Here is a 115343-nt window from a genome sequence, read left to right as displayed (position 1 = left end):
CAAATTTCCGTTGGAAATGCCGCTAAGTTAAGCTCTGGCGAATCAATATCAACATTAAATTCAGGGCGTTGATGTAGCCCACCAATTGCCTGCCCCGCTGTTTTAATCGTCATTTCGTAGCGACCATCACAACCGCGGATGCGTAACCCCATATCCCATTGACGCAATTGTCTTTTTTCTGTATCAAAATAGATATTGGTTAACTTAGTTGGCTCACTGTATTGGTGGGAAAGTGTAGAAATACACTGGCGAACAGCCTCGATTGCACACCCTTTTGCGGCTAATTTGAGTTCAACCTCTACGTGGCTCATACATATCCTTAATTGATTATTTCACTGCCATCATATTACCCCAATCAAGCCAAGCAGAGAAAAGAAACTATCTATAAATCAAAAATTCTACCTATTACATTTCTTTCAGAGAGTTATATTGTAAATGAGATAAAAAGAAGTGTAATTTAGACAGTTAGGATAGTTCTCATTATCCTTTAGAGCATGAATACATCGATGTTTAGAGTTTGCACCTACACACTTTACTTATTAGTATTCAATGAATATAAAATTCACTCACCACAAAAGACTGTAAATACCATGCGAAAAATTCCATTATTATTAATTTCACTCATGGGGCTAGGCCTTTCCTTAAATGCACACGCAGCAGAAAAACGTTATGTATCAGATGACCTATCAACTTACGTTCATAGTGGCCCTGGTACAAATTACCGCATTGTTGGCACACTTAATGCGGGAGAAACGGTTGAGCTGATCTCCACAGATAATAAATTTGCGCAAATCAAAGATCAAAAAGGCAGAACTGTTTGGCTACCTGTAGACCAATTAAGTAATACCCCAAGCATGAAAACGCGTATTCCTGAATTAGAGGCTGAAAATCAAAAACTACGTCAACAATTAGATAGCATTGACAATACATGGAATACCCGTACCGCAGAAATGCAACAAAAAGTGGCGGATAACGACAATATCGTTAACCAGCTAAAAGCTGAAAATGAAAAACTAAAAAATGAATTAATTAAATCAGGTAAAAAACTGGAAATAGCAGAGGTCAACTTGGATGATCGCCGCCGTGAGTTGATTTTACAATGGTTTATGTATGGTGGAGGCGTTGCTGGAGCGGGGTTAGTTTTTGGTTTAATTTTACCTCACATCATCCCTCGTCGTAAAAAACGTAATAATGGTTGGATGTAACAAAGGTCATTAATATGCAAGTTTATCTCGTTGGTGGCGCCGTGCGGGACCAACTCCTTGGTCTTCCTATTTCTGATAGGGATTTTGTGGTAGTTGGTACAACCCCAGAAGCTATGCTTGAGCAAGGTTTTCAACAAGTAGGGAAAGATTTCCCCGTTTTTTTGCATCCGAAAACTCATGAGGAATATGCGCTAGCCAGAACTGAGCGTAAAACCGGCGCTGGCTATACTGGCTTTAGTTGTTATAGCGCCCCGGATGTCACCATTGAAGATGACTTATTACGGCGAGACCTAACCATTAATGCAATGGCACAAAGTGATTCTGGCGAAATTATTGACCCGTTTAACGGCATCAAAGACTTAGAAAACCGGTTATTACGTCATGTATCTAGTGCATTTTCAGAAGACCCGTTACGGGTATTGCGTGTAGCCCGTTTTGCTGCACGCTATTTCGAATATGGTTTCTCTATCGCACCTGAAACTTTAGCACTAATGCAATCTATGGCGGCAACGGGGGAATTAAGCCACCTAACCGCTGAACGTGTTTGGGCAGAAACAGAAAAAGCACTGAAATCAAGCTCACCCCAAGTTTATTTCGACGTATTGCGTCAATGCGGTGCACTTCGCGTCCTTTTTCCGGAAATTGATGGCTTATTTGGTGTTCCCGCCCCCGAAAAATGGCATCCAGAAATTGATACAGGGGTTCATACCTTGATGGTCATGAAGGTTATCGCAACCTTATCTGATGATATCGATATTCGCTTTGCTGCGCTCTGCCATGATGTAGGTAAAGCATTAACGCCCCCTTCCGTTTGGCCCAGTCATCCTAATCATGGGGAAAATGGAGTCGTACTCATTGAAAAACTTTGTGATAGATTGAGGGTGCCTAGTAGCGCCCGTGATCTGGCTCGCCTTGCAGCTCGCTACCATGATAAAATTCATATTATCAATAAGCTACCTGCAAATGATTTAATTGCGGTTATGGACGGATTAGATAGTTGGCGCAAACCTGAACGAATTACGCAATTAAGTTTAATCAGTGAAGCCGATGCAAGAGGCAGATTAGGCCTTGAGCAACAAGCCTATCCACAAGGGGAATTTCTCAGACAAGCATTTGCAATTGCGCGTGCTGTTGAGGTCAAACCGATTATTGAACAAGGGTTTACAGGGCCGGAAATTCGCCAAGAACTAACACGGCAGCGTATTCAAGCTGTGCAAGATTGGCTGAAACAACAGCAAATAATGGTAATAGCTTAGTAAGCCATGGTCATACTGGCGGTATAACACCGCCAGTCGCCGTTTAAGCGGTTTTAATTCCCCTTTCGATTACTACCCCCACTTGGCGTGCGCGAGCGACTGCGCCCGGCTTAGCCACCCTGATTCGTACCCATGGGCTTTTAAACTGAGTCAATAAGAGCTGAGCGACTTCTTCAGCCACTCGCTCGACTAAACCAAATTTATTTTCCTCTACATAGCTGATAATGGCTTGGCTGACTTGTGCATAATCCAAGCAGTACTCAACATTATCGCTCATAGACGCGCGTTGGTTGTCCCATCCCATTTCGATATCGAGCACTAATTTTTGTTCAATATCTTGTTCCCAGTCATATACACCTATCGTGGTGATGACTGATAATTGTTCAATAAATACGATATCCATCACGTCATTTTCTCATTTATGTACTGAATTGATACCACTTCGGCAAAAATATGCGTATTATCCAAGGCTGAAGTGAATATATGGCCTTAACCGTTTTTGGAGTTAGCTATGAGTGCAACCGCGCTTGGCATGATAATCTTCGCCTATCTATGTGGATCAGTTTCGAGTGCGATACTGATCTGCCGTTTGGCGAGACTACCCGATCCCCGTCAACACGGCTCTGGTAACCCCGGTGCAACTAACGTATTACGTGTCGGTGGCAAAGCTGCCGCTGCTGCTGTTCTTATTTGCGATGTATTAAAAGGTATGGTCCCAGTTTGGCTTGCTTATTATTTAAATGTGCAACCATTCTATCTTGGGTTTGTCGCAATTGCAGCTTGCCTTGGGCATATTTATCCTGTTTTCTTCCATTTTAAAGGCGGGAAAGGCGTTGCTACCGCTTTTGGCTCAATTGCTGCTATTGGTTGGGACTTATCTGGGTTAGTCGCTGGTACATGGTTACTCACTGTACTGCTAAGCGGCTATTCCTCATTAGGGGCAATTGTGAGTGCGCTACTGGCACCATTTTACGTATGGTGGTTTAAGCCTGAATTTACTTTCCCTGTCGCAATGTTATCTTGCTTAGTCCTTGTGCGCCATCATGGCAACATACAACGTCTTTGGCGCGGTCAAGAAAGCCGGATTTGGCAAAAACTAAAAAATAAAAAGCAAAAAACCAATAAAGAAATTGCCCAAGAAGCCAAAGAACAAGAACTCGACGATTAATCCCCCCTCTTTTCTATCATGATAAAAACGAGCTGAAAATTCAGCTCTTTTTTTATCGTTTCATTTTCATCACAGACTGCCTAAAACACCGAATAATAACAGCAGGGTTATATCTCACCTTAAAACTGTACTGGCAGCAATTTGTGCTGCGTTACATTTTTGCCATAACTAGCGCACACTTTTAATAAAAAGTTAATTTATTGCAAATTTATTACTAAGGAATATTTAAAAAGTGTCGACTATATAAAAGCAAAATTAAACAATAATAATGGTATTTATATGAGCAGAACCCCTTATATCACTCAAAATGAACATATGTTAGACGAAAACATCACGTTAATGACTACTAGCGATTTACAAGGCAACATTGTTAGTGCTAATGATTTTTTTGTGCAAGTCAGTGGCTATGAATTAGATGAATTATTAACACGTCCTCACAATATTATTCGTCATCCCGATATGCCTAAAGAAGCTTTTGCTGATATGTGGGCCACATTAAAAAAAGGAGAACCTTGGACCGGCATTGTCAAAAACCGACGTAAAAATGGCGATCACTACTGGGTTAGAGCCAATATCGTCCCGATTAAACGTCAAGGCAAAATTACAGGTTATATGTCGATCCGAACACGCGCGACTCGCCAAGAAATTGCGACTGTTGAACCGCTCTATGCCGCAATGAATCGAAATAAATGTCAGCGTAAAATAGTTAAGGGGCTTGTGCTTTCCAAAAAAATGCCGTTTCACTTCTCCACTTTTTCTACACGTTGGCGCATTCGATTAACCATGAGTTTACTATTGATATTTTGGCTAGTCATGGCGAGCTTAGCTGGGTTACAAGCGCTGCCATTTACCATCGCCAGTGCTTGTACACTTATTACGCTAATTATTGGCAATATTGCCTTTGAAAGAATGCTCGCTAAACCACTGGAAAACATTGCGACACAGGCTTTAAGTATTGCTCGAGGCGAACGCCATAGCATTCACCATATGCAACGTACCGATGAAATAGGGCTGATTTTACGCTCAATCGGCCAATTGGGGCTAATATGTCGCTGGTTAATCAAAGATGTCTCTGCACAAGTGGATAGTGTACGAAAAGGCAGTGAATCTTTAGTTTCCGATTGCCATGAGCTAGATACCCATACCCAGCAAACAGTCGGTTATATGCAACAAACTGTTGCTACTATGAACCAAATGGCAGTTTCCGTAAAAATGAATGCAGACAACACGGTTCAAGTTGATCAGCTTTCTAATGCAACCAGCGAAACCGCAGTTAGCGGTGGCGCGATGATGGAAGCTGTTGTTGATACCATGGATGAAATTGTCCGCAGTACAAGTAAAATTAATTCAATCACCGATGTCATCAAAGATATCGCTTTTCAAACCAACATATTAGCACTAAATGCCGCTGTAGAAGCCGCTCGTGCAGGTGAGCAAGGCAAAGGCTTTGCTGTGGTTGCTAATGAAGTACGTAGCCTAGCAAGCCGCAGTGCTAGCGCAGTGAATGATATTCGTGAACTCATTAACGATTGCGAAAAGAAAGTTAACTCAGGGAAAGAACAAGTGCACACCGCTGGTGACACGATGAAAGATATCGTCGACCAGATACAAAATGTCACTCAATTAATTACGCATATTAGCCAAGCCACTTCTGAACAAGCCGCTGGCATTGCTGACATTACACAAGCCGTTAGTGAACTAGAAACCATTACGCAGCAAAGCACATTGTTAGTTGAACAAAGCACAGAAACGTCGAACATGGTCAAAGGGCGTTCAATTCGATTAGAAGAAGCGGTTACTGTCTTACATTGATATTTGAGGGATAACAAATGGGCTGCACAGCAGCCCTAATATTATTTTTCTAGCGGAGGTAGTTCAGCAAGTGGCCAACGTGGGCGCACTGTAATACCTAACCCTGTGCTTGCCCCCCCTTTCAAGCGGATAAGACCGGCTAGTGCAATCATCGCGCCGTTATCGGTGCAAAACTCAGGACGTGCATAAAACACTTCGCCCCCACGCTGCTTCAAGACCTCGTCCATTTTTGCTCTTAACGCTCGGTTGGCACTCACCCCACCGGCCATCACTAAACGTTTGAACCCCGTTTGCTCCAGCGCGCGTTTGCATTTGATTGCGAGAGTGTCGACTACCGCATCTTCAAAAGCCCTAGCAATATCAGCTCGGGTTTGGTCGTCATCCGAATTTTCACGGATCGTATTTGCTGCAAAGGTCTTTAAACCTGAAAAGCTGAAATCAAGCCCAGGCCTATCCGTCATTGGTCTTGGAAACACAAAACGCCCTGCGGTTCCTTGTTGTGCCATACGAGATAAAACGGGGCCACCAGGATAGTCTAAACCTAGTAATTTAGCTGTTTTATCAAACGCTTCACCTGCTGCATCATCAATAGATTCACCAAGAAGCGCATATTCACCGACCCCTGTCACGCTTATTAATTGGGTATGCCCACCAGAAACAAGGAGTGCTACAAAGGGAAATTCTGGGCTTTTTTCTTCTAGCATTGGCGCTAGCAAATGGCCTTCCATATGATGAACGGCTACCGCAGGCACATTCCATGCAAAAGCCAATGACCGGCCAACCGTTGCCCCCACCATTAAAGCACCAACCAGCCCTGGTCCAGCAGTATAAGCTACCGCATCGATATCTTCACGAGTCAGGTTAGCTTCTTTCAGCGCGGCCTGAATCAGAGGGACTGTTTTACGGATATGATCACGGGAAGCCAACTCCGGTACTACGCCACCATAATCGGCATGCACTTTAATTTGGCTGTATAATTGATTAGCCATTAGGCCAAGCTCATCATCATAGATTGCGATACCAGTTTCATCGCAAGAGGTTTCGATACCTAAAACACGCATTGCACTACCCTTGTTTATTGCATGACCGCAAGTCTATCACTATTTTCGCTCAATCGCGTAATTAATGTTGTCAAAAGGCTGACTTTCATTGCTGTATAGTCTATAATCAGCCCCCTGTAATAAAAATTTCGTGTGGCTAATTCTCATTATTATCTGGTTTTGTTTACTTTTTCATCGAACAAGCAACAAATCAGGTGATCTTGTGTGATTCAATTTTATACGGCACTTTACAAACCCGTACTCATTGAAGTAAAATTCCGCACCATTTTAAATGAAGGCTGGTGAATCAATACCAGCAACAAACCGATTTCTATTGAGGTGAGAGGCACATGCCGGTAATTAAAGTACGTGAAAACGAGCCATTCGACGTTGCACTACGTCGTTTCAAACGTTCCTGTGAAAAAGCAGGGGTTTTAGCTGAAGTTCGTCGTCGTGAATTCTATGAAAAACCAACGACTGAACGTAAACGCGCTAAAGCATCTGCTGTAAAGCGTCACGCTAAGAAACTGGCTCGCGAAAACGCACGCCGTACTCGTCTGTACTAGTTGATTGCGGTGAAAACCGCATTCATAAGTAGACGATAGCTAATACAAAACTTTAGTTTCTCTCGTAGTCACTCAGTTTTCGTAGTAGTAAATAGCTAAGCAGTTAAAGGCCGTGCTTTCCTCAAGGAAGCGCGGCTTATTATCGTTCATCAACAGGCGAAAAAGAGGCTTATGGCTGGACGAATTCCGCGTTCATTTATCAATGATTTGTTAGCAAGAACAGACATCATTGATTTAGTCGATGCAAAAGTCCCGTTAAAAAAACAGGGTAAAAATCATCACGCTTGTTGTCCGTTCCATAATGAGAAAACCCCTTCTTTTACTGTTAACAGTGAAAGGCAGTTTTATTATTGTTTTGGTTGTGGAGCCCACGGCAACGCTATCGATTTTTTAATGAATTATGACAAACTTGATTTTGTCGAAGCAATTGAAGAACTATCAGCACTGCATGGTCTTGATGTACCTTATGAAAAAGGGACTGGAGCAAGCCAAATAGAACTACATCAACGGCAAAACCTGTATCAGTTGATGGAGAAAATTAATCAATTTTACTGCGCTGCCTTAAATCATCCCTCGGCTAGTAAAGCCATAGATTATTTAAGCCAACGTGGTTTAAGTGCCGAAATTATTGAGCATTTTTCAATTGGTTTCGCCCCTGCGGGGTGGGATAATTTACTCAAGAAATTCGCAGTAAACCCAGAAAGTCGCAAACAGCTTGATGATGCAGGCATGTTAGTGACCAATGATAACGGCCGAATCTATGACCGCTTTAGAGAGCGGGTCATGTTCCCAATTAGGGATAGGCGCGGTCGAGTGATTGCATTTGGTGGGCGGGTTTTAGGGGATGCATTACCTAAATACTTAAACTCCCCCGAAACAGATATTTTCCATAAAGGCCGTCAGTTATTTGGCCTATATGAAGCGACACAAAATAATAATGAATTAGCTAAGTTGTTGGTTGTTGAAGGTTATATGGATGTTGTTGCCCTTGCCCAGTATGATATCCGCTACGCGGTTGCCTCATTGGGAACATCGACAACATCAGAACATATTCAGCTACTTTATCGTTCTACAGATACTGTTATCTGCTGTTATGATGGAGACCGAGCTGGCCGAGAAGCTGCATGGCGGGCGCTGGAAACAGCTCTTCCTTATCTAACTGACGGCCGCCAACTTCGTTTTATGTTTTTACCCGATGGTGAAGACCCCGATTCATTAGTACGCAAAGAAGGTAAAGAGTCTTTTGAGCAACGCATGAAAGATGCTCAAACACTTTCTGCATTTTTATTTGATTCACTTGTGCCACAAGTTGACCTGAAAACTCAAGAAGGGAAAGCAAAATTTAGTAAACTTGCTATCCCATTGATTAAACAGATACCGGGCGAAACTCTGCGCCTTTATATGGCTCAAGAGCTAGGAAATTTTATTGGTATACCGGATATTTCTCAGGTTCTTGCTATGATTGATAGAGAGAGCAAAGAACCAGTTAACTATCAGGCACCAAAATTAAAACCAACCACAATGCGAATATTAATCGCGCTGTTGGTACAAAATCCGAACTTTTCGGAACTCGTTCCCTCATTGGAGGGAATTGCCCATATTCAAATGCCGGGGCTTTCTCTATTTCAGGAATTGGTTGATGTATGCCGTTCCACCCCCGGGATGACTACTGGGCAGTTGCTAGAGCGTTATCGTGATAATAAATTTTCGAAACAGCTTGAAAAACTAGCAACATGGAACGATATAGAAATAGAGGAGATAGCGGAAAATACCTTTATAGATGCCTTAAATCATCTATTTAATAGCGCACTTGACGAACGTTTCGACTATTTAATAGCAAAAGAACGAACTGAAGGGCTGACCCCAGAAGAGCGCGAAGAAGTCCGCTTAATCACTCTCTCAAGAGTGAAAACATAATATAACCAAGACAGAATTAATATTTAAAACGGCTTAAGTGCCGATAAACACAAGGCAGATGCCTGTAAAACGCTACGAAAAATAAAGGGCGTAGCGAAATAATAAATGTTCCCTTTGTATGTTCTTGTTGGCCGAATGTTTCGCCGACCGACACCAATCTAAATACTCAGAAGTGTGGATACCGTCTTATGGAGCAAAACCCGCAGTCGCAGCTTAAGCTACTCGTAACCAAGGGTAAAGAGCAAGGTTACTTAACCTATGCCGAGGTCAACGACCATCTGCCGGAAGATATCGTCGATTCAGATCAAATCGAAGATATCATTCAGATGATTAATGACATGGGCATCCAGGTCATGGAAGAAGCACCTGATGCCGATGATTTAATTTTGGCTGAGAATACTTCCGATACTGATGAAGATGCAGCAGAAGCCGCTGCACAAGTGCTGTCCAGTGTTGAAAGTGAAATTGGCCGTACAACTGACCCAGTGCGCATGTATATGCGTGAAATGGGGACTGTCGAGCTTCTCACCAGAGAAGGCGAAATCGACATCGCAAAACGTATTGAAGATGGGATTAATCAGGTTCAGTGCTCTGTGGCTGAATATCCTGAAGCTATCACTTATCTTCTTGAGCAATACGACCGCGTTGAAGCAGGTGAAAGTCGTTTATCTGACTTAATCACTGGCTTTGTTGACCCTAATGCGGAAGAAGACCTCGCACCAACAGCAACACATGTTGGTTCTGAATTGCCACAAGAAGAATTAGATAAAGACGAAGAAGACGAAGAAGAGGAAGAGGAAGAAGAAGAGGACGATAACAGCATCGACCCTGAATTAGCTCGCCAAAAATTCTCTGACCTTCGTGAGCAATACGAAAAAACGCGTCAACATATTAAGCAATATGGTCGTAGTGATGCGAAAACAGCGGCAGCCATTGAACAGCTTTCAGAGGTGTTCAAAGAATTCCGCTTAGTACCAAAACAATTTGACTACTTAGTCAATAACATGCGTGAAATGATGGATAGAGTTCGTACTCAAGAACGTACCATCATGAAACTGTGTGTTGAACAATGCAAAATGCCAAAGAAAAACTTCATCACTTTATTCAGCGGCAATGAAACAAGTGAGACTTGGTTAACCGCTGCAAAAGCGATGAACAAACCTTGGTCTGAAAAACTGATTGAAGTTGAAGAAGAAATCCTGCGTTGTTTACAAAGATTGCGTCATATTGAAGAAGAAACAGGCCTGACGATTGAACAGGTGAAAGATATCAACCGTCGTATGTCTATCGGTGAGGCAAAAGCGCGCCGTGCGAAAAAAGAGATGGTTGAAGCGAACTTGCGTTTGGTTATTTCTATCGCGAAGAAATATACCAACCGTGGCTTGCAGTTCCTTGACCTCATTCAAGAAGGTAACATCGGTCTGATGAAAGCCGTTGATAAGTTTGAATATCGCCGTGGTTATAAGTTCTCAACTTATGCAACTTGGTGGATACGTCAGGCTATCACGCGTTCAATCGCTGACCAAGCACGTACTATCCGTATCCCGGTTCATATGATTGAAACTATCAATAAACTGAACCGTATCTCTCGTCAAATGCTGCAAGAAATGGGCCGTGAGCCATCGCCAGAAGAACTGGCAGAACGTATGCTAATGCCGGAAGATAAAATTCGTAAAGTCCTGAAGATTGCTAAAGAGCCAATCTCAATGGAAACGCCTATCGGTGATGATGAAGATTCACATTTAGGTGATTTTATTGAAGATACCACTTTAGAACTGCCTTTAGACTCTGCGACATCGGAAAGCTTACGCTCTGCAACTCATGAAGTATTAGCAGGTTTAACTGCTCGTGAAGCGAAAGTTCTACGTATGCGTTTTGGTATCGATATGAATACCGATCACACCCTTGAGGAAGTCGGTAAACAGTTTGACGTTACCCGTGAGCGTATTCGTCAGATTGAAGCAAAAGCATTACGTAAATTACGTCATCCAAGCCGCTCAGAAGTGCTACGCAGCTTCCTTGATGAATAATTTATTATTTAACACCTGCTTCGGCAGGTGTTTTTTTATGCATACTAATTCACCATAAAACTATTTAGCCCACCTCACTTTTACCATTAGGCATAATGTTGCCAGAATAGCCATTGCTCCGCCTAACATCGCCAAATTAAAACCGGACACAAAGGCTGACCGAGTAATTTGCTCAATAAACAAAGATGGAACGCGAGAGGAAGTTTGAATCAACTGTTCGATTTCCTGTACCGATAGGATACCAACTAGCCTGTCATCATGGCGTAATTTACCAATGGCATGCTGGGTCATTAATGTCCCTAACAAAGCAATTCCTAACGTCATACCAGTTTGCCGCAATGCATTCATAACCGCGGATGCAATTCCCGAATAGGCTTTTTCAACACTAGCCATCACTAATGCACCAATTGCAGGCGTCGACATTCCCATCCCTGCACCTAATATAAATAATATCACCGCAATCGGAGGATAGGCTGTTTCAGAATTAACACGCGTGAATAATAAGGAAGCGAAAGCAATAAAAATAAAGCCTAGGATCATCAGATTTCTGACGCTCATATAGCGCGAGAGTTTACTAAATGAGAATGAAAAAATAGCCATAGCAATAAACTCTGGCGCCATTCTTATCCCCGCATCAAACGCTCCCCACCCCTGTCCTTTTTGTAAAAATAGGGCGATAAAAAATACATTGCTATAAGTCGCAAAACCGAGCGCAAAAGAAGCCATATTATATTGAAAGAAAAAAGGGTTCTGTTTGAATAGAAAAATCGGCAATAATGGCCTCTCTATGCGACGTTCAACATAGATAAACCCGATACTCGCTATTACTGAGATAATTAATCCGCTAAGTGTTATATAATTTCCCCAGCCTTGCTCACCAGCTTCTATCAAAGCAAAAGTTAATCCACCTAAAGCCACAATGCTCAAACTTTGCCCTATTGGGTCTAATGCAGCTTTGTCAGGGTCAGCACTTTCTTGAATACCTAACCAGCCTAATAATAATGTCAGCAACCCGATTGGAATATTGATCCAAAAGATCGTTGTCCAATTGAAGCTATCAACTAAAAAACCACCTAAAATTGGGCCAATGATCAGAGACAGTGCACTCACTGCTGACCAAATGCCAATAATTCTTATCCGTTCAATATCATTGGTAAATGCTTGGGAAATTATAGAAAGAGCCCCGGGAATTAACGCACCGGCTGCTATCCCTTGTATTGCCCTACCTGTAATCAATATTTCAGGGGATGTTGACAATGCACAGATAGCCGAGCCTAAAGTAAAAATGACAATGCCTATTAACCATACTTTCTTTCGCCCATAACGATCACTTATTGGCCCTACAGAAAGAAGTAATGCCGATAAACATAGTGCATAAGCATCAATAACCCATTGTAGCATCGACATACTCACGTTTAATTCACGCCCAATAGCTGGTAATGCAACATTCACGATACTGATATCTAGCGTTGCCATAAAGGTGCCTAAACAAACTGCTAAGATCAAAAAAAGCCGTCTCATTTTATTTTCCTCGTCCCGATCATGGCAACATGATAATACTCGACCGACCGACGGTCAATCAAAATGAGAACAAATATCATTTGAATGTTTTTATCTTTTTTACTTATAAAAAACGACCTTAAGGTCGTTTGATGTGAACATGAGTTTTAATCTTTATGCTACTGGTGTTTCATGAAGATAAACCCAATAGCATTTCTCTGCTTCAACTCTAATACATGCAGTTGAAATTCTTAATGTTTCAACCCCATCATTAAGCTGTTTTTCTTGATATTGCACCCAACAATACTGGTTATCTTCGCGTAACGGAAGCATATTAAGGCACCTTGTACTAAATGAAGTTTTGTTGCCTATATTACTGCTAAATAATGTGTTCACTTTATCAAGCCCAATACTTTGCCCTTGAATTGTGACCATTTTAAAGTTGTCATCAAAACTGGCTAATAGAGGGGCTAAACTTTTATCGTCATCACGGCCAGTAAATACATTTTCAATTAAAGTATGCAGGTCAACCACGCTTTGCAGCGCTTTTTTCATTGTTTCGCTCATTTATTTTTCCTTTATGACTGAAATTAACGAGAATAGCCCAAGTATTGAAGCAATTAAAAATGTATATTGGTAACGTAGTAAATCACTAGAAAAAGTAGTTAAACTAAATATAGAAATTAATACCACCGCCCCAACACTAAACGCCACTTGGCGATTAATATTCCATAACACACTGCCTTGTAGTAAATCTTTATCTTTAAAGTCCATCAATGAGCTAATTTGTGCGGTATTCGTACATAAACCTCCACCTGTTCCCATTAATAGATAAGCAATAACAAGTAAGCTTAATTGATCTAAATTCGATACCCAGTAGAGAAAAAATATTCCCAAACTGTGTAGTAAAATTCCAATAACAAATAACTGCTTTTTCCCGATACGCTGATACAGTTTCCCACCACTAGTCATTGAAACTAAAGCGCCTACAGCATACAGCACCATAAATAGCCCTGTCTGCCCCGCACTAAACCCAAGGTTCACTTGTAAGTTAAATATATTCAGTAAATTTACGCCTGTAAAAACCCCCGGTACTGCATAATAAACAATAAAAGCAGTACGTAGGTTCGCATTCTTTAATAACTGAAAATTTAGAATAGGTTCACGGCATTTCTTTGCGTATTGTAGATAAAAAATAAATACTAATACTGAAACCGTAAAGCTCAATATGGCTAATGAAATACTGTGATAATCGTTGTAGAACGAAAATGACAATAATAAACATAATAAACTGATACTCACCATTAATAGACCTAAAATATCAGGTTTTTCTCTGGTTTTCTTACTCTCATTTTTTACCCATATCCAAGCAAGAAATGCAGTTAATAATGAAAAAGGAAGATTCGAATAAAAAATCCAATTCCACGATAAAGAATCAATAATTAAGCCACCTATTGCAGGTGAAAATGCAGGTGCTATTAACGCAACCGTCATTATCAAGGTAGAGATCCGTTGGCGATCATTATTTGGAAATAATGCAAAAACTAATGCCTGACCGACCGGTATTAATAATCCCCCTGCCATTCCTTGCGTAAAACGCCAAAAAATTAATTGATAAATTGATCCACTCGCCCCACTTAACCACACAGCTAAAGAAAAAAGCAGCATTGAATAACACAATAATTTTCGGTGACCTAGCCTACCCGCAAGCCACAAACTCATTGGCATCACCAAAACGAGTCCTAAAATATAAGCATTTGCTACCCAAGCCACCTGAGATTGGCTGGCTGAAAATGAAAATGCGATATCAGGTAAGGCAATAGCCGACATAAAAATGTTAATACAATCAATAAAGAAACCAAGTAAAAAGACTGTCGCTATTTTGTATCGATAAGTCATACACTTCCTCCGGTGGCAAAGAATAGAGTTAGGGTCTTTCTTTGTCGATGCAAAGGAAGTAAAATCATTGTTTAATAAAAACAAACAATCGACTCTATTATGCAAAAAAATTTCAAGCAGATTATTAGCTTTCTACAAGTGGTTGATTCCGGTTCATTCACTAAAGCCGCAGATATTTTAGGGCTAAGCCGTTCTATGGTTAGTGTCGATATCAAGCAATTAGAAGCTCAGCTTAATGTCAGCTTGTTAACACGAAATACACGAAATATTGCATTAACAGAGGTGGGAAAACATTTTTATGACGACTTTAAACGTATTCAAAGCCAAATAGATGAAGCTTTCGAAAGAAGCCAAAATTTAGGCACTAATATTGCGGGTCTACTGCGTTTTTCATCAACGAGTGAATTTGGCCAACGTTTTATTTTACCGCTACTCCCTGAGTTTTGCCGTCTTTATCCTAAACTAAGGTTACAATATTCATTTAACTCATCCTTAGACGACCTCATCACAGAAAAACTCGATTTATCCATTCGATTAGGTAATTTAAAAAACTCATCCCTTAAAATGAAAAAATTAGGTGAATATGAGATTTTCTTAGTCGCCACCTCTGAATTTCTAAAAAAATACCCGATCAAACAACTTACGGATTTAGCCAATGTTCCATGGATTAACCATGCATTATTAAACTGGCAAGATCCTCAATATTTTTTACAGAATTCAAAAAATGAAAAATATTACTTACCTTTAATTAAAAATCAGTATGAGTCTAATTCTGCAGCTGTTATTCACCATATGGTGTTAGCTTCTTTAGGTATCGCAATATGCCCTGCTTGGATGGTTGATGATGACTTACAGCATGGTCGTTTAGTCCATGTATTACCCGAATACCGCTTACCGAAACAAAATATTCAATTACTTTATCCAAATACTTTTGTTTTACCTGCTAAGACACGGGCATTTATCGATTTTTTAGCCGATAAATTAGCCGTAAATAATAAATAAAAATATAAAGATCGATTCGATATTTCGAAAATATAGTTTCTAATCTACCACAGTATCAAAACTCATTTTTCTGGTTGGTAATAACTATTATGCCCTCCATGGCATAATAGTTTGCTTTATTTCTTAGATGCTAAATAATCTTGCAGAGTGCCTTCCGGTTTTTTCTTACAAAACTCAACAATTTTAGGGACTTCAGCAACACTTTGCTCTGTTAATGCAACATAATCTCCACCTTTAAATTGCGTTTCTTGGTTTGTTACCCATAACGCAACAGGTGCCCAGCTTTGAGGGTCTAAATTAATAAATTGCTGACAAGTCATATTTTCAGGTGTAACTGTATTGTTGTCTGCAGCCATTGAGTTAAATGAAATTGTAGACACTGCAAATAATACGCTAGATATAATAACCTTTCTCATTTTGAACTCCTTTAAAAAATTTAAAACACAGAATTATGTGGCAAGGTATTATTAGCATATTATTTATGAAAATTACATATTCTAATTTTGATAGTTAAAATAATACAGGATTAAAAATTCAAGCAATAAATAATAAAAACAAATAATCACGAAGGTAAATCTTAATTAGAGCATCTGTATAAGATTTATTTTTTATAAAAAAAGCCACTTATAAAAATTGGCTATAATATTGCATTATGCTGTTTTTACTTCCATTTCCGCGGGGTCTTTAATAAGTTCGTTTATAAAGAAGAAATAAATCAATGAAGCAAGAAATGCGACAGTTGCACAAACCACAAGCGCTAAAGTGAATGAATGGGTTTGGTCAATAATAATAGCATTTTATAAAACAATGAATTAGCCTGATATAACAAGGCTTAGAGGTATGTCACTTGATTTTATAATGATAAAAAATGACCAACGTAATAAGTGGTACTTTTTACGGTAGAAAAGGATGGTTTAAACTGTTTGAGAGGATTTTGGAGTTGAGTGCCTAAGTCACGTTACGCTTAAGCACCCTTATATTAAATAAAACAACAAACTGAAGAAAAATAGGCAGATAGACATAACCACCAAAAATAAAGGCTAAGAAACAAAAGTACCATTCGCTATTTTTTGTATATTCGCATATATTTTGGCTTCTCTATCGTCTTTTCGTTGCTGAACCAACGGTTTCAGTTGTGCAATAAATTCATGAGTTGATGGCGGCAATTGACTATCATTAACAGGAATTTCTTGCCCTGTCGTACGGTGGTAAATTTTGACCCCATAGGTTGGATGGTGAGCAAAAACAGCCATATCTTGCAAATGTTTTTCAACACCAAGCACATGGTCGCCATCAAAACGCAATTGTACGGCTTTATTCCACTTATTCCCAAAGTAAATCATTCTTGATAAAAAATAACTGCCAAACGGCTCTCTCACACCACTTTCAGAATGCATAAACCACGCTCGAGAATCGTGGATATAGTTATCATATAAATCAATCAGAGAATCCACTTTAGGATCGGGTCGACCTATGAAAAACTGTTCAAATTTATAACGCCCAGTATCTTTGAATTTTAAATATTCGTATGCCTCATTCTGATATGTATAAATATAAGCACTGCGCGCAAGAAGAGGATCGACTTTTTGTAAAAGATATTTCGCTTGTAAACTGGTTGCTGCATCAAAACTGTATTCAGGTAACGTTTCGCAATGTGTGGTCGGAAAGGGGTCGGTGATACCTTCTTTAGCGAAGAAACCCGCATTAGACGATTGCAAGTGACGAATTTCAATGATGCATTCGTCTCTCGTTTTTCTATTTTCAGGCGTAAATAAAGGGGCTGGCCGAGGTCTACGCTCATAGTCTGCTGCAAATTCCAATGCGGCTTCCCAAAGCTGTCCTCGTGCATTATCGGCATCAAACAACGGAGAGCCGATGAAATTTCCACTTGGGAACCAATCTTTATCATTTCTATGCTTAGCAATTTCATCATTGCGTATTTTTTCAATACGTTGAGCTTCTCTTGATACAAGAGTCCATTGCTCTGCCAATACATCTTGTGCCTGTTGACTATACCCAGTTTCATTAGGTTGAGCTTGAATTTTCGGGTGTTGAGGCGCCTGCTGAAAAAAAGGTTGTGACACTATGTTCATCGGGGATGAGATAGGAGATGCAAAACGCATAATCCTCCACCCCGTTATCCAACTGAGTTGATCTTCCATGATTTGCTCTAAGCACACCGTTTCAAAGCGAAATGGAGAATAGATAGGACTGTCTGATAAATCATATTCTTGTTGAGTATCAATCAACGTTGTTGATAGCCAATGGTTAAACGTCGAAACCAATTTTGGGGATACATTAAACTCCTTGAAAGTTGCAGGATTCATTTTTCTGAATGAATACCACTGCTGATAATCGCCATGTATCTGGCTAAAAACATTAGGATGGACCGCTAATGGGGCGCCAGCTTCAATCGCGGCCGCGTACATATCGTGCAGTGCGATTTGAGACAATAACGCCCCCGCATCATCTCGGGATTTACCTTGGTCGCCCATGGGATAGCCCCCTCCCACATCCGAGTGCATGCCGGGGTAAACCACCTCAACCGTGTTAGGTAAATAATTTCCCTCCGCCATCCGAATTGAATCGAGTGAAAAAGCTTGCCGCTGTTCATTTGCCGCGACAAAGTGACAACATTTTTTAATCAACCCTGATTGCGGTAAGGGTTGCGTTTGCCCCGCCCAACCGTTATGCCCTGTAAATCCCGGCACGACGTTGGCTATCCCCACCGCAGGAACGGTATCAAAAATGCCTAAAAACTCGACCGAGACCTTGACACCCAACAGCGTTCCAGCGGGAAATCCTAAAAGATTGGACGATAACAGTTCATCTAACCAACTCACAAACGCCCGAGCTTCCGCTGCACCACGAGAAAAACCATAGACAAACAATTTAATGGCGACAATTTTACATTGAGAGTCGGGCACTTTTTTCTTAATCGGCTCTAGCAGTTTCTCTATAGCATGTAAGCGTGCGGTCTGTTGATTATTATTTGGCGAAACCGCATCTAAATATGCCTGGTTGACTCGATTGTAATTATGCCCAGGAATTGTCCTTTCAATAATAGCAGCTTGTTTAGAAATCAATGAGGCTTTATTACTTGGTGATGTGGAGTCCATCGTCTGAATTGCTTTTTTCATGACGCCATTACCGATGAAGTTTTTTGTTACTGCATGATGTAATGTATTACACAGTTGGACTAATCCCCAGTTAATGCGGTCTTCACCTCCAACAGCAAACTGCAACCCCGAAGAATAATAATCATACGTCCCAATTTGAGGGAATGGCGTACCGACGCCCGGAATGTAATAAGCATAAAACCCACTCTCATTGGCCTGACGGTTTTCGGGGGCACTGGCATGATACAGTTTAGCCACATTGGATGGATGCGGTGGTGTACTGCCTGTGTCATTCGGCTCATTGTTATTGGTGCCATCAAAAAACAAGCTGATATGTAAACTTTTACAACACGAATTTTTTAATTTCCGATAACAGTCACTCCGATGTCGAGATTCTTCTTGTCTTATTTTTTCAATATTCTTAGTTAACTGCTCTTTTGTCAGTTTTAACCGTCCATCAAGCGGAAATTCAGGGGGAACCCAACAAGGGTCACCTTGAGTTGAGATTTGGTCTTTTTGAGGGGCGATAATCATTGAGGACATTGTGCGGGCTCCGGTTGGTCAAAGGGGTCTTTAATTGGGTGGTCTGGATGCTCAATGCCATGGCACGTCGCGGTGACTTTCACTTGTTGGCACGGTAAGAAGTGGACTTGTAATCCACAAGAATCGTCATATTCCGGGATAGTCACGGTAGTCTGATATTGTCGGTAATTGGCTTCGTGTTTTTTCATATAATCGCGATAATTCGGATCACTGTATTCAGGTAAATCGGTAGGAAAAGGGTTAGGGTCCACTTCCCACTTGATATTAACCTGCATATTGGGTTGCCATATTTCAGGTAGCATGATACAGCAAGTGAATCCCCCGGTTCGCCCCCGATAGCCATTGACTGAAAACCAATTGATATTGGTATCTGCCACATGGTTATACCCCAATAAATTCGCCCCCACATAGGCGATGTTCTCTTTCGGTTTATCGTCGGGCGAACACCCTAAAATAAAGAGTGGAAGAATGAAAAAAGCTAAAGTACACACTCTCATGTACAGTTCCTGTTCATTGGAAATAAAAAACAGTATCGTACACTTAAGGTAAATTATCTATTATTGAATGGATTTAATTCAATTTTTTCTCGTTTCTTATAAGCAAGATCCATTATGTTAAACGGGTGAGTCAGTTAGTTAAAATCGCCAGCTCCCCCCAATCAAAGCCACTCAAAACAATTTTAAGACACGAACACCCTTAAACTATGCTGAAAGTTTAGAACGGTTTTGCGAGCTTCTGAGTGCGTTTTTAACATCATGTAAACTGACAGGTAAAACGATGAGAAATCGCTAAAAGGCACAAACTTGTTTTGTGACTTTTGCCGATTTTACCAACCGAGTTAATGAGGCTGTTGGACTTGTTGCCGCCATAATGGCGGCGTTTCGAGATAGCTGCCTAGACGGGTCGGATGAATTCATCGTTTCAACCGTTTTTTTCATGTGACCATTACCGATGAAATTTTTTGTCACCGTATGATGTAATGTATTACACAGTTGAACTAAGCCCCAATTAATACGGTCTTCTCCCCCAACCGCAAACTGCAACCCCGAAGAATAATAATCATACGTCCCAATTTGCGGGAATGGCGTACCGACGCCCGGAATGTAATAAGCATAAAACCCACGCTCATTGGCCTGACGGTTTTCGGGGACACTGGCATGATACAGTTTAGCCACATTGGATGGATGCGGTGGTGTACTGCCTGTGTCATTCGGCTCATTGTTATTCGTGCCATCAAAAAACAAGCTGATATGTAAACTTTTACAACACGAATTTTTTAATTTCCGATAACAGTCACTCCGATGTCGAGATTCTTCTTGCCTTATTTTTTCAATATTCTTAATTAACTGTTTTTTGGTCAAGGTTAATAACCGCCCATCTAGCGGAAATTCAGGGGGAACCCAACAAGGATCACCTTGGGTTGAGATTTGGTCTTTTTGAGGGGCGATAATCATTGAGGACATTGTGCAGGCTCCGGTTGGTCAAAAGGGTCTTTAATTGGGTGGTCTGGGTGCTCAATGCCATGGCACGTCGCGGTGACTTTCACTTGTTGGCACGGTAAGAAGTGGACTTGTAATCCACAAGAATCGTCATATTCAGGAATCGTCACGGTAGTCTGATATTGCCGGTAATTGGCTTTTTTCTTTTTAATGTAATTATCGTAATTGGGATCACTGTATTTAGGAAAATCTTTAGGGAATGGATCAGGATTCACTTCCCACTTCACATTGACCTGCATATTGGGTTGCCATATTTCAGGTAGCATGATACAGCAAGTGAATCCCCCGGTTCGCCCCCGGTAACCATTGACCGAAAACCAATTGATATTCGTGTCCGCGACATGGTTATACCCCAATAAATTCGCCCCCACATAGGCGATGTTCTCTTTCGGTTTCTCGTCAGGCGAACACCCTAAAATAAAGAGTGTAAGAATGAAAAAAGCTAAAGTACACACTCTCATGTACAGTTCCTGTTCATTGGAAATAAAAAACAGTATCGTACACTTAAGGTAAATTATCTATTATTGAATGGATTTAATTCAATTTTTTTCTCGTTTCTTATAAGCAAGATCCATTATATTAAACGGGTGAGTCAGTTAGTTAAAATCGCCCGCTCCCCCCAATCAAAGCCACTCAAAACAATTTTAAGACACGAACACCCTTAAACTATGTTGAAAGTTTAGAACGGTTTTGCGAGCTTCTGAGTGCGTTTTTAACATCATGTAAACTGACAGGTAAAACGATGAGAAATCGCTAAAAGGCACAAACTTGTTTTGTGACTTTTGCCGATTTTACCAACCGAATAAATGAGGGCGATAATATTTATAAAAAAAGCCACTTATAAAAAGTGGCTATAATATTGCATTATGCTGTTTTTACCTCCATTTCCGCGGGGTCTTTAATAGGTTCGTTTACAAAGAAGAAATAAACTAATGAAGGAGCCCGATATAACAAGGCTTAGAGGTATGTCACTTGATTTTATAATCATAAAAAATGACCAAACTTTTTGTTAGCTATCCTTGCTAACAAAAAGTCAGATGTGATGATAAGTTATAATGTAACCCAGAAAACGCCTTCCGAGCGCAATTGAGTAAACTGCTTTTGAAAATCCGTTAAGTTCTGCTCTGGGTTTAACTTAGTAAATATCTCAGGGTGCATAAATTTTGCCATTGCTTCAATAGCAAATATATTCATCGGGTTATTGTAAAAGTTGTGGTAAATCGCCATCACCCGTTTTTCTTTTACCGATGTTAATGAGGAGATGCCTTGCCTATCGACTAATACCGCCAATTGCTTTTGTGCATCAGATTTATTTGCGCGGTATCCTAAGCTGACTGCAATTGAACGGCGGTTAAAATTATGCCAATCCGCCCCTGTTAAGAGATAAAAATCAGGGTTTAATGTAATAATATTCTCAATGGAACTTTCTGCCCCTTTAGCTGGAAAGCTATCAGCAACGAGGTTATTTCCCCCCGCTAACGATGCCAAAACGCCATAGCCTGAACGACCATATAGCTGACAGCAGTTATCTGCAAATAGCCCTGCATTCGCTTCAATTAACACGGAAGGAAACGGCTGAACCAACTGAGACTCTATCGCCTTTAATTTTTCTTGGTACAACGTTGCAAACTGCTCTGCTCTTTCTTGCGTACCTAACAATTGCCCTAATAATAAGATACTTTTCGGGGTGTTTTTCGCAATATCCATTCGAAAATCAATAAAAATAACCTTAATACCCGCGGCTTCTAATTGTGGTAAGAATTGGCTATCACGCATCGACCCATAATTAGCCTTATGCATAATCACGACTTCAGGCGCGAGTTCTATTAATTTCTCAATTTGGATGCCCGCTTCTCGTGTTTTTTTCAATGTTGGGATATTTTCGAGCTCAGGAACCGCCGCAAAATAAGCTTGTTTTAAGTCTGGCGCATATTGTGTTAATGAATCACTCCACCCCGAAATACGTGAAATGCCCTCCTTACCACCAGCAATATCAATTGGCAAAATATCGCGACCATCAACTAAAAATAATTTTTCAACCGGAAGATTTACCATCACCTCTCGGCCTTGTAGATCGGTGATCAGCGTTGGCGTTTTAGCCTGTACCCAAACGCTAAATAAGCACAATAACCCTGCCAGAAATAATTTCATAGGATATCTCTTTACCTTAAATCTGCATCATTCTATAAGCATAAAGCCACTCTAAAGTGGCTTTATGTCAATCATTTAAAATGTCACGCTATAATTAAGCGCAAAGGTTCTACCGCGACCTTTATAATCATAAAGGTTCGGAGCTCCGTATTTAGGGCTATACAATCCTTGAGCACGCTGCCCCCAAATTGTAGAGTAATTTTTGTCGAGTAAGTTCTCTACAGCAAAGCTGACCTTACCGACTGGCAACATATAACTTCCTAATAAATCAACGGTATTATAACCATCTAATTTTTTGCCTGCTGCATCCGTTAAGTTAAATGTCTGCTGGCTTTGTAAACGTAATGCCCAGTCATTTGGCTCCCAGCCAACGTAAGCGTTAACCTTAGATGGGCTAGCAAAATCAACACTCCATTTTTCCCAACTACCATTAACTTTCGATTCTGATTTTTGTAGATTGAAGTTACTTCCTACACTCCAGTCTGAATCATCAAAGAAGTAATCAACGGCACCTTCTACCCCATAAATACGACGTTTATCGGTCTTCATATAGATGGTCATATCATCTTTATTGATACCATAGCTTCTATCAGATAGGGAATAATAGGTGGCTATTTGCGTGCGTAAGTTTTCACCGGTATAGCGCCAACCTAACTCAAAGGAGTTAACCTTGATACCTTTAACTTTGGTATCATTAATATTCACACTATTCTTTAAATTCCAATGGCCATTTGCATCTGGAGTTGATGAATAGGTACCTGTACCATAATATTTAGCAATATCAGGAATTTCAAAACCTTGTGAGAAGTTAAACCATGTTTGCTGCTCTTCCGTTAGGTTAACTAAAACCCCCGCATTAAACAGTAAGTTGTTATAATCCGTTTTCCCGCCCGGAACTGTATCTGCGGATTTACCGTTACCATTCGCAATAGCTTCTTGCTGTGAATAACCAATAAAATCATCCACTTTATTTTCAGTATATTGGTAACGCACGCCACCGCTTAATGTAAACATTGGCGAAATGTCATAGCTGCTTTGTAAAAATGTCGCCATGTTCGTGGTGGTATAACTCGGATATCGGCCAATTTGGAAAGCTTTGGTTAAATCCATTCCCCCCGATTCTTTGGCTTTGTCTAAATCAAAGAACATTTGATTGGCACGGAATTGCTCATGTTCTGCATCCACACCATAAGTTAACGTTAGCTCATCCATTGGTTGGCTATTAAATGTCAGCTTAGTTCCATAGAAATTGGTTTGCTGGTCGGATGAACTAATGCTTGTCACCTCTTTCCCTTTGAGGGTTGGGAATGGATAAAACTTTTGTGATTCATCACGATAATAAACTTGCGCTACAAAATCTTGCCCGAATACATCTGCATTTGAATATTGCAAATTAAGTAAGTTACGCTCAGTACCCGGTAAACGGTCAGAATTTAATTTACCGCTATTGTAGGCATCACTTTGCCCTTTTACCGCAGAAAAATCTTTCCCTAAATATAGGCCATGTTTACCATCCGACTCACTTTTATAATGTTGATATACAGCTTGAATCTGCTGTTTTTCATCCACATTAATCGTACCTGATGCCATGATATCTAGACGGTCAGAAAATTGCAGACCTGTTTGCGTATTATCGATATTGATCGCATTCCCTTTTCCATCATACCAACCACCATAACGTTGATAAGCTACAGCAACACGTCCATGAGCGTTTTCATTACCACCGCTGACAGCCGCTGCAACATTTTCATCATGATCTTTGCCATTGTTAAAGCCTGTTTTTCCACCTAACTGAAGAGAAACTTGTTTTTCTTCTTGGCCTTTTTTCGTGACAATATTAATCAAACCACCGCTGCTACCACCGCCGTACATCGCGGTAGCGCCAGAGATCACTTCAATATGATTGATATTAAAAGGGTCGATAGAGTCTAGTTGGCGGCTATCACTACGAGAAGAGTTTAAACGCACGCCATCTACCATGACAATCATCGAACGACCACGCATGTTCATACCATAATTCGTACGACCTTGGCCACTAACACTCATCCCAGGGATTAACTGAGCTAAAATATCTTTTAACTCCTTCCCGCCCTCCGCTTGTTGCTCAATTTCAGCATTATCAATCACCCAAGTGGTTTGTGCCATTTCAGAAACAGCCTTATAACCACGAGTTGCAGATACCGTAATTTGTTCTTCTTTTTTATCGGCGGCGAATACTGAGGGAGAAACGAAAGGAAGTAAACATGGTGAAAGAATGAAAAAGTGTTTTATTTTCATTAAATTAGGCCTTTAAATGTGGTCATAAAAGTCAGCATGATCAATTTACAAACAATTCACAAAGCATGATTAAATCATTGCTTATTATTTTGTATAAAAACTATCATCAATTATAACTGATAATAAAGATGGATATAAGTATTATTATCATTACCAATACTTAATAAGAGAGAGAATGATGACGGAAGGGGTTAATCACGCATCCTTGCGCTTAACGGCTCCTTTTAATTATTTCATGCTAACCACGGCAACGTAGTTTAACTTTCCACGGTTTCGACGAAAATGGCGGAACATCTGCAAAAATTGTGGGCGGTTTTCTTTTTTTAACGCATTTCTAATAATTTTCATCGCCCCTAATAGCCCTTCATCATAGATTAGCCCCTTCGGAGACAATAATGTCATTGGCCCCGTTATCGACATCACATTTTGAAAGCCTGTTTGTTTGAATAAGTTAACCCACTGAGTTTGTGGCAAAGGTTGCGCTTTAACATGAATAACTTGCTGCATTTGAGCTGCTACTTGCTGGACATCCTGTTCATCTTTCAAAGCAATATCATGGGTTAATAAACGGCCCCCCGGCTTTAATACACGATAGTATTCTTGTAATAGCTTTGTTTTTGCTTTATCACCATACATCGTTAGCATTGCCTCATTAATCACCACATCGAAGCTGTTATCTGCAAATGGTAATTTTGAGGCATCTGCCATTTGAATGGTAATCAAATCAGTTAAACCATGATCCGCAACATTTTTTTTAGCTTGTGCCAAAGCTTGTTTGTCCATATCAATACCAGTGATGTGGCAACGAAATTGTGAAGCAATTTCAATAGCAGTTGTCCCCATATTACAGGCAATTTCAAGGACGTGGCTTTCTGCATGTAAGCCAGACTGACTAAGTAGCCATTCAGTTGCTATTTTCCCGCCGGGCCGCAAGCGTTTTTTCCCTAGGCGAGCTAAAAATTTATGTCCAGCCTCATGAGCTGTAAATGATTTATCCATAATCGCCTCTAAGTTAATGTGTACAATCAGTATTAGGTTCGCGTAGCATTACCAGCAACATTTTTGCAGGCTCAGGTGCATCAACTGCATGGGGAATATTTGCTGGCATTCTGACAATTTCCCCCGGCTTTGCGGTGACAGGCTTCCCTTCTATGGTTAATAATAAACTTCCTTCCACAACCATGACGATAGCATCAAAGGGAGCGCTATGTTCTGAAAGTGCTTGGCCTTTATCAAAAGCAAACAAGGTCATATTGCCCCCAGTATTTTTAGCCAGAACACGACTGGCAATCCCCTGTTCTGTATAATTAATTAATGTGCTGATGGTAAGCGCTTCTGATGGAGTTATTGTGTTATCACTCATTGTTTTATATTCCTCAATTTAATAATTTTATTTATCTTCGAAAATAATCACCTAAATAACGGAATGACCCCATGTGTCTGTCGACCTTGGTCATTAATAGCCGTTATAGCCACCGGTAATTGGTAAAGCTTTGCGAGGTTTTCTTCCGTTAGAATGGTTTGAGAACCGCCAAATAAAAAACTGCCATTGTTAAACAGTAGTAAGGAATGGTCGGCAATATGCAGGGCATGCTGAGGGTAATGGCTGGTAAATAAGATGGTCATTCCTCGGTGCGCGGCTAAATCACGCAATACGCTAAGCACATTGTCTTGATTTGCTAGGTCTAAAGCCGATGTAGGCTCATCAAGAATGAGAATTTCTGGCTCACTAGCTAACGCTCTAGCAATCATCACCATTTGTTTCTCGCCCCCACTAAGGCGGTTAAACGGTTGATCAGCAAAGTGATTCAATTCTAAATAGGTTAAACATTGCTCAACTATCTGATGGTCTTTTTTGCTGGGTGAGGAATACCAAGGTAAGTGGCGAATGCGCCCAAGACTCACCATAGTCCGCACTGAATAATGAAACAATGAACTACTAAGTTGTGGCACATAAGCAACAGGAGCATTTATCCGTACTTTCCCTGTCGCACCTTGTTGTAAACTGAGTAATAACCTCAATAACGTGGTTTTCCCGCGGCCATTTGGCCCCAAAATTGCACCAATACTGCCTTTTGGCTGTTTAAAGCTTAAATCAGTAAATAGTTGGCGTTGACCTATCGTGAAATTGAGCTGTTCAACATCGATCATAAGTCAGCCACCCTTTTATTTAGCGTGTGAATAAGTAAGGCAAAAATAGGGGCTCCAATTAATGCAGTGATCACACTGAGCGGGATCTCCGCATTGGTAATACTTCGAGCGAAGGTATCAACACCAACCATATATACCCCACCAATCACTGCACTCGCCGGAAGTAAGATACGATGATCATGCCCCACCACAATCCGAGCAATATGTGGAACAATTAGGCCTACCCAACCAATCGTTCCAGATACCGCAACGGTTGCACTGGTGATCAAGGCTACACAAAGTAAAACCGCCCAGCGTGTACGGTTAATTTTCATCCCCAAAGCCTGTGCATTTTCCTCACCAAGAGACAACACATTGATGCGAAAACGAAGAGCAAAAATGACCAGAACAGCAACTAGAACTACTGGAAAGATGATGGATAGTTTTAAATAGGACGCGCTAGCAAAGCTGCCCATTAGCCAAAAAACAATTGTTTGTAAGGTATTATTTGGGTCGGCAAAATACGTAATTAATGAGATCAAAGCAGCAAAAAAAGCGTTAATAATCACACCAGCTAAAATCAACATTAATAACTGGCTACCTTGGCGATTCAACCCTAACAAGAAAACCAATACAATCGCCAATAACCCCCCCACAAAAGCAAAGGAAATAGTTATAAATAATGAAGAAAACAGCAAGATAGCTAAGGCACCACCTAACGCCGCACCCGATGACACCCCGATAATTTGCGGGCCAACTAATGGGTTGCGGAAAATACCTTGTAGCGCAGCCCCTGCCACAGCAAGACCTGCTCCTGCGACCCCCGCAATCAAAACCCGAGGTAAACGGACATTTAATACCACATTCTGTTCCGTGCGACTGTATGCTAAACCAGTGTCATTGCCTAAAATGGTGTCATAAAAAATATGAAAAACAGCAGAAAACGAAACAGGATAACGCCCACAACTCAGCGCCAATAAAAAAGTGAGTAATAAACAAATAACTAAGCCACCCCACAGAATTTGCGAATTACGCATCAGGTTTCCCCATCAAAGAAAGGTAGTGCAGGCTTTTTTTGTTCATTCCCATTTGCAAAATACCATCGATTTGTTGCTCTGAAACGTTATAACCGTAAAGTTGCTGATAACGTTGACGAATTTCCTCTCGTATTGGTACTTTTACGGTTTCTGGATGGAAGATCATTGCTAGCCACTGCCAATACAAAGGCGTTTCTTGGTTAGGCGCATCCCAAATGAACCCACCAATCGGTAATTTATAGACTCGTTGGTTTTTCACCGCAGTCACTTCGCTTAGCATCGGATTTTGATACACATCCTCAGGGGATAAACCCTCTTCAAAATTGCCCAATAAAATGATATCTGGGTTCCAAACTAAGATTTGCTCTATATTTAAGGTTCTTGGCCCAGTGAGGTCGCGGTTTAAACTCACACCACCTGCTAAAGCAAAATCTGCATTATTATGTGAAGTTGAGCCAAAGGTTTGAATACTCTGCTTAAAATGAGATAGATATAAAACGCGAGGCTGTTCGGATTCTGGAATTTTGGCGGTGGTTGAGGAAAGCAATGCGATGACGAGTTGGCGCCACTCGATCATCTTTTGCGCTTTTTCATTATGGCCTAACGTTTGCCCCATTAGGCGGACCCATTCTTGGGTATAACTTTCTTGCCCATAATCAAGTGTAGCAACCGTCAACCCTGCATTTCGCATTGGTGAAATAATGTCATCCCCTCGATGCCCCCATTGCCATACTAAATCTGGTTCAACATTCAACAATGCCTCAATATTTGGTGTAAAACTATTCCCCACCACATTAGAGTTCACCTGTAAGACCGGTGAAAACATTTGACCGAGCATGCCCTCTCGTGCGGCGACCTTCGCAAACGGGTGCATCCCCACCAGCTTCTCACTACTTTCGTCCATCCCCACTAGCATCGAAGCGGCAGGGATCGGGATCACCACAATACGTTTTGCAGGGGCAGATAAATGAACTTTATCACCTGACATATCGATAAAATCAATTGATTGGGAAGTGGCTGGGCTTAGCATCCCCCAAAAAGTTACGAAGACTGTCACTATTCTAAAAGCATTATTTATCATAAGGTTATTCAATTCCCCGCCAATATCTTAATTGATAATGTGTATGATTATCATTTATAATCTGACTATTCTAAGGCGGCAAAAGAGGAAGACCTATGACATTTGTCAAAAATATTTTCCCCCATACACAATCTTTAGACTCGCTAAAAATATGTTCTTTATTTCAATCAGTTGAAGATGAAAAATTATCTTTATTGCTGGAAAATTGTGGCTATATACGGTTTAAAAGTAGTGAAATAATTAACCACGAAGGGGAACCATTCAAACATTGCCCTTTGATGATCAGTGGCCAAATAGAGGTATATCGGCACACCTATTTAGGCGAAGAGAAAGTTTTTGGTTTGTTTGATGTCGGGGAAATCGTCGCAATTGCTGCCGTGTTTATGCCTCACAACCGTTACCCTATGAGCTTACGAGCCAAAACTGATGGGGAAGCTTTATTACTAGATAAACGTGATATTCTGCGCCTTTGCCATGCATGCCCACACATCATGGAAAAGTTACTCATGCGTTTTAGCAGTAAGCTTTATGAAAATATCAATCATATTGATTGGCTGACTTCCAGCTCAGCAGAGCAAAGGCTTGCTGCTTATCTTATTGATTTAAAACACAAACAATTAAGCCTAAATATTGTTCTGCCATTATCTCGAGGGCAATTAGCAGCAAAATTAGGAATACGTTATGAAACACTGAGCCGTTTAGTCTCTGGCTGGCGTCAAAAAGGGTTTATTGGTATCGAAAAAGATACGGTGCACATTTATAACGAAAATTACCTGACACAGTTATCTATTTCTGCGCAGCGCCCATTTTAAGGAAAACGCATTAACTTGCGCTAATGCGTTTATTAATTATCAGAAATTAAAGGTCACTCCACCATTCACATTAAAGCCCATTCCGGGGAATAATGTGCTGTCTCTCGCTGTTACCGTTTGGTTAGCAACTGATGTTGTTGCATAGCGTTCATCCGTCAAATTATCCATTGATAAGTAAAGGGACCATTGTTCGGTTGGTTTATAGCTCCCTTTGAGCCCCAATATCGCATAGTGCTTGCGTTTTTGAATATCAAGATTGTTTTGATGATCAACTGCCATATCCGTAGGCGCCCAATGGATATTCGGGCCTACGCTCCAATCGCCTATCTCATACAAAACCTCGGCAGCAATGATATTACGGGGAATACCTGCGATATAATTGCCATTATATTCTCCCCCCATAAAACGAAAATCATTGTAAGTCCAAGAAACCCGGTAATTAAAATCGCCAGGGCCTGCTCCAATGCGCCCAGCCAAGCCGGCTTCTAAACCTTGATGACGTGTTTTAGCTGCATAGTTGAATACCCCCACAACCGTCCCTGCACTGTCATAGGTTGTTATATATTCATCCTTAATTTGGCTACGATATAGCGCAAGGTTCCACTTCAAGGCTTCTGTTATATCGCCCTCACCACCAATCTCATAAGTAACCGCTTTTTGTGGCGAAAGTTTGGTTAGCTTTCCATTACCCGAGTTGATAATCTCCCAGAACGTCGCAGGCTCTTCGCTAGCACTAATATTCGCAAAATAGCGCTGACTTTCCGTTGGACGCCAAACAATACCGGCCTTTGGTGTCCAAAATGTCCAGTTTTGATCAAGTGAAAGATGGCTTTGCCGCTTTTCAACATCACGACGTGCATGTGTCCCTTTCATATCTAAATTCACTGTCACGGCTGGTGTAATATGGATATCGACACCAACACTGCCATAGATATTTTGCGCACGTCCGTCATATTTACCTATTTTTTTCTTATCCGCTGGCGTACCTTTTCGATTTTGCATCAGTTCTGTTTGCAGCGTCATTTGATCCCACGCTAATGCCGTGCGATAGGTAACAGGCTCAGTTTCAATATTATACGTTAGCTGTAAACCTTCACTGTGACTACGGCTAAAACGGTAATATGCAGGCGTAGTGAAGTTATCATGAGTACGAATATGCCATAGCCCTGCCCCTATGGCTTGGTTACCTACCTGCCAATCGGAACGGTTAGCAACCCGAAATTGTTCAACATTACGATGCGGATCACGTAGCCATACCATCGGGTAGACCTCGGTAGGGTTATCGTTTAGTACTTCTTCAGAAACAGGCCCAGCAACATCAAAACGTAAGTCCGTCCAATTTAACCACGTTCTATTCTCAAAATTATCAGTAATATAGCCAAAATTACTACGTAATGTTTTTCGTTGAGAGGAGGAATGTTTACGATAACCATCAAAATGGTCATAGGTAAAATTAACACGCCCATCAAATAACCCATTATCAGATACACCACCAAAAGCCGTTTGTAGCGCTTCACGCCCATGAGAGCCGTACTCATAGCGTAAACGACCTTGTTCATTTCTTCCGGTATAAGACAGAACATCTAGTTCCCCCCCAAGGCTATTACTTTGAGGGTTAAGGCTATTTGCTCCTCGACGTACACTGACCATGCGTGCATCCCGCATTTCTAGTGTACTAATATGGAAACTACCATCTGCATCAGTTGCTGGTAAGCCGTCTTGTAATAATAAAACACCGCGAGCAAGAGGAGCACTCTGTACCCCAGACCCCCGGATATTTAGTCTTGGCTGATCAATCCCACCGAAAAAATTTTGAATAACTAACCCTGGCTGGTAATCAAGCGCATCCTGTAATGTGGCAAGGCGGGAGTCTTTCTCTATCATCACGAGGTTTGTTCCCCCAGCAACTTTTTCAAGTTTCTCTTTCTCTTGCTGTTCGCTTGGGGTTAAGCGGCTGTGCTGCGTAGAAGAATTGACAATTATTACCTCTGGTTTTGTCGGTTGCTGAGCAGCCACCACTTTAGTAGTCGCTAACGTGCTGATACTGAAGGTTAAAGCAATATAGTACGTTAATTTATGCTGTTTTAATGGATAAGGCATATATTTACCCCATAAATAGTAATGGTTATCATTTTCATTTGTAAAGATAAAATAATTGAAGGAGGAAGATATCCCTATGACATTTGTCAAAAATAAAAATAAATAAAGCATAATTAATATTGTGAATTTTTTTTCATTAATAACTAGTAAATTATTAATATTGCAACAAGTAAAAAACAAACCTTAAATAGAATACCAATTCAATGAACAACCAATAACTATTAATATAAAGAGATACGATGAGTATAAAAATTTATAAATATATAGACTTTAATTTAAGTGGGATTTTAGTTAATTTTAACAATGCAGAAGAAACTAATGTTGAGGTTGGTTTATTTTTAAATAATAATAAAATAGACTCTATAATTACCAAAGAAAATCACCACCTATTTAACATAGATAAATCAGGAGATTACCATGCTGAGGTTACATATGAAACGCTAAGTGAAAGTAAGCAAAAACTTAATTCAAAAGCGATCACTTTCAATATAAACAATATTCAAACTCAAGTTAAGGAATATAACAACCCAGTAAAGACAAAAACAATTAATCAAAAAGTAGCGGGGGTAAATAATTATAAGTTAGATATCAAAGTACTAAAAGGCAAGTATACTTTACTTGAAACTAAATTGTTAATAGACTTAATACCTATTAATATTGCCCCAGTTAATTCAACTAATAGCCAGCCCATCAGCCAATATGATTATGTAACTTATGACAAGGAAACTGATTTTGAGAGCCTATTACAACTTGCTAATCTAATTGAAACTTTTGAATATGTTGAATATTGTTGTGTTACCCCAAATACGGCGTTATATACACCTCCGCAGTTACCATTTAATCAGAATCCCCCAGAAAATACCGAGCAGGTAGATAATGTTGATGACATAACACCAAATTTTAATCACTTACAAACTTATTTAGATGCCCCAAAAGGCATGAATATTCGCAACGCATGGAATAAACATGTCAATGGTTCAAAAGCGGTAGTTCGACATTTAGATTTTGGCGTATATAAAAACCATGAAGATCTAAAAGATTCAAAAATAACAGTAGTCTATAGCCGCCCTGAAACTGAAGACTGCAACCATGGAACTGCATCAACAGGTTGTATTGTCGCCACCAATAATGCATTCGGTGTGACGGGGATCGCCTATGATTGCCAATACTACTTTTACGATACTGGAGACCTCGATATATTAACTAAACACGTCGCCCCCGGAGACATTGTTAGCCTAGATATACAATTTAAAATTAATGAGAAATTGCTTCCGGCAACAGCCATTCGAAGTTGGTGGGAACGCATTAAAATCATGGTTGATAAAGGAGCAGTTGTAATCCTTGCTGCTGGTAACGGTGGTTTAGACTTAAATTTACCGGGCGTGATGGCTGACTATGGGGATAGCGGCAGCATGTTAGTGGGCGCTTGTAATCATCTTTCGGGGACACGCGCTTATTTCTCAAACTACAACCAAAAAACCTCATTGATAAATTCATGGGGAGACTGGAGTGTCACCACCACGGGGTATAGCTCATTGCAGAAATTACCCGGTAATAATCGTAATTATTCAAAAGATTACTCAGGGACCTCAAGTGCAACACCTTTGTGTTCTGGCGCCCTTGCATTAATCCAAGACTACGCCAAACAAAATGAAATCGTTTTATCTGCGTGGGGAATGCGAGAAATTATCAAAAAGTCGACATATACCGAGGGGGTTGATTATGGGATCGGTTATCGCCCTAATGTAGATGATTTATTAGCAGAAATTGATAAGCTTAGCCAAATCACTGGGGCCAATTAAATTAACCCATCATTTTGATAATTGACCTAATGTGATAACACGGCAGCAAACTTTCTCTAATAGTGCTCTGTTATGGCTAAAAATAATCATAGCTAATGGGCGCTCTTGCGATAATGTGATTAAACGCTGCCAAATCTGTTTTTGTAAATTGGCATCTAATTGAGCCGTTATTTCATCTGCGATTAAAATTTTAGTTCGAGGGTCTAAAGCACGTAATAGTGCAATCCGAGCAAGCTCCCCACCAGAAAGCTCGTTTGGCCGCCTGTCTAGCCATTCGGGCTTTATTGAAAATTGTGCCAACCAATCAGCTTCTGGTCGCCATGCATCATATAAACTGGCACCGACAGTACGGTAAGGATTAAAACTTTTTTCAGGGTGTTGAGGGACTAGCTGGATTGGGCAATACCCCTGGTTATTTAATGGCTTGCCTTCAAATAGAATATGCCCTTGGGTTGGCTTTTGCCACTTCGCTAATACCCGCCCTAATGTCGTTTTTCCAAAACCACTTGGCGCTGAAATCCCAAGGCGTTCATGATGGCCAAGTGAAAAGCTAAAGTTATCCCATAATACTTGGTTACCTTGCTCAATACATAAGTTTTTAACATCTAAAACGCTTTCAATTACACTCATTTCATTGCCATAAATTGGTGTTCAGGTAGTGCATTCCATAGTGATTGCAACCACTTGCCACCACCACCTTGCTTTAATTTTTGGCTACTCAATACTTCTTCCATCTCCCCATTGCGCAATAGTGCAATGCGGTCTGCAAAACGTACTGCCATGGAGAGATCATGAGTGACCCATAAAACACCTCGCCCATCGTGACAAAGCGTTTGTATATTTTCAAGAAGTTGAACAGCATGTTCATCATCCAGCCACGATGAAATTTCATCAGCTAAAATATATTCCGCACAAGATAGCGTGGCGCTGCTCGCTAACACTCGCTTTGCCATTCCACCTGATAATTGGCTTGGATAATGGCCGACTAACGAGCTTTGTAAGTTATATTTCTGTAGATGGCGAGCCACATCATGCATTTTAATATGCTGCCCACTGAGTATAGCTGCACGCTCTAACTGAGGGCCAATTCTGATCAACGGGTTAAGGGCACTCACCCCCTGAGGTATATAACATAAGGAACTCCCACGATGTTGTGGCTTATTTTTTTCTGTTAGCCGTTTGCCATTAAGATTAATATCGCCACGACAACGCATATTTTCAGGGAGTAACCCTAAAACACTTTGCAATAACAGGCTTTTCCCTTCCCCACTCCCACCAACCAGTGCCACCATTTCACCCGGTTGAATATCTAATGAAATGCCTTTTAATAAAGGTGACCAGCGCTTACGCCCTAACCAACGGAATTGAGCCACATCAATCGTTAAATTGTCTAAACTCAACATGCAACCCACTTTAACCATAACTGCTGCACGGCTTTAGCGAACTGGTCAAATAACAGTACCAACCCCATTAAAGCAACACCAGGGAATACCACCAACCACCATGCTCCAGTGCTCAAATAACGCAGTGCATCAGAAAGTAAAATGCCAAGAGAAGGCTCGTGGGGGGATAAACCAAACCCTAAAAAGCTCAATGCCGCACTGTGCAACACCGCATGAGGAAACATCAGTAGAGTCCCAACTATCCACTGAGGTAAAATCATAGGTAAATAGTGATAACGCCAGCGGTAAATAGCGCTGTTACCAATACGTTGAGAGAGCATAATGTAGTCTGATTGGCTTACACGCTGCAATTCAGCACGTAAAATTAGCGTCAGTTTTGGCCAATGTGTCAGAGCCACCGCCCAAATCACCCCCATTTTACCGCCACCTAATGTAAAACAAATTAATACCAATAGGAGTAAATGAGGCAAAGCAAGTAAGGCATCAATTATGCCTCGGACAGCGTAATCCATTGTTTTATTTAAAGAGGATAAACCTGCCATCACCACAGCAATTAACCCACTTGAAAAAGCGGCAATCAAACCAATTTGCAAGCTTGTAGCAACACCTTGAAAAGTTCTCTCGAATAAATCACGCCCTAAATTATCCGTTCCAAAGACATGTTGCCAAGAAGGTGCTTGCCGCCTATCGAGTAAGCTCATTTCAACATCATTGATGGAAAACCCAAAAGCGTAAATAGCCAAAATAGACAATAAAAGCAAAGAAATGACCAACTTAAACAAAGCACGATTTGGGTTATATGTCATGAGGTTCTCATCACTCCCTTATTCACCTTTTTTAGCAGTACATCAGCAATCGTGTTACTAAAGAAAATCAGTGCTGCACATAACATAACTATCCCCATCAGCAAGGGGATATCCCCCCGTAACCCAGCGTCGATGGTTGCCTGACCAAGCCCTGGATAAGCAAAGACTTTTTCTGCTAATAGTGCTCCGCTAAGTAACTCCCCTACGGAAGCGAACTGTAAACAAATTGCTGGGGTAATCGCATGTTTTAACACATGAAAGCCGATCATTGACCAACCTTTATCACCCTGTGCCTGTGCATAATGAATAAACTCACTATTCAATACTTCAACAACTTTCGCACGCGTATGTAGAGCTATGTTACCAATGCCTAGCATACCCAAAGCAATAACAGGTAAAACTAGGTGATGAAGCTTCTGTGTAAAAGTGGCGGTTTGTTCATCCAACCCTATCGGCCATGCACAACAAATTGGCGCCCATTGTAGTGAAACCGCAAATAAAGAAAGTAATAAAAGACCAACCCAAAAAACAGGTAGTGACGCAAGCAAGTAACATAAGGTTGAAATCAGCTTATCAGGCCAACGGTTTAAATAACGCCCTGCAATAACCCCTAAAGCAAAACCCACAACCCCAGAAAAAAGCCAAGCACAAATTAGAAGGGCAAGGGAAGGCACAAGGCGGTCTGATATCACTTGGACAACAGGGGTATTATAAAGCATGGAATACCCCATATCTCCTTGTAACATTTGCGAAAACCAGCGCCAAAATTGCAGCCATAATGGTTGGTCTAGCCCCCAACGAGCTGCAATTAACGCATATTGTTCAGGGGGGACATGCATCAAATCATTGCCAATATAGGCTTTTATTGGGTCAATAGGCGAGTAACTCAGTAGGATAAAAATCCCCGCTGCAGTGACGGTTAACAAACAAATAAACCGCAATAAAAGCCCAAATGTGGTTCGCATTACTGGCAAGTCCATGCCCATTCATCAACGTTATTTAATACTGACCAAGAACCGTGAATTTCGGGTGCACTCGCGCCTAAATCCACACAATTATTCAGCAAGTAAATATGTTGTAGATTCATTAACCAAGCCCAAGCTGCGTCCCCTTTAACCCCCACGCCTGTCGTGCCATTCCAGTCAACTTTTTGCCAAAGAGGGATAGCGGCTGTTTGGTCAGGTTGACGAAGCGCGTCTTCAATCAGCTCATCAACTGCGCTGTTTTTATAATAACCTGGGTTATAAAACCCAACACCCGCCGCTTTACTGCTGTAATTATGCACCAATTCCATAGGGTCTAAACTCCCCCACCCAAATAAAGTCGGGTTAGCGTGCATATAACGTTCAACAGTTTCCCAGCTACCTGATTTTAAATCCATTTCAATACCGAGTGGTTTCAAACTTGAACGAATAGCCTGCGCTAAATCACGGCGTGTGGTATCGCCACTGGCATACCATAAAGTCAATTTCGCAACCTTACCGTCTTTTTCTCTTAAGCCATCTTTATTTAGTGACCAACCTGCGGCTTCTAGAATCGACTTAGCCTTTGCTAAATCACCGTCTTTAAATGCTGAGTCTGGGTTATTCCAAGGTAAACCCGCAACACCGGTATAAGCCGGCACAGCAAACCCTTCAAGTACAGACTCTGCTAATAATTTACGATCAAGGGCATAGTTTATAGCCCTACGAATTGCGATATCTGACGTAATATCGTTACCTATAGGGTTACCTTGGGCATCTTTTTCACCTGCTGGTGGAATTGGGAAGGAAATCCCCCTATTTTCCACACTATAGCGCTCAATCAGTTTCATGTTTTTAACGTTATTCGCATTCGTAGCAACCGCAGCAGGAATACGGACAATGTCTAATTGATTACTTTGTGCAGCAGCAAACGCAGCATCTTCATCAAGGAACACAAATACCATTTTGCCAAAATCATTTTTTGGCCCCGCATAGTATGGGTTTCGTTCAACAATCAACTGCTGACCCGGTTGGAACGCAACCAAGCGATAAGGACCTGCCCCAATTGGGTTATGAGCATAGGTTTTAGCATCATATTTATCGGCACAAACAATCCCTAATGAACCGAGGACGTTAATAAAAGTGCTTTGGGGAGAAGATAAGGTAATTTTGACGGTTAATGGGTCAATTTCTTCTGCTTGAGCAAAATTCCCCATATCCACCTTACCCCCACTTGCCGCCGCATTATTATAGGTAAATACCACATCTTTAGCTGTTAACGGTGAGCCATCAGAAAATTTTAAATCTTTTTTTAGTTTTAGCGTCCATTGTTTACCATCAGCATTATGTTGATAGCTTTCAAGCATATAGCTATGCCATGAAAGGTCTGCTTTTTGTTTTAATAACGGACTATGCAGTAAGAGGTAGCTACCGTGACTCCACCCCAACATTGGGTCAAAACCTTCTGTGGGTTCAGCACCGATTGCTAAACGTAAGGTTTGCGAGTGAATAGGTTCTGCGGCTTGGACTTGCAGGCTTAGCCCCATAAGGCACATTGCTGCAATGATATTTTTAATCATACATCCCTCTATAGACTGGTTTTATTTTTTATTTCATACAATTAATGAGCTTTATTTCATTAATTATTGCTATTGGTGAGATATTCACTGTGTGTAGTGAGTCATATTAAATTTAAAGCCATTATTTTCTACGTTCTATATCAAGAGAACTTCGAATTTAATGAAAAACTTATTAAAACGGTAACACACCTTGGCTATGCCGAATAAATTCGGTAATGGCTATTCTTCAATTTCTTTATCAAATTCAATAGGATTTGAACTCGACAATAAGGTAGTAATAAAAGCTGGGTCATTAGATTGCCTTGATTGCAAACGAAATTGAGAAGGCGTCATATTATATTTTCTCTTAAATACATCACAAAAATAGGCATTACTACCAAACCCGCAACGATGGCTAATTTGATATACAGAGTAATTCGAAAACGTTAAATAATTAAGAGCCATCCCCATTCGAACATCTAATAATAATTGGCGAAATGACACACCTTCACGGTTTAAATGACGGCGTAAAGTTGAAGGGGTTGTAAATAACGCCTTTGCAACATCATCCAAACTCCATTTCTTCTGGGGTTCTTGGGTGATCAAATGGGTAATTGCTTGGTTTTTCGGTTCATCATAATTGAAACGAAAAATAGTAAGGATATCAACACCCTCTTGATATATCGCCATTAAAATAAAATATAGGCTTTGCTTCATCAACAGCGCTTCTTGAGATTCACTTTGTTTTTTCAATGGTAAGCATTGTTTTAATAAACTAAAGTTATCTCTGACAGTTTCAGGGGGTGAAACATGGTAAATTGGCTGATGGCTCGTCAAAGGTGCACTAGACTTCATCAAGGTGATCAGTAATAAAAAAACGGCTTGTAACTCAAACTCTGTCATCGATAGAGTATGGATTTCAATCGGTTGATTCACAGTGTTACAAACAATATTACAAGAAACTTGGCTGTATTTAGGCATAATTAATGTGATATCCGATGAAATATCAATAGATTGCCCATTGATCACCACATTCCCTTTCGCGCCACACAGCATGGCAATCATCGCGCTTTCAATATAAAACGCTTTTAGCACCATTTGGCTCTCTGAAAGAAAATATTTGTATTCCATAATCTCAATACACTGCAGTCAACATGTGAAAAATATCCCTAGAAAAAGGGGCGATTGAATAAGTCAGAACATAACATTTTTGATGAACAGTAAAACGCCATAAATTGATTGTACACATACCCTACCTGCTTGCGGCTCAGAATATAGTCCTGTTGCTGAAAAATCGCAATATAGATATACGTTCATTTTTTACTGTTATTTTTATGCTTGTTACTTTTTCTAAATAAATTGCTATTTAATTGAAAGGTAATTTTCAATATAAGGTGTAAAATCGCGCGGCAGATGAATCTACGCCGGTTTAAAGAATCACTTTTCTGTCGTTTATTCACACCCTACCCTACTTGCATTAGCTTATATTCTTAATGATCCAAGTTGTAGCCAGATGACAAGCGAACAGGCTTTTCGTCGCATACTTAAGTGTGTGACAAGGGCAAAAGTACCTCGTTAACGACGCTCAGGCTTGCAGTATCACGAGTATATACTTCATATACACCAATCCTTGAGATTAGGGGTATAGCTAAACATGTTCGCGTATTTTTAGTTGGCTGATTTGCAGGAGAAAGTATGTCTGATTTTTCAGGATCAGGCTGGTTAGCTGAAATTTTTTTACGATATGAATTAAAACGTGGAATAACCCGTTTAACGGATAAACAACATATCGGCCCTTTAATGGTACAGCGGCCATTCTATCCCGAGCAAGGGATTGCACACACGTATTTACTTCATCCCCCAGGAGGTGTCGTCGGGGGGGATAAACTACTTATCAATATTGATGTTCAACCCAATGCTCATGCACTACTTACAACACCTGGAGCGACAAAATTTTACCGTAGTGCTGGTGGCGTTGCGCGTCAAGTACAGACGCTAACTGTCGCCAACGATGGTTTTCTTGAATGGTTACCGCAGGAAAATATTTTTTTCCCGAAAGCCCAAGCTCGGCTAGAAACCCATATTCACCTTGGTTTACAGGCAAGGTTTATTGGTTGGGAAATGCAATGCCTAGGGCGACCAGTATTAAATGAGTGGTTTGAAGATGGCGATATCAGAGGGCGACTAAATTTCTATATTGATAACAAACTAACGCTAACTGAATCCTTATGGATCAATGGCCTACAAAACCAATTAGCGATAATGCATGAATATCCAATGCTCGGTTCATTATATATATACCCCGCAACGGATGAATTGAAAGAAGTTATTCATCAAAGTTTAAACCCGCTTTTCGTTTCAAAGAATAAACCTATCGAATATGGCTTAACGGATGTTGATGGCATTTTAGTATTGCGGTTATTAGGTTCTCAAACTGAACCTATGATGGCTTGCTTTGTGCAAATTTGGCAAGCAACAAGGCAGCACTGGCTAGGTTATTGCCCTGAACCACCACGAATTTGGGCAACTTAAACGTTATTTTTAGGAGCAAAAATGGAACTAACACCAAGAGAGAAAGATAAATTATTGCTTTTTACCGCCGGGCTTGTTGCGCAAAAGCGCTTAGATCGTGGATTAAAACTCAACTATCCAGAAGCGGTTGCGTTGATCAGTTGTGAGATTATGGAAGGCGCTCGCGATGGTAAAACCGTCGCACAATTAATGAGTGAAGGCCGTACCATCTTAACCGCCGATCAAGTCATGGAAGGTGTCCCCGAAATGATCAAAGACGTCCAAGTGGAATGCACATTCCCTGACGGCACTAAACTTGTTTCCATTCATGATCCAATTGTATAGGTAGCAATATGATCCCCGGTGAAATTAAAGTTAACTCAGCTTTAGGTGACATCGTACTCAATGCAGGTCGAGAAACCCAAACCGTCCAAGTCGCTAACCATGGTGATCGCCCTATTCAGATTGGCTCTCATTACCATTTTTATGAAGTGAACGACGCCCTTAAATTTGAGCGGGAAGCGACGTTAGGCTTTCGTTTAAATATCCCTGCGGGTATGGCCGTTCGTTTTGAACCAGGCCAAAGCCGTACGGTTGAGTTAGTCGCATTTAGTGGCAAAAGAGAAATTTATGGCTTCCATGGCAAAGTCATGGGCAAGTTAAAGAGTGAGAATTAATAATGAAAACTATCTCACGGCAAGCTTACGCTGATATGTTTGGTCCAACAACAGGTGACCGCTTACGCTTAGCAGATACCGAGTTATTTTTAGAGATCGAAAAAGATTTCACCACTTACGGTGAGGAAGTTAAATTTGGCGGTGGTAAAGTCATCCGTGACGGCATGGGGCAAAGCCAAGTCACGAGTGACCAATGTGTTGATGTCCTAATCACCAACGCCATTATTTTAGACCATTGGGGGATCGTCAAAGCAGATATCGGTATTAAAAATGGCCGTATTGCCGGTATTGGTAAAGCAGGTAACCCTGACGTTCAACCCAACGTAGATATTGTTATTGGCCCGGGAACAGAAGTGGTTGCCGGTGAAGGTAAAATTATTACCGCAGGCGGTGTCGATACCCATATTCACTTCATTTGCCCACAGCAAGCAGAAGAAGGTTTGGTATCTGGAGTTACTACATTTATAGGCGGTGGAACGGGCCCTGTAGCTGGTACCAATGCGACGACAGTAACGCCCGGTATCTGGAACATGTACCGCATGTTAGAAGCAGTAGACGAGTTACCCATCAATGTGGGCCTGTTTGGTAAAGGCTGCGTAAGCAAACCTGAAGCTATCCGCGAACAAATCGAAGCAGGTGCAATTGGCCTTAAAATCCATGAGGACTGGGGCGCAACCCCAATGGCAATTGATAACTGCCTAAATGTCGCAGATGAAATGGATGTGCAAGTCGCTATCCACTCAGATACCTTAAATGAAGGTGGGTTTTATGAGGAAACCGTCAAAGCCATTGCTGGACGAGTGATCCACGTATTCCATACTGAAGGTGCTGGGGGTGGTCATGCCCCTGATGTGATCAAATCTGTAGGTGAGCCCAATATTCTCCCCGCTTCAACCAACCCAACTATGCCGTATACCATCAACACGGTGGACGAACATTTGGATATGTTGATGGTTTGCCATCATCTCGACCCTTCTATTCCTGAAGATGTCGCTTTTGCCGAGTCGCGAATTCGGCGTGAAACCATTGCAGCAGAAGATATTTTGCATGACATGGGAGCAATTTCTGTCATGTCCTCTGATTCGCAAGCAATGGGGCGTGTTGGCGAGGTTATCATTCGCACTTGGCAATGCGCTCATAAAATGAAATTGCAGCGTGGCACCCTAGAAGGGGATACACCGGAAAGTGACAATAACCGAATTAAACGCTATGTCGCTAAATACACAATTAACCCCGCTATCGCCCATGGCATTGCCCATGAAGTCGGGTCGATTGAAAAAGGTAAACTCGCGGATATCGTGTTGTGGGACCCTGCCTTTTTTGCCATTAAACCGGCCTTGATTATGAAGGGTGGCATGGTGGCTTATGCCCCTATGGGGGATATTAATGCGGCTATTCCAACGCCTCAACCTGTCCATTACCGCCCAATGTTTGGCGCATTAGGTAAAGCCAAATACCACACTTCGATGATTTTTATGTCGAAAGCCGGTATCGATGCAGGCGTGCCTGAGAAACTAGGCTTACAAAGTCAAATTGGCCGAGTTGAGGGCTGCCGTAACATCACCAAAGCATCCATGATCCACAATAACTATGTGCCTCATATTGAGCTCGACCCACAAACTTACATTGTCAAAGCTGATGGTATTCCATTGGTTTGTGAGCCAGCCACTGAACTCCCCATGGCACAACGTTACTTTTTATTCTGATCCCTAATTGAAGAGCCAGTGCATGAAAAAATTTATTAAAGTTATAGATAACCATGAGGCACCTGATATGCATTTATCATTGTGTTTAACCATGGATGAGCGCACTAAGAGCCGTTTAAAAGTCACCTTAAGTGATGGACAAGAAGCGGGGTTATTCCTTCCCCGTGGAACAATACTTAAGGAAGGTGATGTATTAGCCACGGAAACTGGGGAATTCGTCACTATCGAAGCCGCAAAAGAGCAAGTTTCGACGGTTTACAGTGATGACCCACTGCTGTTGGCGCGTGTTTGCTATCACTTAGGCAACCGCCACGTTCCTCTGCAAATTGAAGCGGGTTGGTGCCGTTATTTTCACGACCATGTGTTAGATGATATGGCCCGTGGATTAGGTGCAACGGTCAGTGTGGGGCTGGAAAAATACCAACCTGAGCCGGGGGCTTATGGTGGGTCATCCGGTGGGCATCATCATCACCATCAACATGACCACGATGAACATCACCACCATTAATAACACTGGAGAAGTTTATCCATGTTAGCAGATTTGCGCTTATATCAACTTGTCAGTCCCTCTTTACCTGTTGGGTCATTCACTTATTCCCAAGGCTTGGAATGGGCGATTGAAAACGGCTGGGTCACCACGCCGGATACTCTTGCAAGCTGGTTAACAGCACAAATGACCCACGCAATTGCGACATTAGAACTTCCTGTTTTGCGGCAAATTCATACACATTTGCTATGTTCCGATATAGAAAAAGTCACCTATTGGTGTGATTTTATGATCGCCAGCCGTGAAACGAAGGAGCTACGCTTAGAGGAGCGCCAGCGAGGTATTGCTTTCGCCCGCTTGCTACCTCAGCTAGGGATTGAGCTTGATACAACCACACAGACCTGCGTTAAGCAAACACAGTTAATGGCGTTTGCTCTTGCGGCAGTCAGTTGGAATATTGATATTGAAAAGCTGTGCAGTGCCTATGCATGGGGTTGGCTGGAAAACACCGTCATGTCTGGTGTTAAGCTAATCCCTCTTGGGCAAAGTGCTGGACAGAACATCCTATTTACCCTGACAGAACGCATCCCAACCATTGTCGCGCAATCAGCCACTTGGCCTTTAGAAGATATCGGCAGTTTTACCCCTGCCCAAATTATTGCCAGTAGTCGGCATGAAACCCAATACACACGACTTTTTCGTTCATGAGAAATATACAATGCAAGAATATAACCAACCCCTACGAATTGGTGTCGGTGGGCCAGTAGGCTCAGGAAAAACGGCATTACTCGAAGTTTTATGTAAAGCGATGCGCGATACCTACCAAATTGCGGTCGTCACCAATGATATTTATACCCAAGAAGATGCAAAAATACTCACGCGTGCCGAAGCCTTAGACGCTGACCGCATTATCGGCGTAGAAACAGGCGGTTGCCCTCACACTGCCATTCGTGAAGATGCCTCCATGAACCTTGCGGCAGTTGAGGAACTGGCAATGCGCCACAAAAACCTCGATGTCGTATTTGTGGAAAGCGGTGGCGACAATCTAAGTGCAACTTTTAGCCCAGAGCTCGCCGATTTAACGATCTATGTTATTGATGTCGCTGAAGGGGAAAAAATCCCACGTAAGGGCGGCCCGGGTATTACCCATTCTGATTTATTGGTGATCAATAAAATAGACCTCGCTCCGTATGTTGGGGCATCATTAGAGGTTATGGAAGCAGATACCGCAAGAATGCGCCCAATCAAACCTTATGTTTTCACCAACTTGAAGAAAAAAGTAGGCTTAGAGACCATTATCGAGTTTATTATCGATAAAGGTATGCTAAGGCGTTAGTCTGTTAGTTTGCCCTATAGTTTTTTGCCTATAGGGCATCTGATTAACAAATACGTGGTAATGGCTCACTGTGTGGTAAATCTAACAGCCTTGAGGCACCAAAAACCCCGACTAATTTCACTTGTTTTTGCTCTGTGACACAACCAATGGTAGCAGCATTTTCACCTAATGGATGGCTGCGCAACGCACCGAGTACTGCGCTTTCTGCGTCAGGTTTAACCACAATCACCAATTTACCTTCATTAGCGAAGTTAAGTGGCTCTAAACCTAATAGTTCACAAACCCCTCTAACAGCAGAAGAAACGGGTAAATCCCCTTCATTCACCGCTATTCCACACCCACTGGCCTGTGAAAATTCATGCAAAATAGCAGTAACCCCGCCACGGGTGGCATCCCGTAATGCACGGACCCCCTCAATATTGCGCAGTGGTTCAATCAATGGCGTTAATACCGCGCAATCACTATTTAGCTCAGCTTCCAAACCAAGCTGTTCTCGTAAGTTTAAGATGGTTGCGCCGTGATCGCCCAAAGTGCCACTCACTATTACCTTGTCACCCGCTTGAATTTGCTGGGCCCCCCAACGGATCTCACTTGGGATCACCCCAATACCAGCAGTGTTAATAAAGACTTTATCGGCAGCTCCACGCTGCACCACTTTAGTATCTCCGGTCACAATCTCAACGCCTGCGGCGGCAGCTGTTGCTGCCATGGATTCAACAATAGTTTGTAATTCAGATAGAAGGAAACCTTCTTCCAATATAAAACCGCAAGAAAGATATTTAGGAATAGCGCCACTCACCGCTACGTCATTAACCGTACCACACACGGCAAGCTTACCAATATTGCCACCAGGGAAAAAAATAGGATCAATCACATAGCTGTCAGTACTAAAAGCTAAACGGTCACCTAAAGCCGTTAACTCCGCCAATGATAACCGCGCTTGGTCCTCCCTTTCATTAAGTGCTTGATTGGCAAATGCCTGCAAAAACAACTGTTCTATCAGTTGCTGCATAGCCTGCCCGCCACTCCCATGTGCCATCGTCACCACATTGTTAGCATCACGACTCATTTATGCCTCCCGACGATATTGATAATAAGCCGCACAAGCGCCTTCTGAAGAAACCATTAATGCACCAAATGCTGTTTGAGGCGTGCAACGTTTGCCAAATAGAGCACATTCATTCGGTTTACAACGCCCCGTTAAGACATCACCACAACGAGCTTGCGGGTCATCAGCCACTTGATGAGGCTGTATTTGGAAACGTAATTCTGCATCAAAACTTTGATAAGCTTTCGAGAGCTGAATACCTGAACCCGCAATCTCCCCAAGTCCACGCCATTCGCTCGTTGTTTTTAATTCAAAAACATCACCCAATGCTTTTAATGCCAACATATTGCCATGATCAGATACAATACGCTTATATTGGTTTTCTACTTCACAGCGGCCATCTGCAAGTTGGTCAACAAGCATCGCTATGGATTGCAGAATATCAAGTGGTTCAAATCCCGTTACCACCAGCGGTTTATGAAAGTCATCCGTAATAAATTGATAAGGCTGAGAGCCAATCACCATGCTGACATGCCCCGGTGCTAAAAAGCCATCAATACGTACATCAGGTTGTTCTAACAGGCTTTTAAGCGTTGGGATAATAGTAATATGTTGGCAAAATACCGTAAAATTATTGAGCTGACGGCGTTTTGCTTGCTGCAAGGTGATCGCCGTACTCGGCATGGTGGTTTCAAAGCCTAAGCCAAAGAAAACCACTTGGCGTTCAGGCTGCTGCTCAGCTAACGCTAGCGCATCAAGAGGAGAATAAACAATACGTACATCAGCCCCACGTCTTTTGGCATCTAATAATGAGCCTTTTTGACCAGGCACTCGCATGGCATCCCCATAAGTACAAAAAATCACTTCTGGGCGCTCCGCAATTTCAATGCAGCCATCGATACGCCCCATCGGTAATACGCAGACAGGGCAGCCCGGCCCATGCACAAATTCAATTTCATCAGGTAAAAGTTGGTCAATACCAAATTTGAAAATAGCATGGGTATGGCCGCCGCACACTTCCATGAGTTGTAATGGGCGGAACTTCGCTTGTGGAATGTCACTCACTCGTTTACGGATATGGCTTAATAATGCCTGCGCTAACGTTGGGTCTCGAAACTCATCGACGTACTGCATCAGAGTCTCCTACTGTTAACCCACTAAAATCGCTCACTTCATGATCTAATTGGCTCATTGCCGTTAAGGCATCTAACGTCGATTGTGCTTCTTCTTCATTAATGATACTCATGGCAAAGCCGACGTGTACTAATACCCATTGGCCTAATAAATCTGAAGTTTCCCCTTCACAAATTAAACCAATATTAACGTCCCGCTTTACACCACACACATCCACTTGCGCCAATTGGTGAATATCTTCACCCACTGCGACAATTTTTCCCGGAATGCCTAAGCACATAACTGAGTCTCCAGCCACGCTAGCCATGCGTCCATACCATCTCCTTGCGTCGCAGAGACTTGGATCACTTGGATGTTTGGATTCACTTGTTTGGCATTGGCAATACAAGCGTCCACATCAAAATGTAAATAAGGCAGTAAGTCGATTTTATTCAGTAACATAATGTCTGCAGCCGCAAACATATGTGGGTATTTTAAGGGTTTATCTTCCCCTTCCGTTACCGAAAGCACTGCGACTTTATGACGTTCCCCTAAATCAAAACTTGCAGGGCATACTAAATTCCCCACATTTTCAATAAATAACAAACTATTATCTTCTAGACCTAAACGTGCGGCCGCATCATGCACCATTTGTGCATCTAAATGGCAACCTTTACCTGTATTCACTTGAATAGCAGGTACTCCCGTTTCACGGATACGCTGCGCATCATTGGTGGTTTGCTGATCCCCCTCGATGACTGCGCAATTTACTTTGCCCCGCATTTTTAATAGGGTTTCAGTTAATAACGTTGTTTTACCCGAACCGGGGCTGGAAACTAAATTTAACGCTAAAATATTTTTTTGGTTAAACCCATCACGGTTATGCTCTGCAAGATGATTGTTTTTATCTAATACATCCATTTCGATTTGCAGCATGCGTTTTTGACTAATCCCCGGTGCATGAGTCCCTGCCTCCCCGTGGCCATAATCCAGATCGTGATGCTCCCCCGCAGGTTTAAAGCTTGATTCTAGAGTTTGATAAACATGTTTGTGCTTATGCTTATGTTTATGTTTTTTTGATTTCGCCTCGACGGGAGCCGGTTCATATTGGTGATAGTGATTATGCACATCACCTTGATGATAATAATGATGATGGATAATAACCGTTTGCCCTTGGTTATCGTCTTGGTGCGAAAGCCCATGATCATGATGATCGTGTCCATGATGGTGATCATTGTCGTGATGATGATCATGAGGGTGGTCATGGTGATGATTATGGTCGTGATGAGGGTCATCGCCCTCGATCTTGCGCTCCCCTGAAGCACACCCACAAGTACTACACATAAGTTTCACTCCCAACAATGAGATTGTTAAATTAGGTTAATACATAATCCATTGAGACTGGTTGATGCACCTCAAACCCAACCTGAAAAACTATTCAACTTCGAGCTCTTTGATGCGTAAACTATCGCCATTCTCAACCTTTAAATTAAAACTCTGACATTGCGGGCAGCCTGATTGGTGGCTTTCGACTTCCACCATTTTACTGCAATCCCAACACCAAGCCTGCGCAGGAGTATGGATAACATGAAGTTGACACCCCTCCGCCACCGTACCGCGGCAAGCAATATCAAAACAAAAACGAAAAGCCCCCTCTTCAATACAAGAGAGCGCTCCAATTTCTAACCAAACCCCTGAAACTCGTGTTACCGCATTTAGCTTGGCTTGCTGCTCAATAATGTCTACTGTGCTTTGGCACAGAGCAACCTCATGCATTATGCCCCCTTCAAATGACGAGCAAATAAAGCGCGACGTGCAGGTGATTGCGGAATATTTGGGTCGCTAACAGGCAATGACAGCAAAATCCGGCGGCAATCATCCACAAGGTGAATACCTTGCTCAATGCTCAAGCCTTTATCTAATGGTGACATTAAAGAGCAAGCCAAATATTGCGTTAACCCCTCAAGTTCCCCTACGGTGTAAGTCATTTCACCGTAAGGCAGAATTAACCCTAATTTGTCCCCCACACTACGCCGCTGCCAATATTGTTCAGGGCCGGGCAAAATAACAGCGCTTAACATCCATGGAGTGATAACAACGCCTACCCATTGATGTTCAAACAAGACAAAATCACTGGCGTAAACAGGCATAGTCGGATGTAAAAAAGATAAATCATGCATCGATTGCTCTACAACACGCTGAAATGCGGCCTCAACAAGAGGCCGGGGATTGGCTTCATAGCCTTTAATATCATCAGACATGTAAACTCTCTTCTTTGGCAATCACCTCTAGGCCTTCGCTGCGCAGCACTTCAACCACTTTTCTCAACGCGGGCTCAAGGGCAGCTTGCCCCGTTAACGTTAAGCCAATATGCGGTTCAAGGGATTCAGGTACCACACCGACTAAGGTTAGACGTTGGGGGAATTCATCCGTTAAATGCAAAGCCGATAGCACATCTGATAGGCCAAGTTGATGAGGGGAAATTTTTCGGGTAAATAATGCGGGCACTTCGTCATCGCGTAGTACTAAAATTGAGCCAGCCTGCTGGCTCGATAACACCACATCCGCAATAATCAAATGGTCACGGTCGGCCATTGGGCCGATCAATTCCATACCAGCAGTACCACCATCTAGCACTTCTACACATTCGGGCAAGTGATAACGTTCTTCTAACGCTTCCACTATACGCACACCTATCCCTTCGTCACTCAATAAGATATTGCCAACACCCAAGACTAAAATACGCATTACAGCACCTTAACCTTAGTGACTTCACCACCTTCAGTGTCCACAATATGTACAGCACAAGACATACAAGGGTCAAAGGAGTGAATGGTCCTGACTACTTCTAAAGGTTTTGTTGGGTCAGCAACGGGTGTTCCCACAAGGGCTTGTTCGTACGGACCCGGTTCATCGTTAAAGTTACGTGGGCCTGAGTTCCATGTCGATGGCACAACGGCTTGGTAATTTTCAATTTTACCGTCTTTGATAACCACCCAGTGGGAAAGTAGCCCACGAGGTACTTCCCCAAAGCCAACCCCTTTGATGGTGGCATTTTCTGGGAAGTTCGGTTTAACAAAGGTGGTAAAGTCCCCTTTGCCGATGTTATCCACCAGCGCTTGCCACTGAATCGACAACGTTTCATTCAATACACAGCAACGCACGCTACGACCAATAATACGACCTAATGTGGAATGCAGTTGGTCGATGCTAATACTGTTACCTGACAGAGTTTGGTACAGGTTCACTACATCGTTAAAATGTTTTTCCGTTGGCTCATGTTTTGCTGCCAGTTTGCACAGTAAGTCTGCCAACGGTCCCACTTCAACAGTTTTATCGTAGAAAGTCGGTGCTTTTACCCATGAATATTTACCGTCATCATCCCAACCAGTGTAGTCAGGGTTAGTGGTTCCTTCCCATGGCGCTTGTGGTTCGTTTTCTTTGTACCATGCATGTTTGCTACTTTCTTTAATACCATTGATCAAATACTCATCTGTATGGCTGGTAATTGGGCGATAAGTACTAAAGTCACTATTTTCTAAGTAACCACCGGGCAATAAGAAGCTACCATTTTTACCATCCATTGGCATTTCAGGCATACACATATAATTTTGAGCACCTTGACCAACTTCTAACCACTCAGGATAACCCGCAGCAATAACAGCCGCATCGATTTTGTACACTTGCTCAATAAAATCCCCCAAACGATCGATAAAAGATTTCACATACATCAAGCGTTCAAGGTTAAGTACACCAACCCCATCAAGGTTGATTGGGTTTGCCACACCACCAACAGCAAGGTTTTGAATATGCGGTGTTTTCCCCCCTAACAATGCCACAATACGGTTTGCATCCCTTTGGCACTCAAGGGCTTGTAAATAGTGAGCCACCGCAATTAAGTTTACCTCTGGCGACAATTTCATCGCTGGGTGCCCCCAATAACCATTAGCAAAAATGCCTAATTGACCACTTGCGACTAATTTTTTAATTTTATCTTGCACGCGTGTAAATTCTGCGGCGCTATTGAGCGGCCAAGTTGAAATACCGCTTAAGATTTCAGCGGCTTTATTTGGGTCGGCATTTAATGCGGAGGTGATATCCACCCAATCTAATGCAGATAACTGATAAAAATGGACAATATGGTCTTGAATAGTATGCGCGGCTAAAATCATATTACGGATGTACTGCGCATTAACAGGTACATCAATATTCAAAGCGCTTTCAATCGTGCGGACAGATACAATACCATGGACAGTCGTACAAACCCCGCAAATACGCTGCATGATCATCCATGCATCACGAGGGTCTTTCCCTTTGACGATTTCCTCCATACCGCGCCACATAGTGCCTGAAGCCCAAGCCTTAGTGACCTTTCCATCTTCAATTTCACAATCAATGCGTAAGTGACCTTCGATACGAGTGACTGGATCTATTGTTATACGTTGGCTCATGCTTTACCTCGGGCCTGTGAATGGCTCATCGTTGTTTTTTTCAATGCTGGGATAACAGGTAGTAAGCGGACCAATAAGATATAAGCGCATACCTCAATTGCCACAAAACCTATTGAAATTAAAAGTTCTTCTGTTGTTGGGAAGTAGTCGTAACCGCCCCCCGGATTGAACGCGACAAGGGAGTAGCTCATCCGCCACATTGCCGCCCCGATTAACATGCTCAACCCACTGATATATAACCAACGCGAGTCATTTCTCAGCGATGGAATACGGAAAATAACCAGAGGGATCACCATTAACACGGTTTCTATCCAGAACATCATGGCGTAAAAATCGCCATTAAAAATGTGATGTAATTTTTCGCGGTAAATCAACTCACCAAATCGGCAGGCTAAGAACAATATCAAGAGCACTTGCAGAATTTGCGTTAATCGCACAAATAATGGTCGTTCGTCAGCCCCCTGCCCCTTTAAGGCAGCTTGCAGCAATGAACCTTCAAAAATAACAATCGAGAAACCCATAATGAACGCGGTCAACAGTGAGAGCAGCGGCAGCATTTCATAACTTTGCCAAATAGGATGAACTTTATATCCCGCAGAAATCATCAATGACCCCATTGAGGATTGGTGCATCATGGGTAACAAGGCTCCTAATGCAATAATGAAAAACATGACTTTATTCAAGCGTTTTAACGAGACCTTCCAACCAAAACGCTCACACAATGCTGGGGCAAACTCTAAGGCCATGACCCCGATATAAATCGTCATGCATACTGCCGTTTCAAACAGCACCGAATTGGTATTGAAGAAGCCGGGAATATAGAAATAAGGTAAGTTCCAGTAACGCCCCACATCGATAGTTATCGATAAACCACCAAGCGAATAACCGAACAAACTAGCGAGTAATGCAGGACGTACCAACGGATGATATTCTCCGCGATTAAATACGTACACTGCCCAAGCCAGTGCCCAACCGCCACAAGCAAACCCTGTACCAATCAGCAGATCAAAAGCAATCCAAATTCCCCATGGATAGCCGCCATTTAAGTCAGAAACGGAACCGAGTCCAAAAACCAGACGTTTTATAATCAGAATGACACAAATTAGAACCAACGGCCCAAAGACCATTATTGGCCAACTGACTAAACGCCCACCGAGCGGCTGTTCTTTATGATGCGTCGTCATTTGAGTCATCTCCTTCGTGTTTGTCATTCTTGGTATTGCGGTATACCAAGAAGCTCAGCCCTGCTAGTGCGGCTAATGGCAACACCATGCCTTTATAAAGGGTATGCTGCACATATTCAGAGCGAGCACCGGTAGAAAGCTGGTCTAGTTCAGGTAACCCAAGATTCTGATAAGGCACCCCTGAAAGCACTATCACCTGCGTACCGCCACCTTCAAGCTCGCCATATATGTGCGACTCATATTTAGGTACTTTAATGACATTCGGGTCATTACTATGCAAAGTTTGGCGAGGGTAACCGTATTCATCCCCTGCTTTGAGTGTTAAACGTTTTTTTGCTTCTGCCAGCAGTTCTTCACGCGTACCGAAAATCACTGCTCCTGTAGGGCAAACCTCTACACACCCCGGTAACCCCCCTTTATCTAAGCGCTCTACACCTTTTTGGTTACATAGCTCACATTTATGAATTGCACCAAATTTGTCATCGTAAGCATATTTAGGAATATTGAATGGACATGCCACCATGCAATAACGGCAACCGGTACACACACTAGCGTCGTAATGGATAATGCCTGTTTTCGGATCTTTCTTTAATGCTTGAACAGGACAAACCGACACACAGTTAGGGTCAACGCAATGCATGCATTGTTTTTTGATGTAAGCGTAGCCGTCTTTTTCCTGATCTTTATTAACCCCAGTCCCGCTACTCCAGACCTGAATAATATTATTGGTATAAGGGGTCAGTTTGTCGTTATTTGACCACGTTTGCTCCCCAACAGGGTTGCGCTCAGGGTGGTTAATATCTTGGCACTTAGTGACACAAGCCTGACAACCAATGCATAGCGTCGAGTCATACAGCATGCCAAGAGAATTCGGAATTGGCGGCCGGTTCTCTGCCCCAGCTAAACTAGGCGAGCTACCAGCTAATAGTGCTCCCCCAGCGGAGAGTTTAAGAAAATTTCGTCTATTCACGGTTATTCTCCCCGTGAGTCAGTATCTTGTTGGCGTTTTTGACGACCTAATTCACGCACAGCCATCACACTCACACCAGCCACTAGCCCTACAACGCCACCAATTAACCCCACTGCGGTTGATGATATTTGCCCACCTTCACGGTTATTCACATCAGGCTTGTCCGCACGCGGTGTTGGGTTTTCAACACTCGCAAGTTGGTGGATAGCTTTATGAAAACCCACATTTTCCTCATTACAACCATAGCAAGGATGACCAATTGCCACTGGCCACACGCCACCGACATCACAAAATTGTAATGTGGAGCAATTACCGTAAGTTTCGGGCCCTTTACAACCTAAATGGTATAAACACCAACCTTCACGGTGACCATCATCCCCGAACTCTTTTGCGAAGCGTCCCGCATCAAAGTGAGGACGACGTTCACAGTGTTCATGAATTAATCGACCGTACGCGAACATTGGGCGATTTTTACTGTCTAGTTTTGGAGGTCTGTTAAAGGTAATTAAATGAGCAACTGTCGCAAGGAAGTTATGTGGGTTTGGTGGGCAACCAGGGATATTAATAACCGTTTTATCTTTAATTACTTGGTTGAGGCCAACTGCACCTGTTGGGTTATCCCCAGCAGCCGCAACACCGCCCCATGATGCACAAGAACCAATAGCAATTACCGCCGCCGCATGTTCAGCCACTTCACGGATATGCTCAACAATCGGTTTTCCTGCAACCATGCAGTAAATACCACCATCTTTCAATGGGATAGAACCATCAACGACTAATACATACTTGCCTTTATACTTCTCTATCGCAGCATGCTTGTTCTGTTCGACCTGTTCTCCAAAAGCGGCGGACAATACCTCATGGTATTCCAGTGAAATCGTATCAAGAATTAAGTTTTCCAAGGTGGGGTGAGTAGAACACAGCAAAGACTCTGTGCAGCCCGTACACTCTTGAGCCCCAATCCAAATAACGGGGGGACGTGATGGGTCACTAATAGATTCAGCAATTTGAGCGGCCGCATTCGCGCTTAGCCCCATTGTTGCTGCCAATGCTGTACATAACTTCATAAAATCACGGCGGTTTATACCATGAGAAGAAATAATAGAGTTATCTCCTATCATTCTTTTTTCCTATTATTATGGGTGGCTTAGAACCTATTCATTAGGCAAATTTTGTTTATTATCTTGAGGTTATAAATACCACCACGCCTATGCCCTAATGTGCATACGCCTTTGGCTAGTATTGTTACCGTAAGATTGAAAATAAAACCATGCCTAATGAAATAAGTTCTTATTTAAGTAACCTGATGCATAAATATAAAACAAGATCCTATTCCTACTTGCTTTTTATCGCTTGATCTTTATCAAGAGGTAATAAGAAAATTTATCTTTTTTATATATTTGTTAGAAAAATCGATTCAGTTCGTGAGGATTAAAAAATATAACCATAGAAACAAATAGTCTGTTTAATTCAATATTGCGCTACATATCACATTAATTTAAATATAAAATTTATTTATTTTCATAAGGATAATGAAAACCATTATTTTAAATTAAATTAATTAACCGAAATTTGCGTATTAATAAAAAGCCTATTTTTAATACAGAGAAATAAAGTAAATAAGAATCAATATCAAAAAATAATAAAGATAATAATAGAATATGGGTGTATAAGAAGATATTACCATCCACTTATATAATTTCATTATCATCGTATCTATATTCAATTAAACTTTTAATCTTGCTGCTGCAATAGCTACTTGCCCTAATGATAACCCCCCATCCCCCATGGGTAATTGTTTAGCATACAGTACATCAAATTCGTTCAAATTACTGACCAGCAACCGCCTTAATAACTGATTATGAATAACCCCTCCAGACAGCACTATCCGGTGAATACCATATTGGTGAGCTGACTTTCTAGCAAGTTCGGCAAAACCTTGTGCTAGAGCAACATGAAATGCATGGGCACGCTGCACTTTAGGGGCTTGATAAGCAACCCATTGTTGCCAAAACGTTTTTAAATCCAATTGCTGGCCAATTAAAGGCATACTGACTGGGTGCGTCATAACATCACATTGCGAAGCTAATGCTTCGAGCTGACACGCAGCTTCCCCTTCCCAACTGGTCGCCGCCGTACAAATCCCTAACGCAGCGGCAACTGCATCAAACAACCGACCTACCGATGAAGCTACGGGGCTGTTAACTCCTCGTTGAATCGCTTTTTGCAAACCCTGCCAAGGAAATTCCTTTAACTGCAATGCCATTTCCTGTTGCTGCCACTGTGGAACAAACTGTAACCAATGGGCCAATAAATTGCGCCAAGGCTGCCGCGATGCTAATTCACCTCCGGGTAGCGCTACTGGCGGTAGCCCCCCTAAATGCTGGCTAGTGTTGTAATCGACTAATAAACATTCCCCTCCCCATAGTCGATTATCATCGCCATAACCTAAGCCATCTAGGGCTAAGCCAATCACTTTACTACCATCTAACGGCAAGCCATGTTCTACCATTACAGCAGCGATATGAGCATGGTGATGCTGTACCTTAATGAAGGGAATTTGTCGTTGTTGCGCCAATGTTTCTCCGTAACGGTAACTCACATAGTTTGGGTGCATATCCCCCACAATGACACTCGGTATAAAGCGATAAATTGACTCAAATAAAGTAATCGTATCTTGATATTGTTGGCAAATATCCATGTCATCAAGATCGCCAAAATGCTGGCTCATCACTGCACTATTGCCCCGCAACAAGCAAAAAGTATTTTTTAGATCCGCACCTAAACCGAGTATTGAGGGCGCATTTTCAAACCCTTTAGGTAAGGCCAATGCATCAGGGACATAACCCCTTGCACGCCTTAACATTTCAGCCTGCCCATCGTGGTAACGGACTAAGGAGTCATCAGCTCGCTGCACAATGTCTCGGTTATGTGTCAACCAAAAGTCAGCGACATTCGCTAAATCAGTAAATGCATCTGCCTCAGTTAATACGGGGGGTTTTCCAGAGGCATTACCAGAAGTCATAATTAATGGCCGTTTCACTTTTGCCATCAATAGGTGCTGTAAAGGGTTGGAAGGTAACATCACACCTAACTCTGTCAGTTCAGGAGCAACCGCTGCACTCAGTGAGTTATTCGCCCATTTATGAATTAAGACAATAGGTGCCGCAGGACTTTTTAATAATGCCTTTAACCCATTGTTAACCTTTATATTTTCATCCTCTAGCCAACCTATGGACGGAACCATCACTGCAAACGGTTTTGTAGGCCGCCGCTTACGTTGGCGTAATTGTTTCACCGCGTCATCGTTCGTCGCATCACAAGCTAGATGAAAGCCGCCTAACCCCTTTATTGCAATAATTTTGCCAAGCAATATTTGCTCCGTTGCCAATAACAGAGCATCCTCTTTTTGCGCTAAAGTTTGCCCTAAACCATCGCAAAGCTTAATTTCTGGACCACACTGCGCACAAGCATTGGGTTGAGCATGAAAGCGCCTATCGGCTGGTGATTGATATTCAGATAAACAATGTGCGCATAATGGGAAGTTAGCCATTGCCGTGTTTGGTCGGTCGTACGGCATATGGCGGATAATGGTAAACCTTGGACCACAATGGGTGCAGTTAGTAAATGGGTAATGAAAACGCCTATTTGAGGGAGTAAAAAGTTCTTGCAAGCACGCATCACAAGTTGCCGCATCGGGGATCACTTGTGTATCCATTCGACCTTCGCCACTACGGCGAATAGTAAAGCTCTCAGGTAATATCTGCCATTGAAATGAACTTGATTGTACGCTTTCAATGTGTGCTAAAGGCGGGCAGTGTTGATGTAGTAATTGTATGAACTCGCTTAAATTAGTGCCTGCACATAAACGAACTAGCACCCCTTCACCGTCATTACAAACATCACCATAAAGATGGCATTGATGAGCAAGTTGCCAAATATATGGCCGAAACCCTACCCCCTGAACCTTACCTTTTATACGAAGCTGTATTCCGTTTTCCACTTACACACCCTCTTTATTACTAAGGGTATATTTTCACGCTAATAGTTAAAGAAAACTTCACTTAAGATCAAAAAAGTATAGAAAAATATTAACAATACACGCTCAATAGAAATAGCCACAAAACAACTTTTGTGGCTATTTTAGCTAAAAAATGAGTTTACTTATTTAATCGCTGATAAAACCATCTTCCATACGGTTGAAGTTATAGAAAAACTCGGATGGGTCGACAACAGCAGGATCACTGTATTTTCTCGCTTCATCCCACCATAATTGCTGTAACTCTTTCAATTTTTCTGGGTACTTTTTCGCTAAGTCGGTTGATTCAGAAAAATCTTCAGCTGTATTAAACAACTGCCATTGGTCATCATCGTAGCTAGTGTTATAGCGGTGTAATGCAACTGCACGCCAGTCACCTTGGGTGATCGCTCTTTGACTACGTAATTGGAAATACTGAACATCACGTGTTTTTGCATCAGCAGAATTCAATGTAGCTAAGAATGATTTTCCAGCAACAGGAACTTGTTTAACGCCATCAATTTCAGTGGCAAACGAGGTTCCAGCAGCGTCTAAAATAGTAGGCGCAATGTCAATCACACTGACATATTGGGAACGAATACTATTTGGTTCTTGGATCTGACTTGGCCATGAAACAATCAGAGGTGTGCGAACCCCTCCTAAATAAGGCCACAATTTATAACGCTTAAATGGCGTGGCACCCGCATATGCCCATGGGCGTTGATACAACATATCCGTTTTTGGTCCACCCGCATCGTTAAGGTTATCATACATTTCCTTAACCGTGGTTTTATCCATATATGCTGTTCTAAAACCGCCATTAACTCCGCCTTCTGGTGCGGCTCCATTGTCAGATAATAGAATAATTAGCGTATCATCGTATTGACCTGTTTCTTTTAAGTGATCCACTAAACGGCCAATTTGTTCATCCGTATGCGTCATGAAACCTGCATAGGTTTCCATAAACCTCGCATAGACTTTTTTCTGCTCAGCATTTAATGAATCCCATGCGGCATCCCCTTTTTCCCTTGACGGCAAAATTGTATTTGCCGGGATAACACCGAGTTTTTTCTGTTTCTCAAAACGGTCTAAACGTAGCTTATCCCACCCTTGATCATACTTGCCATTGTAGTCTTGGATATATGATTTTGGTACATGATAAGGTGAGTGAGCGGCTCCTAAAGCCAAATAAATAAACTTCGGCTGCTCTGATTTTTGGTCAATACGTTGAATCGCATGATCAACTAAATCAACCGACAAATGATATTCAGGGTTATTAGGTGGTGTAATCTTTTGATTATTTTCAACTAGTGCTGGTTTATACTGATTTGTATGGCCACTTAAAAAACCATAAAAATAATCAAATCCCCGCTGCCTTGGCCAAAAACTTTGACTACGCGCTAAATCATCTTTATAGTTTGGTGCTAAATGCCACTTGCCTAGCGCATAGGTATCGTAACCCGCAGACTTCAGCGCTTGTGCAATGTTTTGTGCATTTTCAGGAATTTCCCCACTGGTGGCAGGTCCTGAACCTTTAGGTGTTTCTTTCGATGGTGCATTGACGTTATCAGGCGGTAAATCTTCCATATTAACGGTTTGGTTATTACGCCCAGTCACAATAGCTGCTCGTGTTGGAGCACTGATAGCACTGGTATCAAAACGGTTGTAACGAACCCCAGATTCAGCTAATGCATCAATATTTGGCGTTTTAATCTCTGAACCAAATGCCCCAAAATCAGCAAACCCAACATCATCAAGCACAATTAGAATCACGTTCGGCTGCTTTTTAGCCGCCACAACGTTATCCGTAGCAGCGCTGGCAGTAACTGATGTTGACAGTAGCAATGCACCACCAAATGCAGCACTCACACACTGACTAAGTATTTTGTGCTTATGTGGTAGCCGCGAAAGAAACTGTTTCTTAATTTTTCTTTTTTCTTTGTTAAACATAAAGCCTCGCTTATAAGACATTCGCTAACGAAAAGTGCTAACTTATATTTTTAATGAAAGGTATAAAAACAAAAAAACCTGAGACCTATAACTGCAACGCTATAAGTCTCAGGTTTTTGCCTAGTCAAGCTAGTAACACACCCAAAGTATATCTATCTAATCAAAATAAATTAAATTCACAATCTATAATTTAGGTTTTTGTGAACAACATCAAGGTCTCATATAACCAAATTATTTAAATAAGAATAATTGTGATTAGTGTCAAATAAAACCTACTATTTACCTAGAAACGAATATAAAAAAATGAAAATAATTAAATATAAAAAATAAATTCATGTAGTTACAATTAAATTACTGCAGATTTAACATAGCAGATATATTTATAAAAACAGGTATCAGATCACAGTTCTCATAAATTAATATTGTAAAAAAAATCAACCCGTTTTAAATATATAGCGAATGGTGTGTTACTAGCTTGACTAGGCAAGAACCTGAATTTTTATGCGTCTTTAAAACGTATAAAAATTCAGGTTTTTTTTTACCTAAAATTTCTGCTCAGTAACTCAATGTCAATTAATCTATAAAAATAAAATTAACAATAAAAATTAAATACTAATAAATAAAGGTTGGTATATGAAAATAAGTCGACTACTAAAAGGCTCACTACTCATCCCTATATTATTTTCCTCAGTATTAAAAGCCCAGGAATATAAGCTGGCTGATACCCTAAATGAACCATTAATAAAAGATAGCAAACTAGAGTTATTCCTTCGGAATAGACTAAAATATCTGAATGAAAACGAAGTTGGTCCAACGTATATTCATACAGCTTGGGCTCAAACCATCGGGCTAAATTATGAATCAGGCTTATGGAAGGAAACTCTGGGTTTCGATATTTCTTACACTACTGTGACTAAATTAGGAGCCAGTGATTATTTTGCTAGCCGCGACCTATTATGGAATGATGGCCCTGGATTTAAATTATCAAATGCCAAAGGTTTCACAAAATTTAATAAGCGCAATATCAAGTTGCATTTAGGTGATGAACAAGGGATAAATTATAAAGCAAGATATGGCTGGCAACCCGCACATATGTATACGGTATTAAAAAGCCCTTATGAATCGGCACAAAATAGCTATTTAGGTTATACGGGCACGCTTACTTACCATGATTTCTCAATCGATACATTGTACGTTGATAGTGTTATGGAACGTTTTTCTCCTAACAAAGAAAATCTTCGTAGCAGAAATAATGAATCTGTTGAGTATATTGCAGCAGGTGGCCTCAACTATAAAACTAAAGCACTGAAAGCGACCTATAATTACGGATATGCTAAAGACTATATCGATCGCCATTTTATTGATTTTAACTATATGCCATATTCCGACATTACTCTTGGTTTTCGAGCCGTTGGTAATGTCCCTCAGGAAATGTATAAAAATATGCCGGCATCACGACAAGCTGCAAATGGCAGCTCGTGGGTATATGAAGGAACCGTCAAATGGCAATATGACAGCCTAGGCATGAAAGTTGGTGTTGGATACACCGATGCGGCTAAAAATAATGGTTCGCTTGGTTATTTTGACAGGCATCCAGTTAAAAACGCTCGTTGGCGTTTAGACCCTATGTCTTCAGCCGCTTATCATTACCAGCGAGATGGTGAACTCGCCCTCACTGGCCTCATTGACTATAAATATGCTGAAGATTTTTATTCTGCAATACAATTAAATTACGGCCAGTTTGATTTTAAAAATAACAAAATTAAAACTGGTGAGCTTAATCTTATTAATGCATGGCAACCGAATGATCCGAGTTTAAAAAACTTTACGGTATTTACTAAATTAACTAAAGCTTGGCTATACCAAGCTGAAGGAAATAGAGTTCAACCTGTTTTTGATGATAACGGGCACTATATTCGTAGAAATGCTATCGCCGTAGATATTATTTTTGACTATAAATTTAATATATTTTAGTACTGCTGAACACACATAGAGGTAAAAATGAAAAAAACAATTTTAGCTATTAGCCTATTATCTTTATTTGGACTTCAAGCCCAAGCTAGTAACGATAAAATGCGTATTCTATTAGTTAATGACGACGGATGTGAAGCATTTGGTCTCACTGAATTAAAATCGCAATTAGATGCAAAAGGTTATGATGTTTGGCTAGTTGGCCCTTCGACCAACCAAAGCGGAATTGGTACCGCAATTACATTTAAAGCAGGCAAAGAGTTCGATATAAAAAAAATAAATGAGCGCACTTATTGTTTCCCTGGTACACCTGCTGATTCACTGGATTTTGGTTTACAGGCGTTATTACGAGAAACACCGCCTGACTTAGTTATTTCAGGGGTTAATGACGGGCCAAACACGGGAACATCACAATTAAATTCAGGAACGGTATCAGCTGCATCGCGTGCCGTACGCTTAGGCTACCCAGCCATTGCGGCTAGTATTGGCTACATCATGACTGAAGAAGAAATGAAATCAGGTTGGCCTAGCACTCAGAAGTATTGGCCTGATTCAGTCACTTATGTTGTTGAGCTAGTTGATGATTTAAATAAAAAATGGATACCTGGTGAGACAGTGCTACCCATTAGATCTGGGTTGAGTATTAATTACCCCGCATTACCTAAAGATAAAATTAAAGGCGTAAAATTTGTTGAAAACGAGTATGCGGTTTCACCACAAATTTTATATGAAATAACTGCTGAAGGAAAAGCTAAACAAGTTATTAACCCTGAAGCATTAAAAATGAGAAATGATAATTCTGATACTGGATACCTTGATAAAGGCTATATTACCTATACTGTATTCGATGGTGATTGGAATGCACCTGAAGAAAAAGTGAAAGAATATAAAAATATTCTCAACAAAAAATAATCTTATCATTTTAATAAGTAGAGGCGTAAGGCATGAGTAATGCAAACCCAAATTTCCAATTAATGGCTAAACCTTCTGGTTCAGTGTGCAATATTGATTGTACTTATTGCTTCTATTTAGAAAAATCAAAACTTTATCCTAATAGAAAAAACCAATGGCGAATGAATGATGAGGTTCTAGATCAATACATTCGCACTAATATTGAGCAGCAACCTACTGATGTAATTGATTTTATTTGGCAAGGTGGCGAGCCGACTTTACTTGGACTAGGGTTCTACAAAAAAGCTGTTGCACTTCAGCAAAAATATGCAGGTAAGAAAAGGATCAATAATTCATTTCAAACAAATGCTTTAAACCTTGATGATGACTGGTGCCAATTCTTTAAACAGCATAATTTCTTATTAGGGGTTTCCATCGATGGCGATCAATCTTGTAACGATCAATACCGACTAACACGATCAGCAAAAAGCACGTTTGATCGCTTAATTGCCAGTATCGAGAGACTCAATAAATACCGGGTGGACTTTAATACGCTAACCGTTGTAAATAACTATAACGTAAAAAAGCCGATTGAAATTTATGAGTTTTTAAAGAGTATTGGCAGCTATTACATGCAGTTTATCCCAGTAGTTGAACGGCAGGCACAACAAACAACGACGGAAGGGCTATCACTCATTTCCCCTGAATTTACAGGAAATGCGGAAGTGACAGACTGGTCAGTCAACGCCGCAGAATATGGCCATTTTTTAAATACCCTGTTTGACCACTGGCAAAAAAATGACATTGGTAAAGTCTTTGTCATGAATTTTGAACAGACTATGAGCCAAAGCCTTGGATTCCCAAGCAGCTGTGTCACGAGTGAAACTTGCGGAGCAAATTTAATTGTCGAGGCCAATGGCGATATTTATTCTTGTGATCACTTTGTTTATCCTGAAAATAAAATTGGCAACTTGATGGTCGATAGCATTCCTCATATGTTGGGATCAGAAAATCATCAACGTTTTTCATCGCTAAAAAAAGAGAAGATCAGCCAAGACTGTTTAACCTGTAAGTTTAAGCCACTATGCCATGGCGGTTGCCCAAAGCATCGTTTTTTAATTGACTCGAAAGGGCTTCCTCGAAAAAACTATTTTTGTGATGCCTATAAAATTCACCTATCGCATTCGTTAGGGAAAATGAAAGGGATACTAAAAGAAATTCATGGAAATTAAGAAATAATAAATTAGAGTAAAATTAAAAACCGAGTGGCAACGCTAAACTCGGTTTTTAATGAAAAAGAAACCTTATAGGGCATATTTTTCTATCGCCCTTGCAACCCCATCAGTATCATTACAGCTTGTCACACCAGTAGCCCGTGACTTTAATTCATCGGTTGCATTTTCCATCGCAATACAAGTTCCAGCCACATCAAACATAGGCAGATCATTATTTTGATCACCAATGCACATAATTTCATACTTATGTAAATCCAATTGTTGTGCCAGTGCTTGTATTGCCAAGCCCTTATTCGCATTTTTATTTAACACTTCTAAAAAATACGGGGTACTTCTGACTAAAGTGTACTGTTGAAAATAAGAAGATGGTATTTTTTTGATAATACTCGATAAATAGTTCTCTTCAGAAGAAATCATCAATTTAGTAAATAAGATATTAGTAGGCATTTCATTCATTGGGACATAATGGATTAACGTATTCGAAAGATAAGCTTCATGTGTCGTATAAAAACCAATAATCTTATTTGCAGTGAAGATTTTATTATCTCCAAGAGCATGTAATGAAAGATCTAACTCTTCAGTTTGAGCATAAATTTTTTTATAATCATCAATATCTAATAAAAAATCGATAAGGTGGTTACCGTTAGAAGCATCGTGAATAACACTACCATTGTTACTAATACAGTAGTTACCAGGCTTATCTAAAGCTAACTGTTGTAAATAAGGTTGTATTCCTGAGTAAGGCCTGCCTGATGCAAGGATAATATGTATATTATTTCTTTGAGCTTGTTGAAGAACATTTTGAACATTATCACTAATTTGATGATGAGTATTTAATAACGTGCCATCAAGATCGATAGCAATGAGCTTTATCGCCATACAATTTTCCTTTTTTATTCCCATTTTTAATGGCAATAAAAGTTTTGCCAAGGGATAATTCCAATTAGGTTAATGCCTAGTTTTTCTAGTGACACACCCATGCTAAATAATAGTTAAAATTCAGCCCTAAACTGCATTTAAAAGTCTTTCTATATGTAATGCTAAATAAATAATTTCCTCACGAGAAACTGGAAGGTTATATTCAGATTGTATCAATTCCGCTATTTTTTTTGCACATACAAAATTTTTCATTAATTCTTTCTCGACCAACTCTTCAAGAATAGAATTAAATTGACTACTTTTGTCATGATTTGCCTGACAGCGGATCAATAAATATTTTAAATGATTAATAAATCTAGAGAAAATATCCGACTCAGTATTGACTTGGATATGAAATGAGTAATTTACAATATTAACAATTTTATAAACTATCTGTGTAAACCTGAGTGTATCTCCAACACTTTTGTTATTTAATTTTGCATTAACAAAATGAAGTGCAATAAGAGATGCTTCACTTGCTGGTAAACTTACATCAAATTTTTCATTAATATAATCAACTGCAACCTTTCCTGCAATAAATTCAAGATGATATAAATAAGGCACTTCATACAGAGAAACATTCATTTCCCGACTTTTGCTTCTCTCAATGGCAAAAGTTATATGTTCAGAGAGTGTAATAACTAAGCTATCACTTAAATCCGCATTTAAAATGGGCTTACATTTATTGATAACTTCAATAGTCAATTTGATAATATCAATAGGAATATTATCAAGAAAATTATGGATATCATGGTCTTGAGGCTTGATAAAAAGCTCATCGCTTTCATTACAATGGTAGTTTTGACCTGCTTTAGAGTTAAAGCCTATGCCTTTACCAATAATAACAACCTCTTGTTGGGCTTCGTTGTCTACAAGTATCACATTATTATTTATAACTTTTTTTATTAGGTACATATAGGCGACTTCCATTATTATACGTTATAAACGAAAAAAAACCTGAAATGACATGAAGTAATACTTCAGCATTTTCAGGTTTTTGCCTAGTCTAGCTAGTAACACACCAATTGATATAGATATATCTTTTCTACAAAAAAGGCAAGATTTATGCCTATTTTTTGTGATCAATACCGAAGTAAGCAATCGGTTCTTCTTGCTCTCAAGAACGGCGATTATTTTAATAGCACTTCATTTTTGAATAAAATAAAAACTAAATAATTTTTTATTTCTTGAATCAAAATGATAACGCAAACTTAAGACAAATGTATATCTCTGTCGTACAGATCACAAATCCATTATTCTCACATTGTCTTTCAGGTATAAAAATTCTATAAAGTAACGGTAGGTCTGTAACTAGTTCGACTAGGCAATAACCTGAAATGTATTGAATTTTATTATTCAATAGTTTCAGGTTTTTTTATGTCTACATTTTGAGTTACAGACTCTGGAATCGTGAATAATAATGCTTTTATATGTAAAAACGTATTATTATTCATCAATGATTTTAGCATTACTCATTGGGTTATTTATAAAATAAAACAAAATAAGTCAGGCATAAACTTCGGCTTGAAATATAACAGGTGTGTAACTGGCAAGACTAGGCATTAACCTGAACAACACTTCCAAAATTAAATTGGAGGCCGTTGTTCAGGTTTTTTTATAGGTATACTTATGGAAAGTAGACAAGTCGCAGAACAAATTATCACTCTTATCGGTGGGAAAAATAATATCAGTCAACATTGGCATTGTATTACACGCTTGCGTTTCAATCTTCATAACAATGAATTAGTTAATGTAGATAAACTCCGTGACATCCCATGGGTACTAGGTGTTAATTTCCTAGGTAATCAGTTACAAGTTATCTTAGGCAGCCACGTTACACATGTTTTCACTGAGCTACATAAAATAGTTGAACCTCATGGCTCAGCAATAACCAATGAGGCGTCACCACCAGAAATATCAGAGACTAAACAAAATATTGTTAATACATTTTTTGATTTTCTGTCGGGTATTTTTACCCCAATATTACCGGCTATCATTGGAACGGGGTTACTCAAAGGGTTGCTAGCTCTATTTGATATGTCCGGCCTTATTCCAAATGGGAGCTCAGAGTACCGAATCCTTTACACCATTTCAGACTCGGCCTTCTATTTTTTACCTATTTTGCTGGCTTTTTCCGTTGCTCGGAAATTTAAAACCAATGAATATATTGCCGTAACCCTAGCCTTCATTCTGGTTTACCCTATATTCCAAGGTGAACCTGCGCTGTCTTTCTTTGGTATTACTATTCCTAACATTACTTATAACTTTACTGTTATTCCAATTATTCTTGGGGTTTGGTTATTAAGCTATATCAATCGATGGGTTGAAAAAATCATCCCCGCGAGTATTAAAATTATTTTTGTGCCGCTATTGGTGCTGATAATCTCTTCAATTATCACCCTTTCACTACTCGCACCGTTAGGCTATTACGTTGGTGAATATTTACAGCAAACATTCTCAGCTTTATTTAATATCGCAGGCCCTGTCGCAGGCTTTATTATGGGGGGCTGTTTATCATTATTAGTGATAACTGGTATGCACTATGCCTTTTTCCCGGCCACATTTTCCAATTTTAAAACATTAGGTTACGACTTTGTTTTATTACCTATTAGCCTATCCAGTAACCTAGCCCAAGCAGGGGCAACACTGGCTGTCGCTATCAAAAGTAAAAACACAAAATTGAAATCTATTGCGTATTCCTCTTCCCTTTCAGCCATTTTTGGTATCACTGAACCTGCAATTTATGGTGTCACCATGTGCTTGAAGAAACCTTTTTACGCGGCATTAATTGGTGGCGCAGTAGGGGGCGGAATCATAGGCTCATTCGCCGTAAAAGCCTTTGCGTTTAGTATTCCGGGGATCACTGCCTTGCCAACCTATGTTGAAGCAGGCACGAATAACTTCATGTTTATCTGCCTTGCGGTGATATCTAGCTTTACTTTGGCCTTTATTATCACCCTATTTCTAAAACTAGATGAGTCAGGACTTGAGCCGAGTAAAGATAGTTTGCCAACTTGCCGCGACAACACGCCACCTCATCAAGAAATACCAGAAAAAACACAATCAAAAGAAACAAACCATAATAAACAACCACCACATTTATGTTTATTCGCGCCAATTTCCGGGGAAACTTTACCGCTTGAACAAGTTCCCGATACCGTTTTTGCCAATAAAATCATTGGTGATGGCGTTGCCATCATCCCTTCAGATAACAAAGTTTATGCACCTATCGATGGCACCATTTCAATGGTCACGCCAAGTAAACACGCCATCGGAATTACAACCCCAGATGGGTTAGACATCCTTATTCATGTAGGCATTGATACTGTTTCATTAAATGGTGAAGGATTCACCCTCCATGTTAATGAAAAGGATAGCGTTAAATCCGGTGACCTACTCATCGAGTTCGATATTGAAAATATAACTAAACATTCATTATCAACAATCACCCCGGTTTTGATAACCAACTTTGACGAATTCAGTGAATTACAAGTGATAAATCAACCATATGTCACGAGTAATAAAACCACACTGCTCACCGTTAATTGATTTAGAAAGAGGAAATTATGAAATTAAATACTAAAAACACAAGTACAATTGGCTTTCCTGAAGGATTTTTATGGGGCGGTGCTACTGCTGCAAACCAAATTGAAGGGGCTTTTGACCTTGGTGGAAAAGGGCTTTCTACTTCAGATGTTGCCGCTTATAAAGACCCTTATGCAGATGGCGGAGTCAATAACTTTACTTTTAACGTCACATCAAAAGAACTTGAAGAGTATTTAAAACCTGAATGTAAAGCGTTATTCCCTAAACGTTGGGGTATCGATTTTTATCATCGTTATGAAGAAGATATCGCATTATTTGCTGAAATGGGCTTTAAAGTATTTCGCTTATCTATCTCTTGGGCGCGTATATTTCCAAATGGTATTGATGAGCAAGCCAATGAAGAAGGCTTAGCATTTTATGATCGCGTTTTTGATGAGTTAGCAAAATATGGTATCGAACCACTTGTTACGCTATCTCACTATGAAATGCCATTAACGCTAACGCAAAAATTCAACGGTTGGCAAGATCGCAGATTAATCGACTTATTCGTTAAATTTGCCACAACTTGCTATAAACGCTACAAATCGAAGGTTAAATATTGGATCACGTTCAACGAAATGAACATGAACCTCAATAGTTTATATACCGGTGCAGGTACGCTACCAGACACAGTCAAAAATGTCGAACAAGCGGCATACCAAGCCTCTCATAACCAGTTCGTCGCCAGTGCAATTTCTATTAAGCTAGGCAAACAAATGATGCCTAACGCAAAAATTGGTTGCATGATTTGCCGACTAGAAACTTATGCAGAAAGTTGTAATCCAGAAGACCAATTACAAGCATTGAAAGAAGACCAAATCAATCTGTTCTATCCAGATGTCAGCGTCCGAGGTGTATATCCGACTTATATGCTGCGTTATTTTGAAGAAAATAATATTCATATTCAGGTAGAACCGGAAGATTTCAAAGTGCTTAAAGAAGGTGTAGCAGATTTTATCTCGCTAAGCTATTACATGACTTATGTCACCAAAGGCGGACCTGATGCAAAAGAATTATCAGGTCACTTAGTGAGTAAAATCAAAAACCCATACTTAAAACAATCTGAGTGGGGCTGGCCAATTGACCCAACGGGATTACGCATCACACTGAATAAGCTGTGGGATCGCTATGGTATCCCCCTGTTTGTTGTAGAAAATGGTTTAGGAGCTCGTGATACGCTCAATCCAGACGGTACGATTTCTGACCCATACCGTATTGACTATATTAAAGAGCACGTTATAGCGATGAAAGAAGCAATTCGTGATGGCGTTGATTTAATCGGATACACCACATGGGGCTGTATTGACCTGATTAGTTGTGGAACATCACAAATGACCAAGCGTTACGGTTTCATCTATGTAGAACAAGACGATGAAGGCCATGGTTCGCTAAAACGTATTCCGAAAGAATCATTCTATTGGTATCAACGTGTGATCGCTTCAAATGGAGAAAATCTTGATTAATCAATAAATTGAAATATAAATGCACCTTAAATCATTAGTGATAACAATTAAGGTGCACTCTTACTTTTATAAGCCATGAGTTTTAAAAATCATAAGAATTCAAGTTATACGCATTTATTTTTCAGGTAGTTGCCTATTAAGAAAGCGAATCAAGAATGTTGCAATTGATCAGTTTCTCTGTCTCCACAAGGTGAGATCGATTTTACATTCTTATTATAAGTGAACTATTTTCGATCAATGAGGAAGCATGTCTATGAGTAAAATTAATGAATTGACACGCCGAGATTTCCTATTAGCGACTGTCTTAACGCCCATGATAGCTCCTGCAGTAATGGGGTCAATTACTTCAGCTCAAGCGCAAGGGACCACGTCGAACAATAAACGTCCTAATTTTTTATTTATTCTACCAGACCAACACCGCTTTGACTGGATAGGCGCAAACCCTAACCTCGAAGTTAAAACCCCCAATTTAGATTCATTAATTGCTCGGGGAACACGCTTTCAGCAAGCGTTTGTTCCTTCCCCTGTGTGTGGCCCTTCTCGTGCTTGCCTTGCCTCTGGTCGTGAGTACGACCGGTGTGGCGTAGGTGATAACTTTACTGTTTATCCAACAACACAAGCGACCTATTATGAAAAACTACGCGATGCCGGCTATTACGTAGGGGCTTGTGGGAAATTAGATCTCGCGAAACCGACATTTGATAACGGTATTGATGGCCGCAACCATATGTCCGAGTGGGGCTTTTCAGACATGGTGAACTGTGCAGGTAAAGGTGATGCCGTATTAGAATGGGATAAATTTAAAACACCATTTGAGCCTTACATGGCTTACATGCTTAAGCGTGGTGTTGCAGATATTCATGCTGCAGATATCACCTCTCGAGGAGGTGGACGAGCAAAAGGTCCAGAAGCGTACGCAAAAACTTACCCGACACCTATTGACGATGAAGACTATGCTGATAACTGGATTGGACGTACTGGAATTGAAATGATACGCCGTTTTCCTAAAGATCGGCCATGGCATATGGTAGTAAATTTTGCAGGCCTTCATGACCCTGAGGATATCACTCAAAGAATGGAAAAAACTGTTCGCGGACGTAAATTTCCTCAACCCTTTAATTCAACCCAACTCGATCCAGAACAACATGAAGCTATTCGACAAAATTACACTGCAATGGTGGAAAATATTGATCGCTGGTTAGGGATCTACCTTGATGAGTTAAAACAAAGGGGGGAACTTGAAAATACAATCATTGTATTTTCAAGTGATCATGGAGAAATGCTCGGTGATCATAACCGATGGGGTAAAAACGTCCCTTATGATGCATCTGTTGGTGTTCCATTAGTCGTTGCTGGGCCTAATATTCAACACCGCACTAGTGATGCATTAGTTAGCCTTATTGATATTGCCGCAACATTTTTAGATTATGCCAAGGCAGAGATCCCTGACGGCATGACAGCCCTCTCTTTTAGGCCTTTATTGGAAGGCAGAACCAATGATCACCGAGAATATGTAACTTCTGGCCTACTTAATTGGCGTATGGTACGAGATAAACGTTATAAACTCATTGAGGGCTTTGACCCATCCTTAATGAAAAGCTATGGTAGCGTGCCTAAAGGTACCAAGCGCCCCATTGTCCTATTTGATCTTCAAGAAGATCCGAATGAAAGTAATAATATAGCAAGCCAGCAACCAGAAATAGTCGCGAGTATGAAAAAGCGCCTTCCGACTCGTAATAGTGACCCTAGTTATGGATTTCCTAAGCCTGAAGACTTCGCTAATTATGGTAAACGAAGCTAATAGCACTAACGCTTTAATATATTATTAATTAGTCAAAATAGACAATTTAGCCAAAACCATCCCCCTTCATAGTAATATAAGTTATTGAAAAGTATGTAGGGGGTTACAAAAATACTGACATTCTCCCCTATTCTCTGTACTAGATCTTCATGCCATACAATGACTTTATTATTTAATATTCTGAGTATTCTTAATCATTTTTTACTGACATTAATCTAGAAATAAGTCCAGTTCAATTATTTAATAATTCCCCTACCTATAAACTCACCTATTTTATTAGATTAAGCCTAAGTCAGATATTTTAATGATTATTATTGTTTATTCAGTGAAGCTAATATAAGTTTATAGTATGCGTCATTATTATTTACTAATTTACTGACATGTTATCAATAAGAGACTAATAAAATGTGCACAAGCTTATCAATAGTAGATAGTCAAAATCATATTTACCAAGGACGAACACTAGAATTAACTGAAAACTTACCTTCTTGGATAACATATTACCCAGTAAATACCTTCTTTCAGAAAAAATCACCTGATGGTCAAAATGGTATTAGTTATACATCTAAATTCGACATTCTTGCTATAACAACTGAAATTTATTTTGATGGTGATAACCATAATATGTTTCAAGGTTTAAATAGTGAGGGGTTAACTTTTAGTGCCAATATGATCACAGAAGCAGAACTCTCACCGATTGAACCTGAAAATTATTCCAAGTCATTACCTGTCACCTCGATAGGTGAATGGGCTTTATCTAGTTTTAGCAATGTTAACGAAGTGAAAAAAGCTATTGAAAGTGGCTTCTTTTGGTCCCCAATCCTCGTCAACTTTAGGAATTTAAAATCACCATTCCATTATGCTTTTTATGATAAACAAGGTGGCAGTATCGTCGTTGAAGCTGTTAACGGCAAATTACAAGTCTTTGATAACCCAACTCGTGTAATGACTAATGGGCCTGATTTTCAATGGCATTTAAAAAACCTCAATAATTATAGCCAATTATCTAACCTTGATAAGTCAACCAATCTATTAGGTAATATCCGAGTGACTCAGCCAGATAGCGGAATTGCAACTGCAAACCTCCCTTCTTCAGATACCTCGGTTGGGCGTTTTGTTCGTGCCGTTTTTTATAGTACTTACGCACCGCAAGCTGATAATGCAAAAGAGGCAATAAATACCCTTGCCCATATAATGAATAACTTTGATCGCACTAAAAATATCACTGTTGATAATATCGGAGAAGGTGAAGGGAAAGGTGATATTTTACTGTCTGAATATACTGTCTGGACTTGCTTATCTGATTTATCTAATGGAACTATCTATATTAGAGGGTATGGTGAAATGAATTATACTCAATATTCGATTGACCAATTTAGCCATGAAGGTAAAGCTATTTTTAAACAACTCGATATTTATTAATTTAATCACCAATTGTAGAAGATAGTAATCCCTATCTTCTACAGTTTAAAACTATTTATTTAGCTTTAGCCTGTTCATAACGAGGTAATGCTTTTTCTATTTCCCCTAATGAAAAAGCTAAATCAACAGCAGCAATAACTGAGCCAGTATAAGCATCAATACGGGCAAGTTCTGCTGTAAATAATGCTATTTCTGCCGCATTAATTTCAGTCACCGTGCCTAGCCCATTATGATAAAAATCAACGCTTGCGGTATAACTTAACTGAGTTGTTTCAACTAAATTTTTTGCCGCTTTATGCGCTTCCAATGCTGATTTTAACGCGTTCTCAGTTAAGCTCATTTCTCGGATCGCTAACTCTTGGCTTTTTCGTAAATTTTCTTGAGCAATCAGAATATCTGATTGTGCATTCTTCATACGGGCTTGCCTGATCCCCCCTTCATAAAGCGGAATACTCACCCCAAGTAAAATATTTGAAGAGGAAGTACTTTGATTGATACCGGGTAACCCCTGTACATCTAAGCTACTATTTCCCCCAGCAACAGCGCCGGCCAAATAGACTTTAGGAAAATAATCAGACTCAACGGATTGAGTCGTTTTCATCGCTGCTTGCATAAGCTCATAATTAGAAAGTACATCAGGGCGTTGAGCTAATGCATTCCTGATCCTTTCATGGGTCAATGGCGCGATATCATCAGGGAGAACATCTTTGTCGCTATATTGGATGTTGATAGACTGAAGTGGAGACATACCAATGGATGATAGCAATAATTGGTACTGGTCTTTTTCTTTCCCTGCGGCTAATACGCTTTGGAATTCTAATTGAGCAACCTGTTGCTTAGCTAATGCAACATCAAGCACGGTCGCAAGACCTCGCGCCTTTTTCTGTTCCACCGCATAAAGGACATTTTTACTGCGCGCTAAGGATTCAGCAGTAATTTTGTTTTTTTTCTGTGCGGCTCCGTAAGTATAGTAAGCCGTAGTAACATCATGAATGACCTTTTGATGAAGTAAATTAAAGTTCAAATCGGAAGCTAGAGCCGCATGTTTTGCTGCATTCGCGAGAGATTCACGCTTACCGAAATCAAACAACAACCACTGAAACGTCACCGCTGGGATAAAAACATGGTTAGAAACATCGATTTTATCAACAAGATCATTATGCGGAAGCTTTACAGTCCCTCGTTGATAACCACTTAATGCTGTTGCTGTAATAACAGGCAAATAGGTGCTTTCAACCATTCCAACATCAACCGCCGCCTTTTTGGCTAATTCCCAAGCAATACGTGTTTCAGGGTTATTTTTTTGCGCAACATCGATAAGATCAGCCAAGTCATACTGCTCTTTAAGTGTTTCATTATGTTCGGCATACAAATTCTCTTCAGGAGAAGAAAGGTATTTTTCGGATTCATATCGTAGCGGCTGCTGGGCTTTTTCCATAAATGAGCGGCTGGTATCGACACATCCGACAAGAAATACGCTCAGAAAAGTAGTGAGCAAATACTGTTTGTTTTTACTTTTTGTTAATTGTGCCGTCATTATTACTTCTCACTAATGAGTTCTTGCATGACTTGCTCTTTTTCTTGAGCTGATAATATTATCGGTAGCGAATTTAATACATCACGTTTAAAGTCACTAATTGATTTAGCGCATGCATGGGGATCTAAATTATCTTTATGATTAAAATAGATAAATTTAGAAGCATAATTTTGATAACTGTCCACTGAGGCTTCAGCTAACAGCTGTTTAAAGAAGCGAGTTAAAGCATCACCTTTATCTTTAGAGTGAGTTTCAAAGATTAACAAGTCTATATCATCTTTTGCTTTTATTACGCCTTCATTAATTGTTGAGACTAAACTGAGCGCTTGCACATTATTCTCATAATTGCCTAATTTAAGTGCCGCATAACTATCTAAGATATTCTTAATTTGCTTATTAATCGTGGTCATGATGGATACGGGCCACACTTTAGTGAACATAATATACATCACTATATTGCCTAATAAGATGCCTAAAATCCTATCGGAAGCGACATCCATATCAAAACTAGGTTTAAACCCATGTAATACCGTTAGCAAAAATGCAAGTCCAACTTGGACTCCTGCATAGGAAATACGCTCATTACCGGCAGCCACCCATGCTGCGGGTAAAATACAGAAGAAAATCAATACCATTAAGCTAAAAATATCGGATAAATGAGGAATAATATAAAGTAACGAAATAATCCCAATCAGTGCACCAATTAAACACCCCGTGATACGCAGTGTCAGTTTATGCACAGTTTCACCAACTGATGTTAATGCGACAACATAGCAAGTGATCATCGCCGTATGGATGCCTTGCCATTCAAAAAAGTCATAAAGAACGTAACATATCAGTGCTGCGCAAGTGGTTTTTATTGCAAAATATTTATGATTAGGATTAGTAAAAGCATCCTCAACAAAAAACGGCATTTTCGTTTTTGGGTCACTGAATGTTTTATTCTTAAATAAAATATTTAGGAAATCATCCAATAACTGTTGATTGCTCTTATTAGTTGGTTTGCTATCTTTAAGGTTTTCTAACTGTTCAAGTTGATTTGTAGATAAACACTGTGCAATAAATTGGCATTTTTCTGATAGCTCAATACGCACTGCTGATGATGTATCATCCGGTAAATTCAAAGACATGATCAGTATTTCATAGGAATTATCAATCATGCTATCTAGCCATTGTATTTCTTTTTTCCCTTTTAGGAAAAAAAGCTTAATAAACATTAAATAACGTTTGCATTCAGACTGAGTAGCTAAAGCTTCGGTTATTTTAATTGGCTGGAGCTTATCCCCTAAAAAAAATTGATGCGCACTTAAAAAGCGCTCTGACAATTTATTGAGTAATAATTTTCTTGGGCTAATACCAAAAAAATAATTAAAGATAATAACCAGTAACATAGGTGATACTGCCATTAAGAGAGCATACAGCAGCCCCCTAGTTGCAGCATCGCCAAAAGGAATATCATCAATTAATGTCATTAAAAATGCGATCACAAGCGCGATTAAATTACCAATATCGCCCAAACTACTGGCAGAAGATAAATACATAAATAAGCCAGAAAATAACGCCATAAAGAAAAAGCGTAACATCACATTTTGAATGGTTAAGTTAAATAATATAAAAATCACACAAACAGCAATACTGCATAAGACTATGACACCGATACACAATAGTATGTTTTCAACTGCGTCAGACTTAACAAGGTAAATGATCAGGTAACAACTGATCGCCGACTCTGGTATTTCGTATAACATGGCAATACCTGCCATTAATGCGCAGAGTAGAGAAATACGCCACGCCGTCGAAAACCGAAACTCGAATGGCAACAAATCCTGCTTTATTTGTTGAAAAACTAGTGAAGTTTTAGCAGTCATCATCTTTAGATACTATATTAACAGTAGCTGTGGCACCTATTCGCATTAATTCCTTAGGTGGATTATTTAAAATCACCCTGACAGGAAAACGTTGTTCGACTCGTACCCAATTTAGTGATTTAGGCACATAAGGCAAATCCCTAGGAATATTGAGCAAATCAGTAGACATAACCCCCCAACCTGTACCTTGCACTTTACCTTTAATTGGCTGCTTATTATTGATCATAGAGTAAACTACTGCACAGCTCCCCATCTGAATATTGCCTAACTCCGTTTCTTTAAAGTAAGCAGATGCAAACCATGTATCAGTATCTATTAATGTAAATATAGACTGGCCTGATAACACAAACTCACCAGCAGACATGGTTAACCCGACGATATAACCATTACTCGGTGCTTTGATTTCCGTATTACTTAATTCCCACTCCGCCATAGCCAATGACATTTTTAATGACTGAACGAGAGCCTCTTCGGATTTGGTATTATTAATTAATGCTTCAGAAGCTACATTTTGTTTTTGGGCTTGTTTTAAGCTGACTTCTGCATCACGTTTTAAAGTACGTGCATCATCAACCTGTTGAGCAGTCACGAAACCTTTAGCTAATAAAGGCTCTAAACGTTTTAATGACTGTGTGGCAAGAGCAAGATTAACTTGTGCACGTTTGATTTGTTCTTCTGCTACTTCAGAATTTGAAGTTTCAGCAACGATGATCCTCTTTTTATTACTGAGGGCTGCTTCTGCAACAAGTAATTCAGCTCGAGCTTGATCCACTCGCAACTGGTACATGGTAGGGTCGATCGTAAATAATAGGTCACCTTCCTTGACCTCCATGTTTTCTTTAACATGAAATTGGCTGATCCGCCCAGGTACCACAGAAGATATATTGATTTTATTTGCCTCAATCACCGCATCTTCACTTAATGGGTTCAAAACTGATGATTGCAGGCTTTTCCATAGCAAAAGCAATAGAGCCACAAACACACCGATTGTGATAATGATTGCGAGCTTTTTTTTATTTTCTGTATTCATAATTTAATGAGAGAAATAAAGTAAAGATATTGTAATGGCAATCGATAGCAAGACACCAAAGTAAAACAGCAAGGGCAACGGTAACTTATCATCGATTTCTAAGCGGACCAGAAGAACACGTAATAACACTGCGCCTATTAGTCCAATTAAGACACACAACATCCAATAAGGAAAATAAGCACCTAGCATGGGAAATAGTGGGGAGTTTCCCTGTGTACAGCCTACTAATAAAAAAGCTAGCAAGCTAATGCTAAAATGATGACAATATTTTTTAAGCAAGTTCACATCAATATTACCTATCATTATATGATTATTAATTGATTACTTATTACTATAGCGTTTTTTTTATGATTATAAAATAAATAAATTTCAACTAGATAAACATTGGTTTTATTTTTTATTAACTGAGTTTCACCGACACCCCACCCGTCAAAAAAAAGCTCAATAATAACCCAACACATTGATTAATAAACATATACATTAATCAAATCAGTATAAGACCATACTGGTTATAATGTTGAACAAGTACAATATTATGCAAAGTTCAATATCAAATTAACCGCTTAAACTGATTAACTAAGCCTATTAAACGGAAATATGAACTAATTTAACTATCTCGATATGATTTAACACTAGAAATTTAAAACAATTTTACTCTTGGCCTATTTCAGGTAACAATTAGACTGTCTTATTATGACAATCAAAAATAACCGCTCCAAAAATTAACTTTAAAACTTTATTAAAACGAAAGTCGACCACATCAATTTATATATCATCGGTATATATTCCCCCTAAAAGTTTAATTCATATAGTCGAATTAGATAGTTATATTAATACCATCGAATCATTAAACAGCGTTATCCGTCATGCTATAAAGAAACGTAAGGTCTTCCCCAGCGATGACTCTGTGCCGAAAGTGATTTATTTAGCAATTGAATCTACCTCTAAAAAATGGAGTATGCCAATTAAAAGCTGAAAATAGGTAATGAGGCGTTTTATTAGTTGTAAAAATTAACTGGCTAAAACTAAAAAGGCAAAATAAAGCAATATGGGTCTCACGTTGCCTGCCTTGGTACTTCTACAGCATAACAAGCCTTAAATAATAAAAATCCAACTCAGAATGCTTCCATCACACAAGCAAGGCTTTCAATCATCAGCACCATGTTGGTTGATTTGATAATCACTACGTTTCACAAATACTCGCTCAACCATAGTAAATGTTATACTTAATAGCCATGATGATGGATCGCCCTGCCATGAGAAGGCCCCACGATTAATCAAAGAGTAATGATGAAACGTATTAAGATCATTATTAAATGTTTCCACGCAATATCTATAAAATTTTTCCGACAGGGCTCTCACGGTTAAAAGGACACCAGCTTACCTTAGAATTTCTTCTGGACTCGGTTATCGGAACAATATGTCTTTTCTAAACGACTCTGAACACCTAGCGCTAATACCCCAAGTATAAGCCACAGCCAAAAGTAAAGCATTAAGACAAACGGTTAGTTAAACCTGCCACATGCATATAATTTAACTGCCAAAAAAACTTATTATGTGTGTAAAACCATTCAGATAAATCTATTTTATGCTAAATGCGTCAAAATTTTTAAATAATAAATTTGTTTTTATTTATAACAATCGGTTAACTTAAGGTAAATAAATTGGCATTAGCGTGGATAACCTTAACTCTAGCATTTCATTTTCGGTTGCCACAAAGCATCTGAAAGGAATACGTCATGAGCTTGTTCGACATTGTCATTAAGCCGTTTCAATCCCATAATCGCTACCAGCTTGCTGTACAAGGTTGCCAGACCCACTTAGACGTTGAGCACTTCACGGGACGTGAAGCCATTAGTGAAACTTATCGTTATCAGATTACCTTTACCTCCCCAAACAAAAACCTGCAAGCGCAACAATTTCTACGCCGCAGTGCTGATTTTACCTTTTCATCGCCTACCCTGCCATTGGCTATGCTGAACACATTGAATGAGCCGCAAAAACGTGTTCATGGCGTGATCACCCACTTCAAGCGGCTGTCTGGCTCCGCTGATGAAACACAATACCAAATTGTGATAGAACCGTTTGTCTCCTTATTACGCCACCAAATGCGCACTCACCGCTTCTTCTTAAATAAATCCGTGCCAGACGTCATTGACCTCATCTTACGTGAGCATGACATGAAAGGCTGGGAATTTGAGTTTCATTTGCAGCGTCAATACCCAAAGCGGGAGCAAATTAACCAAATCAATGAGAGTGATTGGCAGTTTATTGAACGCCTGCTAAGTGAAGTGGGGATTTTCTATTCGTTCAGTTTGCAACCGGATACCAAAACCGAAGTTATTCATTTTGGGGATAGCCAACGAGCCTATGTGTATGACCTCAAGCTACCTTTCAATAGCCCATCAGGGATGAATGACGAGGGTGTAGAAAGTGTCTGGGGGTTATCACTACGTCATCAAGTGGTTGAGCGCAGTGTCACCACCAAAGATTACAATCACCGCCAAGCGATGCAAACTCTGCAATCGATTGAAACGGATATGACTCGAGGTGAGGGAGAGGACATCCACTACGGCGATGTCTACCATTATAAACCTCGTCACCTTGAGCGCGGTGAGAAGTACCAACCTGAAACGGAAACCGCTCACTTTTGGTCACGCCTTGACCATGAACGCTTTTTGGTTCGTCAAACTCAACTGTACGGTAAAAGTAATTCACCGATGCTAACGCCGCTATTGGTGCTCAAAATTACCGATAACCAACTGCCTTCAACATTACCGTCTGACTTTCAATCTGAAATCCTCCTGAGCCGCCTGCGATTTTCAGGTAGCCGCAGCAGTGCCTTAGTCGTGCAGTTTGAAGCAACGTCGTACACCGAAGCTTTGTGCTGGCGACCAGCTCTTAAACCTCGCCCCGTGATTGCAGGTACGTTAATGGCGCGGATTACTAGCGCCAAGCCACATGATATCTATGCCCATCAAAATGAACATGGATTTTATTGGGTTAAATTCGATGCCGACCGTGATGAAAAGCCCACTGGGTATGAAAGCATGCCTGTGCGGCTGGCGAAACCCTACGCAGGCGATACCTACGGCATGCACTTCCCCTTAATCCAAGGGACAGAAGTTGCCATTGGGTTCCATCAGGGCGACCCGGATAGGCCGTATATCGCCCATGCGTTGCATGACTCGCATCGTCCCGACCACATCACCGACAAAAATAATACCCGCAATGTCATTCGTACTCCGGCAAATAATAAGCTACGCATGGAAGACAAACGCGGGGAAGAACACATCAAATTCAGCACCGAATACGGGGGGAAATCGCAACTCAATTTAGGGCATCTGGTTAATCAAGGGCGTGAAAAGCGCGGTGATGGCTTTGAGCTGCGAACCGACAGCTGGGGCGCTATTCGAGCAGGAAAAGGGCTGTTTATCAGCACAGATTTACGCACGAAAGCCTCGTCTGAACAACTGGATATGCGCGAAGCCAAGCAACAGCTTGATGATGCGCTGAATTTAGTCAGTTCGCTACGCGAAGCGGCAGAGGTGGCAAAAGCCGAACTAGCAGATTTAAAAGCGCAACAAACGTTACTGACTCAATCTATTGATAAATTGCAGCAAGCGGCGTTATTACTCAGCGCCCCTGCAGGTATTGCTCTCACCTCCCCGAAAACGGTGCAGGCTCACAGCGGTGAAAACATTACCCTGACGGCCAATAAACAGACTGATATCTCGGTAGGTAAAAAAATCACCTTAGCGGCAGGTCAAGCGATTAGTTTGTTTGCCCATACTTTGGGTATAAAAGCCTTCGCGGCTAAAGGCAAGGTGGAAATCCAAGCGCAAAGCGATGAAATGCACCTCACCTCACTCAAAGACATGACCATCACCAGCACGGGCGGTAAAACTGTCGTCGCCGCTAAAGATGAGTTATTGCTGACCTGCGGTGGTGCTTATATTCGCTTGAAAAGCGGGCAGATTGAGTACGGCAGCCCCAGCAACCAAACGGTGAAAGCCACCAATTGGGTAGTTGAAGGAGCGGCTTCAATGGATGTCACTCATCCACAGTTTCCGCAATCAATGCCAAAACAAACCTTGCGCTTTCAACTGAGCTCCTCTCCGCAGAGTCCGATGAAGGCGCGTGCGTTTGAGCCGTATACTTTATATGGTAATGGAGCGCTATTAGCGAAAGGATTCACCGATGAAAATGGAAATATTCAGATTGAACATGATACGTCCATAGAAAAATATCGAGTAGAGTTATTGGACGGTGAAAAATTCACCATCAATCTTTTAAAAGCAGACTCAGAAAACACTCAAGAAGATGAGGCTTCAAGGGAAGGATTTCGTGCTCTCAAACCAATGCCGGGCATGGAAGGCAAAAAACTTTCAGGTATGACACATAGAGATATTTTCAAAAAATTATTGATGAGTGAATCACTGAAAGATAACCAAGAGGAAAAATAGTCATGAGCGATGCAACGGAACAAACCATCAATCTCGTGTTAGGGGAAAATGATAGTGCAATACTGACACCTCAATGGTTTATCAGTGGTAAATATGCACCTGTTGCTGCAGGTTTTGCCCCTTTAATTAATGGTGAACGTGCTTTTGCCACAATAGCTAAAGCGATTGAACAGGCACAAAAAAGTATTGATATTATTACATGGGGATTTCAATCATCCATGTATTTTACTCGGGGGAGTAAAGACGAAGCCAAAAGAGTGGGAGATCTACTTGTTGAAGCGGCAGATCGCGGTGTTAAGGTGCGTATATTAGTCTGGTATACATTAGGGGGGGATAGCCAAGATCCTAACTTTCCGGGATGGAAAGCTACTCCTAAAAACTTTGGTTATGGTAATTTTGCTGTTTATACACCAGCTACGCCTGCTGTTTACAGTGCTTCCGGTAACCAGTTACCATACCAAACACCTGAAGATTATGAATATGACTGTCAGTGGCATTGGGAGATTTCAATCAAGAAAAGAGGAAAAGGGAATATCCTTGTCAGACATCGAGAATTAAATTGGACCAATGATATTCAAGAAGCGACTGAACGACAAACAAGCCATCACGTAAAAGAATATGGCGATATTGGTTATATTCAAGGGCGGCTACTTGCTTTATACCCAACTCACCATCAAAAAGTGATTCTGGTTGATTATGAAGTGCCAGATGATGCTGTCGGATTTGTCATGGGGCACAATTCCCTCTCCACCTATTGGGATAAGGATTCTCATTCTGAACACCAGTTTTCAGCAGCTATTGGTCGAGATGCTGATACCGCATGGCAAGATAACTCATCATGTGTTTGTGGTGCCGTTTTGGCGCATATCAATCACAATTTTGTCGAAGCATGGGAAAAAAATGTTGGGGAAGATGCTGAACTGAGCCTACGGTCATCTTTTACCGAGGAAGACCATCAATTCACCCAACAGCGAATGGATAAAATTAATAACAGATTGATTCATTCAGTTACTGTAGGTGGAATGATCCCACTAAAAAAAGTGATGGCTCAAATTTGTCGTACTCAACCTCAGTATAATGAATTTGATGTTTTACGCTTATATAAGCATACGTTAGTAAGGGCAAGGAAATATATTTACATTGAAAACCAATATTTTCGTTATCCTCCTTTTGTAAAGCTATTACAAGAAGCGGTCAATGAGCGAGTTAAAAAAGGCTATGATATAGAACAAAACCCACTCTATCTCTTTGTTGTCACTAATAGCTCTAATGATGCAGCGATACATTCCGGAAGTTATCAAACGTATAAAATGATTGAAGCGTTACAACGACCAGACATGGTGCCTAATTATCATCGTAAAGAGCATAAATTGGGTGATGAGGAACCAATAGCCGCAGGTTCGATTCCCGGAATAAAATCGCATATTTGCACATTGGTTTCACCTGATTCAACAACACCGCATTGGAAATCTGTTTATGTTCATAGCAAAGTGCTAATGATTGATGACACTTTTATGACATTAGGCTCTAGTAATGTGAATTTACGCAGTATGTTATTTGACAGCGAATTTAATATCGCCATTCAAGATACTGATGTGACAAATATTATACCGCCTATCCGACAGCATTTATGGAAAATGCATACAAAACGGGCTAGTGATGATTTTAAAAAAGAATTTAAACATTGGAAAGAAATCATTAAAAGAAATAAAGAGCTTAGAAATAGTGAAATACCAACCACACCTTCTGCATCGTTAATTGAGTTTTTTGATGGAAATAAAAAATGGGATAACAAGGACTAGTTATGGAATTTAAAAAAATACTTTTAAGTTTAATGGTGATTTTTTTTCCATTGTTGGCAGGATGTGAACAAAAGGAAGTAAATAAAATGAATGATACCTTAAAAAATTTTCAATTTACCTGTGTACAAGAAAAAGACAGTTTTCCACCATTAGATCCCGAAGCTGATGCTTGGTTTAAAGAAGCACGTCGCTTAGAAATTAAAAAAGGTCCTAAAGATTTTGGTCATATTGCTACATTGTATCGTCAAGCGGCTGAAAAAAAACATTACAAAGCTATAGGTAACTTACAGAATATGATAGCAACAGGTCAAGCTGAACCTATGATAGGTAAAAAACGCTCTGAAGAGGTGATTGATTTAGTTGAGCAACTGATACAAATGGATATTCCCTTTGGTTATTACATTATGGGGACTTATCTCCAAAGAGGTTTCGGAGTAAAACAAGACTCAGATGCAGCGATGCGTTATTTTTTAAAAGCCGCAATAATGGGGAATCCAGAAGGACAACTTGCCATTTCGGAGCAATTCCTTAATGCAAGAACTCCGTTGTATCGTTTGGACTTAGGCAGAAAACTACTCGATTGTGCGGCTAAACAAGGTAATACAGACGCAGCTTATTCTCTTGCGATGAATTATGAAGTTCGTGATAAAAATTATAGTCAGGCACTGAAATACTATCAATTAGCTATCCGATATGGTAGCGATCAATCAGCTTATAAGTTATCTGAAAGTTTTAACACATCAGACCCTAAGAATGAAATATACTATATGGAACAACATGTTGATCCTGAAAGGGTTCGTCGTTATAAATTGATAGAAAAAGAGCTTTCACTTAATCCTAGAGCCAAATTCCCCGATATTGATAAAATCGTTCCTCTTCCACCTGCTGAACTCCCTGAATGGGATGGCACGTTTGAATATAAAAAACAGGCAGAGGGGCAATAACCAAGATGAATCTCTCTTTTTTATTTCATCATCAATCTGTTGCTCGTCGCATATTTAAATGCAGTGCATTGATTTGTAGCATGTTGGTGCTGAGCGCTTGCAACCCGATGGATAAAAAGGAAAAGTTGCCGATTCAAAAAACTGAACCCGATTTAACCTTCACCTGTGTGTATGAAAAAGACACGCTACCCCCTGTTGATCCAGAAGCCGACATTTGGTTTAAACAAGCGCGTGAGCTTGAAAAAATCAATAAACACCAACGGGATTATAAGCGAATTGGTGTTCTATACCGTAAAGCCGCGGAGCGTAATCACTCCAAGGCCATGTTGAATCTCAGTAACTTAATCAGTTATGGAAAAGTCCCCCCGATTGAAGGTAAAGGCCCTGCCCAAGAGGTCTGGGATATTATCCGAAAAATGGCTAAATTAAACATCAGTTATGGTTATTACCAAATGGGACATTATCTAGACACGGGTTATGGCGTAGCTGCTGACCGCACAAAAGCTTTGGCTTATTTTCGCCAAGCGGCTGATTTAGGTAATCCAGAAGCGCAGTATTTCATTGGTGATATTTTTATATCACAGCGAGTTTCAGATAGCGATAATCCAGCTTATCATCCCGATATTGGTAAAAAAATGCTTACTTGTGCCGCGCAACAAGGTAATAAAGAAGCTGCATTTACAGCAGCGATGTTTTATAAGAGTGTGGAAAAAAACTTTGACATAGCATTAGAGTTTTTTCAATTAGCATCGGAAAATGGACATAGAATCTCAGCTTCAATACTCATTGATACATTTAAAATAGACACAACACCAAAAGACTATTATTACCTAGCGGTTAAACCAGACCCAGAACGCTCAGCCCGTTATGAAGCAATTGTCAAAGAAATGGATGCTTCTGACGAAACAGCTAAATTCCCCGATATCGATAAAATCGTTCCCCTCCCTCCCGCCGAATTACCGGAATGGGATGGCACCTTTGAATATAAAAAACAACAGGATAACCAATAAAAGGATCTTAACATGCGCACACTTGTTCGATTAGGTGACAAAACTACTCATTGCGGCGAAGTGATCTCCGCGTCTGGTTCGGTGATGTACGGCAAACCGATAGCTTTAGTGGGAGATAAAGTCAATTGCCCTAAAAAAGGGCACGGCGTTAATGCGATTTTACCCGGCTCTACGCGCATTACGATATCGGGTCGTCAAGCGGCACTGAATGGTTTTCAAACTGAATGCGGTTGTACGCTCATTGCTAGTCTATCATCGTCTGGCGAACAATCATGATGAACTGGAGAGTCCCACAATTAGAGCACCCGCCTGCCCCCAAGTCTCCTCGATTATTGCTTTGGTTATTCATTATGGTGATTGTTGGTGCAATCGGATTTGGACTGAGTCTTTATTTATCCACAAATGAAATGCTATCACCAACTACTAGCAATACAATGTTGATGATTGTATTCGTCATTTGCCCTACGCTGTTGGTGGGGTTTATTCGATTTTTTATTTATTCACTGGCATCTTATCGCCATCAGCAGTTTACCAATATGTTAGATGACGCCCACAATGAGTGGCGTTATTGGGCGGGTCAGCACATTGGATTATTAACGCATTCACGATTAACTCAAATCGATGAAGAGAAAAAAGAAAGTGTTCCTTTATCTTCATTACCAATCAATAAAGATAATATATTGACACTAAACGCCTTGAAATCGCTTTCTTCATGGAAAAAGCAAGAAATAATAATACAAAAATTGCTTGCACCCATTGCTGAATATTACCATCAACATTCTCTCTCCCAACCTATTACCCTATATTGGCAAGCTGAAGATAATGAGCCTAATTGGCAGGAACTGATTGAGCAGGAAGCTGCTCGCCTATCATTGCCACTTGAATCTGTTGAAATATTACCATACATGTCTCTCAGTGAATGGCTATTGGCACTGTATGAAAACTCCTTTGAACCTAAGTTATACGCTATTTTAGCATTTCAATTAGACTCAACGGCGAGTGAAGAAGCCGCGAGTCTATTACTCGCCCCTCAAGGATTCTACGAGAGTCTAAGAGCACCTATCAAAGCGAAGCTATTACGCCCGATATCCACCGAGGTAAAATCCTTCGATGATGCATTGAAAGCACAATGTGAATTTCAATTACCGGGTCACCAATTAAATTCAGTGTGGCATAGCGGGGTCACAGATAAAAACAAAAACCAATGTATTGAAAGCTATGTACAACAAGATATTAATTGTCTCTTAAACCAATTTTATAATGCCGATGCCTTTTTCGGTACGAGTGGGATTGCTCGGCATAGCACAATCTTGTCATTGGTCAGCGATAATCACGAAAACCAACTAATTGTATGCCAAGAAAACGATAACTTATTGTTACAACAAGTAATATGTTAATAAATGAATAAGAGGTGCCTGTTATGAGTGATAAAATTATTCATGCCATTGAGTGCTAGGCTAACCACCCTACATGGTTTAGTTCCCACCCTATTGGATGCCAATACAAAAACAAATAAAAGCCAATACATTTATTTGGATCATAATACAGGTATAGTCAACCTATCCAAAAATAAGACTGGCGTTCTGGTAATTTCTAGGGAAGACGAAACGGATCGGATTATGTCTACTGAAGAAGTCAGCGTGGATGTATTGAATTAGATAACTTGAGTCATTCTGACCCAAAATCAGGTAAAAACAAAAAGGAGTTAGATGATTAACATCTAACTCCTTGATAAATATGGTGGCCCCTACTGGACTTGAACCAGTGACCAATCGATTATGAGTCGACTGCTCTAACCAACTGAGCTAAGGGGCCAAAGTGGAAAGGATTATACGTGCAGTTTTCTCTTAGGTCTAGTGTTTCAAAACTGTATGGCGAAATTGTGTTCAAATCAATCGCATCACTTATAATTCAAAGTGATAGCATCACCAAAAACTATCATTCTTTCATACTTGCCATAAAGCCTCGTTTATTTTTGTCATTTTTAATTCAACCAATGCTCATAGTATCCATGACATTAAAAATCAATCTATATCAAATTAAAAATATAAACCACAGCATAAACACAATCAGGCTTATTAAACATTCTTCCCCCAATCATTTGATATAGAACAACAATTTTCTCATCAAGATCTCACAATATGATTTATAGATAATTCGCTGATAGGACAAAAATGATGAAAAAAGTACGTGCAGTTCAATATGGTTGCGGAAAAATGGGTAAATACCTAACCCGTTACTTACAAGAACATGGCGCTGAAGTTGTGGCAGCTTTTGATATCAATGAAGCTGTAATCGGCAAAGATATAGGCGAAATTGCAGGAACCGCACTAACCGGAGTCAAAGTCCAAGCACTCCATGAAGCAGATAAAACACTCGAAACCTTAAAACCTGATGTTGGGATCATTGCCACACTGAGCACGATGGCTGATTTAGAAGATGCATTTTCCTTATTTGCCCGCCACGGTGTTAATGCCATTTCAACTGGAGAGGAAGCGCTTTACCCTTGGAATTCATCACCAGAAATAACCCAAAAACTTGATATATTGGCCAAAGAAAATAATTGTACCTTAGCAGGGAGTGGCTACCCAGATATGTATTGGGGAGTGTTGATCGACACCTTAGCAGGTTCAATGCATAAATTAGTAAAAGTTAAAGGCTCTAGTTGCTATAACGTTGAAGATTACGGTATTGCCTTAGCTGTTGGTCATGGCGCAGGGTTAACTGTTAATGAATTTAATCAACAAATCGGTAACTACAATGATTTACCATACGACGTTATCTCACAAAAAATTGAAAGCGGTGAATATGCACCTCCGTACATGTGGACGCAAAATGGTTGGTTATGTAGCCGCCTAGGGTTAACCATTACAAGCCAAATTCAGCGCTGTGTTCCACAAATCGCCAAACAAGATACCTATTCAGACACCTTAAAAATGACCGTCAAAAAAGGGGATGTACTCGGTTTATCTGCTGTTGTGATCACCGAAACAGCAGAAGGCGTTACCCTTGAAACAGAATGTATTGGTAAAATTTTGACCGCTGATGAATGTGATAAAAATAGTTGGCAATTAATTGGTGAGCCAGATACGTCTATTGAAGTGAATAACCCAGCGACAGTTGAGTTAACTTGTGCCAATTTAGTCAACCGCATCCCTGCACTGATTAATAGCCCTGCGGGATATACTACGACGGAAAAAATGCCAAATAACGTCTATATGACCAAACCAATGCACGAATATTTATAAGCCTATTTAGCCCACCCCAAAACACAGTGGTGGGCTTTTTGGCCGATTTAATGGCAATCGTTAACGGGGCTTGACCATTTGCCACTCTAAATGCCGTTTTATCGCGGGCCATTCTGACTCAATAATGCTGTAAATACAGCTATCACGCAGTTCCCCTGTACGAGTGAGCATATGGTTTCTGAGGACCCCATCAAGTTTTGCTCCCAGACGTTCAATCGCTCTGCGACTTTGTTGATTTAAAAAGTGCGTTCTTAACTCCACAGCAACACAATTTAATTGTTCAAAAGCATACTGTAATAACAGGTATTTAGCCTCAGTATTAATCGCTGTACGCTGCACTTCTTTACCGTACCATGTCGCGCCAATTTCAACTCGCCTAACCACACTATCAATACGCAGATAGGAAGTCATACCAACTGCATTACCTGTTTTTTTATCAATAACAACAAAAGGCAACATTTCTTTTTGTTGAAACCGCTTAAGACGGTTATCCACATCTTTAGCGACATTTTCAGGTTCAGGGACAGAGGTATACCATAACTTATGTAGCCCATCCTTTTGGATCATAGCAGACAACGCTTGATCGTATTGATGAGATAAAAACTCCAAGCGAACGTGTGAACCTTCTAAAGTGATAGTTTGGCAAATTTCTTTCATAGGCTGTGAGTTCCTGATAAGTAAATGTTGATTGTGCGTGAATATTAATTTGAATGTTATTGATAATTTATTTTTATGACAAAATAATAAATTTCTCCGCTATATTTAGATTAACTCCGCACTTTTAATTAAAAGTCATGATAAAAATCACAAAAAATTAACATTATTACCAATTCATCATCCCATTAGGCTACAGTTAACTCATCTGACCTGTTAATAGAGCCCGAAATGGGAGTATAATAATGAGCAATTTTCCACACCTTTTTACCCCTCTAGATTTAGGCCATACCGTTCTAAAAAATAGAATATTAATGGGCTCAATGCATACTGGGCTCGAAGAGCATCCTGAAGGAAGTGAAAGACTCGCACATTTTTATCGTTTACGTGCAGAAAATGGGGTCAGTCTTATTATTACTGGGGGAATAGCGCCAAGCCCAGAAGGGGCACTAACTGCTCATGGGGCTGTACTCAATAACCAAGAGCAGCTCCCCTTCCATCAGCATATTACAAACGAAGTTCATCAAGCAGGCGGAAAAATTGCTTTACAAATCCTACATGCAGGCCGTTATGGCTTGCACCCCGCATTAGTTGCCCCCAGTGCTATTCAAGCTGAAATTATTCCATTTCCCCCTAAAGCACTGACATCTGATGAAGTAAAAAAAACCATACAAGATTTTGTCACTACTGCAAAATTAGCCCAACGAGCGGGATATGATGGTGTTGAAATCATGGGTTCTGAAGGTTACTTAATCAACCAGTTTATTACCAAGCGCACTAACCATAGGGACGATGAGTGGGGAGGAAGCTATGCAAACCGCATTCGTTTTCCCATTGAAATTGTTCGTCAAGTACGAGAAGCCGTTGGGGATAATTTTATTATTATTTACCGGCTTTCCATGCTTGATCTCGTCGAGGATGGCTCCACTTGGGAAGAAATAGAGTTACTAGCAAAACAAATTGAGCTTGCCGGCGCGAGCTTAATTAATACAGGGATTGGTTGGCATGAGGCCAGAGTTCCCACAATTGCAACTCAAGTCCCTCGCAGTGCATTTAGCTGGGTTACTCAAAAGTTAATGGGTAAAGTTAATATTCCATTGATCACAACCAACCGTATCAATGACCCGTATGTAGCTGAGCAAATTATCGCTAATCAACAAGCGGATATGGTTTCCATGGCTCGCCCTTTTCTTGCTGACGAGTCATTTGTTCGCAAAGCTGCGGAAAACCGAGCAGATGAAATAAACACCTGCATTGGCTGTAATCAAGCCTGTCTAGACCTCATTTTTAGCGGAAAATTAGCCAGTTGCCTAGTTAACCCTCAAGCCGTCAGGGAGTTTGATTATCCTAACGAAAAAGCCACGATTAGCAAATCAGTGGCAATAGTCGGTGCAGGCCCCGCAGGGCTTTCTTGCGCTATTTATGCCGCTAAACGTGGGCATCGAGTCACCCTATTTGAAAAATCTAATCATATTGGTGGGCAATTTAACCTCGCAAAGCAAATTCCCGGTAAAGAAGAATTCCATGAAACGATCCGTTATTTTTGCCGACAGCTACAATTATTGAATGTGGATGTACGCCTTGAACAGCAAGCCGATGTAGACAACTTGTCAGGCTTTGATGATGTGATTATTGCAACGGGTGTTGTACCACGCCAAATTCAGCTTGAGGGGATAGACCATCATAAGGTCATTTCCTATATAGATGTTATTACCCAACAACGCCCTGTAGGGAAAAATGTCGCTATCATTGGTGCTGGGGGGATTGGTTTTGATGTCGCAGAGCTATTAACCCAAACAGGAAAAAGTAGCAGTTTAGATACTTCGTTATTTAACGAAGAATGGAATATTGATACTTCAATTCACTCTAAAGGTGGTATATACCCTCCACAAAAACGGCCAATAGAGCCTGCTCGTCACCTCTATTTATTGCAACGTAAAAATAGTAAAGTTGGCGCTAATTTAGGGAAAACAACTGGTTGGGTACATCGTTTGTCTCTTATGAAGCGCGGTGTAAAAATGTTGAATGGCGTTGAATACATGCGAGTTGATGACAACGGGCTACATATTCGTTATCAAGATAAAATACAGTGCCTTCCCGTTGATAATGTCATTCTTTGCGCAGGGCAAGAACCTTATCGCCCGTTGAAAATACAGTTAGCAAAACTCGGCATTAATGCGCATGTTATTGGTGGTGCAGATATAGCAGCAGAACTCGATGCACGCCGAGCCATCGAGCAAGGCATGAAAATAGCTTACCAACTTTAACTTCTTCCCCCTTGTGCTAAGCCATTAGCTTAAGGGGCTTTTCTGTGCCCCAACTTTAAGCTCAACCTGACTATCTACTCTTATCTGACTTTAATAACTCAAATTGTTATGTTATAACATATCGTTATTTCATGGATAATTTGAGGCTTTATGACACTTTCAACTGAATTACCCTCTTCTGTTTTGCCTGACGCACAAGCACAAAATGACACTCACAGTAATATCAAGCTTGACTGGGTTGGAATGACAGGGATTGCTTTGCCCATTGAAATTGAAAGCCGCCCAGTTAATGCGACTATCGATATTGGCGTTGATCTACAAGGGCAAAAAGGGGTCCACATGTCTCGTCTCTATCAAATATTGGATGGCCTAACACAAAATGAACTGACGCCAGATTTAATAAAGCAAACATTAGAACAAGTATTATTGTCGCATCAAACTATTTCATCGAAGGCTCATATCCGATTTTATGGTGATATTTTATTATCGCGCCGTTCGTTAGTATCAGCTCAATTTGGTTGGAAAGCCTATCCGTTTGAGATTTCAGCATCATTTGATAAGTCACTATCCCTTTATTTGAAAGTCGGAGTCCCCTATTCATCAACTTGCCCAAGCTCTGCCGCACTCAGCAGCCAAGTTATGCAACAACAGTTTGCGATTGATTTTGATGATACAGAACAAACATTAACTCAATCTCAAGTCCTTGATTGGTTGATTAAACAAGGGGTCCCAGCAATACCACACAGTCAACGCAGTTGGGCATGGGTAACCATCAAGCTAAAAACAACTTATAAAGAGCTTCCTATTATTGAGTTAATCAACCAAATCGAAAATATTCTTTCCACCCCAGTACAAACGGTGGTGAAACGTAAAGATGAACAAGCTTTTGCTATTGTTAATGGGCAGAACTTGATGTTTTGTGAAGATGCCGCTCGTAAACTAGTGAATGCCTTTCGCCATCAATGCCAATTTGACGAAGCGACGATCCACATTGATCACCAAGAAAGCTTACATGCCCATAATGCGATTGCCCACACACAATGGAAACGGAGTCTGTATGTTGCGTAAAAACCCATCGGGGCACTCGCCTGTTGTATCGGAAAAAGCATATATTGACCCTACCGCCATTATCTGCGGTAAAGTGATTATTGAAGATTATGTTTACGTTGGTCCATATGCCGTGATCCGTGCTGATGAACTCAATGAAAATGCAGATATGTCCCCCATCGTGATCGGCTCACACTCAAATATTCAAGATGGGGTGGTTATTCACTCAAAAAGTGGCGCGGGTGTACAAATTGGCTCACACACATCGATTGCGCACCGAGCAATTGTCCATGGCCCTTGTGAAATTGCTGAGCGCGTGTTTATTGGCTTTAATAGCGTTTTATTTAACTGCAAAATTGGTAAAAACAGTGTGATCCGCTATAACGCAGTCGTCGATGGCTTAACACTGCCGGATGGTTTATATATTCCGTCATGCATACATGTGAACGCATACAGTGATTTATCGGCATTCAACCAAGTTGATCACGCTTCATTGCAATTCTCTGAAGAGGTCGCAACTACGAACATTCAACTTGTTGAAGGCTACCGTCGTCTACGTAATGAGTTTTAAATCTATAAGCTGTTAAAACAATAAGGGTAGAGTTTGCTTTCGCAGCCTCTACCCTATTTATCTAAATTCAGGAACACTTAATCACGATGAGATAACTGCGCTTCTGAATTTGCCAGTCTATCATCTTCGGCTAAGCAGACTGCAGCTGTGAAAAGGACATCAGTTGAAGAGTTAAGCCCCGTTTCCACTGAGTCTTGCAATACCCCAATCATCACACCAACAGCAACGACTTGCATGGCAACTTCATTCGAAATCCCAAACATGTTACATGCTAATGGGATAAGCAATAACGACCCGCCAGCAACCCCAGAAGCACCGCAAGCACAGACAGCAGCAACAACACTTAGCAACAGAGCTGTTGGAATATCAACAGGGATACCGAGTGTATGTACAGCGGCTAAAGTCAATACAGTGATTGTCACTGCAGCACCCGCCATATTAATGGTTGCACCTAATGGGATCGAAACAGAATAGGTATCTTCGTGAAGGTTCATACGGCGACACATTGCCATATTAACAGGTATATTGGCCGCAGAACTACGCGTAAAGAAGGCAGTTACACCACTTTCACGCAGGCAGGCAAATACCAAGGGGAATGGGTTACGCCTAATTTTCCAATAAACAATCAATGGGTTAACAACAAGTGCCACAACTAACATACAACCAACTAATACCGCTAGGACATGGATATAACCTTTTAAGGTTTCAAAACCAGTTGTTGCGATGGTAGAGGCGACCAAACCAAAAATCCCCACTGGTGCTAAACGGATCACAACGCGTACTAACTGAGTCACCGCATTAGAGAAATCATGCACTAAATTCTTTGTTGTATCGTTGGCATGACGCAATGCAATACCAAGCCCAATCGCCCATGCCAAAATACCAACATAGTTACCTTTAATTAATGCATCGATAGGGTTAGCAAAGATATTGATCAGTAAGCCTTTTAAAACTTCAGCAATATTACTTGGGGGGTTTAATTGAGAGTCTCCCACCACTAAAACTAAGTTAGATGGGAAAATGAAAGAACCAATGACTGCGACAACCGCGGCAAAAAAAGTCCCCAAGATATACAGAACCAGTATCGGTTTTATATTGGTTTTTTGCCCTTGACGATGATTCGCAATTGACGACATGACTAATACCCAGACCAGCACGGGAGCGACTGCTTTCAACGCGCTAACAAATAGGTCGCCTAGTAGGGCAACATTTTTCGCCGCTGAAGGCCATAACCATGCCAGTAAGATACCTGCGATCAAACCAACCAGTATCTGCTTGACTAGACTACCTTGGCTAATTACTCGCCATAACCCTGTTTTATTTGTATCCATAGTAGACCTATATTAGTTATCTTTATTAGGAATTAAATGTGTTTGCACAGCAAGTATAAGGAATAATAGTCGCCTGAAAAGGCAATTATTCAAAATATACACAATGATTGACTTTATTTAACAAACATTTTACACATCTGTGATCTCAATAGAGTTTTGTTTCTTAAAGTAGAATAGAGAATTTTAAAATGAGTGAATACTTTCAGAAGGTTAAAACAAAAAAAGCCCCCAACTTTCCAGCGGAGGCTTCAACTAAAACCACTAAATTAACTTTTGGCTTCGTTTCGTTTATTAACAATTGTATTAATAATTAACGTTATAACTAGTATGGACGCAATAACCCCAAGAGAAATAGCCGTTGGAATATGAAAAATATCAATTAACAGCATTTTTATACCGATAAAGCTTAAAATGACCGCTAAACCGTATTTGAGCATTGAGAACTTTTCTGCCACACCAGCTAATAAAAAGTACATCGCACGTAGCCCTAAAATAGCAAATAGGTTCGATGTTAAGACAATGAACGGGTCAGTTGTTACCGCAAAAATAGCGGGTATGCTATCAACCGCAAATATCACATCACTAATTTCAACTAAAATTAGCACTAAAATTAATGGGGTTGCGAACAATATCCCATTCTTTTTAATAAAGAATTTTTCCCCATGTAATTCATCGGTCATACGTAAATGTGAGCGCACCCATTTGACCAGAGGTTTATCCGTAATAGGGGAATCGTCCTCTTTAGCAAATGCCATTTTAAGCCCGGTAAATAATAAAAACAGGCCAAATACATATAAAATCCAGCTAAATTGCGTAACTAACCAACTACCAGCAAAAATCATAATCGTACGCAATACGATGGCACCCAGTACACCGTACACAAGGACACGACGTTGTAAATTTGCTGGAATAGCAAAATAACTAAAGAGCATTAACCAGACAAATACATTATCTATCGCTAATGCTTTTTCTAATAAATAACCGGTTAAAAATGCGATAGTTTGGTTATCAGCAAACTCACGCCCCACGTTATCATTAAGATACCACCAAAACCCTGCGGCAAAGAGTAATGAAAGTGTCACCCATACAATACTCCAAGCAGCCGCTTGCTTCATCGACATGGCTTGGCCTTTATGTTTTCCCTGCCAAAACAAATCGATAAGTAACATGAGTAAAATAATAACTGCAAAACTACCCCATAAAACAGGGTTACCGACTGAATGCATTTTCCTATCCCTTAAAAACAAAAAACGGCTGATATCCAGAAGACATCAGCCGCTTAAAATTGTTTAACCTCAAGGAGTTATCTATTGGTTGTAAATTATGAGCAAACCTCGCCTTCTGGCAAGGTCTCACTTACAACACAAATTACCTGAGATTAGGAAACTGTGGTGCTCGGCTACCGGGTGTAATTTGTACACCGTAATGACGATAAACCGACAAGAAGAAGTTACTCCCCTTTGCTATGGCGATAAGATACGGTAAATAATCTTAAAATGCAATAATTAGCAACGAGGGTTTTATCACTCTTTTTTCACATTAAAAAATGAAAGAACAATCATATTTCACATTTATCATCTAAAAAATAGGTTAAAAGCGGGTTTTAAGCACTTTAAACCTGTATACAATGAGCGATAAATTGTAAAAATAAGCCAAAACTTAAATGAATTCTAAAAATAAGCTTAAAATTTACTGTTTAGTTATTTTCTGTTTTGTTAAAGTGAGCGTGCTTTACACTAACAGCCTGAGGAAACAACACTTTCACTTTGGCATTCACTTAATCCATTTCTCCCTGCCCAACAACAAGTTTGTTGCTGTTATTGCCGTTTAGGAAACATTAATGGAATTAGTTAAAGAACTTTTTTTTGCCCTTTGGCACCAAGATTATGTCACCCTGTCTAACCCCGCGTTAGTCTGGTCGATTTACTTCATGCTGTTCGCTATCTTGTTTCTTGAAAACGGGGTTTTGCCTGCGGCTTTTTTACCTGGCGATAGCTTATTGATTCTAGTCGGTGTGCTCATCGCTAAAGGTACGCTAAGTTATCCACTGACGATCGCAATTTTAACTGCCGGGGCAAGCTTAGGCTGCTGGGTTGGTTATATACAAGGGCGATGGTTAGGGAATACACGCTTAGTTAAAGGGTGGCTTGCACATTTACCAGAACACTACCACCAGCGCGCATATGGGCTTTTCCATCGCCATGGCCTCGCTGCATTATTAGTTGGCCGTTTTTTAGCCTTCGTCAGAACATTATTACCCACCATCGCGGGCCTTGCAGGTTTGCAGAATGGCCGTTTCCAAGTCTTTAACTGGCTAAGTGGTCTACTATGGGTTCTGATTTTAACCGCTATTGGCTATGGGTTTGGTAAAAGCCCTATTTTCCTGCAGTATGAACATCATATTATGAATGTCTTGATGTTAATCCCTGTGGGTCTGCTGATTATAGGTTTAATCGGTAGTATTGCTGTTGTTGTAAAGAAAAAACTCTCAAGCAAAAAAGCAAACTAAATCTACGATGGGGGTCTATTGGCCCCCATATTTTTAGTTTTACTTTTATTTACCCTCTGTTAATTTATCAAAGAGTTACCTCCTTAACTCCTTGATAAAAAACTATTCTTAATCATTTCATTATGTAAATTTTCCTTTGTTACATGCACTTGGCCTAAATAATCCATTGCACTTAGTACAAAAAAAGCTATTGTTAATACAGCAATTACGATTTTTCTATTAACAGGAGGTTGTACATGTCAGCTAACCATTCATCAGAAGACTTACGTGCGGAATTACGGGCTTTAGCAGATTCTCTGGAAGCGGTACTCAATGATACCGGTGAAAAATCGAAAGAAGAGATTGAAAGCCTAAAATCCAAGGCAAAAGATGCATTGTGTTCATCACGCGCTAAACTCAGCCAAACCACTGAGCGGATCACAGAACAAACCAAGGAAATCGCGGGACGAGCGGATAACTATGTGAAGGAAAACCCGTGGACAGGCATCGGTATTGGTGCAGCCGTCGGGGTTGTTCTTGGCGTATTACTCGCTAAACGTTAATCGTATATGGAACAAAACCAACAACGTCAGGGCCCCGGGAAAGGGGTCCTTGAAATATTGCAACGTATCGCAAGTATCACTGTGAATGTTGTTGAAACTCGTCTTCAGCTTATTGCCGTTGAGCTTGAAGAGGAGAAAATCAACTTTATTCAACTATTACTGTTAGTTGGGCTAGCTCTCCTATTTACTGCTTTTGGTTTGATGTGTTTAATCGGTTTAATCTTTTGGTCAGTCGACCCCGTCTATCGCTATCAAGCACTGGCAATGACAACAGGGAGTCTGATCATACTCGCTATTATTTTTGCCCTTTGGGCATTAAAAAAAGCGAAGCAATCAACGTTATTGGGTTCTACTCGAGAGCAGTTAAGCCAAGATGCTAATGCTTTAGCGGGAAAGGATAATGAGCAGAAATAAGCGCCAATTATTAGCCACCAAAAAACAAATGTTAATCAAAAGGATTGAGCAGCAACGGAGTGACCTTGCTGCTTCTTCTAAAGATTGGCTACAAACCACTGAACGCTACGACCGCACATGGAAATTTTTTATTACCTTCCGCCCTCTGTTTATTGCCGCAACAGGAATACTGTCAATCTACTCATTGAAAAAGCCTCAAAAACTTTTACGGTTAGGTAAAAAAGCACTCACAATTTGGAGTTTGGCTCGAACAGTACAAAGCACCCTCAACGCAAGTAAAAAATAATCCTCTATTTTGAAATCAATTAATCGCTATAGGTTAATAAAATCCCCCTTTCCTGAAATCAACTCCAACAATTTATTTATTATTCAATTTTTTTGTACTTGTTTGTTAATAAGCTTTGCTTTTTATTGAAAAAATAAATCACTACTATAAGCACATCAAATGTTTTCTTATCTATTAGTGCTGAAAACAACACTACAAAGCGACATATATCGCAATTTAATAAAATTTAATAGCTTATTAGTCTGGAGAGTCTCGATGAAAAATTTAGAAAGTGGTGCGATATTATTGGCTCGTATCATGATGCCAATCCTATTTATTGTCGCTGGGTACGGGAAACTAGGTGATGCTTATGCAGGAACACAACAATATATGCAAGCAATGGGCGTCCCTGGGTTTTTATTACCTTTAACCATTTTATTAGAATTTGGCGGCGGCTTAGCAATCCTATTTGGTTTCTTAACCAGAACTGTTGCCTTGTTTACAGCAGGCTTTACTGTACTAACAGCATTGCTGTTCCACATTGACTTTAGTGTTGCACCAAACAGCCTAATGTTTATGAAGAACTTTACGATTGCGGGCGGCTTCTTACTGTTAGCAGTCACTGGTCCGGGTAAATTTAGTATCGACCATTTATTAAATAAAAAATGGTAACTCCGATTTCATTATCACCCTTGTGAATTTATTTGATTTTTTTGTCCAATTTATACCTCCTTCGGGAGGTATTTTTTTGTCTAAAATAAAGGTATTGAATCAGTGAAGAGAAAATCACTTAGTTGAGGTGTCCTCGGTAGGCAGCAAATTGAGTCATCCCGTGAGCATACATAAGTATGTGACTCGGGTGACTCAATGAAGCCAATACCCCTACGGCTCAAAATATAACGAGTTTACACCCTAAATAATTTGGGGATTTCTCGGAGACACCACGACTTAGCCTCCCCCATACTATCTCTGCGCCACGCCATAATAATATTCGTCTCATGACTAAATTCAGCCCCGACAACTTTTAAGCGCCCTTCTCGAATATCTTGTTCAACCATTGGATATGGCATAGTTGCCACCCCTAACCCTGCCAGCAATGCATTTCGTTTATCTTCAATTGTCGATACTGTTAATCGCTGCTGTTTATCCAATAATTGTACGGTGATCACTGGGCGTTCTCGCGCAGTATCTGCAACCGCGATCCCTCGATATTTCACTCGTACCGCATCTGAAAGCGGCTCGGGTTCTTGATGAATAGGATGATCAGGGCTCGCAACATAAATATGGTTAATGGTATATAACGATTTCGAGTTAATTTCAGATGAAGAACGAAAATGCATATCAGGGGCAATCACAATATCCGCTTTACCACTTTCAAGGCGTTCCCATGCCCCTGCTAACACCTCAGTAATTAATGATAATTGTGTTTCTGATTTCTCAGCCAAACGTTCAACCAGAGGAAATAATGACTGAGCTGGAATTAATGCTTCACACACTATTGTCAGGTGTGTTTCCCACCCTTTTGCTAAGGCCTCAGCATCCGAAGTCAATTTATCGGCCGCCTCAAGTAGAATCCGTCCTCTATCCAGCAACATTCTACCGACATTGGTAAATTTGGTTCTATGTCCTGAACGGTCGAATAAAATGACATCGAGCTCTTCTTCTAATTTTTGCATGGTATAACTAAGCGCGGAAGGTACTCGACCTAACTCTTCTGCCGCTGCTGCAAAGCTACCACGCCGGTCGATTGCATCCATCACCCTTAATGATTCAAGCGTTAATGCTCTCTCTTTACTCATGACGTATCTCTTTCAGGAAATTTGAATAAAGGAAACAGATTAACTGGCTAACAATTCAACGTCCAGCTATTTATTATAACAATATAGTATTAATTTATTAATTTTAGCTGAGGGGCAACCATTATGATGACACTTAGACCCGCTAACCATTGTGGAAAAGCAGACTATGGTTGGCTACAAGCGCGTTACGCCTTCTCATTTGGCCACTACTTTGACCCTGACTTTATGGGTTTTAAAACCCTACGAGTGTTAAATCAAGAAGTTATTGCGCCACAAAACGCCTTACAACCTAGAATGTACCCTCATGTTGATATATTAAACATTATTCTTAAAGGGCATGCGCAATACCGTGATAGTCAAGGTAATACAATACAAGCCAGTGAAGGGGAATGTGTGCGTTTCTCACCCCGTTCAGACCTCAGCTATAGCGAGCAAAACATTTGCCCACAAACACCATTAACTCGCTTACAGCTTTGGTTAAATGCTTGCCCGCAACAAGAATCGCTTCCGTTACAAAAAATAGCGATTCAACAGGATGAAAACAAACTCATTGCGTCACCTGATGGTCAAAATCAAAGCATTCAATTACGTCAACAAATTTGGATAAACCATATCCATCTGGAGCCCCAAGAATCAGCTTCCATGACATTAAAAGGTAACAATGCATTCCTGCAATCCATACATGGCGGCGCAACTATACGCAGTCAGCAAGGTGAGAGTTTAATTATGGGCTGTAATGATGGCGTTTTTATCCAAAATGATAATGAAATCGTTATTACAGCAGATAAATATTTTCGAGGGTTATTGATTGACCTCGGCGACCAAAGCTAAACCGTTTTTTATAGCTATCTCAACATCATATTCTTTCCTTTAAGACTCAATTTTTTTCAATATCATGATTAAATTTGCGAACGGATTCGCAAATTTAATCATTTACATGTCCTACATATTGACACCCTTATGATAGAGTCCTGCCATTAGAGAGAAAGAAAATACGTTCTTTTCTAACTCAAATACTTTTTGATTTTGATTTTAAAGGTGTTTTAGTGGCCCTATTTACGCAGCAGCGACACAACCAAATTTTTGCACAAATACTCAATGAGGTCGTTCCTCAAGATGAGCTAGCAAAACTTTGCTCAGTTTCAACACGAACCATTCGTTCAGATATCAATGAAATCAATGAATTGATTCAGGAATATAGCGCACACATTGTGTATGAGCGTGGTCATGGTTATCGGTTAAAAATTGAGGATGAAGCCCTGTTTGCCACTTTCACCAAGCAAACTGAAGAGGAAAATAGCATTCCTCGTACGAGCAAAGAACGCATTGACGCCTTGCTTCTCAAATTACTAATGCAATCCCTGCCAGTAAAGCTTGATGATATCGCTGAAGAATGGTTTATCAGTCGAGGTACTTTACAGCAAGACATGGGAGCGGTCAGGGAACAATTACATAAATATCAAATTTCATTAGAAAGTATTCCCCATCAAGGTATTCGGTTAAATGGTAGTGAATGGGCCGTTCGTGCTTGCATGACCGAAACGTTATGGCGCCGATATTCCGCACAGTTAACCCCAGACTTAACGTCTTTCCGCCCTGATTGCCTTGATAATTTAGACCTAACATATATTGACAAAGTCCTACATAACAGTATGAATCGGTTCGATATTCGTATTAGCAATGAAGGCCATTTGTACCTTGTTTTTAATTGTGCTGTAACTATTTTGCGTATTACTCGCGGCCATGAACTAACGACAACGGTAAAAAATGATGATAGCGAAGAAGTGATCCGCAAGGCATGTGATGAAATATCGAAAGGCCTAATTTACTTTCTTGGCAATGACCTTTCAGGGGCTGAGCTCAGTTACCTACACGATCAAATCATAGCTCAACGCATTAGCAATCAAGACCCGAGCAGCCAAAAAGTAGGGAGCCACAATGAATTATCCGAATATATTTTAAGCTATATCAACGAGTTATATAACTACGATTTGCGTAATGATGAAAAACTTAAAAAAGACCTCAACACTCATCTTGCTGCGCTAATCACCCGCCTGCAATACCATATTTCTACGCCAAATCCATTACTCTCTGATATTAAACAATATTATCCTTTTGCTTACGATGTCACCTTAAGTGCTTTAACGAGTGCAAGTAAGCAATTACTTCCCCACCCTATTAACGAAGACGAATTAGGTTATTTAGCCGTACATATTGGGGTTAGCCTTGAGCGAAATTACGGTGCAGGTTCAATTCGCCAGACCGAGGTACTCGTAGTCACTGATGCAGGGAACTCAACCTTCCGAGTCGTTGAATCAAAAATTATGCGTGAATTTCCACAACTTAAATTTAGTCGCGGCTTAACACTGCAAGAATATGAATCGCTAAATGAAGTTACGGAAGATTTTGTCATTACTACAGTTCGTGTTTCGGAAAAAAATAAACCCGTCATCAAAATCGCGCCTTTTCCTACACCTTACCAGCTAGAGCAAGTGGGCCGCCTTGCCATGGTAGACCAAACACGCCCCTACATCATTGAACGCTTCTTTGATGAACGCTTTTTTATGGTCGTTAACGAAAAAATTAGCCAAGCAGAGTTATTTCAAACCGTGTGCCATAAATTACAACGGGAAGGTTATGTCACTTCAGATTTCTATCCTTCTTTGCAAGAACGCGAATCCATTGTTTCCACATTACTTGGGGAAGGGATTGCACTGCCGCATTCATTAGGGTTATTGGCGAATAAAACCGTCGTTGCCACTGTCGTTGCTCCACAAGGTATTGAATGGAATAAAGAAACGAAAGAAAACGCTTATGTCATTTTTCTATTGGCTATCAGCAAAGCGGATTATGAAGAAGCCATGGCAATCTATGATTTATTCGTCACCTTTGTGAAGGAAAAAACCACTCGCCGCCTAATAGGCGTCAAAAACTTTAATGAATTCCAAGTGATCGCTAAAGATAGCCTAGCGCGAATTCTTTAAGTTAAGAGCAACTTCCACTTAGTAATGGAAAAATGATGATTGATAGTTTTTACGTGATCCTAACCACAACTCCACCAAATGTTTTCCTATCCAAAACTGGTGATTTTACACGCTAAATGGCTAAGTGGAAGTCATTATCAGATACATTAGATGGCTTCCATTTAGAGTTTCCACTTTACCCTCCAATTCTATTTTCCATTTCCACTTGTTTATAAAAAATCATATCTATTTGATAGATATAAAATTTTAAAGAAAACCCCATAATTTAATTATTCAACAATAGTTGATAAACATCCGTTTTTTCCACTTATTTTCCAAATAGTCTAAAAAATGAACCATCCTTGTAAGTTCTAACTTCCAAATAATTTCCACTTATAAGTGGAAATTCATTGCCTGCAAAAATGAGTATGGACGTATTAAGGTATTAAGCATGAAGGAACAGAGTGGTCTAACTTGCAATATTACTTTGGATTTTAAATAGTTATGAGTGAATCAGTTGTAGTTTTTAAGATGTTAGAACATAACCTCGATATCGATGAGGTGACACAAAAACTGCTGGCAGTGATTACTGACTGGCTCAAGCAGGAGGACTGCTACACTACAGATGTACAACAACAAATGTTGCAATCTCACTTACGAGCCATGGTGGCAAGAGCAAAAACGGGTGAAGCCTTACCAGAAATCGATATCAGCCTGTTTGACGAAATATCAGCACATTCAATTGCACTAGCACAACGCGTTGTCGACACGTTACCCGGCTTGGCACAAGAAGAGACCTATTTACTCTCTGTTCACTTTGAAGTCGCTCGCGCGAATGATTAATTTTTAACATTGTAGAATTTGGAGAATATTTTATGAAACAGATGGTTGTTGTTATCGGAGATCGCTTAGGTAAAGGCCAAAAAGTGGCTGCAGGTGTGGAAGCTGCGGGTGGTAAAGCCATTGTCGTTCCTGGTGTTGCTGCGGATATGAAACTCGGTGACGTTATGAATGCAGAGCAAGCCGATTTAGGTATCTCTTTTTGTGGTAGCGGCGGCGCAGGCGCTATTACCGCTCAAACTAAATATGGTTACAAAGCTCGTTATGGGATGCGTTCTATCGAAGAGGGAGAGACCGCCATTGCAGATGGTTGCAACGTACTAGGTTTTGGTTTTATGGACAAGGAAGAGTTAGGTGAGCGCTTAGTTAAAGCTTTTAATAAAAAATACGGCAACGCTTAATGAAAAAATCTATCGAAACGGTTGTACGGGTAACAGGGCAAGGCGATACCAAACAAAAAGCCATTGCTGACGCCTTAAATTCAATTCAAAAAACCGTACTGAAAAACAATACAGATATCATCCTGCGGATAGAACCAAAGGATGTTGAGGTTGTTAGTGCTCACTCACAATCGCGAACAGAAAAGTTTCTTTTTATCTTTTTGCCACGCAAGCGTGAACATTTTCGTGTTGTACTCGACGTTTCGCTGGATGTCACCTTACTTTCTGTCAACGAAATACCATTTACAGAACAATAATAGCAATCAGGTCTGGAGTTAATTCCATGAGTGAAACTGCATCTTTTTTAGAAATATTGGGCATGTCCCTAATTATCGGTGGGCTCTGCGGCTTCGGTTTAGGAGCCGGGGCAGCGCGGATGTTCCACGCACCAACCGTACAAGGTATGGGGGCATTTCGTACTTTGGGTGAACTTAACGCCTGTGAAGGCGACCCAGCTTCACACTTTTCTTTCGGCTTAGGGTTCTTCTTTAACGCATGGGCTTCATCTGTTGCAGCTGGTGCATTTACCCAAGATGTCGACCACCGCATCATCCCAAACTGGGGCGCGGCCGCATTGTTAACCAAAAACCGCAGCGTAGCAGACACACTGCATAACCCGAAAAAAATGGCGATTGCTTGTGCCATTATCGGTGCGGTCGTGGTTGCGTTCTTAAATACCACCGCCTCTGCTGTTCCAGCGGCATTACAAACCACGGCGGTCAATGTATTAGTCCCCGCCGCTAACTTACTCGTCAACACCGTAATGCCAGTCATTTTCTGGTTAGCTGCGATGGATGCGGGCCGTCGTTCCGGTTTCTGGGCCACCCTATTTGGAGGCTGCGCACAGTTAATTATGGGTAACGCTATCCCTGGTTTAGTTTTAGGTATCTTGATTGGTAAAGGTGTTGATGACAACGGTTGGAACCGTATCACTCGTACTATGATGATCACTGTCGTGTTGTTGTTTGTATTAAGTGGTTTCTTCCGTGAGTTTGACCTGAAGATGATCACCTCCTTCAACCTAGATAAACCATTATGGCTTGAATACGTCCACGGACTGCTAAGCGGGAAATAATCATGACAACTGAAATTAACAAACAAGATTTTTGGTACGCTGAATGGTCCTTCCCAATCTTTGTTGGGCTGTTATCCGCAGGGATCTTTGCAGGTACTCACATGTATGTCGTCTATGGCTTCGGAGCGTTTAACGAAGTGGCCTTCGTAGCCATGCTGCGTGCAGGGTTAGATACTGGTGTTTACGGTGCAGTAGCGGCTTTCGGTGCTAGCTTCCTATTCGCTCGGATCATTGAAGGCTCATTAGTCGGTATCTTAGATATCGGTGGCGCATTACAAACGGGGATTGGTCTAGGTGTTCCTGCTCTATTCTTAGCCGCGGGCTGGGATATTTTAGTGACCAACTTCTGGATGTCACTGCTTACGGGTTTACTCCTTGGCGTGTTAATCGGTCTGTTAATCGTATTTGCACGTAAATTCACAATTGCCCAAGCCAACTCAACCTTCGGGGCTGATGTCATGATGGGTGCAGGTAACACATCAGGTCGATTCCTTGGGCCATTGATTATCCTTGCTGCAATGGCTGCATCCATCCCAATTGGTATTGGTTCTTTAATCGGCGCATTGGTTTTCTATGTATGGCAAAAACCTGTTGCAGGCGGTGCAATTTTAGGTGCGATGTTATTCGGTTATTTCTTCCCAATCGCCGCTTAATCCGCATTCTCTCGGAACATAGGTTAACGAAAACGCTACGGTTTATATCATTTAGAACAAACAGTTAGACATACTCTAAATAATTCAAATTGCAGCAAACGACGATATCCCTAGGAGCATACACCAGTATGTGACTAGGGTAGTGAAACAACAGGCAATAACGCTGCGGTTTGAAGTATGACGAGTATGACAAGCATCGAGTATGAAGAAGGCAACTTATGTACACTCTAATCATCAAACAAGCTAAACGTATCGATGGTGCAATTATCGATATTCTTATCAAAGATGGAAAAATCGACGCCGCAGGTCCAGAGCTGGCCAACAATCAACAAGCAGACAAAGTTATTGACCTGAAAGGAAAATGCTATGTAAGTGCGGGGTGGATCGACTCTCACGCACATTGTTTTGTTGAATCGCCTATCTACTTCGATGACCCCGACTTAGCAGGTGCTGCGGGTGGAGTCACCTCACTGGTTGATGCAGGTAGTGTAGGCGCTGATGATGTTGATAAATTTTATCAACTCACCCAAAAATCGAAAACCAATGTCTTTTCTTTATTGAATATCTCTCGTATTGGCATCATTGCACAAAATGAATTGTCAGATATGAACAATATCAATGAAACTTGCTTCCAAGAGGCCATTGAGCGCCATAATGGCTTCATTGTTGGTATGAAAGCGCGTATGAGCAAAAGCGTGGTGGGTGAAAACGGAATTACCCCTTTAATCAAAGCAAAAGAAATGCAGAAAAAACATCATCTCCCGCTAATGGTGCATATTGGTAATAACCCCCCAAATATTGATGAAGTTGCCGATTTACTCACCCGTGGGGATATCATTACTCACTGCTTTAATGGCAAGCCAAATAAAATTTTAGGTGATGATGGCTACCTAAAACCCTCAATTGCCAGAGCACTGGCGCGTGGTGTTATTTTAGACGTTGGTCATGGCGGCGAAAGCTTTAGCTTTAAAGTTGCAGAGCAAGCCATGCGTATTGGGACTTATCCAGACATCATCAGTTCAGATATCTATCACCGAAACCGCGTAAATGGGCCAGTGTATAGCCTTGCTTTTGTAATGACGAAATTCCTCTGCATGGGCTTTAGTGCTGAGCAAGTTTTACGTTGTGTCACAGAAAAAGCTGCTGACTTGCTGTCACTTCCAGCGAAAGGCTATCTAAAACCGGGCTTCGATGCAGATATTACGCTATTTGATTTAAAAGAAGAACCGACTGAACTCACTGATGCAGAAGGTGAACATCGCATAGGGACTCACCGCTTTGTTCCTATTGCCGCAATTGTCGGTGGAAAACATATTATTCATGCAGAAGGCGAATCTGAACATGCAATCAATCTATGATAAATATCAGTTAAAACACGTTATTAATGCTTCTGGCCGTATGACCGCCCTTGGTGTATCGACCCCAACACCTGAAGTGGTTGAGCGAGTGGCTTATGGGTTAAATCACTATTTTGAAATTAAAGATTTAGTCAATAAAACAGGCGAATACATTGCAAGTTTATTAGATGTTGAAGCTGCTGTTGTGGTGTCTTGTGCATCTGCCGGTATTGCCCAAGCTGTTGCCGCGGTGATCGTGCAAGACGACGATGATTTACTACTCAACCTGCATTCATCCGACAAAGTGGTTCCTCGCGAAATTATTTTACCTAAAGGCCATAATGTTAACTTTGGCGCCCCCGTCGACACCATGGTGACACTCGGCGGAGGTAAAGTCATTGAAGCTGGTTTTGCTAATGAATGCAGTGCTGCACAACTCGCGGCAAAAATCACCCCTCAAACCGCAGCCATCTTATATATCAAATCACATCATACCGTACAAAAAAGCATGTTAACTGTGGAGCAAGCGGCCAAAGTCGCTCATGACCACCAGCTACCGCTGATTGTTGATGCTGCGGCAGAAGAGGAATTAACGGCTTATTATCACACTGGTGGCGATATTGTTATTTACAGTGGCGCCAAAGCTATTGAAGGCCCAACCAGCGGTCTCGTTATTGGTAAAAAACAATATATCGAGTGGGTTAAACGCCAAAGCCAAGGTATCGGCCGAGCAATGAAAGTCGGTAAAGAAGGTATTTTAGGGCTCACACTTGCTATCGAACAATATCTGAGTGCGACAAAAGAAACTGGCGCTGAAATGGTTAATCGAATGAGTAAATTTATCAGTGACCTAAATGATATCAACGGCATCTCTGCGCAAGTGGTATGGGATGGCGCAGGACGCGATATTGCACGTACTGAAATTAGCTTCGATGAAAATGTTATTGGCAAAACGACCTATCAGATTATGGCTGAGTTGAAACAGGGGAATACCGCCATTTATTTCCGTGAATACAAAGCTAATGAAGGAAAAGTTGAAGCGGATATCCGTAGTGTAAGCAATGAACAACTTGATGTCATTTCAAAGAATATTCGTTTGCTAGTAGAAGGATTTTAAAATGAAATTGTCACCGAATTTTTACCGTGACCGTGTCTGCTTAAATGTATTGGCTGGTAGCCACCAAAATGCTAAAGACATTTATGTCGCAGCGGAAACCTTTGTCGTTGTCGGTGTATTATCCAAAAATTACCCTGACTTAGAAAGTGCCATAGCTGATATGCGCATCTACGCGCAAGAGACGGATAATGCGTTATCGGTTGGTCTTGGGGCTGGCGATCCAAACCAATCAACCATGGTGTCTTTAATTTCACAGGAAATTCAACCACAGCATGTAAATCAAGTATTTACAGGTGCTCCCATTAGCCGAGCCTTATTAGGCCAAACCGAGACCTTCGTTAACGCATTAATCTCACCGACAGGTACGGTTGGCATGGTAAAAATCTCTACAGGCCCATTAAGCTCACAAGCCCCAGATGGCATTGTCCCCATTGAAACCGCAATCATGATGCTTAAAGATATGGGCGCTGACTCTGTTAAGTTCTTTAATATGAAAGGGTTAAAATATATTGAAGAATATAAAGCCATTGCTAAAGCTTGTGCTGAATTTGATTTTTCTTTAGAGCCTACTGGCGGTATTGATTTAGATAACTTTGCGGAAATTTTGCAAATAGCCCTTGATGCAGGCGTGAAGAAAATCATTCCTCATATTTATAGCTCAATCATTGATAAAAATACGGGCAATACTCGCCCAGAAGAAGTTCGTCAATTATTGCAGATGGTTAAGCAAGCGGTTAATTGATGCGTTAAAGCAGTAAAAAGAAGTCGGAAAATAAATATAAGCGAGATGTTATAAAAAACAGTCATTGTGACAAATGACAAAACAACAAATGCCCCACTCATCTAGTATGTAGTGGGGCTTTTTTCATTATATATTAATGACCTATCATTCGTGCATTCGGTATAATATGAAACCAATAATTATCGGGGACAGGGCTATCCCACACACCAAAGTAAGCAGCAACCCCGATGGCACTAAATAACATTCCCAGAGTTAAAACTAACATAATTACCCCAGACAATGGGATTTGGCGTTTTTTTCTTGGCACTTGTAATGAAAAATTTAGGGTTGAAGAAACAGGGCAGGACTCCACGCACGTCATACACCCTGTACATTCCACCGTTCTTACCTTAATGAGCTTGTCGACTGGAATACGCGACGGGCAGTTCTTGGCACATTTTCCGCAATCAATGCAGCTTTCCACATCTCGACGAATTTTTACGGGGGAAAATAACGAAAATAGCCCCAACAATGCACCATAAGGGCACAAATAACGGCACCAAGCATTACGAATAAACAAACTAATCACCACAAGAACAATAACACTCACCAAGGTAACACCGCTAATGTAGCGAAAGAAATCGAGCATTTTAACATCAATGATGATCCCATAAGGCGACATCATAAAATACTGGATCATCTGTGCAGGCATGGATAATGCTATATAGAGAAAAAAAGCTAATAGTAAATATTTTAAGCCTTTTAGAGGAATATCTAACCATTTAGGTAAATCGATTTGGTTTTGATAACGAAACAGTTTTTGTCCTATTTTCCCCGTGTATTCAGAAATTGTCCCTATTGGGCACATCCACGAACAAAAGGCTTTTTTCAATAATAAGCTAATAATTATGAAAGAAACCAAAAGAAACATTGAGGCCGCATGGATTACCGGAAAACTGCCTGTTTCTAATGTGTATTTTAAATTCATTAACCCAGCAATAGGTAGCCAACCCTCAATCCCACCCGGACGAGGAAGATAAAGCGTTGCCCCACCAGTTTCGTAGTAACGAACCCAGTAATAGAAAGTAATACCGATATAAAGGTTTATCGCCAAGAGTGTGAATTGTACAACTTTCCGCCAAGTTGATGCGTTCCGCCAATCATTCCAAGGAAGCTTTCCCCCTGTCGTACCGGGGCGGCGTTGATACCTTATACGTGGTTTTTTGGTCATATACGCCCATCTCTTTAACATGCATTTTAAATACCATTATTGTATTTACATATTCAGAAAGCATATTGATTTGCATCAGGGGGTTGTGACGTTGATGGTTTGATACAACAAAATGGTGAAGGTTGACCAGAAAAATAGAAAAATAGAAAATATTATCGTTGGTTTTTGCTAAATAATTCGAGTTGTGCCAAGGCGGCAAAATGAGGAAATCCCTAGGAGCATACAAAAGTATGTGACTAGGGTTGACGAGTGACGCCAACACAGGCACAACTTGAAGTATGACGAAAAAAAGGAGCATACAAAAGTATGTGACCCGTGTGGCTGAATGAAGCTAACGCCGTGACAGCGCTAAGTATGACGAAAAAATGGGAGTTGGCCGATAAGCCGGGTTCTGTCGTGGACAACCATTCATCTAGGCCAGCACTTGCGCACTGGCTCCAGCAACCTACCCGAGTTCAATGCGGGCCGCACCATATGAACCCCTATTTGGTCTTGCTCCGGGTGGAGTTTACCGTGCCACGAACTGTTGCCAGTCGCGCGGTGCGCTCTTACCGCACCCTTTCACCCTTACCTGATCCTGTAAACAGGCCATCGGCGGTTTGCTCTCTGTTGCACTAGTCGTAGGCTTGCGCCTCCCAGACGTTATCTGGCACCCTGCCCTATGGAGCCCGGACTTTCCTCCCCTTTACCCGTCTCCCGAAGGGACAACGATAAAGCAGCGGTTGTCTGGCCAACTCCGCGGCGAATTATAGGCACTTTGTTGTAGCTTGTACAGACTCTAGCACCTGCAATTTACCACTTATATTAATGTAACCGTTTTATTTGCCTAAAAATCATTCATTGCTTTGATTATCAAGCATCAATTTATACAACATATTTTTCTTTAACCCATAAATTTCGGCTGTAATCGCTGCCGCTTTTTTAGGGGGAAGCTCTTTTTGTAATAAATTTAACGTGCGAACCACATCAGGGGAAATAGCCGAATCATCCTCTGGCTTCTTATAGCCTTCAACAATTAACACCATTTCGCCGCGATGGCGGTTTTCATCCTCTTTTACCCACGCCAACAATTCACCTACTGGACGGCCTTCAATTGACTCCCACGTTTTAGTCAATTCCCGAGCTAAAACAACATGACGTTCTGGTCCCCAGACTTCTACCATATCTGCTAAACTATCTAACAAACGGTGGGTTGACTCATAGAAAATCAGTGTCCGAGTTTCTTGTTCAAGTGATTGTAAAACGTCTTTACGGCCTTTTGTTTTAGCAGGTAAAAAACCTTCATAACAAAAACGGTCTGAAGGCAAACCGGCAGCAGACAGCGCAGTAATCGCTGCACAGGCGCCGGGTAAAGGCACAACACGGATACCAGCCTCACGACAACGATTGACTAAATGATAACCTGGATCATTAATTAAAGGTGTACCTGCATCAGAGACTAATGCGATACTATCGCCTTGTTGAAGTTTGCTAATTAATTGATCTGCCTTTTGCTGTTCATTATGATCATGTAGAGCGAACAGTCGTGCATTAATCGCAAAATTCTGTAAAAGAATGCCTGAATGCCGAGTGTCCTCTGCCGCAATAAGGTCAACATGTTTAAGAACATCCAACGCACGTTGCGTGATATCACCCATATTACCAATTGGGGTTGGGACGATATACAGCGTGGATGCCATAACCACAGCTTGATTAGGTTGGTTCATTGTTTCATCCGAATAGCCGGTTTAAAATTAAGCAATTGAAAAATACACCATTGGATACAGTATGCGTCCTTCAATTTTTTTGCATTTGAAAAAAGGGTTAATCTGCACAGCAATGCTATCTATATTTGCATTGTCAGGGTGCCAAATGGTATCGGATTACTTCCCGCCCACCCAAAAAACACCTGAGCAAAGTACGTCTGATGTCAGCAGCTACCAAGCCATCATTGATGCTGCTCAAGGCAAGCCCTCAATGGAAGCCCTGCGAGCTTATATTAGCCAAGAGCCTTTATTAAAAACAGCTGCTGAACGCCAAGCCAATATTGATGGCCTCTGGAAGATGTTAACACAGTTAACGCCAGAACAAGTCCACGGAATTGAGGCTGATGAATATATTCTCCAAGGTTGGGTCGATCTTTTAGATATTTATCAAAACAACCAAGATGACCCTGATGCGCTACGCACCGGTTTCAACGACTGGAAAATGCGTTATTCAAATAACCCAGGGGCCACAATTCCCCCGACCCAGTTGCTCCAAGCAATGTTACCGCGTGTTGGCACAACCCCGAAAATAGCCCTATTTTTACCGATGAGTGGGCAAGGTCAGGTTTTCGGTCAAGCCATCATGCAAGGGTTTATGGATGCTCAAAAAGGGCTCCCGCAAACCACATCTCTTCCGGCTAACACAGCGAACGCTCAAAGTAGCGGTAATGATATACTCGACCAAATTTATGCAGAAGTCGCAGCGACTACGGGTGAAGCACCTGCCACCACCGATAATGACTTGGTAACCTCCGCTTTACGTATTGATGCTACTCCGACAAATACACAAACGATCAAAGTCTTTGATACCACCAATCAACAAATGCCTCAACTGCTTGAACAAGCTAAAAATGAAGGCTTTAACCTTGTTGTCGGGCCGCTGCTGAAAACAGATGTAAATGTGATAGCACAAATGGGTGCTCCTGTTAGCGTTCTTGCGCTTAACGAACTCGATAGCAACCAATTACAACCTCGTCCAAACCTCTGTTATTTTTCGTTATCTCCAGAAGATGAAGCGCAAAATGCAGCCGCTTATATGAGGTCTGAAGGCAAACAAATGCCTCTCGTATTAGTGCCAGCAAATGCCTTTGGCGATAGAATTGCCAAAGCCTTCGCTAAAGGTTGGCAAGAGAAAGGCGGCTCGACCGTGTTAATGCAAACCTTTGGTTCAGTACCTTCGCTAAAAGAATCCATTAACCGCGGTGCTGGTATCCGTATGACTGGAACACCTGTTAATACAGGGGAAACAGTTAGCCCACAATTAAGCCCTCAAATTGAAGATTCAACAGGTGCTATTGATGGTGTTTATATTGTGGCGACACGTGACGAGCTGACGCTTATCAAACCGATGATAGAAATGGCAATTAGCACCCGTTCACGTCCAGCACTTTATACGAGCTCACGTAGTAACCAAGCAGGTTCAGGGGCTGATTACCGCTTCGAAATGGACGGTGTTAAGTTCAGCGAGGTCCCTTTATTAGCTGGTGCAAACAATAGTTTACGCAAACAGGCTCAACAAAAGTTAAATAATGACTACTCACTATTTCGCTTATATGCAATGGGTGTTGATGCATGGTCATTAGCTAATAATTTCGATAAATTACAGCAACCAGAACAATTACGTATTAATGGTGCATCCGGAGTACTCACAACAACACCTAATTGTGTTGTTTTCCGCGAATTACCTTGGTTACAGTTCAAGCAAGGGAAGATCCTTCCTGCTCAATAGGGTATAAACAAGTCATCGAGAAGGTGACTTTTCAGACAAGGACGTCATGAAAACAATCCAGAAACCCTTAAAATGGTTAACAGGTCGGTACTATGAACACCAAGTACTCACTTTCCTGAAACAACAAGGGCTAACGTTTGTCGAACGTAATGCAAGAAATCGAGCCGGTGAGATCGATTTAATAATGCGCGATAATACTGGTTGGGTATTTATCGAGGTACGTTTTCGTAAAAATGGTGATTACGGTAATGCACTTTTATCAGTAAACTGGCATAAACGTAGAAAATTATTAGCCGCTGCAAAATTATGGCTTGCGCAAAGGCAAGAAAGTTTCGATACCAGCTCGTGCCGTTTTGATATCTGCGCAATAACGGGTAACCAATTTGAATGGATACAAAACGCATTTAACGAAGATGGCTAGTATTCGTAATCTGAATGACAAATAAGCTACCTGAATAAATTAGCGAGTATAATCAACAACGCTACAAATATTACTTTTCGTTGTAGCAGGGCTGCAAGAGTGTAGTCAACGCCGCTACAGCATGGGATATGACGGAATTACCCTAAATAATTCGTGTTGTAGCAAGGCGGCAAGTAAGCTAATCCCTATGAGCATACATAAGTATGTGATTAGGGTTAGCGAGCGTAGCCAACACCGCTACAGCATGGGATATGACGGGATTACCCTAAATAATTCGTGTTGTAGCAAGGCGGCAAGTAAGCTAATCCCTATGAGCATACATAAGTATGTGATTAGGGTTAGCGAGCGTAGCCA

General features: G+C 40.7%; 101 protein-coding genes, 1 tRNA gene, 1 other RNA gene and 1 pseudogene (1 of these 104 cut by a window edge). 52 read left to right on the top strand and 52 right to left on the bottom strand.

Features of this window, described 5'->3' with window-relative positions; translation table 11 throughout:
* Nucleotides 1-311, bottom strand: partial view of an inorganic triphosphatase gene (locus tag ACPEH5_RS10845; RefSeq protein WP_042846049.1) — the start only. It extends 652 nt beyond the left edge of the window; 311 of the gene's 963 nt are visible here — the first part of the coding sequence; its start codon is at nt 309-311; its stop codon lies beyond the left edge, outside the window.
* A 279-nt stretch (nt 312-590) separates the two neighbouring features.
* On the opposite strand from ACPEH5_RS10845, the gene ACPEH5_RS10840 reads away from it, so the two are divergent.
* Together ACPEH5_RS10840 and ACPEH5_RS10835 are read left to right on the top strand one after the other, a co-directional pair.
* Nucleotides 591-1205, top strand: coding sequence for a TIGR04211 family SH3 domain-containing protein (locus ACPEH5_RS10840; protein ID WP_042846399.1), 615 nt, complete (start codon nt 591-593; stop codon nt 1203-1205).
* A gap of 14 nt (nt 1206-1219) precedes the next feature.
* A complete protein-coding gene (locus ACPEH5_RS10835) occupies nt 1220-2461 on the top strand; it encodes a multifunctional CCA addition/repair protein (RefSeq protein ID WP_129466400.1) in 1242 nt (413 codons plus the stop codon).
* Nucleotides 2462-2504: 43 nt separating this feature from the next.
* Here the strand turns inward: ACPEH5_RS10835 and folB are convergent, their stop codons facing one another.
* Nucleotides 2505-2864 carry a bifunctional dihydroneopterin aldolase/7,8-dihydroneopterin epimerase gene (folB, locus tag ACPEH5_RS10830; protein ID WP_042846051.1) on the bottom strand — a complete coding sequence of 120 codons (360 nt, stop codon included), beginning with the start codon at nt 2862-2864 and terminating at the stop codon, nt 2505-2507.
* A 108-nt stretch (nt 2865-2972) separates the two neighbouring features.
* Here folB and plsY point away from each other — a divergent pair, with 108 nt between their 5' ends.
* Complete coding sequence (gene plsY, locus ACPEH5_RS10825) at nt 2973-3629, top strand: glycerol-3-phosphate 1-O-acyltransferase PlsY (protein WP_042846052.1); 657 nt, start codon at nt 2973-2975, stop codon at nt 3627-3629.
* A 279-nt stretch (nt 3630-3908) separates the two neighbouring features.
* On the top strand, nt 3909-5441 hold the full coding sequence (locus ACPEH5_RS10820; protein ID WP_210814560.1) for a methyl-accepting chemotaxis protein: 1533 nt from the start codon (nt 3909-3911) through the stop codon (nt 5439-5441).
* A gap of 41 nt (nt 5442-5482) precedes the next feature.
* On the opposite strand, the gene tsaD is transcribed toward ACPEH5_RS10820, so the two are convergent.
* Nucleotides 5483-6502, bottom strand: a complete 1020-nt coding sequence (tsaD, locus tag ACPEH5_RS10815) for a tRNA (adenosine(37)-N6)-threonylcarbamoyltransferase complex transferase subunit TsaD (RefSeq protein ID WP_131680202.1) — start codon at nt 6500-6502, stop codon at nt 5483-5485.
* A gap of 329 nt (nt 6503-6831) precedes the next feature.
* Between tsaD and rpsU the strand changes: the two genes are divergently transcribed.
* The 3 genes from rpsU to rpoD all read left to right on the top strand — a co-directional run bounded on the left by rpsU (nt 6832) and on the right by rpoD (nt 10994).
* Nucleotides 6832-7047 (top strand): 30S ribosomal protein S21, encoded by a 216-nt coding sequence (rpsU, locus tag ACPEH5_RS10810; RefSeq protein WP_001144069.1) that lies wholly within the window; start codon nt 6832-6834, stop codon nt 7045-7047.
* Nucleotides 7048-7218: 171 nt separating this feature from the next.
* Entirely contained in the window at nt 7219-8964 is a 1746-nt protein-coding gene (gene dnaG / locus ACPEH5_RS10805; RefSeq protein WP_042846057.1) for a DNA primase, read from the top strand.
* Between the two features lie 98 nt (nt 8965-9062).
* Complete coding sequence (gene rpoD / locus ACPEH5_RS10800) at nt 9063-10994, top strand: RNA polymerase sigma factor RpoD (protein ID WP_071548582.1); 1932 nt, start codon at nt 9063-9065, stop codon at nt 10992-10994.
* Between the two features lie 60 nt (nt 10995-11054).
* Here rpoD and ACPEH5_RS10795 read toward each other — a convergent pair whose 3' ends face one another.
* The 3 genes from ACPEH5_RS10795 to ACPEH5_RS10785 form a co-directional block, all read right to left on the bottom strand.
* Complete coding sequence (locus ACPEH5_RS10795) at nt 11055-12515, bottom strand: MFS transporter (RefSeq protein WP_281110776.1); 1461 nt, start codon at nt 12513-12515, stop codon at nt 11055-11057.
* A gap of 153 nt (nt 12516-12668) precedes the next feature.
* Nucleotides 12669-13061 (bottom strand): hypothetical protein, encoded by a 393-nt coding sequence (locus ACPEH5_RS10790; RefSeq protein WP_042846064.1) that lies wholly within the window; start codon nt 13059-13061, stop codon nt 12669-12671.
* Nucleotides 13062-14393 carry an MFS transporter gene (locus ACPEH5_RS10785; RefSeq protein WP_042846065.1) on the bottom strand — a complete coding sequence of 444 codons (1332 nt, stop codon included), beginning with the start codon at nt 14391-14393 and terminating at the stop codon, nt 13062-13064.
* Nucleotides 14394-14492: 99 nt separating this feature from the next.
* Between ACPEH5_RS10785 and ACPEH5_RS10780 the strand changes: the two genes are divergently transcribed.
* Entirely contained in the window at nt 14493-15395 is a 903-nt protein-coding gene (locus ACPEH5_RS10780) for a LysR family transcriptional regulator (RefSeq protein ID WP_042846067.1), read from the top strand.
* 116 nt (nt 15396-15511) lie between these two features.
* On the opposite strand, the gene ACPEH5_RS10775 is transcribed toward ACPEH5_RS10780, so the two are convergent.
* From ACPEH5_RS10775 to ACPEH5_RS10720, 12 genes are all read right to left on the bottom strand, one after another.
* Nucleotides 15512-15811: an HdeA/HdeB family chaperone gene (locus ACPEH5_RS10775; protein ID WP_166686931.1), complete on the bottom strand. Its 300-nt coding sequence runs from the start codon at nt 15809-15811 to the stop codon at nt 15512-15514.
* Between the two features lie 624 nt (nt 15812-16435).
* On the bottom strand, nt 16436-19057 hold the full coding sequence (locus ACPEH5_RS10770; protein WP_166686930.1) for a T6SS phospholipase effector Tle1-like catalytic domain-containing protein: 2622 nt from the start codon (nt 19055-19057) through the stop codon (nt 16436-16438).
* Complete coding sequence (locus ACPEH5_RS10765) at nt 19045-19554, bottom strand: DUF3304 domain-containing protein (protein ID WP_166686929.1); 510 nt, start codon at nt 19552-19554, stop codon at nt 19045-19047. The genes ACPEH5_RS10770 and ACPEH5_RS10765 overlap by 13 nt, the downstream gene beginning before the upstream one ends.
* Before the next feature lie 291 nt (nt 19555-19845).
* Nucleotides 19846-20520, bottom strand: a complete 675-nt coding sequence (locus tag ACPEH5_RS10760; protein ID WP_166686928.1) for a phospholipase effector Tle1 domain-containing protein — start codon at nt 20518-20520, stop codon at nt 19846-19848.
* A complete protein-coding gene (locus ACPEH5_RS10755; RefSeq protein ID WP_166686927.1) occupies nt 20508-21017 on the bottom strand; it encodes a DUF3304 domain-containing protein in 510 nt (169 codons plus the stop codon). Before ACPEH5_RS10755 ends, ACPEH5_RS10760 begins: the two co-directional genes overlap by 13 nt.
* Before the next feature lie 589 nt (nt 21018-21606).
* On the bottom strand, nt 21607-22707 hold the full coding sequence (locus tag ACPEH5_RS10750; RefSeq protein ID WP_071548587.1) for an ABC transporter substrate-binding protein: 1101 nt from the start codon (nt 22705-22707) through the stop codon (nt 21607-21609).
* Nucleotides 22708-22782: 75 nt separating this feature from the next.
* Nucleotides 22783-24984: a TonB-dependent siderophore receptor gene (locus ACPEH5_RS10745; protein WP_131680199.1), complete on the bottom strand. Its 2202-nt coding sequence runs from the start codon at nt 24982-24984 to the stop codon at nt 22783-22785.
* Between the two features lie 228 nt (nt 24985-25212).
* Complete coding sequence (locus ACPEH5_RS10740; protein WP_129466405.1) at nt 25213-25983, bottom strand: class I SAM-dependent methyltransferase; 771 nt, start codon at nt 25981-25983, stop codon at nt 25213-25215.
* A 13-nt stretch (nt 25984-25996) separates the two neighbouring features.
* Complete coding sequence (locus ACPEH5_RS10735; protein ID WP_042846082.1) at nt 25997-26347, bottom strand: cupin domain-containing protein; 351 nt, start codon at nt 26345-26347, stop codon at nt 25997-25999.
* Between the two features lie 47 nt (nt 26348-26394).
* The gene (locus tag ACPEH5_RS10730) at nt 26395-27135 is read right to left on the bottom strand and encodes an ABC transporter ATP-binding protein (RefSeq protein ID WP_042846084.1); all 741 of its coding nucleotides are present in this window, start codon (nt 27133-27135) and stop codon (nt 26395-26397) included.
* A complete protein-coding gene (locus tag ACPEH5_RS10725; protein WP_166685108.1) occupies nt 27132-28151 on the bottom strand; it encodes a FecCD family ABC transporter permease in 1020 nt (339 codons plus the stop codon). Before ACPEH5_RS10725 ends, ACPEH5_RS10730 begins: the two co-directional genes overlap by 4 nt.
* Nucleotides 28144-29232: an ABC transporter substrate-binding protein gene (locus ACPEH5_RS10720; RefSeq protein WP_281110774.1), complete on the bottom strand. Its 1089-nt coding sequence runs from the start codon at nt 29230-29232 to the stop codon at nt 28144-28146. Before ACPEH5_RS10720 ends, ACPEH5_RS10725 begins: the two co-directional genes overlap by 8 nt.
* Nucleotides 29233-29327: 95 nt before the next feature.
* Between ACPEH5_RS10720 and ACPEH5_RS10715 the strand changes: the two genes are divergently transcribed.
* Nucleotides 29328-30044 carry a Crp/Fnr family transcriptional regulator gene (locus tag ACPEH5_RS10715; protein WP_071548590.1) on the top strand — a complete coding sequence of 239 codons (717 nt, stop codon included), beginning with the start codon at nt 29328-29330 and terminating at the stop codon, nt 30042-30044.
* A 39-nt stretch (nt 30045-30083) separates the two neighbouring features.
* Here ACPEH5_RS10715 and ACPEH5_RS10710 read toward each other — a convergent pair whose 3' ends face one another.
* Nucleotides 30084-32144, bottom strand: coding sequence for a TonB-dependent receptor family protein (locus tag ACPEH5_RS10710; RefSeq protein ID WP_272692567.1), 2061 nt, complete (start codon nt 32142-32144; stop codon nt 30084-30086).
* 239 nt (nt 32145-32383) lie between these two features.
* Between ACPEH5_RS10710 and ACPEH5_RS10705 the strand changes: the two genes are divergently transcribed.
* Complete coding sequence (locus tag ACPEH5_RS10705) at nt 32384-33946, top strand: S8 family serine peptidase (RefSeq protein WP_281110772.1); 1563 nt, start codon at nt 32384-32386, stop codon at nt 33944-33946.
* A gap of 9 nt (nt 33947-33955) precedes the next feature.
* On the opposite strand, the gene ACPEH5_RS10700 is transcribed toward ACPEH5_RS10705, so the two are convergent.
* The 6 genes from ACPEH5_RS10700 to ACPEH5_RS10675 form a co-directional block, all read right to left on the bottom strand.
* Nucleotides 33956-34576 carry an ATP-binding cassette domain-containing protein gene (locus ACPEH5_RS10700; RefSeq protein ID WP_048606227.1) on the bottom strand — a complete coding sequence of 207 codons (621 nt, stop codon included), beginning with the start codon at nt 34574-34576 and terminating at the stop codon, nt 33956-33958.
* Nucleotides 34573-35349 carry an ATP-binding cassette domain-containing protein gene (locus ACPEH5_RS10695; protein WP_042846095.1) on the bottom strand — a complete coding sequence of 259 codons (777 nt, stop codon included), beginning with the start codon at nt 35347-35349 and terminating at the stop codon, nt 34573-34575. Before ACPEH5_RS10695 ends, ACPEH5_RS10700 begins: the two co-directional genes overlap by 4 nt.
* Nucleotides 35343-36155, bottom strand: a complete 813-nt coding sequence (locus tag ACPEH5_RS10690; protein WP_281110771.1) for an ABC transporter permease — start codon at nt 36153-36155, stop codon at nt 35343-35345. The genes ACPEH5_RS10695 and ACPEH5_RS10690 overlap by 7 nt, the downstream gene beginning before the upstream one ends.
* Entirely contained in the window at nt 36152-37135 is a 984-nt protein-coding gene (locus ACPEH5_RS10685; RefSeq protein WP_413242846.1) for an ABC transporter permease, read from the bottom strand. Before ACPEH5_RS10685 ends, ACPEH5_RS10690 begins: the two co-directional genes overlap by 4 nt.
* Nucleotides 37120-38697, bottom strand: coding sequence for an ABC transporter substrate-binding protein (locus ACPEH5_RS10680; RefSeq protein WP_048606223.1), 1578 nt, complete (start codon nt 38695-38697; stop codon nt 37120-37122). The genes ACPEH5_RS10685 and ACPEH5_RS10680 overlap by 16 nt, the downstream gene beginning before the upstream one ends.
* A 219-nt stretch (nt 38698-38916) precedes the next feature.
* Nucleotides 38917-39807 carry a helix-turn-helix transcriptional regulator gene (locus ACPEH5_RS10675; RefSeq protein ID WP_042846103.1) on the bottom strand — a complete coding sequence of 297 codons (891 nt, stop codon included), beginning with the start codon at nt 39805-39807 and terminating at the stop codon, nt 38917-38919.
* A gap of 564 nt (nt 39808-40371) precedes the next feature.
* On the opposite strand from ACPEH5_RS10675, the gene ACPEH5_RS10670 reads away from it, so the two are divergent.
* Genes ACPEH5_RS10670 through ureG form a run of 7 tightly spaced genes read left to right on the top strand, consistent with a single transcriptional unit; the run spans nt 40372 to nt 45393 of the window.
* Nucleotides 40372-41208, top strand: coding sequence for an urease accessory protein UreD (locus ACPEH5_RS10670; RefSeq protein ID WP_042846104.1), 837 nt, complete (start codon nt 40372-40374; stop codon nt 41206-41208).
* Nucleotides 41209-41229: 21 nt separating this feature from the next.
* Nucleotides 41230-41532, top strand: a complete 303-nt coding sequence (locus ACPEH5_RS10665) for an urease subunit gamma (protein ID WP_042846107.1) — start codon at nt 41230-41232, stop codon at nt 41530-41532.
* Between the two features lie 8 nt (nt 41533-41540).
* Nucleotides 41541-41864 (top strand): urease subunit beta, encoded by a 324-nt coding sequence (locus tag ACPEH5_RS10660; protein WP_042846109.1) that lies wholly within the window; start codon nt 41541-41543, stop codon nt 41862-41864.
* 2 nt (nt 41865-41866) lie between these two features.
* On the top strand, nt 41867-43570 hold the full coding sequence (gene ureC / locus ACPEH5_RS10655; RefSeq protein ID WP_048606220.1) for an urease subunit alpha: 1704 nt from the start codon (nt 41867-41869) through the stop codon (nt 43568-43570).
* A gap of 22 nt (nt 43571-43592) precedes the next feature.
* A complete protein-coding gene (gene ureE, locus ACPEH5_RS10650) occupies nt 43593-44078 on the top strand; it encodes an urease accessory protein UreE (protein WP_042846112.1) in 486 nt (161 codons plus the stop codon).
* A 21-nt stretch (nt 44079-44099) separates the two neighbouring features.
* Nucleotides 44100-44765 (top strand): urease accessory protein UreF, encoded by a 666-nt coding sequence (locus ACPEH5_RS10645; RefSeq protein WP_042846114.1) that lies wholly within the window; start codon nt 44100-44102, stop codon nt 44763-44765.
* Nucleotides 44766-44775: 10 nt separating this feature from the next.
* Complete coding sequence (gene ureG / locus ACPEH5_RS10640; RefSeq protein ID WP_042846115.1) at nt 44776-45393, top strand: urease accessory protein UreG; 618 nt, start codon at nt 44776-44778, stop codon at nt 45391-45393.
* Between the two features lie 43 nt (nt 45394-45436).
* Here ureG and hypE read toward each other — a convergent pair whose 3' ends face one another.
* The 13 genes from hypE to ACPEH5_RS10575 all read right to left on the bottom strand — a co-directional run bounded on the left by hypE (nt 45437) and on the right by ACPEH5_RS10575 (nt 60127).
* Nucleotides 45437-46462, bottom strand: a complete 1026-nt coding sequence (gene hypE, locus ACPEH5_RS10635) for a hydrogenase expression/formation protein HypE (protein ID WP_072065734.1) — start codon at nt 46460-46462, stop codon at nt 45437-45439.
* Nucleotides 46463-47575, bottom strand: coding sequence for a hydrogenase formation protein HypD (hypD, locus tag ACPEH5_RS10630; protein WP_281110770.1), 1113 nt, complete (start codon nt 47573-47575; stop codon nt 46463-46465).
* Entirely contained in the window at nt 47559-47855 is a 297-nt protein-coding gene (gene hybG / locus ACPEH5_RS10625; RefSeq protein WP_042846117.1) for a hydrogenase maturation factor HybG, read from the bottom strand. The genes hypD and hybG overlap by 17 nt, the downstream gene beginning before the upstream one ends.
* Nucleotides 47846-48898: a hydrogenase nickel incorporation protein HypB gene (hypB, locus tag ACPEH5_RS10620; RefSeq protein WP_042846118.1), complete on the bottom strand. Its 1053-nt coding sequence runs from the start codon at nt 48896-48898 to the stop codon at nt 47846-47848. The genes hybG and hypB overlap by 10 nt, the downstream gene beginning before the upstream one ends.
* A 90-nt stretch (nt 48899-48988) precedes the next feature.
* Nucleotides 48989-49330, bottom strand: coding sequence for a hydrogenase maturation nickel metallochaperone HypA (hypA, locus tag ACPEH5_RS10615; RefSeq protein WP_042846119.1), 342 nt, complete (start codon nt 49328-49330; stop codon nt 48989-48991).
* Complete coding sequence (gene hybE, locus ACPEH5_RS10610) at nt 49330-49815, bottom strand: hydrogenase-2 assembly chaperone (protein WP_048606210.1); 486 nt, start codon at nt 49813-49815, stop codon at nt 49330-49332. The genes hypA and hybE overlap by 1 nt, the downstream gene beginning before the upstream one ends.
* Complete coding sequence (locus tag ACPEH5_RS10605) at nt 49808-50302, bottom strand: HyaD/HybD family hydrogenase maturation endopeptidase (RefSeq protein WP_042846121.1); 495 nt, start codon at nt 50300-50302, stop codon at nt 49808-49810. The genes hybE and ACPEH5_RS10605 overlap by 8 nt, the downstream gene beginning before the upstream one ends.
* Entirely contained in the window at nt 50302-52005 is a 1704-nt protein-coding gene (gene hybC / locus ACPEH5_RS10600) for a hydrogenase 2 large subunit (protein WP_042846122.1), read from the bottom strand. Before hybC ends, ACPEH5_RS10605 begins: the two co-directional genes overlap by 1 nt.
* Entirely contained in the window at nt 52002-53189 is a 1188-nt protein-coding gene (gene hybB, locus ACPEH5_RS10595; RefSeq protein WP_042846124.1) for a Ni/Fe-hydrogenase cytochrome b subunit, read from the bottom strand. The genes hybC and hybB overlap by 4 nt, the downstream gene beginning before the upstream one ends.
* Nucleotides 53173-54159, bottom strand: coding sequence for a hydrogenase 2 operon protein HybA (hybA, locus tag ACPEH5_RS10590; RefSeq protein WP_131680188.1), 987 nt, complete (start codon nt 54157-54159; stop codon nt 53173-53175). Before hybA ends, hybB begins: the two co-directional genes overlap by 17 nt.
* A gap of 2 nt (nt 54160-54161) precedes the next feature.
* Complete coding sequence (gene hybO / locus ACPEH5_RS10585; RefSeq protein WP_042846126.1) at nt 54162-55280, bottom strand: hydrogenase 2 small subunit; 1119 nt, start codon at nt 55278-55280, stop codon at nt 54162-54164.
* A gap of 605 nt (nt 55281-55885) precedes the next feature.
* The gene (gene hypF / locus ACPEH5_RS10580) at nt 55886-58162 is read right to left on the bottom strand and encodes a carbamoyltransferase HypF (RefSeq protein WP_048606205.1); all 2277 of its coding nucleotides are present in this window, start codon (nt 58160-58162) and stop codon (nt 55886-55888) included.
* Between the two features lie 165 nt (nt 58163-58327).
* On the bottom strand, nt 58328-60127 hold the full coding sequence (locus ACPEH5_RS10575) for an arylsulfatase (RefSeq protein WP_113767319.1): 1800 nt from the start codon (nt 60125-60127) through the stop codon (nt 58328-58330).
* Between the two features lie 633 nt (nt 60128-60760).
* On the opposite strand from ACPEH5_RS10575, the gene ACPEH5_RS10570 reads away from it, so the two are divergent.
* The 3 genes from ACPEH5_RS10570 to ACPEH5_RS10560 are packed head-to-tail and all read left to right on the top strand — an operon-like array spanning nt 60761 to nt 64221.
* Entirely contained in the window at nt 60761-62101 is a 1341-nt protein-coding gene (locus tag ACPEH5_RS10570) for a hypothetical protein (protein WP_281110769.1), read from the top strand.
* A gap of 27 nt (nt 62102-62128) precedes the next feature.
* A complete protein-coding gene (surE, locus tag ACPEH5_RS10565) occupies nt 62129-63010 on the top strand; it encodes a 5'/3'-nucleotidase SurE (protein WP_042846133.1) in 882 nt (293 codons plus the stop codon).
* A gap of 32 nt (nt 63011-63042) precedes the next feature.
* Nucleotides 63043-64221 carry an anaerobic sulfatase maturase gene (locus ACPEH5_RS10560; RefSeq protein WP_042846134.1) on the top strand — a complete coding sequence of 393 codons (1179 nt, stop codon included), beginning with the start codon at nt 63043-63045 and terminating at the stop codon, nt 64219-64221.
* Nucleotides 64222-64293: 72 nt separating this feature from the next.
* Here the strand turns inward: ACPEH5_RS10560 and yidA are convergent, their stop codons facing one another.
* The gene (gene yidA, locus ACPEH5_RS10555; RefSeq protein ID WP_225833052.1) at nt 64294-65154 is read right to left on the bottom strand and encodes a sugar-phosphatase; all 861 of its coding nucleotides are present in this window, start codon (nt 65152-65154) and stop codon (nt 64294-64296) included.
* 75 nt (nt 65155-65229) lie between these two features.
* On the bottom strand, nt 65230-66057 hold the full coding sequence (locus tag ACPEH5_RS10550) for a PRD domain-containing protein (protein ID WP_042846138.1): 828 nt from the start codon (nt 66055-66057) through the stop codon (nt 65230-65232).
* A gap of 714 nt (nt 66058-66771) precedes the next feature.
* Here ACPEH5_RS10550 and ACPEH5_RS10545 point away from each other — a divergent pair.
* From ACPEH5_RS10545 to ACPEH5_RS10530, 4 genes are all read left to right on the top strand, one after another.
* Nucleotides 66772-68691 (top strand): beta-glucoside-specific PTS transporter subunit IIABC, encoded by a 1920-nt coding sequence (locus tag ACPEH5_RS10545; protein ID WP_129466415.1) that lies wholly within the window; start codon nt 66772-66774, stop codon nt 68689-68691.
* Nucleotides 68692-68708: 17 nt separating this feature from the next.
* The gene (locus ACPEH5_RS10540) at nt 68709-70190 is read left to right on the top strand and encodes a glycoside hydrolase family 1 protein (RefSeq protein ID WP_042846141.1); all 1482 of its coding nucleotides are present in this window, start codon (nt 68709-68711) and stop codon (nt 70188-70190) included.
* A gap of 253 nt (nt 70191-70443) precedes the next feature.
* Nucleotides 70444-71991, top strand: coding sequence for a sulfatase family protein (locus ACPEH5_RS10535; RefSeq protein ID WP_281110768.1), 1548 nt, complete (start codon nt 70444-70446; stop codon nt 71989-71991).
* A gap of 405 nt (nt 71992-72396) precedes the next feature.
* Nucleotides 72397-73413: a linear amide C-N hydrolase gene (locus tag ACPEH5_RS10530; RefSeq protein ID WP_042846142.1), complete on the top strand. Its 1017-nt coding sequence runs from the start codon at nt 72397-72399 to the stop codon at nt 73411-73413.
* Between the two features lie 55 nt (nt 73414-73468).
* Here the strand turns inward: ACPEH5_RS10530 and ACPEH5_RS10525 are convergent, their stop codons facing one another.
* Genes ACPEH5_RS10525 through ACPEH5_RS10510 form a run of 4 tightly spaced genes read right to left on the bottom strand, consistent with a single transcriptional unit; the run spans nt 73469 to nt 78010 of the window.
* The gene (locus ACPEH5_RS10525; protein WP_042846143.1) at nt 73469-74950 is read right to left on the bottom strand and encodes a TolC family protein; all 1482 of its coding nucleotides are present in this window, start codon (nt 74948-74950) and stop codon (nt 73469-73471) included.
* 2 nt (nt 74951-74952) lie between these two features.
* The gene (locus ACPEH5_RS10520) at nt 74953-76821 is read right to left on the bottom strand and encodes an FUSC family protein (RefSeq protein ID WP_166685118.1); all 1869 of its coding nucleotides are present in this window, start codon (nt 76819-76821) and stop codon (nt 74953-74955) included.
* Complete coding sequence (gene mdtN, locus ACPEH5_RS10515; RefSeq protein ID WP_042846146.1) at nt 76808-77848, bottom strand: multidrug transporter subunit MdtN; 1041 nt, start codon at nt 77846-77848, stop codon at nt 76808-76810. The genes ACPEH5_RS10520 and mdtN overlap by 14 nt, the downstream gene beginning before the upstream one ends.
* A 3-nt stretch (nt 77849-77851) precedes the next feature.
* Nucleotides 77852-78010 (bottom strand): hypothetical protein, encoded by a 159-nt coding sequence (locus tag ACPEH5_RS10510; RefSeq protein WP_230233562.1) that lies wholly within the window; start codon nt 78008-78010, stop codon nt 77852-77854.
* A gap of 670 nt (nt 78011-78680) precedes the next feature.
* On the opposite strand from ACPEH5_RS10510, the pseudogene ACPEH5_RS10505 reads away from it, so the two are divergent.
* The 7 genes and pseudogenes from ACPEH5_RS10505 to ACPEH5_RS10475 form a co-directional block, all read left to right on the top strand.
* Nucleotides 78681-78824 (top strand): annotated as a pseudogene (locus tag ACPEH5_RS10505) (transposase); the annotation flags it as partial.
* Nucleotides 78825-79587: 763 nt separating this feature from the next.
* The gene (locus ACPEH5_RS10500; RefSeq protein WP_210814301.1) at nt 79588-82314 is read left to right on the top strand and encodes a DUF2345 domain-containing protein; all 2727 of its coding nucleotides are present in this window, start codon (nt 79588-79590) and stop codon (nt 82312-82314) included.
* Between the two features lie 2 nt (nt 82315-82316).
* A complete protein-coding gene (locus ACPEH5_RS10495) occupies nt 82317-84116 on the top strand; it encodes a phospholipase D-like domain-containing protein (protein WP_129466419.1) in 1800 nt (599 codons plus the stop codon).
* Between the two features lie 2 nt (nt 84117-84118).
* Nucleotides 84119-85060, top strand: coding sequence for an SEL1-like repeat protein (locus ACPEH5_RS10490; RefSeq protein WP_042846153.1), 942 nt, complete (start codon nt 84119-84121; stop codon nt 85058-85060).
* Between the two features lie 80 nt (nt 85061-85140).
* The gene (locus ACPEH5_RS10485; RefSeq protein WP_423727036.1) at nt 85141-86070 is read left to right on the top strand and encodes a DUF6396 domain-containing protein; all 930 of its coding nucleotides are present in this window, start codon (nt 85141-85143) and stop codon (nt 86068-86070) included.
* 12 nt (nt 86071-86082) lie between these two features.
* Entirely contained in the window at nt 86083-86346 is a 264-nt protein-coding gene (locus ACPEH5_RS10480) for a PAAR domain-containing protein (protein WP_187549788.1), read from the top strand.
* Nucleotides 86343-87467: a hypothetical protein gene (locus ACPEH5_RS10475; protein WP_281110766.1), complete on the top strand. Its 1125-nt coding sequence runs from the start codon at nt 86343-86345 to the stop codon at nt 87465-87467. Before ACPEH5_RS10480 ends, ACPEH5_RS10475 begins: the two co-directional genes overlap by 4 nt.
* 341 nt (nt 87468-87808) lie before the next feature.
* Here the strand turns inward: ACPEH5_RS10475 and ACPEH5_RS10470 are convergent.
* Nucleotides 87809-87885: transfer RNA gene (locus ACPEH5_RS10470), tRNA-Ile, on the bottom strand.
* Nucleotides 87886-88247: 362 nt separating this feature from the next.
* On the opposite strand from ACPEH5_RS10470, the gene ACPEH5_RS10465 reads away from it, so the two are divergent.
* Nucleotides 88248-89318 carry a dihydrodipicolinate reductase gene (locus ACPEH5_RS10465; RefSeq protein ID WP_423727035.1) on the top strand — a complete coding sequence of 357 codons (1071 nt, stop codon included), beginning with the start codon at nt 88248-88250 and terminating at the stop codon, nt 89316-89318.
* Nucleotides 89319-89378: 60 nt separating this feature from the next.
* Here ACPEH5_RS10465 and ACPEH5_RS10460 read toward each other — a convergent pair whose 3' ends face one another.
* Nucleotides 89379-89975, bottom strand: coding sequence for a GNAT family N-acetyltransferase (locus ACPEH5_RS10460; protein ID WP_042846161.1), 597 nt, complete (start codon nt 89973-89975; stop codon nt 89379-89381).
* A gap of 242 nt (nt 89976-90217) precedes the next feature.
* Here ACPEH5_RS10460 and ACPEH5_RS10455 point away from each other — a divergent pair, with 242 nt between their 5' ends.
* The 3 genes from ACPEH5_RS10455 (at nt 90218) to ACPEH5_RS10445 (ending at nt 93857) form a co-directional block, all read left to right on the top strand.
* Nucleotides 90218-92239 carry an NADPH-dependent 2,4-dienoyl-CoA reductase gene (locus ACPEH5_RS10455; protein WP_042846162.1) on the top strand — a complete coding sequence of 674 codons (2022 nt, stop codon included), beginning with the start codon at nt 90218-90220 and terminating at the stop codon, nt 92237-92239.
* A gap of 150 nt (nt 92240-92389) precedes the next feature.
* Nucleotides 92390-93307: a GTP cyclohydrolase FolE2 gene (gene folE2, locus ACPEH5_RS10450; RefSeq protein WP_042846163.1), complete on the top strand. Its 918-nt coding sequence runs from the start codon at nt 92390-92392 to the stop codon at nt 93305-93307.
* On the top strand, nt 93297-93857 hold the full coding sequence (locus tag ACPEH5_RS10445) for a carbonate dehydratase (RefSeq protein WP_042846165.1): 561 nt from the start codon (nt 93297-93299) through the stop codon (nt 93855-93857). Before folE2 ends, ACPEH5_RS10445 begins: the two co-directional genes overlap by 11 nt.
* Nucleotides 93858-93934: 77 nt before the next feature.
* Here ACPEH5_RS10445 and sstT read toward each other — a convergent pair whose 3' ends face one another.
* A complete protein-coding gene (sstT, locus tag ACPEH5_RS10440; protein ID WP_048606197.1) occupies nt 93935-95188 on the bottom strand; it encodes a serine/threonine transporter SstT in 1254 nt (417 codons plus the stop codon).
* 266 nt (nt 95189-95454) lie between these two features.
* Complete coding sequence (locus ACPEH5_RS10435) at nt 95455-96414, bottom strand: TerC family protein (protein WP_042846168.1); 960 nt, start codon at nt 96412-96414, stop codon at nt 95455-95457.
* A 614-nt stretch (nt 96415-97028) separates the two neighbouring features.
* Here ACPEH5_RS10435 and ACPEH5_RS10430 point away from each other — a divergent pair.
* The 5 genes from ACPEH5_RS10430 to ACPEH5_RS10410 all read left to right on the top strand — a co-directional run bounded on the left by ACPEH5_RS10430 (nt 97029) and on the right by ACPEH5_RS10410 (nt 99590).
* Nucleotides 97029-97697, top strand: a complete 669-nt coding sequence (locus ACPEH5_RS10430) for a DedA family protein (protein ID WP_042846170.1) — start codon at nt 97029-97031, stop codon at nt 97695-97697.
* Between the two features lie 236 nt (nt 97698-97933).
* Complete coding sequence (locus ACPEH5_RS10425; protein WP_042846171.1) at nt 97934-98239, top strand: DUF883 family protein; 306 nt, start codon at nt 97934-97936, stop codon at nt 98237-98239.
* A gap of 6 nt (nt 98240-98245) precedes the next feature.
* Complete coding sequence (locus ACPEH5_RS10420; RefSeq protein WP_042846173.1) at nt 98246-98653, top strand: phage holin family protein; 408 nt, start codon at nt 98246-98248, stop codon at nt 98651-98653.
* Entirely contained in the window at nt 98640-98939 is a 300-nt protein-coding gene (locus ACPEH5_RS10415; RefSeq protein WP_042846174.1) for a YqjK-like family protein, read from the top strand. The genes ACPEH5_RS10420 and ACPEH5_RS10415 overlap by 14 nt, the downstream gene beginning before the upstream one ends.
* Nucleotides 98940-99194: 255 nt before the next feature.
* On the top strand, nt 99195-99590 hold the full coding sequence (locus ACPEH5_RS10410) for a DoxX family protein (RefSeq protein WP_129466423.1): 396 nt from the start codon (nt 99195-99197) through the stop codon (nt 99588-99590).
* Between the two features lie 233 nt (nt 99591-99823).
* Here ACPEH5_RS10410 and ACPEH5_RS10405 read toward each other — a convergent pair whose 3' ends face one another.
* Nucleotides 99824-100717 (bottom strand): LysR family transcriptional regulator, encoded by an 894-nt coding sequence (locus ACPEH5_RS10405; RefSeq protein WP_042846177.1) that lies wholly within the window; start codon nt 100715-100717, stop codon nt 99824-99826.
* A 123-nt stretch (nt 100718-100840) separates the two neighbouring features.
* On the opposite strand from ACPEH5_RS10405, the gene ACPEH5_RS10400 reads away from it, so the two are divergent.
* The 10 genes from ACPEH5_RS10400 to dagF all read left to right on the top strand — a co-directional run bounded on the left by ACPEH5_RS10400 (nt 100841) and on the right by dagF (nt 109884).
* Entirely contained in the window at nt 100841-101548 is a 708-nt protein-coding gene (locus ACPEH5_RS10400) for a pirin family protein (RefSeq protein ID WP_071548610.1), read from the top strand.
* A gap of 215 nt (nt 101549-101763) precedes the next feature.
* Complete coding sequence (locus ACPEH5_RS10395; RefSeq protein ID WP_042846181.1) at nt 101764-103701, top strand: BglG family transcription antiterminator; 1938 nt, start codon at nt 101764-101766, stop codon at nt 103699-103701.
* 483 nt (nt 103702-104184) lie between these two features.
* The gene (locus ACPEH5_RS10390) at nt 104185-104523 is read left to right on the top strand and encodes a transcriptional antiterminator (protein WP_042846182.1); all 339 of its coding nucleotides are present in this window, start codon (nt 104185-104187) and stop codon (nt 104521-104523) included.
* Nucleotides 104524-104555: 32 nt separating this feature from the next.
* Nucleotides 104556-104921: an SFCGS family glycine-rich protein gene (locus tag ACPEH5_RS10385; RefSeq protein ID WP_042846184.1), complete on the top strand. Its 366-nt coding sequence runs from the start codon at nt 104556-104558 to the stop codon at nt 104919-104921.
* Entirely contained in the window at nt 104921-105217 is a 297-nt protein-coding gene (locus ACPEH5_RS10380; RefSeq protein ID WP_042846186.1) for a DUF4312 family protein, read from the top strand. The genes ACPEH5_RS10385 and ACPEH5_RS10380 overlap by 1 nt, the downstream gene beginning before the upstream one ends.
* 26 nt (nt 105218-105243) lie before the next feature.
* Entirely contained in the window at nt 105244-106035 is a 792-nt protein-coding gene (locus tag ACPEH5_RS10375; RefSeq protein WP_042846187.1) for a DUF4311 domain-containing protein, read from the top strand.
* Nucleotides 106036-106037: 2 nt separating this feature from the next.
* Nucleotides 106038-106688 (top strand): DUF4310 family protein, encoded by a 651-nt coding sequence (locus tag ACPEH5_RS10370; protein WP_042846188.1) that lies wholly within the window; start codon nt 106038-106040, stop codon nt 106686-106688.
* A gap of 218 nt (nt 106689-106906) precedes the next feature.
* Nucleotides 106907-108046: an amidohydrolase/deacetylase family metallohydrolase gene (locus ACPEH5_RS10365; RefSeq protein ID WP_042846189.1), complete on the top strand. Its 1140-nt coding sequence runs from the start codon at nt 106907-106909 to the stop codon at nt 108044-108046.
* Entirely contained in the window at nt 108030-109142 is a 1113-nt protein-coding gene (locus ACPEH5_RS10360; RefSeq protein ID WP_042846190.1) for a DgaE family pyridoxal phosphate-dependent ammonia lyase, read from the top strand. The genes ACPEH5_RS10365 and ACPEH5_RS10360 overlap by 17 nt, the downstream gene beginning before the upstream one ends.
* A 1-nt stretch (nt 109143) precedes the next feature.
* Complete coding sequence (gene dagF, locus ACPEH5_RS10355) at nt 109144-109884, top strand: 2-dehydro-3-deoxy-phosphogluconate aldolase (protein WP_042846191.1); 741 nt, start codon at nt 109144-109146, stop codon at nt 109882-109884.
* A 133-nt stretch (nt 109885-110017) separates the two neighbouring features.
* Here the strand turns inward: dagF and ACPEH5_RS10350 are convergent, their stop codons facing one another.
* The 3 genes from ACPEH5_RS10350 to rsmI all read right to left on the bottom strand — a co-directional run bounded on the left by ACPEH5_RS10350 (nt 110018) and on the right by rsmI (nt 112800).
* Nucleotides 110018-111094, bottom strand: a complete 1077-nt coding sequence (locus tag ACPEH5_RS10350) for a 4Fe-4S binding protein (protein WP_166685148.1) — start codon at nt 111092-111094, stop codon at nt 110018-110020.
* Between the two features lie 364 nt (nt 111095-111458).
* Nucleotides 111459-111832, bottom strand: an RNA gene (rnpB, locus tag ACPEH5_RS10345) — RNase P RNA component class A.
* A 95-nt stretch (nt 111833-111927) separates the two neighbouring features.
* A complete protein-coding gene (gene rsmI / locus ACPEH5_RS10340; RefSeq protein ID WP_042846193.1) occupies nt 111928-112800 on the bottom strand; it encodes a 16S rRNA (cytidine(1402)-2'-O)-methyltransferase in 873 nt (290 codons plus the stop codon).
* A 61-nt stretch (nt 112801-112861) separates the two neighbouring features.
* On the opposite strand from rsmI, the gene ACPEH5_RS10335 reads away from it, so the two are divergent.
* Together ACPEH5_RS10335 and ACPEH5_RS10330 are read left to right on the top strand one after the other, a co-directional pair.
* On the top strand, nt 112862-114568 hold the full coding sequence (locus ACPEH5_RS10335) for a penicillin-binding protein activator (RefSeq protein WP_129466426.1): 1707 nt from the start codon (nt 112862-112864) through the stop codon (nt 114566-114568).
* A 46-nt stretch (nt 114569-114614) separates the two neighbouring features.
* On the top strand, nt 114615-114989 hold the full coding sequence (locus tag ACPEH5_RS10330; protein ID WP_042846196.1) for a YraN family protein: 375 nt from the start codon (nt 114615-114617) through the stop codon (nt 114987-114989).
* The last annotated feature ends 354 nt before the right edge of the window (nt 114990-115343 follow it).

The organism is Providencia sp. NPDC089933, from assembly GCF_049545585.1.
GTDB lineage: Bacteria > Pseudomonadota > Gammaproteobacteria > Enterobacterales > Enterobacteriaceae > Providencia > Providencia huashanensis.
The sequence above is the reverse complement of the archived record's forward strand: the minus strand, read 5'-3'. Positions and strand labels throughout refer to the sequence as shown.

Bases quoted from the DNA above. Each gene is read 5' to 3' on its own strand.
- ACPEH5_RS10840 (WP_042846399.1), top strand. From the start codon at position 591: ATGCGAAAAATTCCATTATTATTAATTTCACTCATGGGGCTAGGCCTT.
- ACPEH5_RS10835 (WP_129466400.1), top strand. From the start codon at position 1,220: ATGCAAGTTTATCTCGTTGGTGGCGCCGTGCGGGACCAACTCCTTGGT.
- folB (WP_042846051.1), bottom strand. From the start codon at position 2,864: ATGGATATCGTATTTATTGAACAATTATCAGTCATCACCACGATAGGT.
- plsY (WP_042846052.1), top strand. From the start codon at position 2,973: ATGAGTGCAACCGCGCTTGGCATGATAATCTTCGCCTATCTATGTGGA.
- ACPEH5_RS10820 (WP_210814560.1), top strand. From the start codon at position 3,909: ATGAGCAGAACCCCTTATATCACTCAAAATGAACATATGTTAGACGAA.
- tsaD (WP_131680202.1), bottom strand. From the start codon at position 6,502: ATGCGTGTTTTAGGTATCGAAACCTCTTGCGATGAAACTGGTATCGCA.
- rpsU (WP_001144069.1), top strand. From the start codon at position 6,832: ATGCCGGTAATTAAAGTACGTGAAAACGAGCCATTCGACGTTGCACTA.
- dnaG (WP_042846057.1), top strand. From the start codon at position 7,219: ATGGCTGGACGAATTCCGCGTTCATTTATCAATGATTTGTTAGCAAGA.
- ACPEH5_RS10795 (WP_281110776.1), bottom strand. From the start codon at position 12,515: ATGAGACGGCTTTTTTTGATCTTAGCAGTTTGTTTAGGCACCTTTATG.
- ACPEH5_RS10790 (WP_042846064.1), bottom strand. From the start codon at position 13,061: ATGAGCGAAACAATGAAAAAAGCGCTGCAAAGCGTGGTTGACCTGCAT.
- ACPEH5_RS10785 (WP_042846065.1), bottom strand. From the start codon at position 14,393: ATGACTTATCGATACAAAATAGCGACAGTCTTTTTACTTGGTTTCTTT.
- ACPEH5_RS10780 (WP_042846067.1), top strand. From the start codon at position 14,493: ATGCAAAAAAATTTCAAGCAGATTATTAGCTTTCTACAAGTGGTTGAT.
- ACPEH5_RS10775 (WP_166686931.1), bottom strand. From the start codon at position 15,811: ATGAGAAAGGTTATTATATCTAGCGTATTATTTGCAGTGTCTACAATT.
- ACPEH5_RS10770 (WP_166686930.1), bottom strand. From the start codon at position 19,057: ATGTCCTCAATGATTATCGCCCCTCAAAAAGACCAAATCTCAACTCAA.
- ACPEH5_RS10765 (WP_166686929.1), bottom strand. From the start codon at position 19,554: ATGAGAGTGTGTACTTTAGCTTTTTTCATTCTTCCACTCTTTATTTTA.
- ACPEH5_RS10760 (WP_166686928.1), bottom strand. From the start codon at position 20,520: ATGTCCTCAATGATTATCGCCCCTCAAAAAGACCAAATCTCAACCCAA.
- ACPEH5_RS10755 (WP_166686927.1), bottom strand. From the start codon at position 21,017: ATGAGAGTGTGTACTTTAGCTTTTTTCATTCTTACACTCTTTATTTTA.
- ACPEH5_RS10750 (WP_071548587.1), bottom strand. From the start codon at position 22,707: ATGAAATTATTTCTGGCAGGGTTATTGTGCTTATTTAGCGTTTGGGTA.
- ACPEH5_RS10745 (WP_131680199.1), bottom strand. From the start codon at position 24,984: ATGAAAATAAAACACTTTTTCATTCTTTCACCATGTTTACTTCCTTTC.
- ACPEH5_RS10740 (WP_129466405.1), bottom strand. From the start codon at position 25,983: ATGGATAAATCATTTACAGCTCATGAGGCTGGACATAAATTTTTAGCT.
- ACPEH5_RS10735 (WP_042846082.1), bottom strand. From the start codon at position 26,347: ATGAGTGATAACACAATAACTCCATCAGAAGCGCTTACCATCAGCACA.
- ACPEH5_RS10730 (WP_042846084.1), bottom strand. From the start codon at position 27,135: ATGATCGATGTTGAACAGCTCAATTTCACGATAGGTCAACGCCAACTA.
- ACPEH5_RS10725 (WP_166685108.1), bottom strand. From the start codon at position 28,151: ATGCGTAATTCGCAAATTCTGTGGGGTGGCTTAGTTATTTGTTTATTA.
- ACPEH5_RS10720 (WP_281110774.1), bottom strand. From the start codon at position 29,232: ATGATAAATAATGCTTTTAGAATAGTGACAGTCTTCGTAACTTTTTGG.
- ACPEH5_RS10715 (WP_071548590.1), top strand. From the start codon at position 29,328: ATGACATTTGTCAAAAATATTTTCCCCCATACACAATCTTTAGACTCG.
- ACPEH5_RS10710 (WP_272692567.1), bottom strand. From the start codon at position 32,144: ATGCCTTATCCATTAAAACAGCATAAATTAACGTACTATATTGCTTTA.
- ACPEH5_RS10705 (WP_281110772.1), top strand. From the start codon at position 32,384: ATGAGTATAAAAATTTATAAATATATAGACTTTAATTTAAGTGGGATT.
- ACPEH5_RS10700 (WP_048606227.1), bottom strand. From the start codon at position 34,576: ATGAGTGTAATTGAAAGCGTTTTAGATGTTAAAAACTTATGTATTGAG.
- ACPEH5_RS10695 (WP_042846095.1), bottom strand. From the start codon at position 35,349: ATGTTGAGTTTAGACAATTTAACGATTGATGTGGCTCAATTCCGTTGG.
- ACPEH5_RS10690 (WP_281110771.1), bottom strand. From the start codon at position 36,155: ATGACATATAACCCAAATCGTGCTTTGTTTAAGTTGGTCATTTCTTTG.
- ACPEH5_RS10685 (WP_413242846.1), bottom strand. From the start codon at position 37,135: ATGGACTTGCCAGTAATGCGAACCACATTTGGGCTTTTATTGCGGTTT.
- ACPEH5_RS10680 (WP_048606223.1), bottom strand. From the start codon at position 38,697: ATGATTAAAAATATCATTGCAGCAATGTGCCTTATGGGGCTAAGCCTG.
- ACPEH5_RS10675 (WP_042846103.1), bottom strand. From the start codon at position 39,807: ATGGAATACAAATATTTTCTTTCAGAGAGCCAAATGGTGCTAAAAGCG.
- ACPEH5_RS10670 (WP_042846104.1), top strand. From the start codon at position 40,372: ATGTCTGATTTTTCAGGATCAGGCTGGTTAGCTGAAATTTTTTTACGA.
- ACPEH5_RS10665 (WP_042846107.1), top strand. From the start codon at position 41,230: ATGGAACTAACACCAAGAGAGAAAGATAAATTATTGCTTTTTACCGCC.
- ACPEH5_RS10660 (WP_042846109.1), top strand. From the start codon at position 41,541: ATGATCCCCGGTGAAATTAAAGTTAACTCAGCTTTAGGTGACATCGTA.
- ureC (WP_048606220.1), top strand. From the start codon at position 41,867: ATGAAAACTATCTCACGGCAAGCTTACGCTGATATGTTTGGTCCAACA.
- ureE (WP_042846112.1), top strand. From the start codon at position 43,593: ATGAAAAAATTTATTAAAGTTATAGATAACCATGAGGCACCTGATATG.
- ACPEH5_RS10645 (WP_042846114.1), top strand. From the start codon at position 44,100: ATGTTAGCAGATTTGCGCTTATATCAACTTGTCAGTCCCTCTTTACCT.
- ureG (WP_042846115.1), top strand. From the start codon at position 44,776: ATGCAAGAATATAACCAACCCCTACGAATTGGTGTCGGTGGGCCAGTA.
- hypE (WP_072065734.1), bottom strand. From the start codon at position 46,462: ATGAGTCGTGATGCTAACAATGTGGTGACGATGGCACATGGGAGTGGC.
- hypD (WP_281110770.1), bottom strand. From the start codon at position 47,575: ATGCAGTACGTCGATGAGTTTCGAGACCCAACGTTAGCGCAGGCATTA.
- hybG (WP_042846117.1), bottom strand. From the start codon at position 47,855: ATGTGCTTAGGCATTCCGGGAAAAATTGTCGCAGTGGGTGAAGATATT.
- hypB (WP_042846118.1), bottom strand. From the start codon at position 48,898: ATGTGTAGTACTTGTGGGTGTGCTTCAGGGGAGCGCAAGATCGAGGGC.
- hypA (WP_042846119.1), bottom strand. From the start codon at position 49,330: ATGCATGAGGTTGCTCTGTGCCAAAGCACAGTAGACATTATTGAGCAG.
- hybE (WP_048606210.1), bottom strand. From the start codon at position 49,815: ATGTCTGATGATATTAAAGGCTATGAAGCCAATCCCCGGCCTCTTGTT.
- ACPEH5_RS10605 (WP_042846121.1), bottom strand. From the start codon at position 50,302: ATGCGTATTTTAGTCTTGGGTGTTGGCAATATCTTATTGAGTGACGAA.
- hybC (WP_042846122.1), bottom strand. From the start codon at position 52,005: ATGAGCCAACGTATAACAATAGATCCAGTCACTCGTATCGAAGGTCAC.
- hybB (WP_042846124.1), bottom strand. From the start codon at position 53,189: ATGACGACGCATCATAAAGAACAGCCGCTCGGTGGGCGTTTAGTCAGT.
- hybO (WP_042846126.1), bottom strand. From the start codon at position 55,280: ATGATAGGAGATAACTCTATTATTTCTTCTCATGGTATAAACCGCCGT.
- ACPEH5_RS10575 (WP_113767319.1), bottom strand. From the start codon at position 60,127: ATGTTTAACAAAGAAAAAAGAAAAATTAAGAAACAGTTTCTTTCGCGG.
- ACPEH5_RS10570 (WP_281110769.1), top strand. From the start codon at position 60,761: ATGAAAATAAGTCGACTACTAAAAGGCTCACTACTCATCCCTATATTA.
- surE (WP_042846133.1), top strand. From the start codon at position 62,129: ATGAAAAAAACAATTTTAGCTATTAGCCTATTATCTTTATTTGGACTT.
- ACPEH5_RS10560 (WP_042846134.1), top strand. From the start codon at position 63,043: ATGAGTAATGCAAACCCAAATTTCCAATTAATGGCTAAACCTTCTGGT.
- ACPEH5_RS10550 (WP_042846138.1), bottom strand. From the start codon at position 66,057: ATGTACCTAATAAAAAAAGTTATAAATAATAATGTGATACTTGTAGAC.
- ACPEH5_RS10545 (WP_129466415.1), top strand. From the start codon at position 66,772: ATGGAAAGTAGACAAGTCGCAGAACAAATTATCACTCTTATCGGTGGG.
- ACPEH5_RS10540 (WP_042846141.1), top strand. From the start codon at position 68,709: ATGAAATTAAATACTAAAAACACAAGTACAATTGGCTTTCCTGAAGGA.
- ACPEH5_RS10535 (WP_281110768.1), top strand. From the start codon at position 70,444: ATGAGTAAAATTAATGAATTGACACGCCGAGATTTCCTATTAGCGACT.
- ACPEH5_RS10530 (WP_042846142.1), top strand. From the start codon at position 72,397: ATGTGCACAAGCTTATCAATAGTAGATAGTCAAAATCATATTTACCAA.
- ACPEH5_RS10525 (WP_042846143.1), bottom strand. From the start codon at position 74,950: ATGACGGCACAATTAACAAAAAGTAAAAACAAACAGTATTTGCTCACT.
- ACPEH5_RS10520 (WP_166685118.1), bottom strand. From the start codon at position 76,821: ATGATGACTGCTAAAACTTCACTAGTTTTTCAACAAATAAAGCAGGAT.
- mdtN (WP_042846146.1), bottom strand. From the start codon at position 77,848: ATGAATACAGAAAATAAAAAAAAGCTCGCAATCATTATCACAATCGGT.
- ACPEH5_RS10510 (WP_230233562.1), bottom strand. From the start codon at position 78,010: ATGTTGTGTGTCTTAATTGGACTAATAGGCGCAGTGTTATTACGTGTT.
- ACPEH5_RS10500 (WP_210814301.1), top strand. From the start codon at position 79,588: ATGAGCTTGTTCGACATTGTCATTAAGCCGTTTCAATCCCATAATCGC.
- ACPEH5_RS10495 (WP_129466419.1), top strand. From the start codon at position 82,317: ATGAGCGATGCAACGGAACAAACCATCAATCTCGTGTTAGGGGAAAAT.
- ACPEH5_RS10490 (WP_042846153.1), top strand. From the start codon at position 84,119: ATGGAATTTAAAAAAATACTTTTAAGTTTAATGGTGATTTTTTTTCCA.
- ACPEH5_RS10485 (WP_423727036.1), top strand. From the start codon at position 85,141: ATGTTGGTGCTGAGCGCTTGCAACCCGATGGATAAAAAGGAAAAGTTG.
- ACPEH5_RS10480 (WP_187549788.1), top strand. From the start codon at position 86,083: ATGCGCACACTTGTTCGATTAGGTGACAAAACTACTCATTGCGGCGAA.
- ACPEH5_RS10475 (WP_281110766.1), top strand. From the start codon at position 86,343: ATGATGAACTGGAGAGTCCCACAATTAGAGCACCCGCCTGCCCCCAAG.
- ACPEH5_RS10465 (WP_423727035.1), top strand. From the start codon at position 88,248: ATGAAAAAAGTACGTGCAGTTCAATATGGTTGCGGAAAAATGGGTAAA.
- ACPEH5_RS10460 (WP_042846161.1), bottom strand. From the start codon at position 89,975: ATGAAAGAAATTTGCCAAACTATCACTTTAGAAGGTTCACACGTTCGC.
- ACPEH5_RS10455 (WP_042846162.1), top strand. From the start codon at position 90,218: ATGAGCAATTTTCCACACCTTTTTACCCCTCTAGATTTAGGCCATACC.
- folE2 (WP_042846163.1), top strand. From the start codon at position 92,390: ATGACACTTTCAACTGAATTACCCTCTTCTGTTTTGCCTGACGCACAA.
- ACPEH5_RS10445 (WP_042846165.1), top strand. From the start codon at position 93,297: ATGTTGCGTAAAAACCCATCGGGGCACTCGCCTGTTGTATCGGAAAAA.
- sstT (WP_048606197.1), bottom strand. From the start codon at position 95,188: ATGGATACAAATAAAACAGGGTTATGGCGAGTAATTAGCCAAGGTAGT.
- ACPEH5_RS10435 (WP_042846168.1), bottom strand. From the start codon at position 96,414: ATGCATTCAGTCGGTAACCCTGTTTTATGGGGTAGTTTTGCAGTTATT.
- ACPEH5_RS10430 (WP_042846170.1), top strand. From the start codon at position 97,029: ATGGAATTAGTTAAAGAACTTTTTTTTGCCCTTTGGCACCAAGATTAT.
- ACPEH5_RS10425 (WP_042846171.1), top strand. From the start codon at position 97,934: ATGTCAGCTAACCATTCATCAGAAGACTTACGTGCGGAATTACGGGCT.
- ACPEH5_RS10420 (WP_042846173.1), top strand. From the start codon at position 98,246: ATGGAACAAAACCAACAACGTCAGGGCCCCGGGAAAGGGGTCCTTGAA.
- ACPEH5_RS10415 (WP_042846174.1), top strand. From the start codon at position 98,640: ATGAGCAGAAATAAGCGCCAATTATTAGCCACCAAAAAACAAATGTTA.
- ACPEH5_RS10410 (WP_129466423.1), top strand. From the start codon at position 99,195: ATGAAAAATTTAGAAAGTGGTGCGATATTATTGGCTCGTATCATGATG.
- ACPEH5_RS10405 (WP_042846177.1), bottom strand. From the start codon at position 100,717: ATGAGTAAAGAGAGAGCATTAACGCTTGAATCATTAAGGGTGATGGAT.
- ACPEH5_RS10400 (WP_071548610.1), top strand. From the start codon at position 100,841: ATGATGACACTTAGACCCGCTAACCATTGTGGAAAAGCAGACTATGGT.
- ACPEH5_RS10390 (WP_042846182.1), top strand. From the start codon at position 104,185: ATGAGTGAATCAGTTGTAGTTTTTAAGATGTTAGAACATAACCTCGAT.
- ACPEH5_RS10385 (WP_042846184.1), top strand. From the start codon at position 104,556: ATGAAACAGATGGTTGTTGTTATCGGAGATCGCTTAGGTAAAGGCCAA.
- ACPEH5_RS10380 (WP_042846186.1), top strand. From the start codon at position 104,921: ATGAAAAAATCTATCGAAACGGTTGTACGGGTAACAGGGCAAGGCGAT.
- ACPEH5_RS10375 (WP_042846187.1), top strand. From the start codon at position 105,244: ATGAGTGAAACTGCATCTTTTTTAGAAATATTGGGCATGTCCCTAATT.
- ACPEH5_RS10370 (WP_042846188.1), top strand. From the start codon at position 106,038: ATGACAACTGAAATTAACAAACAAGATTTTTGGTACGCTGAATGGTCC.
- ACPEH5_RS10365 (WP_042846189.1), top strand. From the start codon at position 106,907: ATGTACACTCTAATCATCAAACAAGCTAAACGTATCGATGGTGCAATT.
- ACPEH5_RS10360 (WP_042846190.1), top strand. From the start codon at position 108,030: ATGCAATCAATCTATGATAAATATCAGTTAAAACACGTTATTAATGCT.
- dagF (WP_042846191.1), top strand. From the start codon at position 109,144: ATGAAATTGTCACCGAATTTTTACCGTGACCGTGTCTGCTTAAATGTA.
- ACPEH5_RS10350 (WP_166685148.1), bottom strand. From the start codon at position 111,094: ATGACCAAAAAACCACGTATAAGGTATCAACGCCGCCCCGGTACGACA.
- rsmI (WP_042846193.1), bottom strand. From the start codon at position 112,800: ATGAACCAACCTAATCAAGCTGTGGTTATGGCATCCACGCTGTATATC.
- ACPEH5_RS10335 (WP_129466426.1), top strand. From the start codon at position 112,862: ATGCGTCCTTCAATTTTTTTGCATTTGAAAAAAGGGTTAATCTGCACA.
- ACPEH5_RS10330 (WP_042846196.1), top strand. From the start codon at position 114,615: ATGAAAACAATCCAGAAACCCTTAAAATGGTTAACAGGTCGGTACTAT.